At 73.7% G+C, this 94367-nt stretch carries 70 protein-coding genes and 1 pseudogene; 54 read left to right on the top strand and 17 right to left on the bottom strand.

Features of this window, described 5'->3' with window-relative positions:
• A partial coding sequence (locus ACZ6NC_RS10430) for an amino acid adenylation domain-containing protein (RefSeq protein ID WP_465730996.1) occupies nt 1-7743 on the bottom strand: 7743 nt, incomplete at its 3' end.
• 712 nt (nt 7744-8455) lie between these two features.
• Here ACZ6NC_RS10430 and ACZ6NC_RS10425 point away from each other — a divergent pair.
• From ACZ6NC_RS10425 to glmM, 9 genes are all read left to right on the top strand, one after another.
• Entirely contained in the window at nt 8456-9229 is a 774-nt protein-coding gene (locus ACZ6NC_RS10425; protein ID WP_392939871.1) for a thioesterase II family protein, read from the top strand.
• A gap of 129 nt (nt 9230-9358) precedes the next feature.
• Nucleotides 9359-9571, top strand: coding sequence for an MbtH family protein (locus ACZ6NC_RS10420; protein ID WP_465730994.1), 213 nt, complete (start codon nt 9359-9361; stop codon nt 9569-9571).
• An 81-nt stretch (nt 9572-9652) separates the two neighbouring features.
• A complete protein-coding gene (gene hppD, locus ACZ6NC_RS10415) occupies nt 9653-10777 on the top strand; it encodes a 4-hydroxyphenylpyruvate dioxygenase (protein ID WP_465730992.1) in 1125 nt (374 codons plus the stop codon).
• Nucleotides 10778-10845: 68 nt separating this feature from the next.
• Nucleotides 10846-12000, top strand: a complete 1155-nt coding sequence (locus tag ACZ6NC_RS10410; protein WP_465730990.1) for an alpha-hydroxy acid oxidase — start codon at nt 10846-10848, stop codon at nt 11998-12000.
• Nucleotides 11997-13301, top strand: a complete 1305-nt coding sequence (locus ACZ6NC_RS10405; protein WP_465730988.1) for an aminotransferase-like domain-containing protein — start codon at nt 11997-11999, stop codon at nt 13299-13301. Before ACZ6NC_RS10410 ends, ACZ6NC_RS10405 begins: the two co-directional genes overlap by 4 nt.
• 63 nt (nt 13302-13364) lie before the next feature.
• A complete protein-coding gene (locus ACZ6NC_RS10400; RefSeq protein WP_465730986.1) occupies nt 13365-15023 on the top strand; it encodes an ABC-F family ATP-binding cassette domain-containing protein in 1659 nt (552 codons plus the stop codon).
• A 210-nt stretch (nt 15024-15233) separates the two neighbouring features.
• Nucleotides 15234-15677: a 50S ribosomal protein L13 gene (rplM, locus tag ACZ6NC_RS10395; RefSeq protein WP_465730984.1), complete on the top strand. Its 444-nt coding sequence runs from the start codon at nt 15234-15236 to the stop codon at nt 15675-15677.
• Nucleotides 15678-15723: 46 nt separating this feature from the next.
• Complete coding sequence (gene rpsI, locus ACZ6NC_RS10390) at nt 15724-16227, top strand: 30S ribosomal protein S9 (protein WP_148644401.1); 504 nt, start codon at nt 15724-15726, stop codon at nt 16225-16227.
• A 175-nt stretch (nt 16228-16402) separates the two neighbouring features.
• On the top strand, nt 16403-17767 hold the full coding sequence (glmM, locus tag ACZ6NC_RS10385; protein ID WP_465730982.1) for a phosphoglucosamine mutase: 1365 nt from the start codon (nt 16403-16405) through the stop codon (nt 17765-17767).
• 122 nt (nt 17768-17889) lie between these two features.
• Here glmM and coaA read toward each other — a convergent pair whose 3' ends face one another.
• Entirely contained in the window at nt 17890-18885 is a 996-nt protein-coding gene (gene coaA / locus ACZ6NC_RS10380; RefSeq protein ID WP_465730980.1) for a type I pantothenate kinase, read from the bottom strand.
• A gap of 99 nt (nt 18886-18984) precedes the next feature.
• Here coaA and glmS point away from each other — a divergent pair, with 99 nt between their 5' ends.
• Nucleotides 18985-20841, top strand: a complete 1857-nt coding sequence (gene glmS, locus ACZ6NC_RS10375) for a glutamine--fructose-6-phosphate transaminase (isomerizing) (RefSeq protein WP_465730978.1) — start codon at nt 18985-18987, stop codon at nt 20839-20841.
• A gap of 33 nt (nt 20842-20874) precedes the next feature.
• Here the strand turns inward: glmS and ACZ6NC_RS10370 are convergent, their stop codons facing one another.
• Nucleotides 20875-21432 carry a Uma2 family endonuclease gene (locus tag ACZ6NC_RS10370; RefSeq protein ID WP_465548861.1) on the bottom strand — a complete coding sequence of 186 codons (558 nt, stop codon included), beginning with the start codon at nt 21430-21432 and terminating at the stop codon, nt 20875-20877.
• 134 nt (nt 21433-21566) lie between these two features.
• Here ACZ6NC_RS10370 and ACZ6NC_RS10365 point away from each other — a divergent pair, with 134 nt between their 5' ends.
• The 6 genes and pseudogenes from ACZ6NC_RS10365 to ACZ6NC_RS10340 all read left to right on the top strand — a co-directional run bounded on the left by ACZ6NC_RS10365 (nt 21567) and on the right by ACZ6NC_RS10340 (nt 27710).
• On the top strand, nt 21567-21935 hold the full coding sequence (locus tag ACZ6NC_RS10365) for a holo-ACP synthase (RefSeq protein WP_465548859.1): 369 nt from the start codon (nt 21567-21569) through the stop codon (nt 21933-21935).
• 9 nt (nt 21936-21944) lie between these two features.
• Entirely contained in the window at nt 21945-23450 is a 1506-nt protein-coding gene (locus tag ACZ6NC_RS10360) for an NAD(P)H-hydrate dehydratase (RefSeq protein ID WP_465730976.1), read from the top strand.
• 341 nt (nt 23451-23791) lie between these two features.
• Nucleotides 23792-24958, top strand: a pseudogene (alr, locus tag ACZ6NC_RS10355) (alanine racemase); the annotation flags it as partial.
• A 161-nt stretch (nt 24959-25119) separates the two neighbouring features.
• The gene (locus tag ACZ6NC_RS10350; protein WP_465730974.1) at nt 25120-26613 is read left to right on the top strand and encodes an alpha/beta fold hydrolase; all 1494 of its coding nucleotides are present in this window, start codon (nt 25120-25122) and stop codon (nt 26611-26613) included.
• Between the two features lie 247 nt (nt 26614-26860).
• The gene (tsaE, locus tag ACZ6NC_RS10345) at nt 26861-27355 is read left to right on the top strand and encodes a tRNA (adenosine(37)-N6)-threonylcarbamoyltransferase complex ATPase subunit type 1 TsaE (RefSeq protein ID WP_465730972.1); all 495 of its coding nucleotides are present in this window, start codon (nt 26861-26863) and stop codon (nt 27353-27355) included.
• Nucleotides 27356-27491: 136 nt separating this feature from the next.
• Nucleotides 27492-27710, top strand: a complete 219-nt coding sequence (locus ACZ6NC_RS10340) for a hypothetical protein (RefSeq protein ID WP_465730970.1) — start codon at nt 27492-27494, stop codon at nt 27708-27710.
• A 44-nt stretch (nt 27711-27754) separates the two neighbouring features.
• Here the strand turns inward: ACZ6NC_RS10340 and ACZ6NC_RS10335 are convergent, their stop codons facing one another.
• Nucleotides 27755-28327: a hypothetical protein gene (locus ACZ6NC_RS10335; protein WP_465731021.1), complete on the bottom strand. Its 573-nt coding sequence runs from the start codon at nt 28325-28327 to the stop codon at nt 27755-27757.
• A gap of 188 nt (nt 28328-28515) precedes the next feature.
• Between ACZ6NC_RS10335 and tsaB the strand changes: the two genes are divergently transcribed.
• The 5 genes from tsaB (at nt 28516) to ACZ6NC_RS10310 (ending at nt 32122) form a co-directional block, all read left to right on the top strand.
• A complete protein-coding gene (gene tsaB, locus ACZ6NC_RS10330) occupies nt 28516-29172 on the top strand; it encodes a tRNA (adenosine(37)-N6)-threonylcarbamoyltransferase complex dimerization subunit type 1 TsaB (RefSeq protein WP_396321443.1) in 657 nt (218 codons plus the stop codon).
• A gap of 110 nt (nt 29173-29282) precedes the next feature.
• Complete coding sequence (gene rimI / locus ACZ6NC_RS10325) at nt 29283-29762, top strand: ribosomal protein S18-alanine N-acetyltransferase (RefSeq protein ID WP_465731019.1); 480 nt, start codon at nt 29283-29285, stop codon at nt 29760-29762.
• Complete coding sequence (tsaD, locus tag ACZ6NC_RS10320) at nt 29755-30858, top strand: tRNA (adenosine(37)-N6)-threonylcarbamoyltransferase complex transferase subunit TsaD (protein WP_465730968.1); 1104 nt, start codon at nt 29755-29757, stop codon at nt 30856-30858. Before rimI ends, tsaD begins: the two co-directional genes overlap by 8 nt.
• The gene (locus ACZ6NC_RS10315; protein WP_465730966.1) at nt 30855-31118 is read left to right on the top strand and encodes a hypothetical protein; all 264 of its coding nucleotides are present in this window, start codon (nt 30855-30857) and stop codon (nt 31116-31118) included. The genes tsaD and ACZ6NC_RS10315 overlap by 4 nt, the downstream gene beginning before the upstream one ends.
• Before the next feature lie 89 nt (nt 31119-31207).
• Nucleotides 31208-32122: a polysaccharide deacetylase family protein gene (locus ACZ6NC_RS10310; RefSeq protein ID WP_465730964.1), complete on the top strand. Its 915-nt coding sequence runs from the start codon at nt 31208-31210 to the stop codon at nt 32120-32122.
• Between the two features lie 7 nt (nt 32123-32129).
• Here ACZ6NC_RS10310 and ACZ6NC_RS10305 read toward each other — a convergent pair whose 3' ends face one another.
• The gene (locus tag ACZ6NC_RS10305) at nt 32130-33305 is read right to left on the bottom strand and encodes a THUMP-like domain-containing protein (RefSeq protein ID WP_465730962.1); all 1176 of its coding nucleotides are present in this window, start codon (nt 33303-33305) and stop codon (nt 32130-32132) included.
• Between the two features lie 298 nt (nt 33306-33603).
• Between ACZ6NC_RS10305 and groES the strand changes: the two genes are divergently transcribed.
• From groES to ACZ6NC_RS10290, 3 genes are all read left to right on the top strand, one after another.
• A complete protein-coding gene (gene groES / locus ACZ6NC_RS10300; RefSeq protein ID WP_014136232.1) occupies nt 33604-33909 on the top strand; it encodes a co-chaperone GroES in 306 nt (101 codons plus the stop codon).
• 132 nt (nt 33910-34041) lie between these two features.
• Nucleotides 34042-35670 (top strand): chaperonin GroEL, encoded by a 1629-nt coding sequence (groL, locus tag ACZ6NC_RS10295; protein ID WP_465730960.1) that lies wholly within the window; start codon nt 34042-34044, stop codon nt 35668-35670.
• Nucleotides 35671-35802: 132 nt separating this feature from the next.
• On the top strand, nt 35803-36813 hold the full coding sequence (locus tag ACZ6NC_RS10290; protein ID WP_465730958.1) for a LysR family transcriptional regulator: 1011 nt from the start codon (nt 35803-35805) through the stop codon (nt 36811-36813).
• Nucleotides 36814-36927: 114 nt separating this feature from the next.
• Here the strand turns inward: ACZ6NC_RS10290 and ACZ6NC_RS10285 are convergent, their stop codons facing one another.
• Nucleotides 36928-37254 (bottom strand): WhiB family transcriptional regulator, encoded by a 327-nt coding sequence (locus tag ACZ6NC_RS10285; protein ID WP_148644417.1) that lies wholly within the window; start codon nt 37252-37254, stop codon nt 36928-36930.
• Nucleotides 37255-37814: 560 nt separating this feature from the next.
• Here ACZ6NC_RS10285 and ACZ6NC_RS10280 point away from each other — a divergent pair.
• From ACZ6NC_RS10280 to ACZ6NC_RS10265, 4 genes are all read left to right on the top strand, one after another.
• Complete coding sequence (locus ACZ6NC_RS10280; protein WP_014136228.1) at nt 37815-38426, top strand: response regulator transcription factor; 612 nt, start codon at nt 37815-37817, stop codon at nt 38424-38426.
• A gap of 488 nt (nt 38427-38914) precedes the next feature.
• Nucleotides 38915-39514, top strand: a complete 600-nt coding sequence (gene shbA, locus ACZ6NC_RS10275; protein ID WP_148644972.1) for an RNA polymerase sigma factor ShbA — start codon at nt 38915-38917, stop codon at nt 39512-39514.
• A gap of 261 nt (nt 39515-39775) precedes the next feature.
• Nucleotides 39776-41278, top strand: a complete 1503-nt coding sequence (guaB, locus tag ACZ6NC_RS10270) for an IMP dehydrogenase (RefSeq protein ID WP_465730956.1) — start codon at nt 39776-39778, stop codon at nt 41276-41278.
• 200 nt (nt 41279-41478) lie between these two features.
• On the top strand, nt 41479-42606 hold the full coding sequence (locus ACZ6NC_RS10265; protein ID WP_465730954.1) for a GuaB3 family IMP dehydrogenase-related protein: 1128 nt from the start codon (nt 41479-41481) through the stop codon (nt 42604-42606).
• A 79-nt stretch (nt 42607-42685) separates the two neighbouring features.
• Here the strand turns inward: ACZ6NC_RS10265 and ACZ6NC_RS10260 are convergent, their stop codons facing one another.
• Nucleotides 42686-43252, bottom strand: a complete 567-nt coding sequence (locus ACZ6NC_RS10260) for a hypothetical protein (RefSeq protein WP_465730952.1) — start codon at nt 43250-43252, stop codon at nt 42686-42688.
• 253 nt (nt 43253-43505) lie between these two features.
• Between ACZ6NC_RS10260 and ACZ6NC_RS10255 the strand changes: the two genes are divergently transcribed.
• On the top strand, nt 43506-45500 hold the full coding sequence (locus ACZ6NC_RS10255; protein WP_465730950.1) for a serine/threonine-protein kinase: 1995 nt from the start codon (nt 43506-43508) through the stop codon (nt 45498-45500).
• Between the two features lie 28 nt (nt 45501-45528).
• On the opposite strand, the gene ACZ6NC_RS10250 is transcribed toward ACZ6NC_RS10255, so the two are convergent.
• Nucleotides 45529-46065 (bottom strand): SHOCT domain-containing protein, encoded by a 537-nt coding sequence (locus tag ACZ6NC_RS10250; RefSeq protein WP_465730948.1) that lies wholly within the window; start codon nt 46063-46065, stop codon nt 45529-45531.
• A gap of 57 nt (nt 46066-46122) precedes the next feature.
• Here ACZ6NC_RS10250 and ACZ6NC_RS10245 point away from each other — a divergent pair, with 57 nt between their 5' ends.
• The 7 genes from ACZ6NC_RS10245 to ACZ6NC_RS10215 all read left to right on the top strand — a co-directional run bounded on the left by ACZ6NC_RS10245 (nt 46123) and on the right by ACZ6NC_RS10215 (nt 58707).
• Nucleotides 46123-47217 carry a protein kinase family protein gene (locus ACZ6NC_RS10245; RefSeq protein WP_465730946.1) on the top strand — a complete coding sequence of 365 codons (1095 nt, stop codon included), beginning with the start codon at nt 46123-46125 and terminating at the stop codon, nt 47215-47217.
• A gap of 170 nt (nt 47218-47387) precedes the next feature.
• Entirely contained in the window at nt 47388-49109 is a 1722-nt protein-coding gene (locus ACZ6NC_RS10240; RefSeq protein WP_465730944.1) for a serine/threonine-protein kinase, read from the top strand.
• Nucleotides 49110-49242: 133 nt separating this feature from the next.
• On the top strand, nt 49243-50886 hold the full coding sequence (locus ACZ6NC_RS10235; RefSeq protein WP_465730942.1) for a succinic semialdehyde dehydrogenase: 1644 nt from the start codon (nt 49243-49245) through the stop codon (nt 50884-50886).
• A 58-nt stretch (nt 50887-50944) separates the two neighbouring features.
• Nucleotides 50945-52789, top strand: coding sequence for a GMC oxidoreductase (locus ACZ6NC_RS10230; RefSeq protein ID WP_465730940.1), 1845 nt, complete (start codon nt 50945-50947; stop codon nt 52787-52789).
• Between the two features lie 119 nt (nt 52790-52908).
• The gene (locus ACZ6NC_RS10225; protein WP_465730938.1) at nt 52909-54705 is read left to right on the top strand and encodes a hypothetical protein; all 1797 of its coding nucleotides are present in this window, start codon (nt 52909-52911) and stop codon (nt 54703-54705) included.
• A gap of 1151 nt (nt 54706-55856) precedes the next feature.
• Nucleotides 55857-57440 carry a glutamine-hydrolyzing GMP synthase gene (guaA, locus tag ACZ6NC_RS10220; RefSeq protein WP_465731017.1) on the top strand — a complete coding sequence of 528 codons (1584 nt, stop codon included), beginning with the start codon at nt 55857-55859 and terminating at the stop codon, nt 57438-57440.
• Between the two features lie 208 nt (nt 57441-57648).
• On the top strand, nt 57649-58707 hold the full coding sequence (locus tag ACZ6NC_RS10215) for a Rieske 2Fe-2S domain-containing protein (RefSeq protein ID WP_465730936.1): 1059 nt from the start codon (nt 57649-57651) through the stop codon (nt 58705-58707).
• A gap of 4 nt (nt 58708-58711) precedes the next feature.
• Here the strand turns inward: ACZ6NC_RS10215 and ACZ6NC_RS10210 are convergent, their stop codons facing one another.
• A complete protein-coding gene (locus ACZ6NC_RS10210; RefSeq protein ID WP_465730934.1) occupies nt 58712-58948 on the bottom strand; it encodes a hypothetical protein in 237 nt (78 codons plus the stop codon).
• A complete protein-coding gene (locus ACZ6NC_RS10205; RefSeq protein WP_465730932.1) occupies nt 58945-60417 on the bottom strand; it encodes a PspC domain-containing protein in 1473 nt (490 codons plus the stop codon). The genes ACZ6NC_RS10210 and ACZ6NC_RS10205 overlap by 4 nt, the downstream gene beginning before the upstream one ends.
• 262 nt (nt 60418-60679) lie before the next feature.
• Here ACZ6NC_RS10205 and ACZ6NC_RS10200 point away from each other — a divergent pair, with 262 nt between their 5' ends.
• From ACZ6NC_RS10200 to pcrA, 3 genes are all read left to right on the top strand, one after another.
• A complete protein-coding gene (locus tag ACZ6NC_RS10200) occupies nt 60680-62032 on the top strand; it encodes a PspC domain-containing protein (RefSeq protein WP_465731015.1) in 1353 nt (450 codons plus the stop codon).
• Nucleotides 62025-62726: a LuxR C-terminal-related transcriptional regulator gene (locus ACZ6NC_RS10195; RefSeq protein WP_465730931.1), complete on the top strand. Its 702-nt coding sequence runs from the start codon at nt 62025-62027 to the stop codon at nt 62724-62726. The genes ACZ6NC_RS10200 and ACZ6NC_RS10195 overlap by 8 nt, the downstream gene beginning before the upstream one ends.
• A gap of 83 nt (nt 62727-62809) precedes the next feature.
• Entirely contained in the window at nt 62810-65491 is a 2682-nt protein-coding gene (pcrA, locus tag ACZ6NC_RS10190; RefSeq protein WP_465730929.1) for a DNA helicase PcrA, read from the top strand.
• 4 nt (nt 65492-65495) lie between these two features.
• Here pcrA and ACZ6NC_RS10185 read toward each other — a convergent pair whose 3' ends face one another.
• Nucleotides 65496-66290, bottom strand: a complete 795-nt coding sequence (locus ACZ6NC_RS10185) for a M23 family metallopeptidase (protein ID WP_465730927.1) — start codon at nt 66288-66290, stop codon at nt 65496-65498.
• A 326-nt stretch (nt 66291-66616) separates the two neighbouring features.
• Between ACZ6NC_RS10185 and ACZ6NC_RS10180 the strand changes: the two genes are divergently transcribed.
• Entirely contained in the window at nt 66617-67024 is a 408-nt protein-coding gene (locus ACZ6NC_RS10180) for a cobalamin B12-binding domain-containing protein (RefSeq protein WP_148644434.1), read from the top strand.
• 65 nt (nt 67025-67089) lie between these two features.
• Here ACZ6NC_RS10180 and ACZ6NC_RS10175 read toward each other — a convergent pair whose 3' ends face one another.
• Together ACZ6NC_RS10175 and ACZ6NC_RS10170 are read right to left on the bottom strand one after the other, a co-directional pair.
• Nucleotides 67090-68673, bottom strand: coding sequence for a DUF5691 domain-containing protein (locus ACZ6NC_RS10175; protein WP_465730925.1), 1584 nt, complete (start codon nt 68671-68673; stop codon nt 67090-67092).
• Nucleotides 68674-68727: 54 nt separating this feature from the next.
• On the bottom strand, nt 68728-70050 hold the full coding sequence (locus ACZ6NC_RS10170) for an SWIM zinc finger family protein (RefSeq protein ID WP_465730923.1): 1323 nt from the start codon (nt 70048-70050) through the stop codon (nt 68728-68730).
• Between the two features lie 176 nt (nt 70051-70226).
• On the opposite strand from ACZ6NC_RS10170, the gene ACZ6NC_RS10165 reads away from it, so the two are divergent.
• From ACZ6NC_RS10165 to sucD, 5 genes are all read left to right on the top strand, one after another.
• Nucleotides 70227-71309, top strand: coding sequence for an ATP-binding protein (locus ACZ6NC_RS10165; protein ID WP_465730921.1), 1083 nt, complete (start codon nt 70227-70229; stop codon nt 71307-71309).
• 37 nt (nt 71310-71346) lie between these two features.
• Nucleotides 71347-73671 (top strand): DUF5682 family protein, encoded by a 2325-nt coding sequence (locus ACZ6NC_RS10160; protein WP_465730919.1) that lies wholly within the window; start codon nt 71347-71349, stop codon nt 73669-73671.
• Between the two features lie 61 nt (nt 73672-73732).
• Nucleotides 73733-74905 carry a VWA domain-containing protein gene (locus tag ACZ6NC_RS10155; protein WP_465730917.1) on the top strand — a complete coding sequence of 391 codons (1173 nt, stop codon included), beginning with the start codon at nt 73733-73735 and terminating at the stop codon, nt 74903-74905.
• Between the two features lie 338 nt (nt 74906-75243).
• Entirely contained in the window at nt 75244-76419 is a 1176-nt protein-coding gene (gene sucC, locus ACZ6NC_RS10150) for an ADP-forming succinate--CoA ligase subunit beta (protein ID WP_465730915.1), read from the top strand.
• Between the two features lie 16 nt (nt 76420-76435).
• Nucleotides 76436-77317, top strand: a complete 882-nt coding sequence (gene sucD / locus ACZ6NC_RS10145; RefSeq protein WP_396321412.1) for a succinate--CoA ligase subunit alpha — start codon at nt 76436-76438, stop codon at nt 77315-77317.
• Between the two features lie 82 nt (nt 77318-77399).
• Here sucD and ACZ6NC_RS10140 read toward each other — a convergent pair whose 3' ends face one another.
• On the bottom strand, nt 77400-79457 hold the full coding sequence (locus ACZ6NC_RS10140) for a LuxR C-terminal-related transcriptional regulator (RefSeq protein WP_465730914.1): 2058 nt from the start codon (nt 79455-79457) through the stop codon (nt 77400-77402).
• 132 nt (nt 79458-79589) lie between these two features.
• On the opposite strand from ACZ6NC_RS10140, the gene ACZ6NC_RS10135 reads away from it, so the two are divergent.
• Nucleotides 79590-81305 (top strand): cell division protein PerM, encoded by a 1716-nt coding sequence (locus ACZ6NC_RS10135; protein WP_465730913.1) that lies wholly within the window; start codon nt 79590-79592, stop codon nt 81303-81305.
• Between the two features lie 22 nt (nt 81306-81327).
• Here ACZ6NC_RS10135 and ACZ6NC_RS10130 read toward each other — a convergent pair whose 3' ends face one another.
• Entirely contained in the window at nt 81328-81969 is a 642-nt protein-coding gene (locus ACZ6NC_RS10130; protein ID WP_465730912.1) for a hypothetical protein, read from the bottom strand.
• Nucleotides 81970-82346: 377 nt separating this feature from the next.
• Between ACZ6NC_RS10130 and purN the strand changes: the two genes are divergently transcribed.
• Complete coding sequence (gene purN / locus ACZ6NC_RS10125; RefSeq protein ID WP_465730910.1) at nt 82347-83006, top strand: phosphoribosylglycinamide formyltransferase; 660 nt, start codon at nt 82347-82349, stop codon at nt 83004-83006.
• Nucleotides 83003-84580: a bifunctional phosphoribosylaminoimidazolecarboxamide formyltransferase/IMP cyclohydrolase gene (purH, locus tag ACZ6NC_RS10120; protein ID WP_465730908.1), complete on the top strand. Its 1578-nt coding sequence runs from the start codon at nt 83003-83005 to the stop codon at nt 84578-84580. The genes purN and purH overlap by 4 nt, the downstream gene beginning before the upstream one ends.
• Before the next feature lie 72 nt (nt 84581-84652).
• Here the strand turns inward: purH and ACZ6NC_RS10115 are convergent, their stop codons facing one another.
• Nucleotides 84653-85396 (bottom strand): RDD family protein, encoded by a 744-nt coding sequence (locus ACZ6NC_RS10115; protein WP_465730906.1) that lies wholly within the window; start codon nt 85394-85396, stop codon nt 84653-84655.
• 539 nt (nt 85397-85935) lie between these two features.
• Between ACZ6NC_RS10115 and ACZ6NC_RS10110 the strand changes: the two genes are divergently transcribed.
• The 6 genes from ACZ6NC_RS10110 (at nt 85936) to ACZ6NC_RS10085 (ending at nt 91514) form a co-directional block, all read left to right on the top strand.
• Complete coding sequence (locus tag ACZ6NC_RS10110; RefSeq protein ID WP_465730904.1) at nt 85936-86790, top strand: bifunctional methylenetetrahydrofolate dehydrogenase/methenyltetrahydrofolate cyclohydrolase; 855 nt, start codon at nt 85936-85938, stop codon at nt 86788-86790.
• Between the two features lie 20 nt (nt 86791-86810).
• Nucleotides 86811-87233 carry a DUF3017 domain-containing protein gene (locus ACZ6NC_RS10105; protein ID WP_465569407.1) on the top strand — a complete coding sequence of 141 codons (423 nt, stop codon included), beginning with the start codon at nt 86811-86813 and terminating at the stop codon, nt 87231-87233.
• Between the two features lie 212 nt (nt 87234-87445).
• Nucleotides 87446-88438 (top strand): malate dehydrogenase, encoded by a 993-nt coding sequence (locus ACZ6NC_RS10100; RefSeq protein WP_465730902.1) that lies wholly within the window; start codon nt 87446-87448, stop codon nt 88436-88438.
• Nucleotides 88439-88569: 131 nt separating this feature from the next.
• Nucleotides 88570-89892 (top strand): hemolysin family protein, encoded by a 1323-nt coding sequence (locus tag ACZ6NC_RS10095; protein WP_465730900.1) that lies wholly within the window; start codon nt 88570-88572, stop codon nt 89890-89892.
• Between the two features lie 30 nt (nt 89893-89922).
• The gene (gene trpS, locus ACZ6NC_RS10090; protein ID WP_465730898.1) at nt 89923-90963 is read left to right on the top strand and encodes a tryptophan--tRNA ligase; all 1041 of its coding nucleotides are present in this window, start codon (nt 89923-89925) and stop codon (nt 90961-90963) included.
• Nucleotides 90964-91025: 62 nt separating this feature from the next.
• Nucleotides 91026-91514: a 2'-5' RNA ligase family protein gene (locus tag ACZ6NC_RS10085; RefSeq protein WP_465730896.1), complete on the top strand. Its 489-nt coding sequence runs from the start codon at nt 91026-91028 to the stop codon at nt 91512-91514.
• Nucleotides 91515-91521: 7 nt separating this feature from the next.
• Here the strand turns inward: ACZ6NC_RS10085 and ACZ6NC_RS10080 are convergent, their stop codons facing one another.
• Nucleotides 91522-94020: a CDP-glycerol glycerophosphotransferase family protein gene (locus tag ACZ6NC_RS10080; protein WP_465730894.1), complete on the bottom strand. Its 2499-nt coding sequence runs from the start codon at nt 94018-94020 to the stop codon at nt 91522-91524.
• Nucleotides 94021-94367 lie beyond the last annotated feature (347 nt).

The raw sequence follows: 94367 nt of genomic DNA, 5'->3' as shown, positions 1-94367 counted from the left end.
GTCGGCGTCCAGGATCTCGATGCGGCTGACGGGCTGCTCGGGTTCCGCGACGGCGGCACGCAGCACCCGCACGAAACGCTGCGCGATCGCCTCGGCCGTGCTCTGGTCGAACAGGTCGGTGGCGTAGGTCAGCGCGCCGTGCAGGCCGACCGCCTTCCCGTGCGCGTCGTGCAGCTCACGGAGCTGGAAGTCCAGGTCGAACTTGGCAGGGAGCTGACCGGTCGCCACCAACACGGCCTCGATACCCGGGAGTTCGAGGGCGGCCTCGGTGTTGTTCTGAAGGGTGAGCATGACCTGGAAGAGCGGGTGCCGGGCCATCGAGCGAGTCGGGGCGAGGTCCTCGACGAGGCGCTCGAAGGGGACGTCCTGGTTGGCGAAGGCACCGAGTCCGCTGTCCTGGACGCGGGTGAGGAGCTCGCCGAAGCTGGGGTCGCCGCTGAGGTCGGTGCGCATGACGAGGGTGTTGACGAAGAAGCCGACCAGGTCGTCGAGGGCTTCGTCGGTGCGTCCGGCGATGGGGGTGCCGACGGGGATGTCGGTGCCGGCGCCCAGGCGGTTGAGCAGGGTGGAGAGGGCTGCCTGCAGGACCATGAACAAGGTCACACCGCGGGAGCGGGCCAAGTCGCTGAGCTGCTCGTGCAGTTCGGCGGGGATGTCCAGGTCGTGCGTCGCGCCCTGGTGGGTGGCGACGGCCGGGCGGGGCCGGTCGGTGGGCAGCTGGAGCTCCTCCGGCAGACCGGCGAGCGCCTTGCGCCAGTGGGTGAGCTGCTGGGACAGCACGCTCTCGGGGTCGGTGTCCTCGCCGAGGAGCTGCTGCTGCCACAGGGTGTAGTCGGCGTACTGCACCGGCAGCGGCTGCCACGCGGGGGCGGCGCCGTCGAGCCGCGCGGAGTACGCGGTGGATATGCCGCGGGCGAGCGGGCCCATCGACCAGCCGTCGCCCGCGATGTGGTGCACGACCAGGACGAGCACGTGCTCGTCCGCGGAGACGCTGAACAGCTCGGCGCGCAGCGGTACTTCGGTGGACAGGTCGAAGACGTACCCGGCCGCGCGGGCCAGGGCCTGCTCCAGGTCGGCCTCGGTGAGCGAGGTGACGGGCAGGTCGAGGGTGACCGTCGCGGGGTCGAGGACGTGCTGGTGGGGCTGGCCGTCGGCGGTGCGGAACACCGTGCGCAGGACCTCGTGGCGGGCCAGCACGTCGTGCAGCGCGCCCCGCAGGGCGTCCCGGTCCAGGGTGCCGGTCAGCCGCAGCGCGGCGGGGATGTTGTAGGTGGCGCTGGGGCCTTCGAGCTCGCCGAGGAACCAGAGCCGGCGCTGGGCGGCGGACAGCGGCACCACGTTCGGGCGCTCGCCCGCGGTCAGCGCAAGCCGGGTCGTACCGGTCCCGCCCAGGCGCTCGGCCAGGCCGGCGACGGTCGGGGCCTCGAACAGGGCGCGGATGCCGACCTCGACACCCAGTACCGCGCGGATCCGGCTGACCAGGCGGGTGGCCAGCAGGGAGTGGCCGCCGAGCTCGAAGAAGCTGTCGTCCACGCCCACCGAGGCCACGCCGAGCACCTCGGCGAAGACGCCGCAGAGGATCTCCTCCTGCACGGTGCGGGGCGCGCGGCCCGCCGTGGCGGCGGTGTACCGGGGCGCGGGCAGGGCCTTGCGGTCGAGCTTGCCGTTGGCCGTCAGCGGCAGGGCCTCCAGCACCACGATCGCGCTCGGGACCATGTACTCCGGCAGCTGCTGCTGGAGGTCGCCGCGGATGCCGGCGGTGAGCCCCGCGTGGTCGTCGCCGCCCCGGGTCGGGACGACGTAGCCGACCAGACGCTTGTCGCCGGGGGTGTCCTCGCGGACGGTGATGGTGGCCTGGGCGACGGCCGGGTGCGCGGCCAGCGCGGACTCGACCTCGCCGAGCTCGATCCGGAAGCCGCGGATCTTCACCTGGTCGTCGGCGCGGCCGGCGAACTCCAGGGTGCCGTCGGCACGCCAGCGCACCAGGTCACCGGTGCGGTACATCCGCTCGCCGGCCTCGCCGAACGGGTCGGCGACGAAGCGCTCGGCGGACAGACCCGGGCGGTTCAGGTAGCCGCGGGCCAGACCCGCACCCGCCACGTACAGCTCGCCGGCGGTGCCGGCCGGGACGAGCTGTAGCCCGCCGTCGAGGACGTACAGGCGCAGGTCGGGGATGCCGACGCCGATGACGCTGCCGATGCCGGCGTCGGCGCTGATGGCGGAGTCGAGGGCCATGTAGCTGACGTGCACGGTGGTTTCGGTGATGCCGTACATGTTGACGAGCAGCGGGGCGTCGTCCTGGTGGCGGCTGTACCAGTCGCGCAGGCGCTTGAGGTCGAGCGCCTCGCCGCCGAAGACAACGGTGCGCAGGGCGAGTTGACGGCCGAGGTCGGGGTTCTGGGCGTCGGCCTGCATCAACTGGTAGAAGGCGGAGGGGGTCTGGTTGAGGACGGTGACCTCCTCGCGGACGAGGAGGCCGAGGAAGTCCTGCGGGGAGCGGGAGACGTCGAAGGGCACGACGACGAGGCGTCCGCCCCTGAGGAGGGCGCCCCACAGCTCCCAGACGGAGAAGTCGAAGGCGAAGGAGTGGAACCAGGTCCACACGTCGCCGGTGCCGAAGTGGAACCAGTGGTCGGTCCCGGACAGCAGACGGGCCACGTTGCCGTGCGGGACGACGACGCCCTTGGGGCGGCCGGTGGAGCCGGAGGTGTAGATGACGTACGCGGGGTGGTTAGGCAGCAGGCCGGGCCGGGGGTTGGCGGCGTCGAGGCCGGCCACTCGGGTGACGGTGTCGGGGTCGTCGAGGACGATCCGCGCGGTGCCGTCGGGCAGGGAGTCCTGGACGGACCGGCTGGTGATGACCAGGGTGGGCCGGGCGTCGCCGAGCATGTAGGTGATGCGGTCGGCGGGGTAGTCCGGGTCGATCGGCAGGTAGGCGCCGCCGGCCTTGAGCACGGCGAGCAGCGCCACCACCATCTCCGCGGAGCGCGGCAGAGCCAGCGCCACGAGCTGCTCAGGGCCGACGCCCTGCTCGGCCAGCAGGTGGGCGAGGCGGTTGGCGCGGGCGTTCAGCTCGGCGTAGCTGAGCCGGGTGTCCGTGAACACCACGGCGGTGGCGTCGGGCGTCAGGGCCGCCTGGGCCTCGAACAGCTCGGGCAGGGTGCCGGTCGGCAGGTCCCGGGCGGTGTCGTTCCAGCCGGTCAGGATCAGGGCGCGCTCGTCGGCGTCGAGGATCTCGATCCGGCTGACGGGCTGCTCGGGGTTGGCGACGGCGGCCGTCAGGACCCGGACGAAGCGCTGCGCGAGCGCCTCGGCTGTGCGCTGGTCGAACAGGTCGGTCGCGAAGGTGACCAGGCCGTGGAGGCCGGCGGCCCGGCCGGTGGTGTCGAAGGACTCGTTGAGCTGGAAGTCCAGGTCGAACTTGGCCGGGGCCTGCCCGGTCGGCACCAACTCGGTCGCAAGGCCCGGGAGTTCGACGACAGCCGCGGTGGTGTTCTGCAGCGTGAGGACGACCTGGAAGAGCGGGTGCCGGGCCATTGAGCGGGTGGGGGCGAGCTCCTCGACGAGGCGCTCGAAGGGGATGTCCTGGTGGGCGAAGGCGCCGAGGCCGGCGTCCTGCACCTGGCGGAGGAGGTCGCCGAAGGTGGGGTCGCCGCTGAGGTCGGTGCGCATGACGAGGGTGTTGACGAAGAAGCCGACCAGGTCGTCGAGGGCTTCGTCGGTGCGTCCGGCGATGGGGGTGCCGACGGGGATGTCCGTCCCCGCGCCCAGACGGTTGAGCAGGGTCGCGAGTCCGGCCTGGAGGACCATGAACAGGGTCACGCCGCGGGAGCGGGCCAGGTCGCTGAGCTGCTGGTGCAGTTCGGCGGACAGGTTCAGGTCGTAGGTCGCGCCCTGGTGGGTGGCGACGGCCGGGCGGGGGCGGTCGGTGGGCAGCTGGAGCTCTTCCGGCAGGTCGGCCAGGGCCTTGCGCCAGTGGGTGAGCTGCTGGGACAGCACGCTCTCGGGGTCGGTGTCCTCGCCGAGGAGCTGCTGCTGCCACAGGGTGTAGTCGGCGTACTGCACCGGCAGCGGCTGCCACGCGGGGGCGGCGCCGTCGAGCCGGGCGGCGTAGGCCTCGGAGAGGTCCCGGGCCAGCGGGCCCATCGACCAGCCGTCGCCCGCGATGTGGTGCACGACCAGGACGAGCACGTGCTCGTTCGCGGAGACGCTGAACAGCTCGGCGCGCAGCGGTACTTCGGTGGACAGGTCGAAGACGTACCCGGCCGCGCGGGCCAGGGCCTGCTCCAGGCCGGCCTCGGTGACCTCGGTGACGGGCAGGTCGAGGGCGACCGCCGCCGGGTCGAGGACGTGCTGGTGGGGCTGGCCGTCGGCGGTGCGGAAGACGGTGCGCAGCACCTCGTGGCGATCGGTGACATCGCTGAGGGCGGCCCGCAGGGCGTCCCGGTCCAGGGTGCCGGTCAGCCGCAGCGCGGCGGGGATGTTGTAGGTGGCGCTGGGGCCTTCGAGCTCGCCGAGGAACCAGAGCCGGCGCTGGGCGGCGGACAGCGGCACCACGCTCGGGCGCTCACCGGCGGTCAGCGCGGGTCGAGCGGCGTCGGCCCCGCCCAGACGGGCGGCCAGGCCGGCGACGGTCGGGGCCTCGAACAGGGCGCGGATGCCGACCTCGACACCCAGCACCGCACGGATCCGGCTCATCAGCCGCGTCCCGAGCAGCGAGTGGCCGCCGAGCTCGAAGAAGCTGTCGTCCACGCCCACCGAGGCCACGCCGAGCACCTCGGCGAAGACGCCGCAGAGGATCTCCTCCTGCCGCGACGAGGGCGCCCGCCCGGAGGCGCCGGCCGCGTAGTCCGGCGCGGGCAGCGCCAGCCGGTCGACCTTCCCGCTGGGCGTCAGCGGCAGCGAGTCCAGCACCACCACCGCGCTCGGGACCATGTACTCCGGCAGCTCCGACGCGACGTGCCTGCGCAGCAGTTCGCCGTCCACGGGCTCCCCGGACTCCACGGGCACCGCGGCCGGGACGACGTAGCCGACCAGCCGCTGGTCCCCGGGGCGGTCCTCGCGCACCACGACGCTGGCCCGGCCCACCGAGGGGTGGCCGGCCAGTGCGGACTCGACCTCGCCGAGCTCGATCCGGAAGCCGCGAATCTTCACCTGCGCGTCGGCCCGGCCGGCGAACTCCAGGCTGCCCGCCGCGCTCCACCGGACCAGGTCGCCGGTGCGGTACATCCGCCCGCCGGCCGGGCCGAACGGGTCGGCCACGAACCGGTCGGCCGTCAGCTCCGGACGGCCCAGGTAGCCGCGCGCCAACGCGGCGCCCGCGACGTACAGTTCACCCGTCACACCGACCGGAGCCGGCTGCAGCGAGTTGTCCAGGACGTAGACCCGGGTGTTGGCGATCGGACGCCCGATCGGGGTCTCGGTCGCCCCGCAGTCGCCGAACAGCACGTCGCCGCTGGTCTCGGAGGCGCCGTAGAAGTTGAGCAGCCGGGCGTTCGGCAGCGCCTCGGCGAACCGCTCCGCCAGGTACTGCGGGATGTTCTCACCGGTGGTCACCCAGTGGGTGCACGAGGCCAGCAGCGGGGTGCCGACCTCCAGCAGGGCGGCGAGCAGGCTCGGCACGACGGTGATGCGGCCGATCCGGTGCCGGGCGATCAACTGGGCCAGGGCCAGCGGGTCCTTGGCGGAGGCCGCGTCGGCCAGGACGACCGGGTCACCGTGGAGCAGCGAGCCGAGCAGCTCGGTGGAGCCGTCGACGAAGCTCACGGAGCTCTTCGCCAGGGTCGGCGCGCCCGGCCGGTACGGGTAGCTGCGGGCGATCGCGGTCAGCAGGTTGGCGGAGCTGGCGTGCAGGCCGACGACGCCCTTGGGGCGGCCGGTCGACCCGGAGGTGTAGAGCACGTAGGCGGGGTGCTCCGGGCGCAGCGGGGCGGTCCGGTCCTCGTCGGTCGGGTCGGTGGCGGGGAACCGTTCGAGCTCGGCGGCCAGCTCCGGGGCGTCGACGACGAGCATGGGCGCCGGGGTGGCGGCGCGCAGGCCGGCCTCGGTCCGGGTGCCGGCCAGCACCAGGGCCGGCTCGGCGTCGGCCAGCATGTAGGCGATCCGCTCGGCCGGGTACTCCGGGTCGACCGGCAGGTAGGCGGCGCCGGTCTTGACGACGGCGAGCAGCGCCACCACCATCTCGACGGAGCGCGGCACGGCCAGTGCGACCAGCCGCTCCGGGCCCGCCCCGCGCTCGATCAGCAGCCGGGCGAGCCGGTTGACCCGCTCGTTCAGCTCGGTGTAGCGGACCTCGGTGTCCTGGAACACGAGGGCGGTGGCCTCGGGGGTGCGGGCGACCTGGGCCTGGAACAGCTCCGGCAGCACCCCGCCCGGGACGGCGGCCGCGGTGTCGTTCCACTCGGTCAGCGTCCGCCGGCGCTCGTCCCCGGTCAGCAGCTCGACCCGGCCGATCGGCTGATGCTCGTCGGCCGCGGCGAGCGCGTCGAGGAAGCGGATGAAGCGGTCGGCGTGCTCGGCGACCTGCTCCGTGTCGTAGACCGCGGGGTTGGCGTCGAGGGCGAAGAGCATGCCCTGCCCGGCGGCGCGGTCGTAGACGACGAAGGAGAGGTCCTCGACCGGGCCGTTGGTGAGGTTGTGGGCGGTGGACGGGTGTCCGCCGAAGGTCAGGTCGTAGTTGAACGCCTGGATGTTGACGGTGGCGCCGACGAGCGGCCCGGAGGCGCCGGCCAGGCCGAGCTCCCGGCGCATCTCCTCGTAGCGGTAGCGCTGGTGGCGCAGGTCCTGGCGGGCGGCGGCGCTGGTCTGCTTGACCAGCTCGACCAGGGTCAGCTCGGGGCCGACGGTCAGGCGCAGCGGCAGGACGTTGGTGAGCATGCCGGGGATCGCGCGGATGGTCCGGCCCGAGCGGCTCATCACGGGCATGCCCAGGACGACGTCGTGGGCGCCGGTGAGGCGGTGGGTGTAGGCGGCGGTCGCGGCCAGGACGAAGGCGGACCAGCCGACGCCGAGGCGGCGGGCGGCGGCCTTCAGGTGGGCGGAGTGCTCGACGCCGAGGTCGACCGTGTGGCGCAGGTGGCCGCGGGCGGGCGGCGCGAAGCGGCCGGCGAGGCTGACCGGCTCGGGGCGGTCGGCGAGGCGCTCCAGCCAGTACCGGCGGTCCTCGGCGTGCTGCTCGGAGCCGCGGTAGGCGGCCTCGTCGTCCAGCAGGTGCTGGAAGGGCGGGAGCGGGCTGCCCTCGTCGGGGCGCCCCTCGACCAGGGCGGTGTAGAGCTCGGCGGCGCGGGCCGCCATGAGCGAACCGCTGTAGCCGTCGACGACCCCGTGGTGGGCGCGCTGGTACCAGATGAAGCGGTTGTCGCCGGCGCGCAGGAGCGCCATGGTGAAGTGCGGTCCCTGCTGAAGGTCGCAGGGGCGCTTCAGGTCGGTCCACATCCAGGCCTGCGCGGCGGCCCACGGGTCGGGCTCGGCCGAGACGTCCACCAGGTGCAGCGGCCAGTCGGTGTAGGGGTTGATGCGCTGGCGGACGCCGTTGTCGGACTCGACGAAGCACAGCCGGAAGCCCTCGGCCTCGTGGAGCACCTGACGCAGGGCCAGCTCGAAGAGCCGGGCGTCGACGGGGCCGTGGATCTCCACGCACTCGGCGATCTGGTAGGCGGGGCTCGCCGGGTCCAGCTGCTGGGCGAACCACATGCCGGACTGGCCGGCGAGCAGGGGAAGGGTCTCGGCCTGGGTGTCCAACATGCTTCGGCGCTCCGGTTTCGTCAGCGTTCTTCGTCGGGTGGTGACCCGTGGGTGGCCTGACCTCGCGCGTGACGGCGGCGAGCGTCGGCGACTGGCCCCGGCGCCCGGGTGCGGGTGCACCTGGGCGCAGGGCGGCATGGTGTGCCTGTGGTGACGGGACGTCCGGTGGATCCTGTGACGCTCGACTCATCGGTGGCCTGCCACCGTTCGCCTACAGGTGTGTTCTATTCCACATTCCGGACGCGGGCCGGGGCGAGGTCATCACCGCCATGGCCCGTCCGCGTGTCCGCGTGCGTAGAGGGGCGGTCGGCTGCGGGGGGCGTGCCGCAGTCCCTCCCGACGCGGCAGCCGGCCCGCTGGGCCAGCCCTCTTGAGGTGCCTCCGGCCGTGAACGACCGCCTGGCGGCAGCCAGGCTGACGGCGGATCACAGAGGCAGTCGAGAAGCATAGCTGACTGTCGATCGCCCGCGACCGTAGTTGATCGAATATGACCGATCTTGCCTTGACCGCGTCCACCGGGCTGTGATCAGCTGAATCCGTGCGGCCACGATTGTGCGTCCGCGACAGGAGGGGCTGGGGGGCGCCGTTCTCAAACTCCTGCCCCATTCCGCCCGATAGCCGGACCGACGCTCCGTCCGGTTGTCGCCGGAGTGTCCTCCTGGTGATTTGCCATGCACGGGGGCGGCCCGAAGTTCGGGCTGGAAGGGTTGTTATGTACAGCAGGGGCGGAGAACCGACCGGTCGATGGTTTCGGACCGTACGTCCGATTTCGAACCCGAAGATCCGACTCGTCTGTTTCGCCCACGCGGGCGGCGCGGCAAGCTTTTTCCGCTCCTGGGACGGACTCGTGCCCGATGGTGTGGAAATCGTGGCGGTTCGGTATCCGGGGCGGGAGGACCGTCTGCTCGACCCGCCGGTCGAGACGATGGCGGAGCTCGTGGAACCGCTGGTGCGCGAATGTTCCCTATTCTCCGACGCGCCGCTGGTGTTCTTCGGCCACAGCATGGGCGCATCGGTCGCCCATGAGGTCGCCGTGCGCCTCCAGGCCGAGTGCGGTGTCACCCTGTCGGCCCTCGCGGTCTCCGGCCGGGCCGGTCCCGGGCGGGAGGCGCCGCGTGGGCTCGCCGACGCGAGTGACCTTCAACTCATCGAGGACGTAGGCCTGTTGGGTGGGACGGCGGCCGGCACCTTCGAGCACGCGGACCTGCGGGAGCTGATCCTGCCGGCGATCCGTGCCGACTACCGGCTGATCGAGCGTTATCGGGCCCCTGGGGCCGAGAATGCAATGGTGGACGCTCCTGTCTATGCCTACTATGGAAGCCAGGACGCTGAGCTGAGCGAGGATTCAATGGAATCCTGGTCAGCGGTGACGCGGGTCGGCTTCGCCGCGCGCGCCTTCGACGGCGGCCACTTCTACCTCGTGGAGCACGCCGAGGCCGTGCTCCGAGACCTCTTCCTCCGTATCGACTCCGCGATCAGGGTCTGATCGCCAATCCGATGTTCCGTCCGTGAGCCAACGGGTGCGCCTCCCCGCATTCGTCGGCCCCGCTATGCCCGGATATTCCCGCGGGCATCTCCGGATCCTCCATCGAACCACCACGGAAAGGCTCCAACAATGACGAATCCGTTTGAGAACCCGGACGGCAGCTACCTCGTCCTGGTCAACGCGGAGGGACAGCACTCGCTCTGGCCGGCCTTTGCCGAGGTGCCCGACGGCTGGAATAAGGCCTTCGGTGAGGCGGCCCGCCAGGAATGCCTCGACTACATCGAGGCGTCCTGGACGGACATGCGCCCGAAGAGCCTCGTCGCCGCCGCGCAGGAGAGCTGAGGCAAGCCTCTCCTTCCCTCGGTCGAACCAGGTCGCGGCACAACTGCCGTGACTCACGAACAAGTTAGAGGCGTGCAAATCGTGGACGGATCCGTCTTCCCCGCCGATCTCGGTATCGAGTATGTCGAGTTCTATGTCGAGAATCTTGAGGCAAGGACCGCGGAGTGGGTCGACCACTACGCGTTCGAGGTGATCGGCAGAAGCGGATCCGAGGCGCTGGGATTCCGGAGCGCGGCGCTTCGGCAGGGCCGGGTCGTGCTGGTCCTGACCGAGGGGACCGCGGAGGACCACCCGGCCACCGGCTACGTCCGGCGCCACGGCGAGGGCGTCGCGGACATCGCCCTGCGGACCGCGGACGCGTCGGCCGCCTTCGCCGCGGCGATGGAGCGCGGTGCGAGCGCGGTCGGCCGGCCTGGCCCGGCGCCCGCCGCCACGATCGCCGGCTTCGGCGACCTGGTCCACACGTTCGTCCAGGGCGGCGCCGACGGCGAGCCCGGTCTGCCGCCGGGCTTCGTCGCGGAGCCGGCAGCCGGGTCGGTCGGGTCGGTCGGTCCGGTCGGATCGGCCGCGGCCGGGCAGGGCCAGGGCGGCGCCGGTCCGGTCGGCGCGCAGCTGATCGACCACTTCGCGGTCTGCGTGAACGCCGGCGAGCTCGACCCCACCGTCGAGTTCTACCGGAGCGTCCTGGGCTTCCGGGAGATCTTCGAGGAGCGGATCGTCGTCGGCCCGCAGGCGATGATCTCCAAGGTCGTCCAGAGCGCCTCCGGCGAGGTGACGTTCACCATCATCGAGCCGGACACCACCGCCGACCCGGGCCAGATCGACGGCTTCCTCGCCAGCCACGACGGCGCGGGCATCCAGCACATCGCGTTCTCCGTCGAGGACGCCGCACGCTCCGTCCGCGCCCTCCGGGAGCGCGGGGTGGCGTTCCTGACCACCCCGGGCTCGTACTACGACCTGCTCACCGAGCGGATCACCCCGAAGAACCACGAGCTGGACGTGCTGCGGGAGTTGAACCTCCTGGTCGACGAGGACCACGGCGGCCAGCTGTTCCAGATCTTCACCCGCTCCACCCATCCGCGCCGTACCCTCTTCTTCGAGGTGATCGAGCGGATCGGCGCCGAGACCTTCGGCAGCTCGAACATCAAGGCGCTCTACGAGGCCGTCGAGCTGGAGAGGTCCAAGCAGAGCGGCACCGCGCAGTGAGCGTTCCGGACCGGGCACTGAGCCTTCCGGGCTACGCACCGAGCCCTGCGGACCGTCAGGAGCCCGTGGTGACACCGGATCCCACCAGCGCCGGGGCCTTCGCAGGCACCGGGGCCGACGAGCCGGTCTGCCTCGCGGACATCGAGCGCGCCGCCTTCGCCACGGTGCCGAAGGACGTCTGGGACTTCGTCGCCGGGGGCAGCGGCCGCGAGCTCACGCTGGCGGCCAACCGCTCCGCGCTGGACGGCGTCCACCTGGTGCCCCGCATCCTGCGGGACGTCTCCGGCTGCACCGCCGGGACGACCCTGCTCGGCCGCGGCGCCGCGCTGCCGCTGGCGGTGGCACCGGTGGCCTACCACCGGCTGCTCCACCCCGAGGGCGAACTGGCCACCGCCCGCGCGGCCCGCCGCGCCGGGGTCCCGTTCACCATCGGGACGCTGAGCAGCTACCCGCTGGAGGAGGTCGCCGCCGCGGCCGGCCGCAGCTGGTTCCAGCTCTACTGGCTGCGCGACGAGGCCCGGCTGTTCGACCTGGTCGCCCGGGCCGAGGAAGCCGGCTGCGAGGCCCTGATGCTGACCGTCGACGTCCCGTGGATGGGACGGCGGCTGCGCGACATCCGCAACCGGTTCAGCCTGCCCGCGGACGTCACCGCGGCCAACCTCTCGGCCGGTACCGGCTCCGAGGCGCACACGGCCCGCCCCGGCGCCTCCGCGGTGGCCGCCCACACCAGCGTCGCCATGACCGAGGCGCTGACCTGGGAGCACGTCGAGCGCCTGCGGGCCCGCACCCGCCTGCCGCTGATCCTCAAGGGGATCCTCGACCCGGAGGACGCCCGCCTCGCCGCCGACCACGGCGTCGACGCGCTGGTGGTCTCCAACCACGGGGGGCGCCAGCTGGACGGCGCCGTCCCGGCCGGCACGATGCTCCCCGCGGTGCGCGAGGCCGTCGGCGACCGTGTCGAGGTCCTCTTCGACAGCGGCATCCGCACCGGTACGGACGTCCTGAAGGCCCTGGCCCTCGGCGCGTCGGGCGTCCTGCTCGGCCGCCCGCTGCTCTGGGGGCTGGCGGTCGGCGGTGAGGCGGGCGCCGACACCGTCCTGCGGCTCCTCGCCGAGGAGATCCGAGACGCGCTGGGCCTGGCGGGCTGCGACTCGCCGGCCGCCGCCCGGCTGCTGCGCACCGTCCGGGCCGACTACGACAGGGAAAGTGGTTCAGCACGATGAACAGCCAAGCGGTGGAACTCGCCCTCGGGACCCTCCACGAGTCCCTGGGGTCGCCGGTCAGCGAGTCCATGAACTTCCTCAACGAGGTGGCGCAGCGCTATCCGGACGCGATCTCCTTCGCGGCCGGGCGCCCGTACGAGGGCTTCTTCGACCTCGACGACATCCACCGCCACCTGGAGACCTACCGCCGGTACCTGACGGAGCGCCTGGGCGGCGACGAGGCCGCGGTGAGCCGGACGGTCATGCAGTACGGCCGCACCAAGGGCATCATCCACGAGCTGATCGCCCGGCACCTGGAGGTGGACGAGGGCATCACGGCGGACCCGGAGTCGATCGTGGTCACGGTCGGCTGCCAGGAGGCCCTGTACCTGACGCTGCGCGCCCTGCGCCGCCGCGACACCGACGTGCTCCTGTCGGTGGTGCCCGCCTACGTCGGGATGCACGGGGCGGCCCAGCTGGTCGACATGCCGGTGCTGCCGGTGGAGGAGACCCCGGAGGGGATCGACCTCGACCACCTGGTCGCCGTCGTGGAGCGGGCCAAGGCGGCCGGGCTGACCCCGCGCGCCTGCTACGCCGTCCCCGACTTCGCCAACCCGAGCGGGGTCAGGCTGAGCCTGGAGGCCCGCCGCCGGCTGCTGGAGCTCGCCGCGGAGCACGACTTCCTGATCCTGGAGGACAACCCCTACGGCCTGCTCGGCGACCCGGACGGCCCGCCGACGATCAAGTCGCTCGACGACGCCGCGCGGGTGGTCTACCTGGGGTCGTTCGCGAAGACCGGGATCCCCGGGGCCCGGGTCGGCTACGTGCTCGCGGACCAGCGCGTGGCGGGCGGTCACGGCGGCCCGGAGACCCTCGCGGACCAGCTCGCCAAGATCAAGAGCATGGTGACGGTGAACACCTCGCCGATCGCCCAGGCCGTGATCGCCGGGAAGCTGCTGGAGAACGGGTGCAGCCTGCGGGCCGCCAACACCCGCGAGATCGAGACCTACCGGAGCAACCTCCGCCAGGTGCTGGACGGGCTGGAGCGGCGGTTCGGCGGGGAGAAGGCCCCCGGCGTCTCCTGGAACACCCCGTCGGGCGGCTTCTTCGTGCTGCTCACCGTGCCCTTCGCCGCCGACGACGCGCTGCTGGAGTCCAGCGCGCAGCTGCACCGGGTGCTGTGGACACCGCTGCACCACTTCTACGCGGACCCCGAGCCGCGCCGGGTGATCCGGCTCTCCTTCAGCCACCTGCGGCCGCAGGAGATCGAGGAGGGTCTGGACCGGCTCGCCGCCTTCGTGCTCGGGCGGTCCGACGGCTGACCGCGGGCCGGCGGACCGAAATGCATTTGGGTCCGTCGGCCTGTACGTAGCAAAATCCGACGTATGGGACACGTCGAGATTTCGCACCTTGAGTACTACCTGCCGGACGGGCGGGTGCTTTTCGACGACGCGTCCTTCCGGGTCGGCGAGGGCTCCGCGGTCGCCCTGGTGGGCGCCAACGGGGCCGGCAAGACCACGCTGCTGCGCATGATCGCGGGCGACATCCAGCCGCACGGCGGCACGGTGACGATCAGCGGCGGCCTCGGCGTGATGCGCCAGTTCGTCGGCACCACCGGCCGCGAGGACCAGCGCGAGACGCCCGGGGCGCTCGCCGCCGACGCCTCCGTCCGCGACCTGCTGGTCTCCGTCGCCCCCGAGCGGATCGCCGTCGCGGCCCGCGCGGTGGACGCCGCCGAGCTCGCGATGATCGCCCAGGACGACGAGAAGACGCAGATGGCCTACGCCCAGGCGCTCTCCGACTGGGCGGACGTCGGCGGCTACGACTACGAGACCGACTGGGACGTCTGCACCATGGCGGCCCTCGGCATGCCCTTCGACAAGTCCCAGTGGCGCGGTCTGAACACGCTCTCCGGCGGTGAGCAGAAGCGGCTGGTGCTGGAGGCGCTGCTGCGCGGCCCCGAGGAGGTGCTGCTGCTGGACGAGCCGGACAACTACCTGGACGTCCCGGGCAAGCGCTGGCTGGAGGAGGCGATCAAGGCCACCTCCAAGACGGTGCTGTACATCTCCCACGACCGCGAGCTGCTCTCCCGGACGGCCGAGAAGATCATCAGCGTCGAGTCCGGCGCGGCCGGCAGCAGCGTCTGGGTGCACGGCGGCGGCTTCGACTCCTTCCACGAGGCCCGCAAGGACCGCTTCGCGCGCTTCGAGGAGCTCGGCCGGCGCTGGGACGAGGAGCACGCCAAGCTCAAGAAGCTGGTCGTCACGCTGCGCCAGGCGGCCTCCGTCAGCCACGCGCTCGCCACCCGCTACGCCGCCGCCCAGACCAGGCTGAAGAAGTTCGAGGAGGCCGGCCGCCCGGAGGAGCCCCCGCGCGAGCAGAGCATCACCATGCGGCTCAAGGGCGGGCGCACCGGCATGCGCTCCTTCACCATGGAGCAGCTGGAGCTCACCGGGCTGATGAAGCCGTTCGACCTGGAGGTCTTCTACGGCGAGCGGGTCGGCGTGCTGGGCTCCAACGGCTCCGGCAAGTCGCACTTCCTGCGGCTGCTCGCCGGGGACGAGACGGTCGCGCACACGGGTACGTGGAAGGTCGGCGCCCGGGTCGTACCGGGCCACTTCCGGCAGACCCACGCCCACCCGGAGCTGTTCGGCCGGACGGTGCGCTCGATCGTCGAGGAGGAGCACGCGCTCAGCCGCGGCGCCGCGATGGGCGCGCTGCGCCGGTACGAGCTGGACCGGCAGGAGGAGCAGAAGTTCGAGTCGCTGTCCGGCGGGCAGCAGGCCCGGCTGATGATCCTCAAGCTCGAACTCTCCGGCGTGACGGCCCTGTTGCTCGACGAGCCGACCGACAACCTGGACCTGGAGAGCGCCGAGGCGCTGCAGGCCGGGCTGGAGGCCTTCGACGGCACGGTGCTCTGCGTCACGCATGACCGCTGGTTCGCCAAGACCTTCGACCGCTTCCTGGTTTTCGGCGCCGACGGCCGGGTCTACGAGTCGCCCGAGCCGGTCTGGGACGTCACCCGGGTCGAGCGCGATCGCTGACCGTTTTTGACCCACTCGGGGTGGGCCGGTAGGCTGGGTGCTTGTTGTGCGTATTGGCTCGCTCTATCTCACGTGAGAGGTCGGTACGCCGGAGATACCAGGTCGACCACCCAGCGGCTCCCCTTGAATTGCGTCCAAGGCAGCCAGGCTGATGCGCTCGACCAGGTGCTCCTGTCAGGACTCACTCACTGAAAAGCAGAGGCTACGACCGTGCGTACGTACAGCCCCAAGCCCGGCGACGTCCAGCGTCAGTGGCACGTCATCGACGCGACCGACGTCGTGCTCGGCCGCCTGGCCTCCCAGGCCGCCAACCTCCTCCGGGGTAAGCACAAGGCGATCTACGCGCCGCACGTTGACACGGGTGACTTCGTCATCATCATCAACGCGGACAAGGTGCACCTGTCGGGTAACAAGAAGACCCAGAAGCTGGCGTACCGCCACAGCGGTTTCCCGGGCGGTCTCCGCTCGGTCCGCTACGACGACCTCCTGGCGAACAACCCGGAGAAGGCCGTCGAGAAGGCCATCAAGGGCATGGTCCCCAAGAACACCCTGGGCCGCCAGATGCTCTCGAAGCTGAAGGTCTACTCGGGCGACCAGCACCCGCACGCTGCCCAGCAGCCGGTGCCGTTCGAGATCACCCAGGTCGCGCAGTAACTCCGGCCACCTAGCCCCCCAACACTGAAAAGAGCTGAGGAACCCCGTGGCCGAGACCACTGAAACCCTTGAGGTCGACTTCGACGAGACCGTCGTCGAGGGCGAGTACACCTCCGAGGAGAGCTACACCTCCGAGTCGCTGGCCGGTCGCTTCGGCGAGGCCGTCCCCGGCGCCGGCCTTGGCCGTCGCAAGGAGGCGATCGCCCGCGTGCGCATCGTCCCCGGCACCGGCGTCTGGAAGATCAACGGCCGCACCCTGGAGAACTACTTCCCCAACAAGGTGCACCAGCAGACCGTGAACGAGCCCTTCAAGCTGCTGGAGCTCGACGGTCGCTACGACGTCGTCGCCCGCATCTCGGGTGGCGGCACCTCCGGTCAGGCCTACGCGCTGCGCCTCGGCGTTGCCCGTGCCCTGAACGAGGCCGACGTCGACAACAACCGCGCGGCCCTCAAGAAGGCCGGCTTCCTGATGCGTGACGCGCGTGCCGTCGAGCGCAAGAAGGCCGGTCTCAAGAAGGCCCGTAAGGCGCCGCAGTACAGCAAGCGCTAGTCGCGCCCGAGGGGTGTGTGCCGCCCTGGTGGTGCACACCCCTGGTTGCGCTCTCACGCCCCGGAGTACCCCGTGTACTCCGGGGCGTCGTGCTCCCCTGCCACGGTGCGGAGGCCGGGGTTCGATCGGATTTACTGCCGGATCACTGCCGGCAGCGGCGATGGAGGACGGGACTGTGGGACGACTCTTCGGTACGGACGGCGTACGCGGTGTCGCCAACGAAGGGCTGACGGCCGAGCTGGCGCTCGGACTGTCGGTCGCGGCGGCGCACGTACTCGGTGAGGCGGGGGCCTTCGACGGCCACCGGCCGGTCGCGGTGGTCGGCCGCGATCCCCGGGCCTCGGGCGAGTTCCTGGAGGCCGCGGTCATCGCCGGCCTGGCCAGCGCGGGCGTCGACGTACTGCGGGTCGGCGTGCTGCCCACCCCGGCGGTGGCGTACCTCACCGGCGCGCTCGGCGCCGACTTCGGCGTGATGCTCTCCGCGAGCCACAACGCCATGCCGGACAACGGCATCAAGTTCCTCGCCCGCGGCGGCCACAAGCTGGACGACCGCATCGAGGACGCCATCGAGACGCACTACCGGACGTACTCCGTCGGCAGCGACGAGTGGAAGCGCCCGACCGGCGCCGCCGTCGGCCGGGTCCGTGAGTACACCGAGGGCTTCGACAAGTACGTCGCCCACCTGATCGGCGTGCTGCCCAACCGCCTGGACGGCGTCCGGGTCGTCATCGACGGCGCCCACGGCGCGGCCGCCTACGTCGCCCCCGAGGCCTTCGCCCGGGCCGGCGCCGAGGTCGTCCACACCCTGGGGGCCGAGCCCACCGGCCTCAACATCAACGACGGCGTCGGCTCCACCCACCTGGACCGGCTGCGCGCCACCATGAAGGAGTACCGGGCCGACCTCGGCATCGCGCTCGACGGCGACGCCGACCGCTGCCTGGCCGCCGACGCGGACGGCAACGAGGTCGACGGCGACCAGATCATCGCGATCCTGGCCGTCGCCATGAAGGAGGCCGGCACGCTGCGGCGCAACACGGCCGTCGCCACCGTGATGTCCAACCTGGGCTTCAAGCTGGCGATGCAGCGCGAGGGCATCGAGCTGGTGGAGACCGCCGTCGGCGACCGCTACGTGCTGGAAGCGATGAAGGAGCACGGCTTCGCGCTGGGCGGCGAGCAGTCCGGCCACGTCATCCTGCTGGACCACGCCACCACCGGCGACGGCACCCTGACCGGCCTGATGCTGGGCGCCCGGCTGGCCGCCACCAAGCAGCCGCTGGCCGACCTCGCCTCCGTGATGACCCGGCTGCCGCAGCTGCTGATCAACGTCAAGGGCGTCGACAAGAGCCGGGTGAAGAGCAGCGAGGAGCTGGCGGCCGCGGTCGCCGAGGCGGAGGCCGAGCTGGGCTCCACCGGCCGGGTGCTGCTGCGCCCGTCCGGCACCGAGCCGCTGGTCCGGGTGATGGTCGAGGCCGCCGACCAGGTGCAGGCCAAGGCCGTCGCCGAGCGGCTGGCCGAGGCGGTCCGGACGCACCTGGGCTGACAGCCAGTCATGAGGAAGGCCCCCGCCGTTTCGTACGGTGGGGGCCTTCTCGGGTTGCCGGGGCGGGACTTCCGGGCCGTGCGGTTTTCGGGCCGTGAGATCCTCGGCCGTGGGGGCTGCCGTCAGAGCTTGCGCAGCAGGGCGCGGCGGACCTTGTGGTCCTGGCCCTTCTGCAGGATCAGGGTGGCGCGGCCGCGGGTCGGCAGCACGTTCTCCAGCAGGTTGGGCTTGTTGATGGTGCGCCAGACCTGCCGTCCGTACTCCATCGCCTCCTCCTCCGGCACCTCGGTGAAGCGGCGGAAGTAGGAGTTCGGGTCCTGGAAGGCGGTGTCCCGCAGCTTCTTGAAGCGGGAGAGGTACCAGCTCTCGATGTCGTCGGTGCGGGCATCGACGTAGATCGAGAAGTCGAAGTAGTCGGCCACCGCGAGCCTCGTCCGGCCGTCGGTGCCGGGCAGGGCCGGCTGAAGGACGTTCAGGCCCTCGACGATCAGGATGTCCGGGCGCTCCACGGTGAGCCGCTCGCCCTGCACGATGTCGTACACCAGGTGTGAGTAGACCGGGGCGGTCACCCGCTCCTTGCCGGCCTTCACGTCCGCCACGAAGCGCATCAGCGCGCGCCGGTCGTACGACTCGGGGAACCCCTTGCGCGCCATCAGGCCGCGCCGGCGCAGCTCGGCGTTGGGCAGCAGGAAGCCGTCGGTGGTGACCAGCTCGACCCGGGGGTGCTCGGGCCAGCGGGCCAGCAGCGCCTGGAGCAGACGGGCGGTGGTGGACTTGCCGACGGCGACCGACCCGGCCACGCCGATGATGAACGGGGTGCGGGTGCGCTCGGTGTCCGGGGTGTCCAGGAAGGTGCCCACCGCGCCGCGCAGCTCGTGCGTGGCGTGGATGTAGAGGTTCAGCAGCCTGGACAACGGCAGATAGACGTCGCGGACCTCGTCCAGGTCGAGGGCGGTGCCCAGACCGCGCAGCCGTTCCACCTCCTCGGCGGTCAGCGGCAGCGGCGTACGCTCGCGCAGCGCGCTCCACTCGGCCCGGCTGAGGTCCACGTAGGGGGACGGGGACGGGCCGGGCGTGGCGGCGCCCCGCGTACAGAGTTCGGTCAGCACATGCTCCATTGTGGGCCGTAGCGGCGTTCACGGTGGCTGTGGTGTCGGTCACGCGCACGGGGTGAAGCGTGCGAAAAGGGCATCCTGGCCGCCCTTATGCTGGCACGCATGTGCGGAATCGTTGGATACGTGGGCGCTCAGCCCGCTCTTGATGTAGTAATCGCAGGCCTGCAGCGACTGGAGTACCGGGGCTACGACTCGGCCGGTGTCGCGGTGCAGGTGCAGGGCTCCGACGGGCAGTGGAGCCTGGCCACCGACAAGCGGGCCGGCAAGCTCGCCAACCTGGAGAAGTCGCTCGCCGAGACCCCTCTTCCCGGCGGCACCACCGGCATCGGCCACACCCGCTGGGCCACCCACGGCGGCCCGACGGACGCCAATGCCCACCCCCACCTGGACGACGCCGCCCGGGTCGCCGTGGTGCACAACGGCATCATCGAGAACTTCGCCCAGCTGCGGGCGGAGCTGGCCGAGCGCGGCCACACGCTGCGCTCGGAGACCGACACCGAGGTCGTCGCGCACCTGCTGGGCGAGGTGTACGAGGGCGACCTGGCCGAGGCCATGCGGGTGGTCTGCCGCCGTCTGGACGGCGCCTTCACCCTCGTCGCGGTGCACGCCGACGCGCCGGACGTGGTGGTCGGCGCCCGCCGCAACTCGCCGCTGGTGGTCGGACGCGGCGAGGGCGAGAACTTCCTCGCCTCCGACGTCGCCGCGTTCATCGCGCACACCCGCGAGGCGATCGAGCTCGGCCAGGACCAGGTCGTCGAGCTGCGCCGCGAGGGCGTCACCGTGACCAACTTCGACGGCACCCCGGCCGACGTCCGCGAGTACCACGTGGACTGGGACGCCTCGGCCGCCGAGAAGGGCGGCTACGACTACTTCATGCTCAAGGAGATCGCCGAGCAGCCGAAGGCCGTCGCCGACACCCTGCTCGGCCGGATCGGCACCGACGGCCGGCTCACCCTGGACGAGCTGCGGATCTCCGACGCCGACCTGCGCTCGGTCGACAAGGTCGTCATCGTCGCCTGCGGCACCGCGTTCCACGCCGGCATGATCGCCAAGTACGCGATCGAGCACTGGACCCGCATCCCCTGCGAGGTCGAGGTCGCCTCCGAGTTCCGTTACCGCGACCCGATCATGGGCCCGGGCACGCTGGTCATCGCGATCTCGCAGTCCGGCGAGACCATGGACACCCTGATGGCGCTGCGGCACGCGCGCGAGCAGGGCGCCAAGGTGCTGGCGATCTGCAACACCAACGGCTCCACCATCCCGCGCGAGTCGGACGCGGTGCTGTACACGCACGCCGGGCCCGAGGTCGCCGTCGCCTCCACCAAGGCGTTCCTGACCCAGCTGGTCGCCTGCTACCTGGTCGCCCTCTACCTGGGCCAGGTGCGCGGCACCAAGTGGGGCGACGAGATCTTCACCATCATCCGCGAGCTCGGCGACGCGCCGAAGCAGGTCGAGCAGGTGCTGGAGACCATGGAGCCGGTGCGCGAGCTGGCCCGCTCCCTGGCGGACGCCAAGTCGGTGCTGTTCCTGGGCCGGCACGTCGGCTTCCCGGTCGCGCTGGAGGGTGCGCTCAAGCTCAAGGAGCTGGCGTACATGCACGCCGAGGGCTTCGCGGCGGGCGAGCTCAAGCACGGGCCGATCGCGCTGATCGAGGAGGGGCTGCCGGTCGTGGTGGTCGTGCCCTCGCCGCGCGGGCGCTCGATCCTGCACGACAAGATCGTCTCCAACATCCAGGAGATCCGGGCCCGCGGCGCCCGCACGATCGTCATCGCGGAGGAGGGCGACGAGGCGGTCGTCCCGTACGCGGACCACCTGATCCGCATCCCGGCGACGCCCACGCTGCTCCAGCCGCTGGTCTCCACCGTGCCGCTGCAGGTCTTCGCCTGCGAGCTGGCCACGGCCAAGGGCCACGAGGTCGACCAGCCGCGCAACCTGGCGAAGTCGGTCACGGTCGAGTAGTACCCGGCCCGGTGCCCCTGCGGTGGCTGCGGCCTACCGCAGGGGCGCCGTGTCGAGCGTGAAGGAGAACGGGGCGGGGAGGTCGATGAGCTTGCCGAAGTCGACCTGGGTGAGGGCGGTGTAGTCGCCGTCCTTCGGTTCGGTGAACAGTGTCACCTTGCTCTCGCTGCGGTCGACCAGGAGGTAGCAGGGGACACCGGCGGCGGCGTAGCCCAGCCGCTTGACCTCGCGGTCCTTGACGGGACTGGTCGACGTGACTTCCAGGACGAGCACGATGCCGATCGTGGACGACCACGAGTCCTGGGCACGGAAATGGCCCACAGGAGCAACAGTGGCGTCCGGGATGAACCGCCCCTTCGGCGTGATCAGCCCCTTGCCCCCGCTGACGTAGAGTTCCTCGGCCGCCTGCCGCGCAACGGCGCGGCCGAACCTGGCCACCGCATCCTCGTGGTCACCGTCCGGCGGTGGGGTCACGATGATCTCCCCTTCGATCAGTTCAGCCTTGAAGCCCGGCGGCGTGTCCAGCTCCAGGAATGCCTGGAGGATGCCGTCCTGGTCCGGGGGGCCCTCGACTGCTGGCATGGCGACCATGGCCCTTCTCCCTCCTGCTGGTCCTTGCGCGTGCCAACCCTTGCGGGCGAGACGGTGGGCGTACGGACCGACACCGGTGGGGGATCGAAGTGGTTGTCCCTCGAAAGTGTCCCGCAAAGCCGGAGGAGCAGCAGGTGATCATCGGAGTCGGGATCGACGTGGCCGCCATCGACCGGTTCGAGGCCGCACTGGAGCGCACGCCGGGGATGGCGGAGCGGCTGTTCACGCCGGGCGAGCTGCGTTTGCCGTCGGGGGAGCGGCGGGGGGTGGCCTCGCTGGCGGCGCGGTTCGCGGCGAAGGAGGCGCTCGCCAAGGCGCTCGGCGCGCCGGGCGGGCTGCACTGGACGGACGCCGAGGTGGTGAGCGCCGACTCGGGCCGGCCGGAGCTGCGGGTGCGGGGGACGGTGGCCGCGCGGGCGGCCGAACTGGGCGTCGGGTCGTGGCACGTGTCGCTCAGCCATGACGCGGGCGTAGCGTCGGCGGTAGTCATCGCCGAGGGTTAGGGCTTTTGCATGCGCCGCGCTCACCGTGTCGAACAGGTCCGGGCCGCCGAGGCCGAACTGATGGCCCGCCTGCCCGAGGGGACCCTGATGCAGCGGGCCGCCGCCGGCCTCGCCGCCACCTGCGCCCGGCTGCTGACGCGCCGTCGCGGCCGGGTCTACGGCAGCCGGGTGGTGGTGCTCGCGGGCAGCGGCGACAACGGTGGTGACGCGCTGTACGCCGGCGCCGCGCTGGCCCGGCGCGGGGCCCGGGTGACGGCGGTGCTGCTCGCGCCCTCCCGTGCCCACGCCGGTGGTCTCGCCGCGCTGCGGGCCGCGCGCGGCCGGGTGGTGCTGGAGCAGGAAGTCGGCCTGGCCGACTTCTCGTGCGCGGACCTGGTGCTGGACGGCATCGTCGGCATCGGCGGGCGCGGCGGGCTGCGCCCGGAGGCGGAGCCGTACGCGCAGGCGCGGCGGCGCGGCGTGGTGGTGGCCGTGGACGTGCCCAGCGGGGTGGACGCCGACACCGGCGAGGTGGCGGGCGTGGCGCTGCGGGCGGATGTCACGGTCTGCTTCGGGACGTACAAGCCGGGGCTCCTGATCGACCCGGGCGCCGCGTACGCGGGCGCGGTGCAGCTGGTGGGGATCGGGCTGGACCTGCCGCCGGCCGGGGTGGAGGCCTTGCAGCACGCCGAGGTCGGGGCGCTGCTGCCGGTGCCGGGGGCGGAGAGTGACAAGTACCGGCGCGGCGTCGTCGGGGTCGCGGCCGGTTCGGCGACGTATCCGGGGGCGGCGCTGCTCGCGGTCGCCGGAGCGCTGCACGGCGGCGCGGGCGCGGTGCGGTATGTCGGGACGGCGGCCGAGGAGGTGGTCCGGCGGTTCCCGGAGGCGCTGGTCACCGAGGGCGGACCGGCCGGCGCCGGGCGGGTGCAGGCCTGGGTGGTCGGCCCGGGTGGCGGTGAGGGCGCACGGCAGGCGCTCGCGGAGGCGCTGGCGAGCGACGTGCCGGTGCTGGTGGACGCGGACGGCCTGACCGAGCTGGGCCGGCTCGGCCCGGGAGCGCTCGCGGGGCGGACGGCGCCCACGCTGCTCACCCCGCACACCGGCGAGGCGGCGCGGCTGCTGGCCGGGGCGGACGGCACCGCCCCGCCGGCCGCCGACGAGCTGGCGGCCGCCCGGCTGGCGACCGCCCGCCGGCTCGCCACGGCGTACCGGGCGACGGTGCTGCTGAAGGGCTCCACCACGGTGGTCGCAGACCCGGGTGGCCCGGTGCGGGTCAACCCGACCGGTACGCCCTGGCTGGCCACCGCCGGCAGCGGGGACGTCCTGGCCGGCCTGGCCGGCTCCCTGCTCGCGGCCGGCCTGCCGGTCCTGGACGCCGCCTCGGTGGCCGCCTACCTGCACGGTCTCGCGGGCCGGCACGCGGCGGGCGCCCCGGGGGCTCCGGTCACGGCGCTGCAGGTGGCCGCGGCGCTCCCGGTGGTCTGGCGCGACGTGCGGGCCTCGGCAGGGAGCGTGGGCGAGTGGGAGACCGAATAGGCCGACCGGTCTACATAGTCGCGGGGCGGGTCGGGGTGGAGTGGGCGCCCGGAGCGTCGGGAGACTGAATGGACTGACCGGTCTACATAGTTTCGAGGCGGGTCGGACGCCGGGACGCTGGGAGGTCGAATAGACCGACCGGTCTACATAGTTTCGGGCCGGGGCGGGCGCCGGGATGGCAGCCATGGAGTGGGACGCCGGCGGGGCCGACTTCCCACTCCGGTAGCCGGTGCAACCAGCGGCGCTTCGTGGGCGTCGGGAACAGCGGGGAGGGGTGTGGGGGCCGCCGCGCCGACGGGCCGTTCGGCGAGGACTCCGGGACGTCTGGGAGACTGACCCTGATGACAACTGCGAAGACGACCGGCACGGCCACCCTCACCGACGGCGTACGGGCCGAGGCGACCATTGATCTGGCCGCCCTGCGCGGCAACCTGGCCGCGCTGCGCGAGCGCGTGGGCGGGTCCACGGTGATGGCCACGGTCAAGGCGGACGCCTATGGCCACGGCGCGGTCCGGTGTGCCCGCGAGGCGGTCGCCGCAGGGATCGGCTGGCTCGGCACGGCGCTCCCGCAGGAGGCGCTGGCGCTGCGCGCCGCCGGCATCCGCCCCGACCAGGCCCGCGTCCTCTGCTGGCTCTGGACGCCCGGAGGCCCCTGGCGCGAGGCGCTGCTCGCCGACGTCGACATCTCGGTGTCGGGGCAGTGGGCGCTGGACGAGCTGCTGGCCGCCGTCCGCGCGACCGGCATCCCGGCCCGGGTGCACCTGAAGGCCGACACCGGCCTCGGCCGCAACGGCTGCCAGCCGCACGACTGGACCGAGCTGGTCGCCGCTGCCCGGCGCGCCGAGACGGAGGGCCTGCTCACCGTGGTCGGCATCTGGTCGCACTTCGCGGCCGCCGACGAGCCCGGCCACCCCTCCATCCAGGCCCAGCTGGACTCCTACCGCGACGCCCTGGCCCATGCCGAGGCGGCCGGGCTGCGCCCCGAGGTCCGGCATCTCGCCAACTCGCCGGCCACTCTGCTGCTCCCGCAGTCGCACTACGACATGGTGCGCACCGGCCTGGCGATGTACGGGCTGTCGCCCGTCCCGGAGGTCGGCTCGCCCGCGGACTTCGGGCTGCGCCCGGTGATGGCGCTGACCGCCCGGCTGGCACTGGTCAAGCAGGTCCCCGGCGGACACGGGGTCAGCTACGGCCACCACTACACCACCCCGGGGCCGACCACTCTCGGCCTCGTCCCGGTCGGTTACGCCGACGGCATCCCCCGGCACGCCAGTGGCACCGGGCCGGTGCAGATCGCGGGCAAGTGGCGGACGGTGGCGGGCCGGGTCGCGATGGACCAGTTCGTCGTCGACCTCGGCGGGGACACCCCCGCGATCGGCGACGAGGTGCTGCTGTTCGGCAACGGCGACCAAGGCGAGCCGACCGCCGAGGACTGGGGCCGCGCCTGCGGGACGATCTCGTACGAGATCGTGACCCGGATCGGCGCCCGGGTGCCGCGCCGCTACCTCGGTGGCATCGCCCCGGACCCGCTCGCCGCAGACCCGCTCGGCGCAGACCGGCTCGCCGCGGAGCCGCTCACCCAGGACCGGCTCGCCGTGGACCCGCTCGCCCGGAGCCCGTTCGGCCACGGCCCGCTCGGCCGGGAACAGCTCGCCGAGGGTCCGCGCGCATGAGCGAGGAGGCCGGGTCCGGGCCGGTGGCGGCGGTGGCCAAGGCCGCGGGCGCGGCGTCCGGGGTGAGCCGGGCCGGCCTGATCGGCATCTCGGTCGGTGTGGTCGCGGCCGGCGCGGCCGCCGGTGTGGCGATCGAGCGGCTGACGGTCGGCCGGGCGACCCGCCGCCGGGCCCGTGCCGAACTGGACGCCAACGCCCCGTACGGCTCGCTGCGCGGACGCCCCCGCACGGTGACCGCCGCCGACGGCACCGAGCTGTACGTCGAGGTGGACGGCACCGGCTGGCCCGAGCCCGTCCGGCTGCGCCCCGCGCTCATGGGGCCGGAGACGGACGCGGACACGGCGGGGTCGGAGTCGAGGCAGGCCGACGACGACGCAGGCAGCACGCCGGTCCGGCGAGGTCGGCTCACCCGCCGGCGCGCGGACGCCCCGGACACCACCGCGAGCAGCAACGGCAACGGCAACGGCAACCCCGATGGTCCGGTGGACCGCACCGGACTGCCGGGGCTGCTCGGCGGCTCCGGCGCGCTTGTCCGGGCCGGCCGCCGATCCGGCCTGGTGGCTGCCGCTGCCGCTGTCGCCGCCCCTGACTCCGCCGGCTCCCCCGAGGCCGAGCCGCTGACCGTGGTCTTCTGCCACGGCTACTGCCTCAACCAGGACAGCTGGCACTTCCAGCGTGCCGCCCTCCGCGAGGGCATGCGCCTGGTCTTCTGGGACCAGCGCAGCCACGGCCGCTCCGAGCGGTCCCGCTCGTACCTGGCCGGCGAACCCGCGAGCATCGACCAGCTGGGCGGGGACCTCAAGGCCGTGATCGACGCCGTCGCACCGGCCGGGCCGCTGGTCCTGGTCGGCCACTCGATGGGTGGCATGACGGTGATGGCACTGGCCGACCAGCACCCGGAGCTGTTCCGGGAGCGGGTCGCCGGGGTCGCGCTCATCGGCACCCTGGCGGGGGACTGGGACGCCGTCACCCTCGGCCTGCCGGCGGTCGGGGCCAAGCTCTTCAAGAAGGTCGCGCCGGGCGTGATGAAGCTGCTCGGCCGCCAGGTCGAGCTGGTGGAGGCGACCCGCCGACTGGGCGCGGACGTCAGTGCCGTCTTCTACCGGAAGTTCTCGTTCGGCGGGAAGGACGTCGACCCGGGCGTGGTCCGGTTCGCCGAGCAGCTGCTGGACGCCACCCCGATCGACGTGGTGGCCGAGTTCTACCCGGTCTTCGGCGCGCACGAGAAGTCCGCCGCGCTGGCGGCCCTGCGCGGCATCCCCACCCTGGTGCTGGCCGGCACCAAGGACCTGCTGACCCCGCCCGGCCACAGCGAGGCGATGGCCGAGCAGCTGCCCGGCGCCGAACTGGTCCTGGTCGAGGACGCCGGCCACCTGGTGATGCTGGAGCGCCCCGACCTGGTCGACCAGCGCCTGGCCGCCCTGCTCAAGCAGGCGGTCGACTTCCGGCGGGCGGCCCCGCTGCCGCCCTCGGTCTGCGAACTGGCCTGAGCGCCGCCGTGCGGGTGGCCCCGCGACCGTCCGGCGGGGAGCGGAAGCAGGGCGGCGGCTATCCCCGCGCTTCCCGAGAAGGGTCTGTCCGGGATCCGGCGGCCCGGGGCATGCAGGCGGCCACCCGAGGGCGGACCGGGGCGGACCGGGCCCGGAGCGCGGGCGGGCGGGGATGTGGCACCGTAGCGGGGGCGCCCGGCGGTCGGTGCGCCGCCGTACGGAACGCACCGAAGGGCTTGATTCGCGCATGGGCTCGCACACCCTCACCGTCGCCACCCCCGAGCGGATGGGCCGGCTCGGCCGGGAGCTGGCCGCGCTGCTGCGGCCGGGAGACCTCGTGCTGCTCTCCGGCGAGCTGGGGGCGGGGAAGACCACGCTGACCCGGGGCCTGGGGGAGGGGCTGCAGGTGCGCGGGGCGGTCACCTCGCCGACGTTCGTGATCGCGCGGGTGCACCCGTCGCTGGTGGGCGGGCCGTCGCTGGTGCATGTGGACGCGTACCGGCTGGGCGGGGACCTGGACGAGATGGAGGACCTCGACCTGGACGTCTCGCTGCCGGAGTCGGTGGTGGTCGTCGAGTGGGGCGAGGGCAAGGTCGAGCGGCTGTCCGAGGACCGGCTGGAGGTCCGGATCGAGCGCGCCATCGGCGACACGGCGGACCAGGACGACCTGGACCCGCGCCGGGTGGTGCTGACCGGGATCGGCCCGCGTTGGGCGGGCGTGGAGCTGGCGAAGCTCGCCTGAGCCGCCCCGGCCGGACGTGCCCGGGCTCCCCTGCCGCCGACTGTTACCGACAGGCTGTCGGCAAAGTGTTGCGGGCGGGGGACCGGGCGTGATGGGATAGGTGCTGCGGTTAGGTCTGCCTAACTAGGGAGGCGCCATGTCGAGCCCCACCCCCGCCCCGGAGCGCGCGCCGCGCGGTACCGGGGCCGGAGAGCCCGCCCGCAGCGTTCAGGGCGCGCCGATGCGAGCCCTGCTGGCCGCGTGTGCGGCCGCGGAGGCGGTCTCCACCCCGCCGGAGCGCCACGAGAGTGCCGAGGCGGCCGAGGCGGCATCGGAGACGGCCGGGCCGGCGGTCGGCGCCCCGCGCGCCGCCTGAACCCCTCCCGCGAGCCCGGCGAGCCCCACGGCGGGCCGCGCCGGTCAGGCGATCACGATCACCTTGGTGCCGTTCGACGCGAAGTCCCAGAGCAGCTGACCCTCCGGCCGCCCGCTGCGGATACCGCCGGTCTTGGCCTTCGGGTCGGTGGTGGGGGTGGCGCCGTCCACGGCCGCGCTGAAGCCGAACACCACGCCGTTCTGCTGGGCGAAGCGCACCACGTGCTCGATCTGCCGTCCGTCCGTCCCGGTGGCGGTGGGCGTCCGGCTGTACACCGGGTAGCTGCCGGGGGTCGGCTCCACCGAGCCCGGGGTGACTGCGAAGGCGGCCAGCACCTGCGGGTTCTTCTTGGGGTCGACCAGCCAGACGTAGTGGCTGCCGACCGAGTAGACGACCCGCAGCCCGGTGCCCGAGGTGGCGGGCAGTGTCGGGACGGTCGGGGTGGCCGAAGCGGTCGGGGTGGCCGAGGCGGCCGGTCCGCTCGACGACGTGGACGCGGCGGCGCTCGGGCGGGTGGCGCCCGCGCGGTCCTGCGCGCCGTTGGCCTGGAAGGCCAGCAGGCTCACCACCGCCAGGGCCCCCAGGGTCAGCCCCGTGACCACCACTCCAGGACCCATCTTCGCCACGTGTGCTCCCACCGCCGTCCCAAAACCCGTCGGCCCCATCGTGCCAGGTCCGTCCGCCCGGACCCGCACCCCGTAGGACGTGTGTTCCGAACCCGGACGTCTTGTCGATCGGGCGGAGCAGGAACGGGCGGAGCAAGACCGGCGGCCGTCCTCCGCCCCGACCGGTCTAACCTTGACCCGTGCTGCTGCTCGCGTTCGACACCGCTACCCCCGCCGTCACCGCCGCCGTCCATGACGGCACGGCCGTCCTCGCCGAGACCGACCAGGTCGACGCCAGGCGCCACGGCGAACTGCTCCTCCCCGCCATCGACCGGGTGCTGCGGACGGCCGGCGTCGACAAGCACCGGCTGACCGGCATCGCCGTGGGCGTCGGCCCGGGCCCGTACACGGGCCTGCGGGTCGGCCTGGTCACCGCCGCCGCGCTCGGCCACGCGCTCGGCGTGCCGGTGCACGGCGTCTGCACCCTGGACGCGATCGCCCACCGGGCGCGCGCCGAGGGCCTGGCCGGCGAACCGTTCACGGTGGCCACCGACGCGCGCCGCAAGGAGGTCTACTGGGCCTCGTACGACGCCGACGGCCGCCGTACCGAGGGCCCCGCGGTGGACCGCCCGGCCGAGCTGACGCCGCAGCCGCGCGCGGTCGGCGCCGGCGCGCTGCTCTACCCGGACGCCTTCCCCGGCGCGCACGGGCCGGAGCACGTCTCGGCCGGCGCGCTGGCCGACTTCGCCGCCGCCGAGCTGGCCGCGGGCCGCGAGCTGCTGCCCAACGTGCCGCTCTACCTGCGCCGCCCGGACGCCCAGGTGCCGGCCGGCTACAAGGCGGTGCTCCCGGCGTGACCGGCCTGACCGGCCCGAGCAGCCTGACCGGCCTGAGCAGTGCCACCGGCCCGAGCAGTGCCACCAGCCCCGGCGACAGGGCCGCCGCCGCCCCCGCCACCCTGCGCCCGATGCGCTGGTGGGACATCGCCCCGGTGATGGAGCTGGAGCTGGAGCTCTTCCCGGAGGACGCCTGGTCCACCGGGATGTACTGGTCCGAGCTGGCCGAGGCCCACCCCGGCGGCACCCGCCACTACACCGTCGCCACCACCCCCGACGGCGCGATCGCCGGTTACGCCGGGCTGATGGTGGTGGCCGGCGAGGGCGACGTGCAGACCATCGCCGTCGACCACCGTCACCAGGGCTCCGGCCTCGGCGCGGCGCTGCTCACCGACCTGATCCGGGAGGCCGCCCGGCGCGGCTGCGCGGAGCTGCTGCTGGAGGTGCGGGTGGACAACCCGCGCGCCCAGCGGCTGTACGAGCGGTTCGGCTTCGAACCGGTCGGCATCCGGCGCGGCTACTACCAGCCGGCCAACGTCGACGCGCTGGTGATGCGCCTCGACCACCCAAGCATCGAACCGAAGGACCTGAAGGAAACCCGCCATGGCTGACGAACCGCTCGTCCTCGGCATCGAGACCTCCTGCGACGAGACCGGCGTCGGCATCGTGCGAGGCACCACCCTGCTCGCCGACGCGGTCGCCTCCAGCGTCAACGACCACGCCCGCTTCGGCGGCGTGGTGCCGGAGATCGCCAGCCGCGCGCACCTGGAGGCGATGGTCCCGACCATCCAGCGCGCCCTCGACACCGCCGGAATCAAGGCGAGCGACCTGGACGGCATCGCCGTCACCGCCGGCCCCGGCCTCGCGGGCGCGCTGCTGGTCGGCGTCAGCGCGGCCAAGGCGTACGCCTGGGCGCTGGACAAGCCGCTGTACGGGGTCAACCACCTCGCCTCGCACATCTGCGTGGACCAGCTGGAGCACGGCCGGCTGCCCTCGCCGACGATGGCCCTGCTGGTCTCCGGCGGGCACTCCTCGCTGCTGCTCAGCGAGGACATCACCAGTGACGTCCGCCCGCTCGGTGCGACCATCGACGACGCGGCCGGCGAGGCCTTCGACAAGGTGGCCCGGGTGCTGGGGCTGGGCTTCCCCGGCGGCCCGGTGGTCGACCGCACCGCCCGCGAGGGCGACCGGAAGGCGATCGCCTTCCCGCGCGGTCTGACCGGCCCGAAGGACCCGGAGTTCGACTTCTCCTTCTCCGGCCTGAAGACCGCCGTCGCCCGCTGGGTGGAGGCCAAGCGCCGGGCCGGCGAGGAGGTGCCGATCGCCGACGTGGCGGCGTCCTTCCAGGAGGCGGTCACCGACGTGCTGACCCGCAAGGCGGTCAAGGCCTGCCGAGACAACGGCGTCGACCACCTGATGATCGGCGGCGGGGTCGCGGCCAACTCGCGGCTGCGCGAGATGGCCCAGCAGCGCTGCGACAAGGCCGGCATCCGGCTGCGGGTGCCGCGTCCGGGCCTGTGCACCGACAACGGCGCGATGGTCGCCGCGCTGGGTTCCGAGATGGTCTGGCGCGACCGCGCGCCGTCCTCCTTCGACCTCTCGGCCGACTCCTCACTGCCGGTCACCGAGGTCCACGTGCCGGCCGTGCCGACCGGTCACGGGGACGTCCACGGGCAGGCGTACGAGGCGTTGGGCGGGGAGAGGTGACCACCACCGCCGCCATGTGGGAGGCCCGCGCCGCCGACGGGCGCGGCGCCGAGCTGGCCGCCTGGGTGCGGGAGGCCGCGCTGCCCGCGCTGCGCGGCTCGGCCGGCCTGGTCCGTACCGAGCTGTTCGGCGCGCCGGGCGACCGCGTGCTGCTCATCACCTGGTGGACGGGGGAGCCGGTGCCGGTGGCCGAGCCGCCCGCCGCACTGGTCGGCCGCCCGGTGCACTGCTGGTCCTTCGTCAGCGAGCATGTGGAGTAGCCGCTCGTAAGCCTGTCCGGGAACCGAACACCCGACCGCTACCGTGCATAGCTGAGAGACAGCTGGACGGGACCGGGGAGCGCGGCGCGGTGAAGAGGTACGGGCGGGGCAGGACGAGGACGTACGCGGTGGGGGCGCTGGCCCTGCTGGCCGCCGCCACCGGGTGCGGCAGCAGCGGCGGGTCCGGCAAGGCGGCCATGGTCGCCACCCCGCCCCCGACGGCCGCCCAGTCCGCCGGAACGCCCTCGCCCGCCGGCCAGGCCCCCGCCGCCGCGCCCGCCGCGGCACCCGCCGCCGGGGACGCGGCAGCCTGGGCGAAGTGGAACCTCAAGCCGCTGCCGCCGGCGCCGGCGGCGCCCGCCGACAAGCCGGTCAAGCTCCAACGGACCGGTCCCGTACCGGTGTTCAGCGAGGTGAAGACCACCGACAAGGTCGTCTTCATCACCATCGACGACGGCGCCGAGAAGGACCCGAAGTTCGTCGAGATGCTGACCGACCTCAAGGTGCCGGTCTCGATGTTCCTGACCCGGGACATCGTCAAGGACAACTACGGCTACTTCAAACCGCTCCAGGCGCTCGGCAACCACATCCACAACCACACCGTGGACCACGCCCAGATGAGCAAGGTCCCGCCGGAGAAGCAGAAGTCCGAGATCTGCGACGCGCAGTCCGCGCTCACCCAGCAGTACGGCACCGCGCCGCTGCTGTTCCGCCCGCCGTACGGGGACGGTGCCGACACCCCGGCGCTGAACACCTCGGTGCAGCAGTGCGGGCCGCGGGCGATCGTGCTCTGGCGCGAGTCGATGCAGATCCACGACATGCAGTACCAGGCCGCCGACAAGAAGCTGAAGCCCGGCGACATCGTCCTCGCCCACTTCCGCGGCCCGAAGGACCTCAAGGGCGAGACGATGACGCAGATGTTCGGGGAGATGCTGGCCCGCATCCAGGAACAGGGCTTCGCGGTGGCCCGGCTGGAGGACTACATCCAGGCGCCCGCCACCTGAGCGGGCACTACGGGAACGTGACCGGCTGACCGAGCATCATCAGCGGGCCGTGGTCGGTACGGCTGAGGATCACCGTGACGGAGTTCGGGCCGCTCGGCTTCAGCTGGCGGCGCAAGTCCTCCGGGGTGATCGCCATCCCACGCTTCTTGATCACCACCGTGCCGACGGCCCGCTCGCGCAGCAGTGCCTTCAGCTTCTTGATGTGGAACGGCAGTACGTCGGTGAGCTCGAAGGCGTGCGCGTACGGGGTGGCGACCAGCTCGTCCGAGGTGAGGTAGGCGATCTTCGGGTCGATCAGCCGGCCGTTCACCTGCCCGGCCACCTCGGCGACCAGGTGGGCGCGGATCACCGCGCCGTCCGGCTCGTACAGGTAGCGGCCGACCGGGCCGGCCGGCGGATCGGGCAGGTCGCCGCCGGCGAGGCTGGCCTGCCGGGGGAGCAGGGTGGCCCGGTGCGGGCGCTCGGCCCTGGTGCCGAACCAGAGCACCGCCTCCTTGACGTCGCCGTGGTCGGAGACCCACTCGGCCTCGGCGTCGGCGGGGACGGCCTCGTGGGGGATGCCGGGGGCCACCTTCAGCGCGCCGATCGGGGTGCGCCGACCGGCCTCGATCGCCCAGGAGAGCGGCGGGGCGTACGCCTCGGGGTCGAACACCCGGCCGCGTGAGGTGCGGCGGGCCGGGTCGGTGAAGACCGCGTCGAAGCCCGTGACGTCGACCTCCGTGACGTCCGCGCAGCGCACCTCGACCAGGCCGTCCAGGCCCAGCGCGGCGGCGTTGGCGGCGGTGGCGGCGCAGGCCGCCGGGTCCTTGTCGACCGCGAGCACCTCGATCCCCGCCCGGGCCAGCGCCAGCACGTCCCCGCCGATCCCGCAGCAGAGGTCGGCCAGCCGGCGCACCCCCAGCTCGGCGAAGCGCCGCGCCCGCCACTCGGCGACGCTGCGCCGGGTGGACTGCTCGACCCCGTTGGGCGTGAAGTACATCAGGTCGGCGTCCTCGCCGAACTTGGCCCGGGCCCGCTGCCGCAGCCGCGCCTGCCCGAACGCGGCCGACACCAGTCCGGCCGGGTGCTCCCGCCGCAGCCGGGTGGCCAGCGCCAGTTCCTCCTCGGGCGCGAACTCGCGCAGCTCGGCGAGCAGGGCTTGGCCCTCGGGGGTCAGCAGGGGCTGCAGGTTCTCGGTCTCCACACGGTCATTCTCGCCGGTCACCCGCCGGGGAAGCCCGCGAAGGCCCGGACCAGTGGCGGGAACGGCGCCGGCCCGGCATCGCACATGAGTACGGCTGCTCATCGCGTCGGCGAAGCGGACGGGCGCGCCGTTGGCACTCTGGTTGACTGAGTGCTAACCGCGGCCTATGGTCGTCCTTGGCACTCTCCACCAGGAGAGTGCTAACGCGAAGAAGCGTGTCTGACCCCCGCGACGGCAGGCCCGCAGGTTCGCCACTACCCGTTAGACAACCCCGTAATCTCCGAAGGGGAGCTCGGACGTGACCACCAGCAGCAAGGTTGCCATCAAGCCGCTCGAGGACCGCATCGTGGTCCAGCCGCTCGACGCCGAGACCACCACGGCCTCCGGCCTGGTTATCCCGGACACCGCCAAGGAGAAGCCCCAGGAGGGCGTCGTCCTGGCTGTCGGCCCGGGCCGCTTCGAGGACGGCCAGCGTCTGCCGCTCGACGTCGCCGTCGGTGACATCGTCCTGTACTCGAAGTACGGCGGCACCGAGGTGAAGTACCAGGGCGAGGAGTACCTCGTCCTCTCGGCGCGCGACGTTCTCGCCATCATCGAGAAGTAAGCAGCACCGAGAAGTCAGTCGTTCCAGCCCGCCCCGGATCCGTGTCCCAGTGACAGGGGCCCGGGGCGTGGTTGTTGGTTCACGTAGTCCGGCGGCCGGTGTGCCGGCCGCAGCCCCGAGGGAATAGGGAACATGGCGAAGATCCTGCAGTTCGACGAGGACGCCCGCCGCTCGCTGGAGCGCGGTGTCAACAAGCTGGCCGACACCGTCAAGGTGACCATCGGTCCCAAGGGCCGCAACGTCGTCATCGACAAGAAGTTCGGCGCCCCGACCATCACCAACGACGGTGTCACCATCGCGCGTGAGGTCGAGCTGGACGACCCGTACGAGAACCTTGGCGCGCAGCTCGTCAAGGAGGTCGCCACCAAGACCAACGACGTCGCGGGCGACGGCACCACCACCGCCACCGTGCTGGCCCAGGCCCTGGTCAACGAGGGTCTGCGCAACGTCGCCGCCGGTGCCGGCCCGGCCGCTCTGAAGAAGGGCATCGACAAGGCCGTCGCCGCCGTCTCCGAGCACCTGCTGTCCATCGCCCGCGAGATCGAGGGCAAGGACGACGTCGCCGCCGTCGCGTCCCTCTCCGCGCAGGACACCCAGGTCGGCGAGCTGATCGCCGAGGCGATCGACAAGGTCGGCAAGGACGGTGTCATCACCGTCGAGGAGTCCAACACCTTCGGCGTGGAGCTGGACTTCACCGAGGGCATGCAGTTCGACAAGGGCTACCTGTCGCCGTACTTCGTCACCGACGCGGAGCGTCAGGAGGCGGTCCTTGAGGACCCGTACATCCTGATCAACCAGGGCAAGATCTCCTCCATCCAGGAGCTGCTGCCGCTGCTGGAGAAGATCCTGCAGGGCGGTGCCTCGAAGCCGCTGCTGATCATCGCCGAGGACGTCGACGGCGAGGCGCTGTCCACCCTCGTGGTGAACAAGATCCGCGGCACCTTCAACGCGGTCGCCGTCAAGGCCCCGGGCTTCGGTGACCGCCGCAAGGCGATCCTGGGCGACCTGGCCACCCTGACCGGTGCCACCGTCATCTCCGAGGAGGTCGGCCTCAAGCTCGACCAGGCCGGTCTGGACGTGCTGGGCACCGCCCGCCGCGTGACCATCACCAAGGACGAGACCACCGTCGTCGACGGTGCCGGTGACACCGAGGCCGTCGCCGGTCGCGTCGCCCAGATCAAGGGCGAGATCGCCAACACGGACTCCGACTGGGACCGCGAGAAGCTGCAGGAGCGCCTGGCCAAGCTGGCCGGCGGCGTCTGCGTCATCAAGGTCGGCGCCGCCACCGAGGTGGAGCTGAAGGAGCGCAAGCACCGCCTGGAGGACGCCATCTCGGCGACCCGCGCCGCGGTCGAGGAGGGCATCGTCGCCGGTGGTGGCGCCTCCCTCGTCCACGCCGCCAAGGTGCTGGAGGGCGGCCTGGGCCTGTCGGGTGACGAGGCGACCGGTGTCGCGGTCGTCCGCAAGGCGCTCGCCGAGCCGCTGCGCTGGATCGCCCAGAACGCCGGTCTTGAGGGCTACGTCATCACCCACAAGGTCGCCGAGCTGGAGGCCGGTCACGGCTTCAACGCGGCCACCGGCGAGTACGGCGACCTGCTGAAGGCCGGCGTCATCGACCCGGTCAAGGTCACCCGCTCCGCGCTGGAGAACGCGGCGTCGATCGCCTCCCTGCTGCTCACCACCGAGACCCTCGTGGTGGAGAAGAAGGAAGAGGAGGCCGACAGCGGCCACTCGCACGGCGGCCACGGCCACTCCCACTGACGCCTGATCAGTGACCGAGGCCCGGTCCGCGCTCCTTCGGGAGCCGGGCCGGGCCTCCGGCGTCGGGCGTGCTTCAGTGTTCAACTATCAGTAGAATTTTGCATACAGCAAAGCTTGGCTTATAACTGAGGCATGATCGAGGCCCGCCATCTGCGCGTCCTGCGTGCCGTCGCCCGCACCGGCTCCTTCTCCGCCGCCGCTCGCGAGCTGGGCTGCACACAGCCCGCCATCAGCCAGCAGATGAAGGCCCTGGAGAAATCCGTCGACACCCCGCTGGTGGTCCGCTCCGGCCGCGGCATGCAGCTGAGCGAGGCCGGGCGGGTGCTGCTCAAGCATGCCACCGGGATCCTGGCCGGGCTCTCCGCCGCCGAGGAGGAGGTGGCGGCGATCGCCGGGCTGCGGGCCGGGCGGGTGCGGCTCGTCTCCTTCCCCACCGCGAGTTCCACCCTGGTGCCACCGGCCGTCGCCCGGCTGCGGGACAGCCATCCGGGGGTCCGCGTGTCGCTGGTCGAGGCGGAGCCGCCGGAGTCGCTGGCGATGCTGCGCGGCGGCGAGTGCGAGGTCGCGCTGGCCTTCCGCTACCCGCAGGCCCCCGGCGGCGCCCCGGTGCCGGCTCCTGCGCCCGCACACGGCACGCCGCGCGAGGCGCGGGCCGAGGCCAATCTGGAGGCCCAGCAGCTCAGTGCCGGCACCGACTGGTCCGATCTGGTGGTCACCCCGCTGCTGGACGACCCGCTGGTCGGCCTGCTGCCCGCCGCGCACCCGCTGGCCGGGCGCGGCAGCGGCCCGGTGGAGCTGGCCGACCTGGCCGGGGAGCAGTGGATCGCGGGCTGCCCGCAGTGTCGGGGGCACCTGGTGGAGCTCTGTGCGGGAGCGGGCTTCGAGCCCCGGATCGACTTCGCGACCGACGACTACCCGGCGGTGGTCGGCCTGGTGGCGGCCGGGCTCGGGGTGGCGGTACTGCCGGGGCTGGCGCTGGAGTCGGTGCGCCCTGACGGCGTGTCGGCGGTGCCGGTGCGGACCGCCTCGGGGACGCCGGCGGTGCGGCAGGTGGTCGCTCTCACCCTGCCGGACCTCGCCGAGGTGCCGGCCGTGGCGCTGATGCTGGAGCGGCTGGCGGGCGCGGCGGCCGCCGGGCGCTGACCGTGGCTCACGGGGCCGAAGGCGTCCGTCCCGGGTCGGGTGGCGGGACGAAATGCCGGGCGGCGTGAGGCGCCGCGAAGAAACGTTTCTTCACGGCGCGGCGCGGGCGAGCGTCTAGCGCTGCAGCCCCGTCGGCGCGGCCAGTGGTACCTCCACCAGGCGGTTGCGCGAGCGGCCCATCATCTCCTCGCGCTCGTCCTCGGTCAGGCCTCCCCAGACGCCGTACGGCTCCCGGACCGCCAGCGCGTGCGCGGCGCACTCGGTCCGTACCGGACAGCGCATGCAGACCTCCTTGGCGCTGGCCTCGCGCGAACTGCGCGCGGCCCCGCGCTCGCCCTCGGGGTGGAAGAAGAGCGAGCTGTCCACGCCGCGGCAGGCCGCGGAGAGCTGCCAGTCCCAGAGATCGGCGTTGGGGCCGGGGAGGCGGGAGAAATCTGCCATGGCTCATTCCCTTCAGAGGCTCGCCGGCCACGGGCCGGCCACCAGCGGGCTGGGCGGTGCGGCACGGCGAGGCTTCGATGCGCTGGTGTGGACACCTGGAAATATGACTTACGGCAACTCCATGGACAAGTCACCCACAGAGTGGCACAACAGTCAATGACCGTACAAAAGCTATAAAAACGGGCAAAGTGGGCATGGACTCCGGCGGGCGTGGACGTGGCAATCGGGTGGCCGACGGGCGCACGACGCGCCGCACCGGTGTGCGGGTCGTACGCCGACCGCGCGCGAGCTGCACAAAAGTGCGGCGTGTGCACCGCGATGCGGCTGATCGGTAACGGGTTGGCCACGTACAGTGGTGGAGATGGCCCTGAAGGCCGTAACTCATTCGAGTGACGGTCGTTGGAAGTGCGGAGGCGGTTAGCGGGCGCCGGACGTCGGGAACGATCGCGGGGAAGTTCAGGCGATCGGCACGGAGTCCGTCGCCAATCGGCCGTGTCGGAGAGATTCGTACCAGCCAGGAGGCTCAACGTGACGCGGATCAGCTGCGGAGGACGACGGTCATGACTTCCGTTCTCGTTTGCGACGATTCCCCGCTCGCCCGCGAGGCGCTTCGCCGCGCGGTCGCGACCGTACCCGGTGTCGACCGGGTCACCACCGCGACGAACGGGGAGGAGGTCCTCCGCCGCTGGGTGGCCGACCGCTCCGATCTCGTTCTGATGGACGTCCGGATGCCCGGCCTCGGCGGGGTCGAGACGGTCCGGCGGCTGCTGTCCGCCGACCCGGGCGCGCGGATCATCATGCTCACCGTCGCCGAGGACCTCGACGGCGTGGCCCTCGCGGTGGCCGCCGGCGCCCGCGGGTACCTGCACAAGGACGCCTCGCGCGCCGAGCTGCGGGCCACCGTCACCCAGGCCCTCGCCGACCCGACCTGGCGGCTCGCCCCGCGCCGGCTGCGCAGCCCGGACATGGGCGCCGCGCCGACGCTGACGGCACGTGAGATCCAGGTGCTGGAGGGCATGAGCCACGGCCGCAGCAACGCCGAGATCGGCCGCGAGCTGTTCCTCTCCGAGGACACCGTCAAGACCCACGCCCGGCGGCTGTTCAAGAAGCTCGGCGCCTCGGACCGCGCGCACGCGGTGGCCCTGGGCTTCCGCTGGGGCCTGGTCCGCTGACCACCGGCGGCGCCGCGGGCCGCGGCGCGCTGCTCGCGGTTCCTCCCGCAGGGGCGTGTGACGTTACGGTCCCGAGGTTGCACCATGGAGTAGTGGAGCACCTCGGGGACCAGCGGACAGGCACTGCGGCGGACCACGAAGCCGCAGGACACTCGGCGGACGGCGCGACCGACGGGATCACCGGCGGCGGGGCGGGAGGCGGCACGGTGCAGGAGGGGCCGGTGGTGCGTGGTGGCGCGGTGCCCGGCGCCGCACCGCATAACGTTCCGGTGCACAACTCCGGACGCGGTGCCGCGTTTTCCCGTTCGACCAGGCACCATGGACCGATGCGTGACGACGTTGCCGGTGCTACCGGCGAGGCGGACCCGGTGGAGGCCGAGCCCTCCGGCCCGGGCGGCGCTCCGTCGTACGCGGATTCCCGCGTCGGCGGGCCCGACCACGGAGTCGGTGAGGACGCGGCCGCCGAGGAGGCGGGCGTCCGGGTCGGGATCGGGCGGGCGCCGGTGCTCGGTACCGGCGGCTCCCCCCTGGTCGGCGAGCTGGTCGCGGCCGCCGTCCGCGGCGAAGGCCCGGCGATCGACGCGCTGCTCGCCTACGTCCACCCGCTGGCGCTGCGCTACTGCCGCGGCCGGCTGGTCCGGCTGCCCGGCGGGGCCCGGCACCATGTGGACGACGTCGCCCAGGAGGTCTGCGTGGCGGTGCTCTGTGCGCTGCCGCGCTACCGGGACCAGGGCCGGCCGTTCGAGGCTTTCGTGTACGGCATCGCCGCCCACAAGATCGCCGATCTGCAGCGCGCCGCGATGCGCGGGCCCGGCTCGACCGTCGTCCCGCAGGACGACCTGCCGGAGGTGCCGGACGAGGCGCTCGGCCCGGAGGAGCGGGCGCTGCTGAGCAGCGATGCCGCCTGGGCCAAGGAGCTGCTCTCCAACCTGCCGGCCCGTCAGCGTGAGCTGGTGCTGCTGCGGGTGGCCGCCGGGCTGTCGGCGGAGGAGACCGGCGAGGTGCTCGGGATGTCGCCCGGCGCCGTCCGGGTCGCCCAGCACCGGGCGCTCAGCCGGCTGAGGGCGCTCGCGGAGGAGTCCTCCTGATCCCGGCCCCGGTCCGCCCGCGCCGGAATGGCTCATGCGTGCCGGGTGTTGTCAAGGGCACACGAGTGCACATTCGTGGTGCCAGTACCATGGGGTATCGGCGCCTGGGCGGGTTGCCAAAGTTTCGTGGGTGCGAGCGGGGTTCCCCTGGAGGTTCCTCCAACGGCACCGAGCTTTCGGCGGCCTGAGCGAGTGAGCGATGACAGCGCCCCCACCCTCAGGGCGCGAGCGGAATAGGCCGGCCACGGAAGGTACCCCCAAATGTCCTACAACGCCGCAGGCGTACCCGACAAGTTCGCGATGCTCGGGCTCACGTACGACGACGTGCTGCTGCTGCCCGGGGCCTCCGAGGTGCTGCCGAACCAGGTCGACACCTCCTCGCGGGTCTCCCGGAACGTGCGCGTCAACATCCCGCTGCTCTCCGCGGCGATGGACAAGGTCACCGAGGCGCGGATGGCGATCGCGATGGCCCGCCAGGGCGGCGTCGGCGTGCTGCACCGCAACCTGTCCGTCGAGGACCAGGCCAACCAGGTCGACCTGGTGAAGCGCTCCGAGTCCGGCATGGTCACGGACCCGATCACGGTCGGCCCGGAGACCACCCTGGCCGAGGCCGACGCGCTCTGTGCCAAGTTCCGGATCAGCGGCGTGCCGATCGCGGACGAGGCGGGCAAGCTGCTCGGCATCGTCACCAACCGCGACATGGCCTTCGAGTCGGACCGCAGCCGCCAGGTCCGCGAGATCATGACCCCGATGCCGCTGATCACCGGCAAGGTCGGCATCTCCGGCGAGGACGCGATCGGCCTGCTCCGCCGCCACAAGATCGAGAAGCTCCCGCTGGTCGACGACGAGGGCCGGATCAAGGGCCTGATCACCGTCAAGGACTTCGTCAAGGCCGAGAAGTACCCGAACGCCGCCAAGGACGCCGAGGGCCGGCTGCTGGTCGGCGCCGCCGTGGGCGCCAGCGCCGAGGCGTTCGACCGGGCCCAGGCCCTGGTCGAGGCGGGCGTCGACTTCCTGGTCGTGGACACCTCGCACGGCCACAGCCACAACGCGCTGGCCTGGATCGCCAAGATCAAGGCGGCCGTCGGCGTCGACGTGGTCGGCGGCAACGTCGCCACCCGTGACGGCGCCCAGGCGCTGATCGACGCCGGCGTGGACGGCGTCAAGGTCGGCGTCGGCCCCGGCTCCATCTGCACCACCCGCGTGGTCGCCGGCATCGGCGTCCCGCAGGTCACCGCGATCTACGAGGCCGCGCTCGCCTGCCAGGCGGCCGGCGTGCCGGTGATCGGCGACGGCGGCCTGCAGTACTCGGGCGACATCGGCAAGGCGCTCGCCGCCGGTGCCGACACCGTGATGCTGGGCTCGCTGCTGGCCGGCTGCGAGGAGTCGCCCGGTGAGCTGCTGTTCATCAACGGCAAGCAGTTCAAGTCCTACCGCGGCATGGGCTCGCTGGGCGCGATGCAGACGCGCGGGCAGGCGAAGTCCTTCTCCAAGGACCGGTACTTCCAGGGCGAGGTCACGTCGGACGAGAAGCTGATCGCCGAGGGCATCGAGGGCCAGGTGCCCTACCGCGGCCCGCTCTCCGCCGTGCTGTACCAGCTGGTCGGCGGCCTGCGGCAGACCATGGGCTACGTCGGCGCGGCCACCGTGGCCGAGATGGAGAGCAAGGGCCGGTTCGTCCGGATCACCTCGGCGGGCCTCAAGGAGAGCCACCCGCACGACATCCAGATGACCGTCGAGGCGCCGAACTACACCAGCCGCTGACGACGCTGTCCACCGAGGGGCCGGCCGCTTTCGAGCGGCCGGCCCCTCGTGCGTGTCCGGCGGCGGGCCGTCGCGGCGCGTCCCGCGCCGGGGGACCAGCGTTCGGAGGCGAGCGCGCGAGTCACAGCGGGTGCGGGATACTGGGGGCGGCCGGGGTGACCCGGCGGGCATGAGCAACAAACCAGAAGGGCTCGAACGAAGTGACTGAGATCGAGATCGGGCGAGGCAAGCGCGGCCGCCGGGCGTACGCATTCGACGACATCGCCGTCGTCCCCAGCCGGCGTACGCGTGACCCGAAGGAGGTCTCGATCGCCTGGCAGATCGACGCCTACCGTTTCGAGCTGCCGTTCCTGGCCGCCCCCATGGACAGCGTGGTCTCCCCGCAGCAGGCCATCGCCATCGGCCGCCTCGGCGGCCTGGGCGTGCTCAACCTGGAAGGCCTCTGGACCCGCTACGAGGACCCGCAGCCGCTGCTGGACGAGATCGCCACGCTCGAGGACGAGGCCGCCTCGACCCGCCGCCTGCAGGAGATCTACGCCGCCCCGATCCGGGCCGAGCTGATCAAGCAGCGGATCCAGGAGGTCCGTGACTCCGGCGTGGTCACCGCCGCCGCGCTCTCGCCGCAGCGCACCGCCGAGTTCTCCAAGGCCGTCGTGGACGCCGGCGTCGACGTCTTCGTCATCCGGGGCACCACCGTCTCCGCCGAGCACGTCTCCGGCGCCGCCGAGCCGCTCAACCTCAAGCAGTTCATCTACGAGCTGGACGTCCCGGTCATCGTCGGCGGCTGCGCCACCTACACCGCCGCGCTGCACCTGATGCGCACCGGCGCGGCCGGTGTGCTGGTCGGCTTCGGCGGCGGCGCCGCCCACACCACCCGGGGCGTCCTCGGCATCCAGGTGCCGATGGCCACCGCGGTCGCCGACGTGGCCGCCGCCCGCCGCGACTACATGGACGAGTCCGGCGGCCGCTACGTGCACGTGATCGCGGACGGCGGCGTCGGCTACAGCGGCGACATCCCGAAGGCGGTCGCCTGCGGCGCCGACGCGGTGATGATCGGTGCCGCGCTGGCCCGTGCCACCGACGCGCCCGGCAAGGGCTTCCACTGGGGCATGGAGGCCGTGCACGAGGAGCTGCCGCGCGGCAAGCGGGTGAACCTCGGCACCGTCGGTACCACCGAGGAGATCCTCACCGGCCCGTCGCACACCCCCGACGGCACCATGAACCTGTTCGGCGCGCTGCGCCGGGCGATGGCCACCACCGGGTACACGGAGCTCAAGGAGTTCCAGCGGGTCGAGGTGACGGTCAACCCGGCGCTCAACCACCGCTGAGCCGCCGCGCTGTGACGGACCAGGGCCCCCGCCGGATCACGATCCGGCGGGGGCCCTGTCGCGTCCGGCCCGCGCGGCCTCAGCTGGGGGTGGCCGTACGGCGGGTGAGCAGGAAGCCGCCGATCACGGCGATGCCGTAGAAGACGAGGTCCAGCGGGTGCCGGTCGGCGCGCCAGAGTCGGAGGGCGTCGCCGAGCAGCTCGCCGTACGGGGTGCCGGCCAGGTCGTGCAGGCGCAGTGTCCGGCCGAGCAACTGGCCGAGGAAGAGCGCGCCGGCCGCCAGCAGCGCGCCCAGCGGGGGCAGCGCGCGGTTGCGGCCGCCGAGCCGGCCGAGCGGCCAGGCGACGGCGGCGGCCAGGGCGATGGCCAGCCAGCCGATGCTGCCCTCGACCCGGGCCAGGGCGGCGCCGTACGCGAGCGCGCCGGCCAGCATCGCGACGACGGCCGCCGTGACGGCGAGGCCGGTCCGGCGGCGCGCCGGCCCGTCGGCGGGCTCGGGCTCCGGCCGGTAGCCGGTCACCGGGGCGCCGGGCATGCCGGGGGCGACATAGCCCTCCGGTACCTCCGGCTCGGGCGCCACGGAGAAGTGCCGGGCCGTTCGCGGCCGTTCCGAGTGGCCGTCAGCGCCGGGTGCGGGTGCGGTCATGGGCGTCGAATCCCCCCGGAAAAGACTGTGAGCGGCCGAACGCTAGCAGCGCTCCGGGCCGGCCGGACAGAGTTTTCGATCACAGATCGGGCACGGACGGCCGAGTTCGGCCGGGCCGGCACCAGGGTGGCCGGGGGGCGGGTGGTCGTGGGCCCCCGGGACAGGGGATGATGGAGGCTTGGCGTTCGGGCCCGGCGTCGGGCCGACGCGCCGTCACCTCGACCGGCCAGCACCACATGGGGGAACGTTCCGAATGACCCAGGCGCAGGGTTCCACCGGCCGCCTCCTGGCCGGACGCTACCGGTTGGACGCGGTGCTCGGGCGCGGCGGTATGGGCACCGTCTGGCGCGCCGAGGACGAGATGCTGGGCCGGATTGTCGCGGTCAAGGAACTGCGGATGAACGGCAGCGTCGACGAGGACGAGAAGCACCGGCTGATCGTCCGCACGCTTCGCGAGGCCAAGGCCACCGCGCGCATCCGGCACGGCTCGGCGGTCACCGTCTTCGACGTGGTCGAGGAGGACGACCGGCCGTGGATCGTCATGGAGCTGGTCGAGTCCCGCTCGCTGGCGGACGTGATCAAGGAGGACGGGCCGCTGACGCCCGCCCGGGCCGCCGAGATCGCGCTCGACGTGCTGGGCGTGCTGGTCGCCGCGCACGCGCACGGCATCCTGCACCGCGACGTGAAGCCGTCCAACGTGCTGATCGGCGAGGACGGCCGGGTGGTCCTCACCGACTTCGGCATCGCCAGCGTGGAGGGGGACGCCTCGGTGACCTCCACCGGGATGCTGGTCGGCGCGCCCTCGTACATATCCCCCGAGCGGGCCCGAGGCCAGAAGCCCGGCCCGCCGGCCGACCTCTGGTCGCTGGGCGGCACGCTGTACGCGATGGTCGAGGGCCGGCCGCCGTACGACCGGGGCTCGGCGTTGGCCACCCTGACGGCGGTGATGACCGAGGAGCTCAGCACGCCGCTGAACGCCGGGCCGCTGCGGCCGGTGATCGAGGGGCTGCTGGACAAGGACCCGGGCGAGCGGCTGGACGCCTCGCAGACCAGGTCGATGCTGAAGCGGGTGGTGGCCGACGCGACCGCGCGGGCGGAGTCGACCACCGAGCACGCGATGCCGGTGAAGCCGTCGGCGGGGGAGAGCAAGGGCGCGGGGAAGGCCGCGGCGAAGGCCGAGGCTGCCGTGGCCCCGGCCGCGGAGAAGCAGGCCACGCAGACGCCGGCCACCGGGAAGCGTCCGATCGGCGGGCTGCTCGGCACCGTCCGGGTCGGGAGCCGGGCCAAGGACGCCGCCGTCCCCGGGGAGACCGGGGCCGCCAAGGACGCCGAGGCGGCGGAGAAGCCCGGAACCGCCACGGCCGGCGCGCCGGCCCCCGAGCCGATCCGGCCGGTCACCAGCGAGTGGACCCTGGGCGCGACCCAGGCGGCCGGTGCCGACCCGCGCACGGGACGGCGGCGGCTGGCCGTGGCCACCGTGGTGGTGGTCCTGGTACTGATCGCCGGGGTGGTCGCGGTGATCCGGGCCGTCGGCGGCTCCGACGACCCGACGACCAAGGGCGCGGGCAGCACCGCCCCGGCGGTGGCCACCACCTCCCCGGAGGGGCAGGCCACAGCGGCCCCGGCCCCGGCGCCGGCCACGGCCCCGGTGGGCGGTCCGGCGAGCCCGACGGCGGCCGGCACCCCCACGGCCGCGTCCACCGGCGCGCCGGCCCCGGCGCAGACCGCCGCCGCGCCGAGCACCCCGGCAGCCGCCCCGTCGGCCCCCGGCACGCAGGCTCCCGGCGCGCCGGCCGGCCCGGCCGTGCCCGCCGGCTTCCACGAGTACAAGGACCCGTCCGGCTTCTCGGTCGTGCTGCCGGACTGGCTCCAGCCGGCCGGCTCGGAGTCGACCCGCCGCACCTTCAAGGGCAACGGCAGCACCCTGAAGATCGAGTGGGTCACCACCCCCGGCGCGAGTGCCGTCGCCGACTGGCAGGAGTCCGAGCCGGGGCTGCGCGCCCAGGTCTCCAACTACCAGCGCGTGCAGCTGCAGGCCGTCGCCTACCGCGAGTGGACCAACGCCGCCGACTGGGAGTGGATCAGCGGCAACCCCCGGATGCACTCGCTCAACCGGGGCTTCGTCACCGGCACGCCCGCCAAGTACGGCTACGCGATCTACTGGATCACCCCCGACGCGGACTGGAACGCGCCGGCGAACGCCCAGGCCCGCCAGACCGCCTTCGACTCCTTCCAGCCCGCACCGTAGGGCGTGTCCGCGGGGCCTCCCGGCCGGCTCAGCCGATCAGGCGCTGCTTGGCGCGGCTGAACTCCTCGGCGGTGAGCGCCCCGGCGGCGTGCAGGGCGGCGAGGCGTTCCAGCTGGTCCAGCAGCTCGGTGCCGGAGGCGGCGGGCGCGCCGTCCGGCCCGGCCGGCGACTTCGGTGCGGCGTTCCTGGCCAGCCGGGCGGCGGCCCGGATCTGCTCGGCGAACACCTCGGCCTTCACCACGTCCTCGAACCGGTGCGAGCCGGTGAGGGCGACCACCAGCAGCACCTCGCCGTTGAGCCGGGACTTGGCCACGGTCGCGTCGGTCACCGCGGAAAGCGGAACCGGGATGGGCGGTTTTCCGTCCTTCAGGAAGAGCAGCCGGTGCGTGGTGAGCACCAGTACGCCCTTGCGGAAATGATCGGGGTGGCGCCCCGCCGTGGAGGCGACCGGCTTCTCCTCGGGAGCCACGTTCGCCTCGACGGTGCGCAGGGCCTCCGCCCGGGTGTCACTGTTGCTGTTGCCGGCCACGTCGAAGGCCGCGTCGATCAGATCGGTCCAGTCCATGGGACCGAGCGTAATGCGGCGGCCAACTAGGCTGGGGCGCGAGCGAGAGGAACACGCATGCGAGCGGGTCCTGGTCAGGTGCTGGCAGGGCGTTACCGGCTGACGGACCGTCCGGAGGCGCTGTGTGCCTTCGCCGTGGACGAGGCGACCGGGGGTGCGGTCCTGCTGCGCGGCCTGGAGCTGCCGGCGTTGCTGACGAGCGGTCACGATCCTGACGAGCCGGTGCCCGAGCAGGGCGAGCGGCTCGTCCGCCGGGTGGCGGCGGCCGGGTCGACGGCGCCCACGCACCCCAGGCTGTTGCAGGGGGCAGGGGCGTTCGTCGAGGGCGAGCTGCTGTGGACGGTCGAGGAGCGGCCGGCCGGGGTGCCGCTGGCCGAGCTGGCCGCGGCCGGGCCGGTCCCGCCCTACCGGGCGGCCGAGTTGGCGGCCGACCTGGCCGGTGCGCTGCGGGCGCTGCACGAGGCGGGGCTCGCGCACGGCAACCTGACCGCCGAGTCGGTGCTGGTCTGCGAGGACGGTGCGGCGCTGCTGGGCGGGCTGCTGCCGGGGGCGGCCGAGGAGGCCCTGGCCGAGGAGCTGGGCGGGCCCGGCGGGCGCCGCCGGTACGACGTGCGGGCCACGCTGGTCGGCCCGGTGGCGGAGCGCTGGCCGCTGGACGGCGGCCCGGCGGGGGACTGCTGGGCGCTGGGCGTGCTGGTGCAGCGGCTGGTGACCGGCCGCTCGCCGTTCCCGGACCGCGATGTGCCGGAGCTGGTCACGGCGGTGCGGGACGGCCGGCGGGAGCCGTCGGTGGCGTGCGGGCCGCTGGCGCCGCTGGTGGAGCGGCTGCTGCAGCCCGACCCGGCGCTGCGGCCGACCGCGGAGGCCGTCTGGCGGGAGCTGGCGGACCTGCTGGTGGGCGCGCCGGAGCCGGCCGACGAGGAGCGGTCGGCGCGGGCGCTGGAGTTGCGGCCGCAGGGGCCGCTGGTGCCGCTGACGCCGCGTCGGCGCGGCCGGGGCGGGCCGGCCCCGGAGCCGGTGACGGCGGACGCCGGCCCGGAGCCTGTCCGGCGTCCGTTGATACCGCCGGCGCTGCTCGGACCGGTGCTGGTGGGCGGGGTCTTCCTGCTGCTGGTGCTCGGGGTGATCGCCGTCGTGGTGTTCGCGGGCTGATGTTCGCAGGCTGACGGTGCCCGCCGGGCCCGTTCCGCCGGCCGGGCGGGCGGGGGAGATTACCGGGGTGCGGGTGGGGCGCCTAATGTGTGCGTGGGATCTGTTCGAAAATGGTCTGCACCGGCCCTCCGTCGAGGTGACGGCAGGTGAATGAGGGGGAGCGGTCGCCGATGGGCGTGCAGGACCGGCCGGAGGCGGCCGAGGCGGAGCGGCTGCTGGCCGGACGCTACGAGCTGGGCGAACGGCTGGGCCGCGGCGGCATGGGCACGGTCTGGCGGGCCTGGGACCGGATGCTGGACCGCGAGGTCGCCGTCAAGGAGCTGACCGTCAGCCACCTCCCGGAGGAGGAGCTGCAGATCCTGCACGCCCGGATGAAGCGGGAGGCCAGCGCGGCCGCCCGGATCAAGCACCCCGGCGTGATCACCGTGCACGACGTGCTGGAGCAGGACGGCCGGCCGTGGATCGTGATGGAGCTGGTCGACGGCCGTTCGCTGGCCGACGTGATCAGCCAGGACGGCACGTTGCAGCCGCGGGCCGCCGCCGAGGTCGGCAGCCAGGTGCTGGCCGCGCTGCACCGGGGCCACCAACTGGGTGTGCTGCACCGGGACGTGAAGCCGGCCAACGTGCTGCTGGAGCGCGGCACCGGGCGGGTGGTGCTGCTCGACTTCGGCATCGCGACGTACGAGGGCTCGGCCGAGCTCACCCGGCCCGGCGACCTGGTCGGCTCGCCGGACTACCTGGCGCCGGAGCGCGCCCAGGGCGAGCGCCCGGGCCCGGCCTCCGACCTCTGGGGCCTCGGGGCGACGCTGTACGCGGCGGTGGAGGGCGAGTCGCCGTTCCGCCGGACCTCGCCGCTGACCACGCTGGCCGCGGTCGTCGGCGATCCGCTGCCGGAGCCGCGCCGGGCGGGGGCGCTGGGGCCGGTGCTGGCCGCACTGATGGCCAAGGACCCGGCCGAGCGGCCGGCCGCGGACGAGGCGGCCCGGATGCTGGCCGAGGTGCGGGCCGGGCACACCATGGGATTCAAGCCGGTCGGGCCGGTGAAGACACCGACCCAGTCGGTGCCGGTGGTGGACCGGACCGAGTCGCCGTCCGGGCCGGGGCCGGACTCCGAGCCGGAGACGACGCCCGGGCCGGCCGCGCCGCAGCCGGCACCGCGGGCCACGGTGGCGGACGCCCTCGCCGTGGGCGCCGGTGCGGCCGCGATGGGACCGCCCACCGGGCCGACCGCGCCGGTGGTGCACCCCGTCGCGCCCGCGCGCGGGCCGGCCGGACGCCGCAACGTGCTGCGGATCGCCGCTATCGGGCTGGTCGTCGCCGTGCTGGCCGCGGGGGCGACCTTCCTGGTCACCCGGCACCACGCCACCCCGGTTGCCGACCCCACCCCGACCGCCACCGCCGGGCCGCAGCCCACCGGGTCCGGCGACGCCGGTCCCGCGCCCACCGGCTACCACTGGGTGGACGACCCGGCGGGCTTCCGCTTCCCGCTGCCGGTGGCCACCCCGGCCTGGCAGCGCAGCACCGACACCGCCAACCAGATCTTCTACAGCCCGGACAACAAGACGCACTACCTCCAGTTCGCCGTCACCGTCGGCCAGTCGGTCAAGCCGCTGGAGCACCTGCGGCAGATGGAGACCACCGTCTCCAAGCTGAAGGAGTACCGCCAGCACAAGCTGACCAGCGTCCTGGTGAACGGCCACGACGCGGCGGTCTGGGAGTTCAGCTACGCGGCCAAGGAGGGGGGCCGGCGGCGGGCGATCGAGGCGGAGTTCATCGACGGCGACGGGACCGGCTACGCCATCTACCTGTCCTGCCCGGAGACGGACAAGGACTGGCCGGAGGGGGAGCAGCGGTTCAACGCGGTGCTCGGCCACTTCACCCCGACCCGCTGAGCCGCCGCGCAGAGCTGAGTCGCCGGGAAGAGCTGGGCTACTGAGCCGCTGACCCGCCGGCGGGGCGGGCCGCGCCGAGTTTCTTGTTACCCACGGGTACCGAACCGGCCGCCGAGCGCCTAGGCTGCGCCGTATGACGGACCTCACAGCAGATGCCTCGGCCCTCCAGCAGCCCGGTGCAGGCGCCGCGGACCGCAACCCCGCCGCTCCCGGAGGCGGCCGTACGGTCGCCGCGGCCGTCCCGTCGTCGCTGGTCACCCGTCTGGCCGGCGGGATCACCGCGACCGGCGAGCCCAGCCTGGTGGAGACCGTCGCCCCGCTGACCGGCGAGCGGCTGGCCGGCCTGCCGCAGTCCACCCCAGCCGACGTCGAGGTGGCCTTCGAGCTGGCCCGCCGCGCCCAGCCGGCCTGGGCCGCGCTGCCGGTGCGCCGTCGTGCCGCCGTCCTGCTGCGCTTCCACGACCTGCTGCTCAAGCGCCAGGACGAGGTGCTCGACCTGATCCAGGCGGAGACCGGCAAGGCCCGGCTGCACGCCTTCGAGGAGGTGCTGGCCGTCGCCATGGCCGCCCGGCACTACGGGCGCGCCGCGCACGGCTACCTGCGCGACAAGCGGCGCGGCGGCGCCCTGCCGCTGCTCACCCAGGCGATCGAGGCCCGCCGGCCCAAGGGCGTGGTCGGGCACATCTCGCCGTGGAACTACCCGCTGGAGCTGTGCATCGGCGATGCGCTGCCCGCGTTCGTGGCGGGCAACGCGGTGGTCAACAAGCCGGACACGCAGACCGCGCTGACCGCGCTCTGGGCCCGCGAGCTGCTGATCGAGGCCGGGCTGCCGGCCGACCTCTGGCAGATCGTGATCGGCGACGGCCCGGTGATCGGCCCGGCCGTGGTCGAGCACGCCGACTACGTCTCGTTCACCGGCTCCACCCGCACCGGCCGCGAGGTCGCGCAGCGCGCCGCGGCCCGGCTGGTCGGCGTCTCGCTCGAACTCGGCGGCAAGAACGCCATGCTGGTGCTGGCCGACGCCGATCTCGACCGGGCCGCCGAGGGCGCCGTCCGGGCCTGCTTCTCCTCGGCCGGCCAGCTCTGCATCTCGATCGAACGGCTGCTGGTGCACCGCTCGGTGGCGGACGAGTTCCTGGCGAAGTTCGCCGAGCGGACCCGTGCACTGCGCCTCGGCGGCGGCCTCGCGTACGGCGCGGACATGGGTTCGCTGGTCTCCGTCCGGCAGCTGGACACCACCACCCGGCACGTGGACGAGGCGGTCAAGGCCGGCGCCACCGTGGTGACCGGCGGCCGGGCCCGGCCGGACCTCGGCCCGTTCTTCTACGAGCCGACGATCCTGGACGACGTCACCCCGGAGATGGCGGTCTGCGCCGAGGAGACCTTCGGCCCGGTGGTCTCGGTCTACCGCTTCGACACCGAGGACGCGGCGGTGGCCGCCGCCAACTCCACCCCGTACGGGCTCAACTCCAGCGTCTGGACGAAGGACATGCGGCGCGGCCGGGCGGTCGCGGCCCGGCTGCGGACCGGCACGGTCAACATCAACGAGGCCTACGCGGCCGCGTACGGCTCGGTCGGCGCGCCGATGGGCGGCATGGGCGAGTCCGGGCTCGGCCGGCGGCACGGCGCCGAGGGCATCCTGCGGTTCACCGAGGCGCAGACCGTCGCCGGCCAGCGGCTGATGCCGCTCGCACCCTCGTTCGGGCTGGACGACAAGCAGTTCGCCGCGGTGTTCACCGGTGGCCTGCGGGTGCTGAAGGCGCTGCGCTTCAAGTAGCCGACGGTTCACGGCAGTCCGTCCCCGACGTCAGTCTTTTCCGAAGGAGCAGTGGCACATGGTGGGGTCCCGCGATGAGGCGGAGTTCGACTACGACGTGGTCGTGATCGGCTCGGGCTTCGGTGGTTCGGTCTCCGCGCTGCGGCTGACCGAGAAAGGCTACCGGGTCGCCGTCCTGGAGGCCGGGCGGCGCTTCGAGCGCGACGAACTGCCCAAGAACTCCTGGGACCTGGCCAAGTACCTGTGGGCGCCCAAGCTCGGCCTGTACGGCATCCAGCGGATCCACCTGCTGGCCAATGTGCTGATCCTGGCGGGCGCCGGGGTCGGCGGCGGCTCGCTGAACTACGCCAACACCCTCTACGTGCCGCCGAAGCCGTTCTTCGAGGACCGCCAGTGGGCTCACATCACCGACTGGCAGGAGGAGTTGGCGCCGTTCTACGACCAGGCGCAGCGGATGCTGGGCGTCCGGCTCAACCCGACCGTCACCCCGTCCGACGTCCATCTGCGGGCGGCCGCCGAGAAGATGGGCGTCGCGGACACCTTCCACATGGCGCCGGTCGGGGTCTTCTTCGGTGACGGCAAGGACGCTGGGGGCACCTCCCGGACGGAGTCTGGGGGAGGCGGGGCCAAGGCGGCGCCCGGCGACGAGATCGCGGACCCGTACTTCGGCGGCGCCGGCCCCGCGCGGCGGGCCTGTGTGGAGTGCGGCGAGTGCATGACCGGCTGCCGGCACGGCGCCAAGAACATGCTCACCGAGAACTACCTCCACCTGGCCGAGCGCGGCGGCGCCGAGATCCACCCGCTCACCACGGTGGCCCGGATCCGCGAGCACACCGGGGCCGACGGGACGCAGGGCTTCAAGGTGGACGTCCGCCGGACGGACGCCCGCTCCACCACCGACCCGGTGAAGGCGGGGGCGCGGACCATCACCGCCGCCCGGGTGGTGGTCGCGGCCGGCACCTACGGCACCCAGTCGCTGCTGCACCGGATGCGCGACGGCGGCCACCTGTCCCGGATCTCCGGCCGGCTCGGCGAGCTGACCCGGACCAACTCCGAGGCGCTGGTCGGCGCGCAGACCACCGACCGGCGCTACGGCGCCCGGACGGACTTCACCAAGGGCGTCGCGATCACCTCCTCGATCCACCCGGACGCGAACACCCACATCGAGCCGGTGCGCTACGGCAAGGGCTCCAACGCGATGGGCGCGCTGTCGATCGCGCAGGTCAAGGGCGGCGGCAAGGGCCCGCGCTGGCTGCGCTACCTGGGCACGTCGGTGCGGCACCCGGTGACCTTCGCCCGCTCGATGAACCAGCACCGCTGGTCGGAGAAGACGATCATCGGCCTGGTGATGCAGTCGCTGGACAACTCGATCACCGTCTCGCTGAAGAAGAAGGGCCTCGGCAAGGGCCAGCTGACCTCCACCCAGGGCCACGGCGCACCCAACCCGACCTGGATCCCGGCCGCCGAGCAGGGCGCCCGGGCGCTGGCCGACGAGATCAACGGCTTCGCGGGCAGCACCGTCGGTGAGATCTTCGACATCCCGATGACCGCCCACTTCCTCGGCGGCTGCCCGATCGGCGACTCCGCCGAGACCGGCGTGGTCGACCCGTACCACCGGCTCTACGGCCACCCCGGCATCAGCGTGGTGGACGGCTCGGCGGTCTCCGCCAACCTCGGGGTGAACCCGTCGCTGACGATCACCGCGCAGGCCGAGCGGGCCATGTCGATGTGGCCGAACAAGGGCGAGGACGACCGGCGCCCGGCCCCCGGCGAGGCGTACCGGCGGGTCGAGTCGGTGACGCCGGTGCGCCCGGCGGTGCCGAAGGACGCCTTCGGCGCGCTACGGCTGCCGCTGCTGGCCGTCCCCGAGGTGCCGAAGAAGCCTGGCACGCAGGCCCCCTGACTCTTCGCCGGGGCCGGCCGGCGACGCGCCGGAGCCGGTTGACAGCCGTCCGCGCACGGTGGGATAAACGGGCTCCCTGGGGGGACCAGGGGCTTGTTCTCACGGGGGGATCACGATCCATGGCCATCTGCGCATCGTGCGGTGCGGCTTCTGCGGAAGGGGCGCTCGGCTGCGCCTCCTGCGGGCGGCCGCTGGCGCCGCCCCCGCCTGCCGCGGCACCGCTCACCCCGCCCGTGCTGCCACCGCCGCCACCGTCCGCGCCGGGGTACCAGCCGGCCGCGGCGCCCGGCCGGCCCGGCCACGCGCCGCCCACCGCCCCGCCGGCGGTGGGCAGTTGGGGCACCGGCCGGCCGTACGACCCGGCCGCCACGCAGCCCGCCGCGCTGCGCTGGCTCACCGGCGAGGACTGGCGTCCGGCGCTGAAGGCGGTGATCGCGCCGACCGCGGTGCTGCTGCTGGCGGCGCTGATCGCCGCGATCCCGGGCGACTACAACCTCGGCTACCTCTACGACTCGCCCGGGTTCGGAGACCGGTTCGGCACCGCCCTGGCGATGGCCCTGGCCGCCCTCGGCGCGCCCTTCAAGCTGGGCCTCAGCGGCCGGCTGTTCCGGGGGGAGAGCGGCCCGTCGCTCCTGGTGCGGACGGTGCCGATGACGGTCACCGCGCTCTGGCTGTTCGCACTCTGGCTCGGCCTGCGGGGCGGCGTGCGCCTGCGCCAGGCCCGCACCGGTGAGCAGCAGACCCGGGCGCAGGCGGCCGGCGAGGCGGTCCGCACCGCCCTGGTGGTGGCCGCGGCGACCCTGCTGGTCGGCCTGGTCGGCGGCGCCGCCTGGTCCCCGTCGAACGGCCGGGGGGCGAGCTTCGGCGACTACTACGGGGGCGTGGAGTACCGGTCCGACTCCGGCTGGCTGGAGGCGGTCGGCTGGAGCGCGCTGCTGGCCGGGCTGCTCGCCTTCACCGTGTACGGGACGGACGCGCTGCGCTGGGCGGCCTGGCGCAACCGCACGGTGCGCGGCTGGGCGGTGGCCGGGCTGGCCGCGGGCCGGGCGGCGGCGGTGTCGGTCGGGCTCGCCGCACTGGCCGGGTTCGTGCTGGTCGCCGTGCAGGACGAGGGCTGGGCGACCGGCGTCTCGGTGGCCTTCCTGCCGAACCTCGGCCTGAGCCTGCTCGGCCTGGGCTCGGGTGCGACCCTGCGGGCGGACGACGGCAGCAGCCGCTACGGCGGCTACGACGGGGACGGCCCGGACTACGGTTCGAGCGGCCCGCACGACGAGTTCTCGCTCTTCGACCTCCACGGGGAGACCGCCGACTGGCGGTGGACCCTGCTGCTCGCCCTGGCCGCGACGGCCTACCTCGGCTGGACGGCCCACCGGCGCCGGCTCGACGCGGCCGACCGGATCCGGCTGGCCGTGGTGTACGCGGCCGGGCTCACCCTGCTCATGGCGGTGGCCGGCTTCGTGGCGACGTCGGGCAGCGGATACTCCGGCGCGCGGGCTGCCTCCGACCGCGAGTTCTCGGTCGGCCTGCTCTTCGGCACCCAGCTGGCGGCCAACGTGATCTGGGCGGCGGTCGGCGCGCTGGCCGTGCCGCCGCTGCTGGCGGCCATGCGCGGCGCTTCGGCCGGCGGCCCCCTCGGCGCGGTGCCGCCGCAGGGCGGCCCGTCCGAGGGTGCGATGTACGAGGGTGCGGCGTACGCGGGTGCGGCGCCGCCGGACGTCACGCATGCGGACACGGTGCACGCGGACGCCGCGCACGCCGGCGTGGTGCACGAGGGCGGGCCGCTGGTGCCGGGCCAGGTGGCGGGGGTGAGCGAGGTGATCGGCTCGCACGACCAGCAGCCGCCGGCCCCCGGCGCCGCCGCCCCCGGGGCCGGCGGGGACGCCACCGACGCGAGCGTCTGGCGCAAGGAGCCGTAGCGAGCCGGGGGCGCGCGCCCTGGCGGCCCGCGCCCCTCGCGTCGTCCCGGCACCCGCCCGCCGCAGCGGTCACACGGCCGCACCGGCCCTGGAAGAGGGCCGAACCAGGCCCGAACCAGGCGCGGACAAGGCCCGGACAAGGGCAAAGGGCCCCGCGGGGGAACGGGGCCCTTTGTCGCTCAGCACGCGGCGTCAGGGCTGCGCCGGTGCTGGGGTGACGGCGCCGGGGGAGGAGCGCCGTCCTGTCGGTTGGCTTCTGGGGCCGCGCCGTCGCAGCACCGGCGTGGGTGTGCCGGTCGTGCGGGGCGCGCACGCTCGCGGTGCGGCTGGGCCGGCGCGCATGGCTGCGCCGGGCCTTCGCTCACGGAGCGTGAGGTGACAATCGTTGCCACCAAGGGTCTCGGCGGCACCGGGTCGGGCCTCCGCAGTGGGTCTTCGGCCACCGGGAGAACCTCTTCCACGCAGCATCGTGCTGGACGAAGGGCTTGCTCTGCAACCGATTCGGCATGATTCGGCACAGTCCATTTTCGGCCCGACCGGTCCGGGGAGGTCTACCAGGAGCCGCCCGGCGGCCCTCCGGGAGGTCCGGGCAGGCCGCGTCGATGATCACGGTGTGTAGTGGCGTCCGCCGGAGCGCACGGGGACGCGCGTAGCGGCGCGGGACGGTGAATGGTGTGCGCCTGGGTTGCGCCGGGGTGCGGCGGCCGGCTTCCGGGCGTCCCCGGGGGCCGGCCACCCCACCTCGTTGGTCCAGTCGCGGCCGGGGTCGCTGTCCCCTGCTGGCCGGCCGCTGCACCCGCGCACGGTCCCACGGCGCACCGCTCCCGGCGGGGCCGGGACAGCGGCGGCGCCACGCGCGCCGGTGGACTGGGATGAGCTCCACGCGTGGTCCTGCAAGCCCGTACGGCGGCGCCCCTGGCCGGGGCGGAGGCGGCGCACCTGGCGGGCGCGGCGCGGTCGTACGGTCGTCAGAAGCAACGAACCGGCGACCCGCGCGGTCACGGTCTCTTGGACGGGCAGACGAGTGAAACCGGCCCGCCCGGTAGACTCGACCTCAGACCCCCGCTCGTCGCCCGCCGCCGCCCTTCGACGGAAGCGCTGCGCGCGACACCTTTCGTACCGCTGCCGGAAGGCCGTCCGTGTCCTCTGCTATTCCCGTCCAGTCCGTACCTGAGACCGACACCGTCCTGGTGGTCGACTTCGGTGCCCAGTACGCCCAGCTCATCGCCCGCCGGGTGCGTGAGGCCCGGGTCTACAGCGAGATCGTGCCGAGCAGCATGCCGGTCGCCGAGATGCTCGCCAAGAACCCGAAGGCGATCATCCTCTCCGGCGGTCCCTCGTCGGTCTACGAGGAGAACGCGCCGCAGCTCGACCGCGCGATCTTCGAGGCCGGGGTGCCGGTCTTCGGCATGTGCTACGGCTTCCAGCTGATGGCCAAGACGCTCGGCGGCACCGTCGACAACAGTGGCGCGCGCGAGTACGGCCGCACCCCGCTGACCGTCTCCCGCACCGGCTCCACCCTGTTCGAGGGCGTCCCGGCGCAGCACTCGGTGTGGATGTCGCACGGCGACGCCTGCTCGGCCGCCCCCGCGGGCTTCACCGTCACCGCCTCCACCGACGTGGTGCCGGTCGCGGCCTTCGAGAACGACGAGGCCCGGCTCTACGGCGTCCAGTACCACCCCGAGGTGCTGCACTCCGACCACGGCCAGCAGATCCTGGAGCACTTCCTCTACCGCGGCGCCGGCATCGCGCCGACCTGGACCACCGGCAACGTGGTGGACGAGCAGGTCGCGCTGATCCGTGCCCAGGTCGGGAACAAGCGGGCCATCTGCGGCCTCTCCGGCGGTGTGGACTCCGCGGTCGCGGCCGCCCTGGTCAACAAGGCCATCGGCGAGCAGCTGACCTGCGTCTACGTCGACCACGGCCTGATGCGCAAGGGCGAGACCGAGCAGGTCGAGAAGGACTTCGTCGCGGCCACCGGCGTGCAGCTGAAGGTCGTCGACGCGCAGGAGCGCTTCCTGAACGCGCTCGCCGGGGTCTCCGACCCCGAGGAGAAGCGCAAGATCATCGGCCGTGAGTTCATCCGGGTCTTCGAGCAGGCCCAGGCCGAGATCGTGGCCGAGGCCGGCGAGCACGGCGAGTCGGTGGAGTTCCTGGTCCAGGGCACCCTGTACCCGGACGTGGTGGAGTCCGGCGGCGGTACCGGCACCGCCAACATCAAGTCCCACCACAACGTCGGCGGCCTGCCCGAGGACCTCCAGTTCGAGCTGGTCGAGCCGCTGCGCAAGCTGTTCAAGGACGAGGTCCGGATGGTCGGCCAGGAGCTCGGCCTGCCGGAGGAGATCGTCCAGCGCCAGCCGTTCCCGGGCCCGGGCCTGGGCATCCGGATCGTCGGCGAGGTCACCAAGGAGCGCCTGGACCTGCTGCGCGAGGCCGACGCGATCGCCCGTGAGGAGCTGAGCGCGGCCGGCCTGGACCGCGAGATCTGGCAGTGCCCGGTCGTGCTGCTCGCGGACGTCCGCAGCGTCGGCGTCCAGGGCGACGGCCGCACCTACGGCCACCCGATCGTGCTGCGCCCGGTCTCCTCCGAGGACGCCATGACGGCCGACTGGTCGCGCCTGCCGTACGACGTGCTGGCGAAGATCTCGACCCGGATCACCAACGAGGTCAAGGACGTCAACCGCGTGGTGCTGGACTGCACCAGCAAGCCGCCGGGCACCATCGAGTGGGAGTGATCACTCCCGCCGGCCGGCCCTGAGAAGGCCCCGAACCGGCATTGAACGGCCGCGCCGTCGTTCCCGTATACAAGGGAGCGGCGGCGCGGCCGTTCGCGGTGCACCGGGTGCCCACCGGGTGGGACCTCCCACCGAAAGCGCTCACAAACGGGCAGAATGCGACCGGACCTGTCAGGTGGTTGGCAGGCCGTGAAGGAAGGTGTGAGGGATGACGGAGGCCAGCAGCCCCACGGTGGCCAGCAGCCCCACGGTGGCCGGCGGCTCCGTGGCGACCGGCGCGGGGGCGGACGGCTGGGCCGGACGGGCGGCCGCGCGCAAGGCGGTGGCCTCGCGGTACGCGCTGCTGCCGCTGCGGATGTTCCTCGGCGTCACCTTCGTCTACGCGGCGCTCGACAAGCTCTCCGACACGCACTACCTGGCGGGCGCGGGCGACCCGGCCTCCTTCGTCTCGCAGACCCAGGCGGCCAGGGGCTCCAGCCCGATCTCCTTCCTGCTCGGCGTGGCCCTCGACGCCCCGACCCTGTTCGCGCTCGCCATCGCCTTCGGCGAGCTGGCCGTCGGCCTCGGCACCCTGCTCGGCCTCTGGGGCCGGGTCGCGGCCCTCGGCGGTGCGCTGATCAACCTGAGCCTCTGGCTGACCGTCAGCTGGAACGTCTCGCCGTACTACCTCGGCAACGACCTCGCCTACCTGATGGCCTGGACCCCGCTGCTGCTGGCCGGCACCCCGTACCTCTCGCTGGACGGCTACCTGGCCAAGCGGGCCACCCGGGACCGCGAGCGCGGGCTGGGCGAGGCCCACGCCCGCCGGCGGGCGCTGGTGGACGGCGGGATCGCGGCCGTCGCGATCGGCGGTGCCGGCCTGCTCACCGGCTCGCTGACCGCCACCTTCGGACGGGACAAGAAGGCGGCCGGCCCGTCCGCCGCCCCGGCCGCCGTCGGGAGGACGCCCGCCGGGCCGCCCGTCTCGGTGGCCGCCGCGAGCGTCCCGGTCGGCGGCTCGGCCCAGGTCAAGGACCCGGCCACCGGCGACGCGGTCTACATCGTGCAGCCCAAGGCCGGCCAGTACTGCGCCTTCTCCGCGGTCTGCACGCACTCCGGCTGCGCGGTCGACGCGCCGAAGAACGGGCAGCTGTACTGCCCGTGCCACGGCTCCCGCTTCGACGCGGCCACCGGCGCGGTGGTCAACGGCCCGGCCACCAAGCCGCTGCCCAAGTACGGCGTCACCAAGGACGGCGACAAGCTGAACCTCGGGCCGCTGCAGAGCTGAGCCGTCAGGCCACGTCCTGGTCGAGGGTGCCCCGGTCCGGCGTGTCCGTCCGGCCGCGCCTGGCTGCCGCCGCGACCGCCCCGGCCAGGCCGCCCAGGCCCAGCACGATGAAGGTCACCGGGATGACGATCCGGCCGTTCACCGAGATGTCGTTGACCGCCGCGACCAGGTAGAGCACCGCGATGACGGTGAACAGCCCCCCGGCGATCAGCGAGAAGAGATCGAGCTGGTGCTTCCTCACGACTGGACCACCTTGATGTTGCCGAGCCCGACCATCAGCCTGAGGTCGAGCGTGCCCTTGGATGCCTGACCGTTCACCGGGTTCAGCCGGAAGGTGCGAGAGCTGTTGCCGCTGACCTCGTCCTCCCCCGGCACGTCGGCGTTGCCGAGGCCGATCTTCGTCTCCAGGTCGACCGTCACGTTCGACGGCACCAGGACGGTCAGCTCGCCGGCGCCGAGCTCGACGGTGGTGTGCAGGGTGGTGCCGGCGGGGTCGATCCGGCTGAGGTCCAGCCGGGCGTTGCCGAGCCCGAGCGTGTACCGCGGCGCCAGCTCGCCGGCCGAGGCGGCGCTCCAGTCGCGGTCGCCGAACGCGTCCTGCACCGAGAACGACGAGCCGTTGGAGAAGGCGAGCGCCAGGGTGAGCAGCAGGCCCGGCACGACGAGCTTGCGGGCCCGGCCGAACTTGGCGGCCACCAGCAGCGTCAGCCCGATGACCAGCAGGGCGGTCGCCAGCACGGTGCCGGTCAGCACGTCGGTGTCGCCGTGCGCGGAGGCCCCCCAGACCGCGCTGGCCGCGCCGGCCGCCAGCAGCAGCCCGATCAGGCCGAGCGGCGACCGCTCGCGGTGGTGACGCACCGCCACCGGCGGCCGGGGCGGGCGGGCCGGGCCGTCCTTGCGCAGCGGGTCGCCCTCCGGCAGGTCGGCGCGCTGCCACCAGGGCTGGGCCGGGCCGCCGGGCGGCGGGGCGGCGGCCCCGTGCGGGGCGGCGCCGGTGTCGCCGTACGGGTTGCGCTCGGGGTGGCGCGGGTCCCAGAGGTAGCCGCTCGGGCCCGCGTGCGGGGTGTCGGCCGGCACGGTGCCGGCCGCCCGCTCCCGGGCGTGCCGCTCGCGGGCCGACTCGTCCTCGGCGGTCCGCGGCTGTTCGTCCGTCAGCGGCCAGGAGAAGGCGCTGGCCGGCCCGGACTCGGGGAAGTACCGGTCGTACGGGCCGTGGTGGCGGTTCCGGCCGCGCCGGCGCCCGCGCAGCCGGTTGTGGCGGCGCTCCGGGTCGTAGCGGACGGCCAGGAACACCAGGCCGCCGAGCAGCAGCAGCGGGAACAGCTGGTCGCCGTCGCCCATCGAGGAGAAGAAGACGCCGGTGCCGATCACGGTCAGCAGCACCGCGCCGACCGACTGGCCGTCCACCCGGCCGGTGAGCACCCGCTGGAGCTCGGTCCGGCCCGGCCGGCTGCCGCCCTTGCCGTCCGCGACCGGCTCGGTCGGGATGATCAGCCAGGCCAGCCCGTACAGGAAGAGGCCGAGCCCGCCGGAGAGGCAGAGCACCACCGTCACCACGCGGAAGACCACCGGGTCGATGTCCAGGTGCCGGCCCAGGCCGCCGCAGACGCCGGCGACCACGCGGTGGTGCTCGGTCCGGTTCAGCGGGGGGCGGTCCGGTGCGGGCGGGGCGCTCGGCCCGGCCTCCTGGGTACGGTGGTCGTCGGTCATGCCCACCATCCTGGTGGCTCCCGGGCGCCCGCCCAACCGGTGCCGTCCCTGTCCGTACCCTGACTTGTCCCTGAGTACGGGTAGGGCTTCACCCTGATGCGTCCGGGCCCGCCCGCGTGGAACCATCGGTGGCGTGGCAGCCCCTGGTACCGATCCCCGTCCGCTCGTCCCCGACGCCCCGCCGTCGGCGGGCGCCGACCCGGCCGTCCCCGGTGACGGGCGGCCGCCGTACCGCCGGCTCTACCGGAGCCCGCAGGGCCGGATGCTCGGCGGTGTCGCGCACGGGCTCGCGGTGCACCTGGGCCTGCCGGTCGCCTGGGTCCGGCTCGCCTTCGTCCTGCTCTTCTTCGCGCAGGGGATCGGCGCGCTGCTCTACGCGGCGTTCTGGTTCGTGGTGCCGATCGGTATCGGCGAGCCCGCCCAGCGCGGCGGCGCGCACTGGGTGTACGTCAACGGGGCCTTCGTACCGGCCGGGTCCTGGCAGGCCTCCGGGGCGTCCGGCGCGGAGCTGAGCAAGGGCCGGCGCGGCCGGATCGGCCGGCTGCGGGAGCTGCTCCAGCACGCGCTGCAGGGCGAGCCCGCGGCGGAGCCGGGCCCGGTGCCGGGCGCGGAGGCGGCGCCGGTCCGGCCGGCCGCGAAGCGCCAGGGCGGCCTGGGGCAGCTCGCGGCGCTGGTCATGGTGGTGATCGGCCTGATCGCCCTGCTGAACGCGCTCGGCGTGCAGACCGCCCGGCCGTACACCTGGCCGCTGCTGGCGATCGGCGTCGGCGTCGCGCTGGTCTGGCGGCAGGCCGACGACTCGCGCTGGCAGCGCTGGTTCGGCCTGGAGGAGGGCGAGAAGCGGCGCGGCGCCTACACCCGGGTGGGCGGCGGCGTGCTGCTGGTGGTGGCCGGCACCATCGCCTTCCTCGCGATGCAGGGCAGCGGCTCCACGCTCGGCTCGGTGATCGAGGCTTCGCTCGCGGTGCTGGCCGGCGTGCTGGTGCTGGTCGGCCCGTACGCGCTGCGGATGTGGCAGGACCTCGGCGCCGAGCGGACCGCCCGCATCCGCGCCCAGGAGCGTGCCGAGATCGCCGCCCACGTCCACGACTCGGTGCTGCACACGCTGACCCTGATCCAGCGCCGGGCCGAGGACCCGAAGGAGGTGCTGCGGCTCGCCCGGGCCCAGGAGCGCGAGCTGCGGCTCTGGCTGTACCGCCCGGAGGCCGCCGCCGAGGCCGCGCCGGACACCATGGCGGAGAGCCTGCGCGCGGTGGTCGCCGAGGTCGAGGACCGCCACGGGGTGCCGGTCGAGCTGGTGATCGTCGGCGACTGCCCGATGGACGAGCGGATCGCGGCCCAGATGCAGGCCGCGAGGGAGGCGACGGTCAACGCGGCCAAGTACGGTGGCGGGGGACCGGTCCAGGTCTACGCCGAGGTGGAGGGGAAGACGGTGATGGTGTTCGTCCGCGACCACGGCCCCGGCTTCGACCCCGACACGGTGCCGGAGGACCGGATGGGTGTCCGCGAGTCGATCCTCGGCCGGATGAAGCGCAACGGCGGCACCGCACGGGTGCGGCCCGCGCCGGACGGCGGGACCGAGGTCGAGCTGGAGATGGAGAGAACGAATGACTGAGGCAGCGCCGATGGGGGTCCCGGCCGACGGCGAGGGGAGGGTCGCGCGAGTCGTCCTGGTCGACGACCACCGGATGTTCCGCACCGGGGTCCGGGCCGAGATCGGGCGCACCGAGGCGACCGGGATCGACGTGGTCGGCGAGGCCGACGACGTCGAGTCGGCGGTCCGGGTGGTCGCCGAGACCAGGCCGGACGTGGTGCTGCTCGACGTCCACCTGCCGGGCGGCGGCGGGGTCGAGGTGCTGCGCCGCTCCGCCGGGCTGATGGGCGAGCAGGGAGGAGTGAAGTTCCTCGCGCTCTCCGTCTCCGACGCGGCCGAGGACGTGATCGGCGTGATCCGCGGCGGTGCCCGCGGCTACGTCACCAAGACCATCACCGGAACCGACCTGGTCAACGCGATCTTCCGGATCTCCGACGGCGACGCGGTGTTCTCGCCCCGGCTGGCCGGCTTCGTGCTGGACGCCTTCGCCGCCACCGACACCCCGCCGGTGGACGAGGACCTCGACCGGCTGACCCAGCGCGAGCGCGAGGTGCTGCGGCTGATCGCGCGCGGCTACGCGTACAAGGAGATCGCCAAGCAGCTCTTCATCTCGGTGAAGACAGTGGAGAGCCACGTCTCGGCGGTGCTGCGCAAGCTCCAGCTGAGCAACCGGCACGAGCTGACCCGCTGGGCCACCGCCCGCCGCCTGGTCTGACGCCCCGCGCACGCTGCCCGCCCGGTCCGGATTCCTCCGGGCCGGGCGGGCTTGTCAGCGGGGGGCCATAGACTCGGAGTGCCATGAGTAGCCTCTTTGACGACCTCCCGCTCCCCGGTTTCGAGGCCCCCGCCGCCGGGCCCGCCGCCGGGTCGAAGCAGCCGCCCGCCGCCGCGCCCATCGACGAGGAGGCGCCGCCGTACGAGGACGACGTCCCGTACGACGCGTACGAGGAGGCGATCCCGGAGGGGCTGTTCCAGACCACCGCTTTCAGTGACCCAGCGGCCGCCGAGGCCGAGCGGGACGCCTGGTACCGCAACGGCGCCGCCCGGACGGTGGTGGACCCGGCGCAGCTGCTGGAGGGGATGAACGACCCGCAGCGCGAGGCGGTGCTGCACGCGGGCTCGCCGCTGCTCATCGTGGCCGGCGCCGGCTCCGGCAAGACGCGGGTGCTGACCCACCGGATCGCCTACCTGCTGGGCGCCCGCGGGGTGCAGCCGGGCGAGATCCTGGCGATCACCTTCACCAACAAGGCGGCCGGCGAGATGCGCGAGCGCGTCGAGCAGCTGGTCGGGCCGCGCGCCCGGGCGATGTGGGTCTCCACCTTCCACAGCGCCTGCGTGCGGATCCTGCGCCGCGAGTCCAAGCTGCTCGGCTTCACCTCGTCGTTCTCGATCTACGACTCGGCGGACTCGCAGCGGCTGATGGCCCTGGTCTGCCGGGACTTGGACCTCGACCCCAAGCAGTTCCCGCCGAAGTCCTTCACCGCGAAGATCAGCAACCTGAAGAACGAGCTGATCGACGAGGAGACCTACGCCGACCAGGCCGCCAACCCGACGGAGAAGAAGCTCGCCGAGGCGTACTTCCTCTACCAGCGGCGGCTGCGCGAGGCCAACGCGCTCGACTTCGACGACATCATCATGACGACGGTGAACCTGCTCCAGGCCTTCCCCGACGTCGCGGAGCACTACCGGCGGCGGTTCCGGCACATCCTGGTCGACGAGTACCAGGACACCAACCGCGCCCAGTACATGCTGGTACGCGAGCTCAGCGGGGGCGCCGTCGCCGCCGCGCCGAAGCGCACGGTGGACGGCGACTTCGTGAACCCGGCGGCCGGGCGGCTGGCCGAGGTGCCGCCGGCCGAGCTGTGCGTCGTCGGTGACGCGGACCAGTCGATCTACGCCTTCCGCGGCGCGACGATCCGCAACATCCTCCAGTTCGAGGAGGACTACCCGAACGCCACCACCATCCTGCTGGAGCAGAACTACCGTTCCACGCAGACCATCCTCAGCGCCGCCAACGCCGTCATCGAGCGGAACACCAGCCGCCGCGAGAAGAAGCTCTGGACGGCCGGCGACCACGGCGAGAAGGTCGTCGGCTACGTCGCGGACGACGAGCACGGCGAGGCCCAGTTCATCGCCGACGAGATCGACCGGCTGACCGACGCGGGCGACGCCAAGCCCGGCGACGTCGCGATCTTCTACCGGACCAACGCGCAGTCCCGTGTGTTCGAGGAGGTGTTCATCCGGGTCGGCCTGCCGTACAAGGTGGTCGGCGGGGTGCGCTTCTACGAGCGCAAGGAGGTCCGGGACGTCCTGGCGTACCTGCGGGTGCTCTCCAACCCGGAGGACACCGTGCCGCTGCGCCGGATCCTCAACGTGCCCAAGCGCGGCATCGGCGACCGCGCCGAGGCGATGCTCGACGCGCTGGCCGCGCGCGAGCGGATCTCCTTCGCCCAGGCGCTCCGGCGGGTGGACGAGGCGTACGGGATGGCCGCGCGCTCGGCGAACGCGGTGAAGAAGTTCAACGAACTGATGGCCGGGCTGCGGCAGGTCGTCGAGTCGGGCGCCGGGCCGGCCGCGGTGCTGGAGGCGGTGCTGGAGGAGACGGGATACCTCGCCGAGCTCCAGTCCTCGACCGACCCGCAGGACGAGACCCGGGTGGAGAACCTCCAGGAGCTCGCCTCGGTGGCCCTCGAGTACGAGCAGGACCCGGGCGAGCGGCCCGACGCCGGCGAGGACGGCGCGCCGCCGGTCGGCTCGCTCGCCGACTTCCTGGAGCGGGTCGCGCTGGTCGCCGACTCGGACCAGATCCCCGACGAGGACGAGGAGGGGCAGGGCGTCATCACGATGATGACCCTGCACACCGCCAAGGGCCTGGAGTTCCCGGTGGTCTTCCTGACCGGCATGGAGGACGGGATCTTCCCGCACATGCGGGCGCTCAACCAGGTCAAGGAGCTGGAGGAGGAGCGGCGGCTCGCGTACGTCGGTCTCACCCGGGCGCGGGAGCGGCTCTACCTGACCCGCTCGGTGCTGCGCAGCGCCTGGGGGCAGCCCTCGTACAACCCGGCCTCGCGGTTCCTGGAGGAGATCCCGGAGACGCTGGTGGAGTGGAAGCGGACGGGGGCGGCCTCGGTGCCGGCCTCGCGCGGGTACTCCTCGGGGTCGTCCTGGGGCGGGAAGTCCGCCGGCTCGGGCGGTTCGGGCTACGGCGGCTCGGGCGGCTCCTCGCGCGGGGCGTCGCGCGGCGGCGCGGCGGCCTCGCCGAAGGCGGGCTGGGGGCAGTCGGCGCGGCGGTCCGGTGCGGCGGTCGAGCGGGAGGTCGTGGCGCTGGCGGTCGGGGACCGCGTCACCCACGACACCTTCGGGCTGGGCACGGTGGTGGCCACCACGGGCGTCGGGGACAAGGCGCAGGCCACCGTCGACTTCGGGACGGAGGGGCGCAAGCAGCTGCTGCTGCGGTACGCGCCGGTCGAGAAGCTCTGACCGCTCAGCGCGGGTCGAGTCCGTTCGAGAGGAACCACGGCAGCGGGTCGACCGGCCCGCTGCCGGGCGGCCGGATCTCGAAGTGCAGGTGCGGCCCGGTGCTGTTGCCGCTGCTGCCGACGAAGGCGATGACGTCGCCCTGCTTCACCGTCCCCTTGCGGATCTTGTACGAGCGCAGGTGGCAGTACCAGGCCTCGGTGCCGTCGGCCATCTTCAGGATCGTCATGTAGCCGTACGACGGGTTCCACTGCGTACGGATCGTGCCGTCGGTGACGGCCATGACCTGCGAGCCGCCGTCCACCGGGAAGTCGATGCCGGTGTGGCGGTTGGCCCAGTGGGTGCCGGCCTCGCCGAACAGCTCGCCGAGGCCGTGCTCGGCGACCGGCATGACCACCTTGGGCTTGGCCGGTTCGGCGGTCGGCTCGGCGGTCGGTTCGGCGGTGGGCTGGCCGCCGGAGAGCGGCTGGCGGGCGTCGCCTCGGGAAGCCTGGTCGGCACCGTCCACGGCGAGGGCCTGCTGGGCGGAGGTCCGGGCGGCCGCGTTGTCCGGCGCGTCGGCGGCCGTGGCCTGCTGCGGCACCAGGCCGGCCGCCTGGGTGCGCTGCTGGTCGGCCTCGCCCTGGACGGTGACGGCGGCCGCCGCGGCCACCCCGAGCGCGGCCACCGACGGCAGCGCGACACGCAGCAGTGCCGTTCTGGTGGCGGCCCTGGCGGCACCGCGCCGCTGGGCACGCGACTGCTCGCGGGCGGCCAGGCGCAGCTCCGCTCGGGTCGGGCGGGCGGCTGCGTCGGGAGCCATCGGGGGCTGCCTCCTCGGTGGGCCTTCGGCACGTCGTCGGGCGAGGGGAAAGACGAGGGGAAAACTGCCGAGACTGTAGCCGTAACGCCGACATCCGGACAAAAGTCCGTAAGTCAAGAGGCGAGTTGGTGGGCTGTGGGTGGGATTTGCGGGGGATACCGACTGGTAGCAAGGGGTGGGGCTGTGATTTTGCCCTCCTCTTGAGGGGCGGCACGGCCAGGGGGGCCGGGTGGCGCTAACCTCCCCTCAGGTTGGTTATTGCTGGTTAACCGCGCCCGTGCCCGACGAGGTCTGGGGTGGTGGACGACGAAGTCCAGGAGGCAGTGATGGGTGTGTCAGGGCCGATCCGTGTGGTGGTCGCGAAGCCCGGGCTCGACGGTCACGACCGCGGCGCCAAGGTCATCGCGCGTGCCCTGCGCGACGCCGGTATGGAGGTCATCTACACCGGCCTGCACCAGACGCCCGAGCAGATCGTCGACACCGCGATCCAGGAGGACGCGGACGGCATCGGGCTGTCGGTCCTCTCCGGCGCGCACATGACGCTCTGCGCGCGGGTGCTGGAGCTGCTGAAGGAGCGCGAGGCGGAGGACATCAAGGTCTTCTGCGGCGGGATCATCCCGGACGAGGACATCGTCGAGCTCAAGGCCATGGGCGTCGCGGACATCTTCACCCCGGGCACGCCGACCCGGGACGTGGTGGCCTGGGTCGAGGCGAACCTGCGGGCCGCCGGCTAGCGCACCTGCTTCCTTTCCGGGCCGGTACGGGGTCTCCTCCCGTACCGGCCCGGGTGCGTTCCGGGTCAGGCGACGAGTTCGGCGAGCATGGCCTCGCGGAAGCGCAGGGTGCCGGCCAGGCGGGTGAAGGTCTCGGCCCAGGCGGTGGCGGGGGCGGTGTCGGCGACCAGCGCCTCGACGGCGGCGGCCGTCCCGGGGGCGAGCGCGCGCTCGGTCATCCCGAGCACCCCGCTGTGGCTCCACGGGTACGCGCCGGAGGCGGCCGCCCGGGCGAGGGCGGCGACCACGGCGGTGGAGAGCGGCGGCGTCCACGGGGTCGCGCAGGCGCCGAGCAGCTGGAAGGCCTCGCCGAGTCCGTGCACCTCGATGAACGCGGCCGTCCAGGCGGCGCGTTCGGCGGGCGGTAGGACGGAGAGCAGCTTGGCGGGGGAGCCGGTGGTCCGCGGCGGGCGGGGGCGCCGGCTCTCCGGGGCGGGGGCCGGGGCCGGCCCGAGGAGCGCGCGCGCCCAGTCGGCGTCCTGCTGGCGGACGGCGGCCCGGGCCCAGGCCTCGCGCAGATCGTCGGCCCAGCTGCTGTTGGTCTCGTCGATGCTGTCACCGACCCGCAGGGCGAGGAGTCGGCCCGGCGTCAGGCCGGTGGACTCGTGCCAGAGGGCCAGTGGCGCCGCGGCGATCACCTCGCCGAACCACCAGGCCCGCTCGCCGCGGCCGGTGGGCGACTTGAGGGGTATGCCGTCGCGCTGCATCGCCGGGTCGCACTCGGCGGGCGGGGTGACCAGCAGGTGCGTGCCGCGGTCGGAGAGACGGACGGCGGCGCGGGCCCGCTCGGCCATGCGGCCGGCCAGGGTCGAGCCGGGGAGCGTCGAGAGCAGCTCGGCGGCGGTGGCGCGGACGTTCTTGCTGCGGTCGCCGAGAGCGGCCTCCAGGAAGGGTTCGTCGGCGGGGGAGAGGCCGTCCTGGAGCGCGTCCAGGAAGAGCAGGCGGTCCTCGGCGCGCTCGGTGGACCAGGTGCTCCGGAGCAGGGCGAGGCCGGCGGCCGGGTCGGTGCGGCGCAGCAGTGTCAGGTGGGTGACGCGCTCGGCGAAGAGGCCTTCGTGCCAGAGCCGGTCGTCGACGGGGCCGGCCGTTTCGGCGGGTGTCCCGGCGGTGGTGCGCAGGACGAAGCGCCAGTCGGGGTTGCGGGGGGCGAGCCAGCGGCCGAGCGGGCCGGCCAGGGCGACCGCGTCGGGGCGCAGCTCGCTGCGGGCGCGGGCGGCGTCGAGCAGCGCCGGGACGAGGACGGCGGGTGGGCGGTAGCCGCGGGCGCGGGCGGTGGCGAGCCACTGGGGGAGCAGCTCGGTGAGGTTGGCGAGGGTGGCGCCGCCGCCGCGGGTGCCGAGGAGCAGGGAGAGGCGGCGGGCGGCGGGGGCGGGGAGCTCGGGGCGGTCGTCCTCCGGGGCGGGGGCGGCGAGGGGCTCGGTGACGGGGGTGGGGAGGGCGCCGGCGCGGCGGCGGACGGTCTCCAGGGCGGCGAGTTCGAGGAGCGCGGTGGCGGGGTCGGTGCGGTCGACGGCCTGGTGGGCGGGGGACTCGCCGGTGAGCTGCGGGAGGGGGCGGCGGTCGGTGCCGAGGAGGGCGGTGGTGTGGAGGGACTCCCAGGGGTCGGGCACGTGGGCTCCTGAGGTTGTGGTGTGGGCGGTGCGGGCGCGCGGTGGGGCGCCGGGCTACGGGGTGGTGAGGTTGATCGGTCGGTGCTCCGGGCCCCAGGCGGTGACGGGGGTGAAGCCCTGGTGGCCGTGTTCGCCGAAGACGGTGAGGGCGCGGCCGGTGGAGACGGCGGCGAGGCGCCAGAGGGCGGATTCGGGTGTGGCGGCGCGGTGGACCGGGAGGGTGTGCCGGCCGTCGGTGAGGTGCCAGCCGTCGGGCGTGAGGACGGGGACGGCGTCGGTGAGGACGGTGGGCCAGGCGTCGAGCCACGGGTCGTCGGCGACGGCGGTGCCGTAGGCGGCGACGGCTTCGGCGGCGGTGAGGCCGGCCGGCGGGGTGGCGGGGCCGGGCTCGGGTGCGCCGTAGCGGGTGCCCAGGACGGCGCGCAGCGGGCGGGCGCCGGGGTGGAAGGCGAGGTCGGCTTCGAGGACGTGCCCGGTGGGGAGGGCGAGGTCGGGGGCCTGGCCGGGGCGGCCGAAGGCGAGGAGGAGGGCGGGGCGGCCGGTCTTGGCGCCGCGCAGCCAGAGGCGGCGGGTGGTGAGGCGGTCGTCGGCGCCGCCTTCCAGCGGTGAGGTGCGGCTGCCGAGGACGTGCCAGCGGTCGCGGACGGTGGGGCCGGCGAGGAGGTCGGCGGTGTCGGTGGTGTAGCCGATCCTGGTGCGGACGGTGGCGGCGAGCGGCGCGGGCAGTTCGCCGACCCGGGTGGCGGCGGTGGCGAGCAGGTGGAGCATGGCGTACTCCTCCAGGAGGTGCTGCTGGGGGGTGGTGTCGAGCCCGCGGACGCGGGCGGCGAGGCCGGTCGCCTGGGCGTCGACCATGCGGGCGGCGACCTCCTCCCAGGGGCCGGCGGTGGACTGGTCGGCCAGGCCGTGGCGGATCCGGTCGGCCAGCCGGAGCCGCAGCTCGGCGGCGCCGGCGGCGACCCGGGCGGAGCGCTTCTCGGCGCGGCGGCGGGCGGCGGCCGGGTCGGCGGGGGGCCCGGGCGTGGCGGTGCGCTGCTCGGCCCGGTTCCGGCGCGCCGTCAGCCACTCGCGGGCCCAGTCGGCCGGTTCGGCGGCCGGGACGGCCTCGGGGGTGCCGCTCCAGAGCAGGAGCAGCCCGAGCGCGTGCTTGCACGGGAACTTCCGGCTCGGGCAGGTGCAGGTGTAGGCGGGGGTGGCCAGCTCGACGGCCGTGCGGTACGGCGTCCGGCCGCTGCCCCGGCACTCGCCCCAGAGCGCGCTGCCGTCGGTGCCCGTGGCCGACCAGGGCGCGGGCGAGGAGAGCTTGCCCGCGGCCTTCCGCGAGGCGGCGTCGGGTGCCAGGGACAGGACGTGTTCGGTGCTCCAGCGTTCCTCCATGCCGACGACGGTAGGCGCAGGGACTGACAGTCCTGGTGGTCGAACTGAGGTCCGGTCAGGATTGTCAGTGGCTCGGTGCAGGCTTGTTCTCGCAGGCCGGGACGCCGACCTGGCTCCCCCCGATCACTTCGCCGCCTGCCACAGGTGTGTCCGGCGGCCGGCCCGAAGGAGCCCCTATGACCGACGTTCTGCGGCAGCACGCGGAGCACGCCTTCGCGGCGGAGCTGGCCGCGCTGGCCGCGCAGGACGACCGTCCGCGCCCCGAACGATGGAGGTTGTCCCCGTGGGCCGTGGCCACCTATCTGCTGGGTGGCGAACTGCCCGACGGCACGGTGATCACGCCCAAGTACATCGGGCCGCGCCGGGTCGTCGAGGTCGCCGTGACGACGCTGGCGACGGACCGCGCGCTGCTGCTGCTCGGCGTGCCGGGGACGGCGAAGACGTGGGTGTCGGAGCATCTCGCGGCCGCGATCAGCGGTGATTCGACGCTGCTCGTACAGGGCACGGCCGGGACCCCGGAGGAGGCCGTCCGCTACGGGTGGAACTACGCCCGGCTGCTCACCGACGGGCCGAGCCGGGAGGCGCTGGTGCCGTCGCCGCTGATGCGGGCGATGGCGGACGGGAAGATCGCCCGGGTCGAGGAGCTGACCCGCATCCCGGCCGACGTGCAGGACAGCCTGATCACCATCCTGTCGGAAAAGACACTGCCGGTGCCGGAGTTGGGCGGCGAGACGCAGGCGGTGCGGGGGTTCAACCTGATCGCCACCGCCAACGACCGGGACCGGGGCGTGAACGAGCTGTCGAGCGCCCTGCGCCGGCGGTTCAACACCGTGGTGCTGCCCCTGCCCGGCTCCCTGGAGGAGGAGGTGGACATCGTCACCCGGCGGGTCGACCAGCTCGGCCGCTCGCTGGAGCTGCCCGAACTGCCCGGCGGCGCCGAGGAGATCCGGCGGGTGGTCACCGTCTTCCGCGAGCTGCGGGCCGGGATCACGCTCGACGGCCGGACGAAGGTGAAGTCGCCGAGCGGCACCCTGTCGACGGCGGAGGCGATCTCGGTGGTGACCAACGGGATGGCGCTGGCCGCGCACTTCGGGGACGGCGTGCTGCGGGCCGGTGACGTCGCCGCCGGGGTGGTGGGCGCCGTCGTCCGGGATCCGGCGGCCGACCAGGTGGTGTGGCGCGAGTACGTCGAGGGCGTGCTGCGGGAGCGCGACGGCTGGAAGGACTTCTACCGCGCGGCCCGCGAGAACGCCCGCTGATTGCACCGCAGTTCGAGGTTGGAGGAGGGAGGGCGCGATGAGTGAGCGGAACAGTGCAGAGGTGACGCTGCTGGGCGTACGGCACCACGGCCCCGGTTCGGCCCGTGCGGTGGCCGCCGCACTGGAGCTCCTGGAGCCGGACGTGGTGCTGATCGAGGGTCCGCCGGAGGCCGATCCGATCATCGGGCTGGCGGCGGAGAAGCAGATGGTGCCGCCGGTCGCCCTGCTCGCCCACGCGGTGGACGACCCGGCCCGGGCCGCGTTCTGGCCGTACGCGGAGTTCTCCCCGGAGTGGGTGGCGATCCGGTACGGCGTCGACACTGGCCTGCCGGTGCGCTTCATCGACCTCCCGGCGGCGTACGGCTTCGCCGAGGAGGCCGCGGAGACCGCGGAGACCGCGGAGGAGCGGCCGGGTGACCCGATCGCGCTGCTCGCCGAGGCCGCCGGCTACGACGACCCGGAGCGCTGGTGGGAGGACGTGATCGAACACCGCTCGCCCGGCGCCGACGCGCTGGCCCCGTTCGCCGCGGTCGCCGAGGCGATGACGGCGCTGCGCGAGGCCGGGGTGACCGCCGGCGCCGCCCGGCGGGACGACCTGCGGGAGGCGTACATGCGCCGGCAGATCCGGGCCGCCAAGCGGTCCGGCTACCGGCGGATCGCGGTGGTCTGCGGCGCCTTCCACGTCCCCGCGCTGGCCGCCATGCCGACCGTCGCCCACGACCGGGCCCTGCTGGCCGGCCTGCCGAAGAAGGTGAGGACCGACATCACCTGGGTGCCCTGGACGCACCGGCGGCTCGCGCAGTCGAGTGGCTACGGCGCCGGGATCGTCTCGCCGGGCTGGTACCGCCACCTGTTCGCGGAACCGGGCGACCCGCTGCCGAAGTGGCTGACCAGGGCCGCCGAGCTGCTCCGGGCCGAGGACCACCCGGTCTCCTCCGCCCACGTCATCGAGGCCGTCCGGCTGGCCCGGACGCTCGCCGTGATGCGCGGCCGCCCGCTGGCCGGCCTGACCGAGACGCTGGACGCCGTCCGCTCGGTGATGTGCGACGGCTCGGACGTCGCCCTCGCCCTGGTGCGGGACGGGCTGGTGATCGGCGACGCGCTCGGCGTAGTCCCGGACGGCGCCCCGGCGGTGCCGCTCCAGCGGGACCTCGCCCGGCTCCAGCGCTCGCTGCGGCTCAAGCCCGGGGCGGAGCCGCGCGAGCTCGACCTGGACCTCCGTGAGGAGACCGGCGCCGCCCGCTCCCGGCTGCTGCACCGGCTGCGGCTGCTCGGCATCGACTGGGGCGTGCCCAGCCGGTCCGCGGTGAACTCGACCGGCACCTTCCGGGAGAGCTGGCGGCTCTGCTGGCAGCCCGAGTTCGCGGTCCGGATCGCCGAGGCCGCCCAGTGGGGCACCACGGTCGAGGACGCGGCCACCGGCAAGGCCGTCGGCACGGCCCGGGCGGCGACGGAGCTCGCCGAGCTGACCGGGCTGGTGGAGACCTGCCTGCTGGCCGGGCTCGGCAGCGCCCTGCCGGCGGTGATGCGGGTGCTCGCCGACTGCGCCGCGCTGGACACCGACGTCGCCCACCTCGCCGGCGCCCTGCCCGCCCTGGTCCGCGCCCTGCGCTACGGCGACGTCCGGGGCACCGACGGCGGCGCGCTCGGCGAGGTCGCGGCCGGCCTCGCCGAGCGGATCTGCGTCGGCCTGCCGCCCGCCTGCACCGGGCTGGACGCGGCCGGCGCGGAGGTGATGCGCGGCCATCTCGACGAGGTGCACGGCGCGATCGGCCTGCTGGCACGGGACGGCGGCCTCGCCGACCGGTGGGCCGCCACTCTGCGGGCGCTCGCCCGCCGTGAACCGGCCGGCGGCCCCGCCACCGGCGTCCCCGGCCTGCTGCGCGGTCGCGCCGTCCGGCTGCTGCTGGACGACGGACGGCTCGACTCCGAGGAGGCCGGCCGCCGGATGGGCCTGGTCATCTCGGCCGCCGGCGCCCCGGCGGACGCAGCCGGCTGGGTCGAGGGCTTCCTCACCGGCGGCGGCGCCCTGCTGCTGCACGACCCGCGCCTGCTGGGCCTGCTCGACGCCTGGCTGACGGAGGTGCCGGCCGAGGCCTTCACCGACGTGCTGCCGCTGCTGCGCCGCACCTTCTCCGCCCTGGAGGCGGGTGTCCGGACGACCATCGGCAGCCGGGTCGCGGCCGGCCCGCTCGGCACCGAGCCGGCGGCGGCCGAGGGCGCCGGGCCCGAACTCGACCGGGCCCGCGCCGACGCAGCCCTGCCGGTGGTCGCCACCCTGCTCGGCCTGCCCGGCTGCCCGGCCCACCCCGGCGGCGGCCGGGCGCGGATCCCGAAACAGGCCACCGGCCGCGACACCTGACCCTGGCCTCGTGAATGACCCCGACCTCGTGAAGGACCTCGACCTCGTGAAGGAGCATCCGATGGCAGTGACCACCACCCCCGCCGCCGACGAGCGGCTGCGCCGCTGGCGGCTGGTGCTCGGCGGCGAGGGGGACGGCACGGGCTACGCCCTGCGCGGGAGGGACGCCGCGATGGACGGCGCGCTCGGCGCGCTCTACCGGGGCGCGCCGGAGGAGGGCCGGGCCGGGCGGTCCGGCCGTCGCGGCGCCGGCCTGGGCGGCTCGGCGCCGCAGGTGGCGCGCTGGCTGGGCGACATCCGCGAGTACTTCCCGTCCACCGTCGTCCAGCTGATGCAGCAGGACGCCATCACCCGGCTCGGGCTGGACCGGCTGCTGCTGGAGCCGGAGATGCTGGAGGCCGTCGAGCCCGACGTCCACCTCGTCGGTACCCTGCTCTCGCTCAAGCACGCGCTGCCCGAGACCACCCGGGAGACGGCCCGCGCGGTGGTCGGCAAGGTGGTCGCCGAGCTGGAGCGCCGGCTCGTCGACCGTACCCGGGCCACTCTCGGCGGCGCGCTGGACCGCAGCGCCAGGGTGAACCGCCCCCGCCACCGGGACATCGACTGGGACCGCACCATCCTGGCCAACCTGAAGAACTACCTGCCCGAGCACGGCACCGTCGTCCCCGAGCGGCTGGTCGGCTACGCCCGGGCCCAGCGCGCGGTGAAGAAGGACGTCATCCTCTGCATCGACCAGTCGGGCTCGATGGCCCCGTCCGTCGTGCACTCGGCGGTCTTCGGCGCGGTGCTCGCCTCGATGAAGTCGCTGGACACCCGGCTCGTCGTCTTCGACACCGCGGTGGTCGACCTCACCGAGCAGCTCACCGACCCGGTGGACGTCCTGTTCGCCACCCAGCTCGGCGGCGGCACCGACATCAACCGGGCGCTCGCCTACTGCCAGTCGAGGATCACCCGCCCGTCCGAGACGATCGTGGTGCTGATCAGCGACCTCTACGAAGGCGGCATCCGGGACGAGATGCTCAAGCGGGTGGCGGCGATGAAGGCGGCCGGCGTCCAGTTCGTCGCGCTGCTCGCGCTCTCCGACGAGGGCGCGCCCGCGTACGACCACGCGCACGCCGCGGCGCTGGCCGCGCTCGGAGCCCCGGCGTTCGCCTGCACCCCCGACGCCTTTCCGGACGTCATGGCGGCGGCGATCGAGAAGCGGCCGATCCCGGTGCCGGAGCAGGGCGTGTGAGCGACCGGGGCGCGGGTTCACCCGAACGAGCGAACCCGAGCCCGCCCGCGGCCCCGGATCCGCCCGCCCGCTGAGCAGGGCGCGCGACACACGGTGGTGGGCTCTCTGTGACGGTTCTCACCCAAGACGGGCCGGTCCCGGGCGAAACACTCCCGTCCTCCGGGGATAACCTGCCAGACGGACGTGACGCGCGTGTTGATTGACGTGTGCGCCCGTGGCTGTGTGGGCCGCAAGGCCGTACTTCTGCGTACCCGCACCGCCCCGACGACCCGCAGCGAAGATCCTGCCGTGGCACGCTCGTAGAGACACAATCCGCGACCACGAACAAGGACAAACACGTGGACCTGTTCGAGTACCAGGCGAGGGACCTCTTCGCCAAGCACGGGGTGCCCGTGCTTGACGGTGATGTCATCGAGACCGCCGCAGACGCTGCCGCCATCGCGGAGCGCTTCGGCGGCCGCGCCGTCGTCAAGGCTCAGGTGAAGGTGGGTGGCCGAGGCAAGGCCGGTGGCGTGAAGCTCGCCGCCGACCCGGCGGACGCCGTCGCCAAGGCCGAGGCGATCCTCGGCATGGACATCAAGGGCCACACCGTTCACAAGGTGATGCTTGCCCAGACCGCGGACATCAAGGACGAGTACTACGTCTCGTTCCTGCTGGACCGCACCAACCGCACCTTCCTGGCCATGGCCAGCGTCGAGGGCGGCGTGGAGATCGAGGTCGTCGCCGAGGAGAACCCCGACGCGCTCGCCAAGATCCCGGTCGACGCCAACGAGGGCTGCACCCCGGAGAAGGCCGCCGAGATCGTCGCCGCCGCGAAGTTCCCGGCGGAGATCGCGGACCAGGTCGCCGACGTCCTGCAGAAGCTCTGGGTCGTCTTCATCAAGGAGGACGCCCTCCTGGTCGAGGTCAACCCGCTGATCAAGTCCGGCGACGGCAAGATCATCGCGCTCGACGGCAAGGTCTCCCTGGACGAGAACGCCGAGTTCCGCCAGCCCGAGCACGAGGCGCTCGAGGACAAGGCCGCCGCCAACCCGCTTGAGGCGGCGGCGAAGGCCAAGGGCCTGAACTACGTCAAGCTCGACGGCGAGGTCGGCATCATCGGCAACGGCGCGGGTCTCGTCATGAGCACCCTCGACGTGGTCGCCTACGCGGGCGAGAAGCACGGCGGCGTCAAGCCCGCCAACTTCCTCGACATCGGTGGCGGCGCCTCCGCCGAGGTGATGGCCAACGGCCTGGAGATCATCCTGGGCGACCCCGACGTCAAGTCGGTCTTCGTCAACGTCTTCGGTGGCATCACCGCGTGCGACGCCGTCGCCAACGGCATCGTGCAGGCCCTGGAGCTGCTCTCGTCGAAGGGCGAGGCCGTCACCAAGCCGCTCGTCGTCCGCCTCGACGGCAACAACGCGGAGCTGGGTCGCAAGATCCTCGACGACGCGAACCACCCGCTGGTCCAGCGCGTGGACACCATGGACGGTGCGGCCGACCGCGCCGCCGAGCTGGCCAACGCCAAGTAAGGAAGGGGACTTAACCATGGCTATCTTCCTTACCAAGGACAGCAAGGTCATCGTCCAGGGCATGACCGGCTCCGAGGGCATGAAGCACACCCGCCGCATGCTCGCCTCCGGCACCCAGATCGTCGGCGGTGTGAACCCGCGCAAGGCCGGCACCACGGTCGACGTCGACGGCACCGAGGTGCCCGTCTTCGGCTCCGTCGCCGAGGCCATCGAGAAGACCGGTGCCGACGTCACCGTCATCTTCGTGCCGCCGAAGTTCACCAAGGACGCCGTCGTCGAGGCCATCGACGCCGAGATCGGCCTGGCCGTCGTCATCACCGAGGGCGTCCCGGTGCACGACACCGCCGCCTTCTGGGCGTACGCCGGTTCGAAGGGCAACAAGACCCGGATCATCGGCCCGAACTGCCCCGGCCTGATCAGCCCCGGACAGTCGAACGCCGGCATCATCCCGGCCGACATCACCACCTCCGGCAAGATCGGTCTGGTCTCGAAGTCCGGCACCCTGACCTACCAGCTCATGTACGAGCTGCGCGACATCGGCTTCTCCTCGGCCGTGGGCATCGGCGGTGACCCGGTCATCGGCACCACCCACATCGACGCCCTCAAGGCGTTCCAGGAGGACCCGGAGACCGAGCTCATCGTCATGATCGGTGAGATCGGCGGCGACGCCGAGGAGCGTGCCGCGGCCTACATCGCCGAGCACGTCACCAAGCCGGTCGTCGGCTACGTCGCGGGCTTCACCGCCCCCGAGGGCAAGACCATGGGCCACGCCGGCGCCATCGTCTCCGGCTCCTCGGGCACCGCCCAGGCGAAGAAGGAGGCCCTCGAGGCCGCCGGCGTCAAGGTCGGCAAGACGCCGTCCGAGACCGCCCGCCTGGCGCGCGAGCTCATCGGCTGACGCCACCCGCTCGTCGAGCGCCCCCGTCCGGATCTCCGGGCGGGGGCGCTCGCCTTTTCGGGGGTGTCGGCGCCCGGCCTGTTCAGCGGTCGGTCGCGCAGGGGTGCAGGGACCAGCGGGTGCAGGAGACCGGACCGGTCGTGGCCGGACCGGGCGGGGGCAGTGCCTCCGCGGCGCGGCCGGCCGCCGGCAGCTCCCACGGGCGGGCCCCGGGTGGCGGCGGGTCGACCACGACCGCCTCGACGCCCGGGGCGGTGCTGCACCAGAGGCTCGCGATGCCCGTCGGCGGGGCGTCCGGCGGCGCGGGGACGGCGTCGTTCGGTGCCGAAGCGCAGACGTCCGGGGCGGGCGGCACCCCGCCGGGCCGGAACAGCTCGCTCGGTCCGCCGCCGGCCAGCGTCGCCACCACCGCCCCCGCGACCGCCACCGTGATCAGCGCCGCCGCCCCCGTGCGGGTCGCGTTGGCCAGCCCGTACCGTGCCCGCAGCACCGGCACCGGCGGCCGGTGCGGCTCCGGGCAGCCGCGGACCGCCGCCCGGTGCAGCAGCCCGCTGACCCGGTCCGCGAAACCGTCCGCCGCAGGGTTCGGCCCGGCCAGCTCCGGCACCCACTGCGCCAGCGCCGTCCGGGCCGCCCAGACCCGGCCCTCGGCGGCCGCCACCGTCGACTCCACCTCGACGGCCACCGCGGCGGCGGGCAGCCCGAGACCGTCGTGCAGGATCAGGGCCCGGCGCTGCGGGCGGGAGAGGCGCTTGAGCGCCTTGAGCAGCGCGCGGTCCCGGTCGGTCAGCCGGTCGTGGTCCGGGAGCACCGCCTGCGACTCGTCGGCCGGGCGGACCTTGATCCGGCGGTGCGGCAGCCGCCAGGCGTGCGCCCGGCGCGGGCCGCCCCGATGCCACGGTGACAGCGCCGCCTCACAGGCCCGCGCCCGCACCCAGCCCTCCGGGTCGGGCCCGGCGGCCACCTCGCCCCACTGCCGCCGCGCCTCGCCGAACGCCCGCTGGACGCAGTGCACGGCGCGGTGCTTGCACGCGGTGAGGAGGAAGACCTGCTGCACGAGGCGGGTGTGGGCGGTCTCGTACAGCTCTTCGAAGGTGGGGGCGGTGGCTGCGGGGGCGGTCTCCGGGCGGGCCTCCTGCCGGGGGGTGGGCCCGGTCCGGGGCCGGCTGCGGTCCGTGCGCTGCGGCCCGCCGGCAGGGGTCCCGCGCCCACGGGCCGGCGCGGGCGTGGGATCGGACGTCGGACCGGGCGTTGGCGCGAGCGTTGGACCGGGGGCCTTCCGGTGGCCGTTGAGCGGGGCCGGCTTCCCGCCCTGTGGCGGACGGCGGTCGGCGGGCGCCTCGGAGGGGGCCTGGCCCGTCCGGCGCGGTCCGACAGCGGGGGGCGCGGCGCTGGGCGCTGCGTCGGCGGCTCTCGGGTGGCCGTTGAGCGGGGCCGGCTTCTCGCGCTGCGGGGTGTGGCGGCGGCCGGGGGTCTCCTCGGTACCCCTCGGCCGCCCGGCCGGCAGGGCCGGCGTCCCGGGTCGGGGGGAGCGGCGGCCGTCGGGGACAGCCGCGGGTGCCGGGGCCGGGGTATTCGGCTGACCGTGCGACGGAGCCGGCTTCTTCCGCTCCTGCTCGGCCCGGCGGCGGTCGGCGGGGGCGGGGGCGGGGGCCGGAGCGGGGGCCGGGGTCGGAGTCGGGGCCTTCGGCGCAGGGCCCCGCTCGCGAGCCGGCGTACCGGGAATCGCACGGCCCGCCTCGGGGGCGGTCTGAGCGGGGCTCAGCAGGGTGGCGAAGGCGGCGATCTCGGTGCGGGTTCGTGTGCCGAGCTTGCGCATGGCGCGGTGCTGGTAGGTGCGCGCGGCGGCCGGGGTGACACCGAGCGCGGCCGCGGACTCGGCGAGGTCCCGGCCGGCCGCGAGGTGGGCCAGGGCTTGGGCTTCACGCGATGTCAGCTGCCGGAGCAACCGGGCCACCTCCTCCTGGCTGACGGAGGGGCCGTCGGCCGCCTCGGTCCGCGTCGCCTTCGTGTGCTTGGCGGCCCGGCCGCGTCCGGCCCGGCCCTTTCCGGAACGGCCCTGCGGCGTGGGTTCGTCGGTCGTGGGTTCGTCGGTCGTGGGGGCACCGGTGGGGCGCTCGGCGGTCGGCGGCGTGGCCATCAGACGCTCCGAGCCGGAGTGGGGGCGGCGAGAGGGCAGGGTCTGAAAATGCGCATAAGCCAATAATCTGGGACACGACGGCGGTTTGCCGCTTCACGGAGCATGGCGAGTCGCCTTGGCACCATGAGGCGCATGACGCAGCTGATGGGCCGTCCGATCGTGGAAGTGCCGCGGGAGCTGGGCGGCAGGCCCGTCCTGGCCGACGTGCTCACCGGGGTGCGGACGGCGCTGCTCGGCCTGGCGGTGGTCGCGGTGCCGGTGCTCGGGCTCTGGGTGATGACCCCGTACGCGGACGACGGTGCGGCCGGCGCCGTCCGGCTGGCAGGTGTGCTCTGGCTGCTCGGGCACGGCGCGCCGGTGCTGCGCGGCGCCGCGGACGCCCCGCTGACCGTCACCCCGCTGCTGCTCGGCCTGCTGGCGGTGGGGCAGCTGTACCGGGCGGGCGCCCGGGTGGCGGCCCGGCGTGGTCCGCGGCCGCGCTGGAGCGGCCCGTCGGCGGTGTGGTGCGGCTACTGCGGGGTGGCGGTGGCGGTGGTGGCGCACTGTTCGGGCGCCGGGCTGTTCCGCGCGCGGGTGCTGCCGGACGTGCTGGTGGTGACGGTGCTGGCCGCGGCCGCGACGGCGGCCGGTGCCCGGACGGCGCGCCGCGCGGGGGGCGGCCCCGGACAGCCGGGGGTGCACCGGCCGGTGTCCTGGTGGCGGGCGCTGGACCGGGTGCCGGCCTGGGCCCGGCCCGACGGCGGAGCGGCGGTTGTCCGGACGGCGGCGCTGGCGGCCGGGGCGGGGCTGGTCGCGGCGGGCGCGGCGGTGCTGGCCGTGGCGGCGGGGCTGGACGCGGTGGACGGCACCGGTCAGGCGATGGCGGCGCTCGGCCGTGGCCCGGCCGCGGTGGCCGGGCTGCTGCTGCTGAGTGTGGCGCTGCTGCCGAACGCGGTGCTCTGGGGCGCGGCGTACGCGCTGGGACCGGGGTTCGCGGTGGGGGCGGGGACGGTGGTGGCGCCGGCCGGGACGGTGCTGGGGCCGGTGCCGGAGTTCCCGCTGTTCGCGCTGGTGGCGGAGCCGGGTGCGGGTGGCTGGCGGCTAACGGCCTGTCTGCTGCCTGCGCTGGCCGGGGTGGTCCCGGCCCTGCTGCTGGGCCGGGCGGCGGCGGACGGCGCGAGCCGTACGGACGCTCAGGCCCCGGCCGGCCGGCCCTTCGGGGCGGGCGCCCCGTGGCACCCGGTGGCGACGGGTGTCGCCGTGCTGGCGGCGGCGCTGCTGACCGGGGTGGCGGCCGGGGTGCTCGGCTGGCTGTCCGGCGGCGCGCTGGCGGGCGGGCGGATGGCGCAGTTGGGGCCGGTGCCGTGGTGGACGGGCCTGGCGGCGGCGGGGTGGGTCGCGGCGGTGGCGGTGCCGGGCGCGCTGCTGGTGCGGGCCCGAGCACTCGGCTGGGCGTGGGGCGGGGTCTTGGGCGGGGCGTCGGCCCGGCCCACCGGCCGGGGCGGCACCGCGGACGGCCGCGTCACCGCGTACGAGGGTGGCACCGCGGACGGCGGCGTCACCGCGCACCAAGGCGTCACCGTGGACGGCGGTGTCACCCCGGACGGCCGCGTCACCGAAGGCCGGGGTGGCACCGAGGACCGGGGGAAGGCCGCCGGGGCCGGCACCGCGCTCGCCGGCCACACGCGCCGGGCCGCGCTGCTGCTGCGGGCCCGCGCCTACGCGGTGGTGCTACGGCTGGGTGCGCCCGCGGACGGGGCAGGCGGAACGGACGACACCGACGACACCGACGGCACCGGCTCCGCCCCCGGCACCGACGACACCGACGACACCGACGGCACCGGCTCCGCCCCCGGTTCCGGGGAGTGACCGCCCCACCGGCCGGGGGCGGCTACTCGTTCTTGGTCGTGATGTCCACGTACCACTTCGGCGCCAGCCGGTCGCAGTTGTCCGCACCGGTGGTGGTGAGCGAGTCCCGGACGCATGTGACGTAGTCGTTGTAGTACAGGCTGAGCCCGATCACCGAGGAGACGAAGACCAAGGTCATCGCACCGGTGAGGACCCCGGCGAGCGCCGCCGGGGTGAGCGGGTTGGGTGCGCCGGCCTCGGTGGCGGCGGCGGGTGCCGTGGCGGAGGTCCCGGCCGGCTTGGGGGTGCGCATCGCGCCGACGCCCCAGACGATGGCGAGCGCGCCGACGAACAGGGCGACGTAGTGCAGCGCGGCGAACGCGCAGACCAGCGAGGCCATGCCGGCCAGGGCCGCGTTGCGGGCCTTGCGCTGCGCCGGGTCGCTCGGGTCGAGCTTGGGCGGTTGCGGGGCCGGCGGCCGGGGGTGCCAGCCGCCGCCCTGGTAGCCGGGGCTCCACGGGTGCGGCGGGGGGACCTGCGGACGCTCGTCCGGGCCGCCGTCACCGTCCGGCGTGTCCGAGCCATCGGCGGGCCCGGGGTTTCGCGGCCGCCACGGCTGGTCCGGGGCATCCGCCGGCGGCGGCGCGAAGGGGTTGCGCTCGCCGGTGTCGTCACCGCTGCTCATGGTTCAGCCATTCCTTCTCGGTCGGTGGGGCGGACGCCCGCGCCACCCTATGATCCCGCAGCCGCCCGCGGGCACCCTTCGGGCGGACGGCGGGCGTTTGAGGACAGGCCCTGCGACCGGGGTACCCGCCCGGGTGCCGGTGCCGGCGGGCCGAGGAGATCCCCGTCTCAACTACGCGCGTAGCGCCACCGGGCCGTTTCGGAGGCCGTCCGACCTGCCGTTATCGTGGTGACGGTCAGCAGCTCACAGAGGTTCCCGGGGCCCGCGTCGCGGCGGGTTCTCCTGATGTTCCCCCTTGCTCGACCTGCCGTTCGTAGTGGCCCCACCACCGGTGGACGTACCAGCGGGCGGCGCCCCGACCTACGGAGAATCGCGCAGTGGCCGCCGCCCCCGCTCAGCTCTTCCCACCCCGCACGCCCGGACCGGCCCGCCTGGTGGTGCTGGTCTCCGGCTCCGGCACCAACCTGCAGGCGCTGATCGACGCCGCCGCCGACCCGGCCTTCGGCGCCGAGATCGTCGCCGTCGGTGCCGACCGCGACGGGATCGCCGGCCTGGAGCGCGCCGAGCGCGCCGGCCTGCCGGTCTTCGTGCACCGGGTGAAGGACTTCCCCGACCGGGCCGGCTGGGACGGCGCGCTGACCGCCTCCGTCGCCGCGTACGAGCCGGACCTCGTGGTCACGGCCGGCTTCATGAAGATCCTCGGCCCCGGCTTCATCGAGGCCTTCGCCGGGCGGATCGTCAACACCCACCCCGCACTGCTGCCCGCCTTCCCCGGCGCCCACGGCGTCACCGACGCGCTCGCGTACGGGGTGAAGGTCACCGGCTGCACCGTCCACCTGGTCGACGCCGGTGTGGACACCGGGCCGATCATCGCGCAGGGCGTCGTCGAGGTCGCCGACGCCGATCACGCCGATGGCGGCGAAGCGCTGCACGAGCGCATCAAGACTGTCGAGCGCAAGCTGCTCGTCGACATCGTGGGCCGGCTGGCCCGCGAAGGTCACCGCATCGAGGACCGAAAGGTATGGATCCCGGCATGAGTGCCAGCTCCACCACCCCCCCTGTCTCCGAGAACGTCCGTCCGATCCGTCGCGCGCTGATCAGCGTGTACGACAAGACCGGTCTGGAGGAGCTGGCCCAGGGCCTGCACGCCGCCGGGGTCTCCATCGTCTCCACCGGCTCCACCGCCGGCCGGATCGCCGCCGCCGGCGTGCCGGTGACCGAGGTCTCCGAGCTGACCGGCTTCCCGGAGTGCCTGGACGGCCGCGTGAAGACGCTGCACCCCCGCGTGCACGCCGGCGTTCTCGCCGACCTGCGCCTGGAGTCGCACCGCGCACAGCTGGCCGAGCTGGGCGTCGAGCCCTTCGACCTGGTCGTCGTGAACCTCTACCCGTTCAAGGCCACCGTCGCCTCCGGCGCCACCCCGGACGAGTGCGTCGAGCAGATCGACATCGGCGGCCCGAGCATGGTCCGCGCCGCCGCCAAGAACCACCCGTCGGTCGCCGTCGTGGTCGACCCGGCCCGCTACGGCGACGTGCTGAAGGCCGTTCAGGAGGGTGGCTTCGACCTGGCCACCCGCAAGCGCCTGGCCGGCGCCGCGTTCGCGCACACCGCCGCGTACGACGTCGCGGTCGCCTCCTGGTTCGAGGCCGGCTACGCGCCCAGCGACGAGCGATTCCCCGAGTTCCTCGGCGCCACCTGGGAGCGGCAGAACGTGCTGCGCTACGGCGAGAACCCGCACCAGGGCGCCGCGCTGTACACGGACGGCAGCGGTGGCCTGGCCGGCGCCGAGCAGCTGCACGGCAAGGAGATGTCGTACAACAACTACGTCGACACCGATGCCGCCCGCCGCGCCGCGTACGACCACGCCGAGCCGGCCGTCGCGATCATCAAGCACGCCAACCCGTGCGGCATCGCGACCGGCGCGGACGTCGCCGAGGCGCACCGCAAGGCGCACGAGTGCGACCCGGTCTCCGCGTACGGCGGCGTGATCGCGGTCAACCGCCCGGTCACCGTCGAGCTGGCCGAGCAGATCGCCCCGATCTTCACCGAGGTCGTGGTGGCCCCGGGTTACGAGGAGGGCGCCGTCGAGGTGCTCGCCCGCAAGAAGAACCTGCGCGTGCTGGTCGCTCCCGAGGCGCCGGCCAACCGCCAGGAGGTGCGCCCGATCTCCGGCGGCGTGCTGCTCCAGGAGACCGACCGGGTGCACGCCGAGGGCGACGACCCGTCGACCTGGACGCTGGCCACCGGTGAGGCGCTCACCGAGGCCGAGCTGGCCGAGCTGGCCTTCGCCTGGCGGGCCTGCCGGGCCGTCAAGTCCAACGCGATCCTGCTGGCCAAGGACGGTGCCTCGGTCGGCGTCGGCATGGGTCAGGTCAACCGGGTCGACTCCTGCAAGCTCGCGGTCGAGCGGGCCGGCGAGCGGGCCAAGGGCTCGTACGCGGCCTCCGACGCGTTCTTCCCGTTCGCGGACGGGCCGGCGATCCTGATCGCCGCCGGCGTCAAGGCCATCGTCCAGCCCGGCGGTTCGATCCGCGACGAAGAGGTGATCGCGGCCGCGGCCGAGGCCGGCGTGACCATGTACCTCACCGGCACCCGTCACTTCTTCCACTGATGACGGTGTGACAGACGGAGCGGCCCGGCTCCCCCTCGTGGGGAGCCGGGCCGCTCTGCTGCGTCCGGTGCGTTACTTCTTGACCACCACGGTGCCGGCGGCACGGTCGTGCCAGCCCTGCAGCTTCCCGGTGTTGTCGAAGAACGGGGACAGGTAGACCAGCAGCTGGCCGATGCCGCACAGCAGCGAGCCGACGCTCGGGATGATGAAGCGGATGAAGCCGCCGCCCACGCCGGGGTTCTGGCCGGTGTTCTCCTTGACGACCCGCAGGCCCATGGCGAACTTGCCGAGCGTCGCGCCCGTGAAGGCCACCAGCAGCCACTCGTAGAGCAGGCCGACCGCCATGAACAGGCCGAACATCACCATCAACGTGACGAACCAGCCGGTCGCGGCCTGCGAGTTCTGGTGCACGCAGTCGTAGTAGGCCGAGTTGGAGCCGGTGTAGGACGAGCCGTATTCGAACTTCGAGCTGCAGTCCTGCTGGTCCTTGGCGACGCCCATCGCGCCGACGACGCCGAACAGCGTGAAGACGGCGTAGAGCGCGCCGAAGAACAGGCCGTCGATCAGCCGGGCGGCGAACCGCTGCCCCATGGTGGCGATCTTCACCGTGCCCAGCTGGGCGATGTTGATGTAGCCGTTGTTCGCCTGGATGGTGCCCGGCATCGGCGCGTAGCCGTACGCCTGCTGCTGCGGCACGCCGTAGCCCGGGGCCGGGGGCTGCTGGGGGTAGCCGTAGCCCGGGGCCTGCTGCGGGTAGCCGTAACCGGGCTGCTGCGGCTGGCCGTACGGGTTGTTCGGGTCGGGCGGGTAACTCATCGATGCCTCCGGGCAGGATGTGGGGACAGGGGACGGGACAGCCGAGGACCCGGACCGGACCGGCGGGGGAGGGCCCGCCGGACGGACGGGACGATAGCGGAGCGCGGTGACATCGGGGGCGCGCGGATTCGGGCGCCCGCCGTCGCGGCTCAGGACCGTGAGGACGGTGGGAGTCGGGGCGACGGCGTGAACGGGAACATCGACGGCTGCGGTCCTGGCAACATGCGGCCGTGGCGGTCTGGCGGCACGGCGTGGTGTGGTCGGCTCACTCTGTTCTTCCCCCGGGTACGCCCCCGCCGGTGTGTCCGTCGGCCCGTCACCGGGCCGGAGGCGGCAGGGAATGCCCGCTCATCGTCAACCGGACGGCCCGGTGCTGTCCAGCCGCGGCCGCGCACCGGGCGGGACTGTGGCGCAACCGCAACGTGACCCGCACGTTCCGTATCGGACGGCGGCCGTTGCGGCAGCCGTTGCGGTGGGGAGCGCGGCGGCGGGCACCGGGGCTGGCGCGGCAGGTTGCCGCGATCCGGGAGAATGGGGTCATGACTGCCCAGATTCTCGATGGCAAGGCCACCGCGGCCGCGATCAAGTCCGAACTCGCCGCCCGCGTGGCGGCCCTCAAGGCGAAGGGCGTCACGCCCGGCCTCGGCACCGTCCTGGTCGGCGACGACCCGGGCAGCCGCTGGTACGTCAACGGCAAGCACAAGGACTGCGCCGAGGTCGGCATCGCCTCGATCCAGCGCGAACTGCCCGCCACCGCCACCCAGGAGGACGTCGAGAACGTCGTCCGCGAGCTCAACGCCGACCCGGCCTGCACCGGCTACATCGTCCAGCTCCCGCTGCCCAAGGGCCTCGACCAGAACCCGGTCCTGGAGCTGATGGACCCGGACAAGGACGCCGACGGCCTGCACCCCACCTCGCTCGGCCGCCTCGCGCTGGGCATCCAGGGCCCGCTGCCGTGCACCCCGCTCGGCATCGTCGAGCTGCTGCGCCGCCACGACGTCGAGATCGACGGCGCCGAGGTGGTCGTGATCGGCCGCGGTGTCACCGTCGGCCGTTCGATCGGCCTGCTGCTCACCCGGCGCAGCGAGAACGCCACCGTCACCCTCTGCCACACCGGCACCCGTGACCTCGGCTACCACCTGCGCAAGGCCGACATCGTCGTGGCCGCCGCGGGCGTGCCGCACCTGGTCAAGCCGGAGGACATCAAGGCCGGCGCGGCCGTCCTGGACGTCGGCGTCAGCCGCAGCGAGGGCAAGATCGTCGGCGACGTGCACCCCGGCGTGGCCGAGGTGGCCGGCTGGATCTCCCCGAACCCCGGCGGCGTCGGTCCGATGACCCGCGCCATGCTGCTGAACAACATCGTCGAGGCGGCCGAGCGCCGCGCCGGCATCTGACACCAGAGGGACGGCGAGCCATGAGCAATCGACCGGTGAGGTCTCGGCGCAGGCCGGTCAAGACCACCGGCACCCTGCCCCCCGAGGGGTCGGCCGCGGCGCTGGGGCGTGAGCACGCCCTGCCGGTGCGCCAGTGGCCGATAACGCTGGTCCTGCTGGTGGTCGGGGCCGGGCTCGCCGTGACCTGGTTCGCCGACTTCAAGGACGGCTTCAAGTACGGGCTGCTGATCCTCGGCGGCGGCGTGCTGCTCGGCGCCCTGCTCCGGCTGGTCCTGCCCGAGGTCGGCATGCTGGCGGTGCGCAGCCGGTTCACCGACGTGATCGTGCTGTCCTTCCTGGGCCTCTCGATCGTGCTGCTGACCCTGGTGGCCCAGCCCAACCCGTGGCTGGAGATGCCGCTGCTCGACAACATCGGCCAGCTGATCGGCCGTCCGCGCCGCTGACAGCCGCGCCGCGCCCGACCGGCCCCGACGGCCCCCGCCTGGAGACTCCGGGCGGGGGCCGTCGGCTGTGACCTATCAGCCATGACCGCACACGCGGCGTACGCTTCGCTTTGCGATAACCTGACGCGGGTCTCTCGATGTCGAGAGACCGTCCTCGGCTCCAGTGCGCCGGTGTGCCTGGGGCACCTGGCGATTTGCTGGAGAAGGTAGAAATGACCCGCACCCCCGTCAACGTCACCATCACCGGAGCGGCCGGCCAGATCGGCTACGCGCTGCTCTTCCGCATCGCCTCGGGCCACCTGCTCGGCGCCGACGTGCCGGTGAACCTGCGCCTCCTGGAGATCCCGCAGGGCGTCAAGGCCGCCGAGGGCACCGCGATGGAGCTCGTCGACTGCGCGTTCCCGCTGCTGCGCGACATCACGATCACCGACAACGCCAACGAGGCCTTCGACGGCGCCAACGTCGCACTGCTGGTCGGCGCCCGTCCGCGCACCGCGGGCATGGAGCGCGGCGACCTGCTGCAGGCCAACGGCGGCATCTTCGGCCCGCAGGGCAAGGCCATCAACGACCACGCCGCGGACGACATCAAGGTCCTGGTCGTCGGCAACCCGGCCAACACCAACGCCCTGATCGCCCAGCGCAACGCGCCGGACGTCCCGGCCGAGCGCTTCACCGCGATGACCCGCCTGGACCACAACCGCGCCCTCGGCCAGCTGGCCCTGAAGACCGGCGCCGCCGTGTCCGACATCAAGCGCGTCACCATCTGGGGCAACCACTCGGCCACCCAGTACCCGGACATCTTCCAGGCCGAGATCGCCGGCAAGCCGGCCTTCGAGGCCGTCGGCGCCGACCAGGCCTGGCTGGAGGGCGACTTCATCCCGACCGTCGCCAAGCGCGGCGCGGCGATCATCGAGGCCCGTGGCGCCTCCTCGGCCGCCTCGGCCGCCAACGCCGCCATCGACCACGTCCACACCTGGGTCAACGGCACCGCCGAGGGCGACTGGACCTCCATGGGCGTCGTCTCCGACGGCTCCTACGGCGTCCCGGCCGGCCTGATCTCCTCCTTCCCGGTCACCACCAAGGACGGCAAGTTCGAGATCGTCCAGGGCCTGGAGATCTCCGACTTCTCCCGCGGCCGCATCGACGCCTCGGTCAACGAGCTGGTCGAGGAGCGCGACGCCGTCCAGGCCCTCGGCCTGATCTGAGCGAAGCCACGCCGACGCACACGGCCCGCCGTCTCCCCAGGAGGCGGCGGGCCGCGCTTCGACCGTCCGGCACCTGGTGGGCCGCGCTTCGAGCGCCCACCAGGTGCCGGACGGTCCTAGGATGACCCCCCGTGAGCGAAACCATCGAGGACGCGGCGCTCGTTCTCGTCTTCATCATGCTGGGCGGCCTGTTCAACGTCGCCGAGATCTCGCTGATCTCGCTGCGCGAGGGCCAGATCCGGTCGCTGGAGGCACGCGGTACCCGGCGGGCCGCCCGGGCGGCGCACCTGGCGGCCGACCCGAACCGGTTCCTGGCCGCCGTCCAGGTCGGGGTGACCTGCATGGGTTTCCTGTCCGCGGCCTTCGGAGCGGACACCCTGGCGGGCAAGCTGGCCCCGGTGTTCGTCCGGGCAGGGCTCTCCGAGGGCGTCGCCGACGCGGTCTCGCTGGTCGGGCTGACCCTGATGATCAGCTACGTCTCGCTGGTGCTCGGCGAGCTCACCCCCAAGCGGATCGGCCTGCAGCGGGCCGACTCCATCGCGCTGCTGGCCGCCCCGGTGGTGGACGTGATGTCGGTGGTGCTGCGCCCGGTGATCTGGCTGCTCGGGCACTCCACCAACCTGATGGTCCGCCTGTTCGGCGGGGACCCGGCCGCCGGGCGCGGTTCGATGAGCTCCGAGGAGCTGCGCGGGCTGGTCGCCGCCAACACCGAACTCGGCAGCGATGAACGGGCGTTGATCGCCGACGTGTTCTCCGCCGGGGAGCGCCAGCTGCGCGAGGTGATGGTCCCGCGCACCGAGGTGACCTTCCTGGACGCCGAGCGCCCGCTCGCCGAGGTCCGCGAGCAGGCGAGCTCCTCGCCGCACTCGCGCTACCCGGTGGTCGAGGGCAGCTACGACGCGGTGACCGGCTTCGTCCACGTCCGCGACCTGTACGGGGCCCGCGGCGAGCAGGCCGCGAAGGTCCGCGACCTGGCCCGGCCGGTCAAGCTGCTGCCCGGCACCAAGCGGGTGCTGGAGGCGATGGGCGAGATGCGCCGGGAGGGCCACCACCTGGCGATCGTGGTCGACGAGTACGGCGGCACCGCCGGCATCGTCACCCTCGAGGACCTGGTCGAGGAGGTGATCGGCGAGATCCGCGACGAGTACGACTCCCAGGAGCCCAGCACCACCCGGCAGCTGGCCGGCGGCGGCATGGAGCTGGACGGCCTGCTGAACCTCGGCGACTTCACCGAGGAGACCGGCGTCACCCTGCCCGAGGGTCCGTACGAGACGGTGGCCGGCTGCCTGGTCGCCGCGCTGGGCCGGCTGCCGGCCGACGGTGACCAGGTCAGGATCCCGGTGGGTGCGGAGGAGGTCCGGCTGACGGTGGCCAAGCTGGAGGGCCGGCGGATCGCCCGGGTCAGGGTGAGTGCGGTCACACTGGCGGAACCTCCAGGCGCAGACGTTTCCTGACCGGTCGCTGGAACTGGAACAATGGCCCGCATGGTCAACGCAGCGGTCACTGGTCCGGTCAAGGACCGTCCCCGGGTTCTCTCCGGCATCCAGCCCACCTCCGGCTCGTTCCACCTCGGCAACTACCTCGGCGCGGTCCGCCAGTGGGTCGACCTGCAGAAGGAGAACGACGCCTTCTACATGGTCGTCGACCTGCACGCGATCACCGTCGAGCAGGACCCGGCGACGCTGCGCCAGAACACCCGGATCTCCGCCGCCCAGCTGCTCGGCGCCGGCCTGGACCCGGAGCACTGCACGCTGTTCATCCAGTCCCACGTGCCCGAGCACGCGCAGCTCGGCTGGGTGATGAACTGCCTCACCGGCTTCGGCGAGGCCTCCCGGATGACCCAGTTCAAGGACAAGTCGGCCAAGCAGGGCAGCGCCGGCACCTCGGTCGGCCTGTTCACCTATCCGATCCTCCAGATCGCCGACATCCTGCTCTACCAGGCGGATGCCGTCCCGGTCGGCGAGGACCAGCGCCAGCACGTGGAGCTCACCCGCGACCTCGCGGAGCGCTTCAACACCCGCTACAGCCCGACCTTCACGGTCCCGAAGCCGTACATCCTCAAGGGGACGGCGAAGATCCAGGACCTCCAGGACCCGGGCGCCAAGATGAGCAAGTCGGCCTCCTCGGCCAAGGGTCTGGTGAACCTGCTCGACGAGCCGAAGGTGAGCGCCAAGAAGTTCAAGAGCGCCGTCACCGACACCGGCACCGTCGTCTCCTACGACGAGGAGGAGAAGGCCGGCGTCTCCAACCTGCTGCGGATCCACTCCGCGCTCAGCGGCCAGTCGATCGAGCAGCTGGTCGCGCACTTCGAGGGCAAGATGTACGGCGCCCTGAAGACCGAGCTGGCCGAGCTGTTCACCGAGTGGGTGACGCCGTTCCAGCAGCGCACCAACACCTTCCTGGACGACCCGGCCGAGCTGGACCGCCTCCTGGCGATCGGCGCCGAGAAGGCCCGGGAGGTGGCGTCGCAGACGCTGGAGACGGTGTACGACCGGATCGGCTTCCTTCCGGCCGCCAAGCGGTGACGCAGCTGACGAGCCGGCCCGATGGTGGCGACCTCCCGGAGGTCGTCACCATCGGCGTGTCCGTGAGCGTCCCGGATCCGTACGGCTCGGCGATCCAGGACGCGCGGGCCGGGCACGGCGATCCGCTGGCCCGGTCGATACCCACGCACGTCACCCTGCTGCCGCCGACCGAGGTGGCGGCCGCGGAGCTGCCGAAGATCGAGGAGCACCTGGCGTCGGTGGCCGGCGAGCACCGGCCGTTCCGGATGCTGCTGCGGGGCAGCGGCACCTTCCGCCCGGTCTCCCCGGTGGTCTTCGTCCGGGTCGAGGAGGGCGCGCAGGAGTGCCGGCTGCTGGAGGCGGACGTCCGCTCCGGCCCGCTGGCCCGGGAGCTGGCCTTCCCGTACCACCCGCACGTCACGGTGGCGCACGGCCTGCCGGAGGACGTGCTGGACCAGGCGTACGAGCAGGCCCGGGGCTTCCGGGCGGCCTTCACGGTGCCGGGCTTCAGCCTCTCCCGGTTCGACGCCGACGAGGTCTGGCGGCCCTGGCGGGCCTACGCCTTCTCCTGACGCGGGTTCAGCCCCCGCCGCCGAGTCCGAGCATCCGGTCGACCACCCGGCGGGCGGCGCCCCCGTCGTCCAGCCCGCAGTGCGTGGCCCGGAACCGGCGGTAGCGCTCCTCGTACCCGGCGGGCAGCGCGGCACCGCTGTCGGCGAGGCCGCGCAGCGTGGCGAGCAGTGCGGGTGAGGTGGGGACGAGCGGCCCGGGGGCCTGCGACTCGAAGTCGAAGTAGAAGCCGCGCAGGGTGTCGCGGTAGTGCTCCAGGTCGTAGGTGAAGAAGAGCACCGGGCGGCCGGTGATCGCGAAGTCGAACATGATCGACGAGTAGTCGGTGACCAGCACGTCCGCGATCAGCAGCAGCTCCTGCACGTCGGGGTAGTCGCCGCAGTCGTACAGGAAGCCGTCGCCGGCGCCGGCCAGCGGCTCGCGGACGTGCACGTGCGGGCGGACCAGCAGCACGTGGTCGTGGCCGAGGACGCGCCGGGCGTGGCCGAGGTCGATCCGCAGGTCCAGTCGGAAGCCGTCGCCGTTGGCGCGCTGCTGGTCCTCGCGCCAGGTCGGGGCGTACAGCACGACCCGCCTGCCGTCGGGGATGCCGAGCCGGCGGCGGACGGCCGCGGCGTGCCCGGCGTCCGGCCGGGCCAGTACGTCGCCGCGCGGGTAGCCGGCCTCCAGGATCTCGCCGTCGTAGCGGAAGGCCCGGCGCAGGATCGGGGTGGCGAAGGCGCTGGGGGAGAGCAGCAGGCTCCACTGCGGGGTCTCCCGGTCGAGCGCCTCCAGGTAGCCGTGGTCGGCCAGCCACGGGTTGTCGACGTCGTGGGCGATCCGCTTGAGCAGCGAGCCGTGCCAGGTCTGCACGACCACCTGGCCGGGGCGGCGCTCCAGGAAGTCCGGGAGGTGCGTGTTGCCGACCAGGTAGCGGCTGGTGGCCAGTGCCCGGTACCACTCGGGGCTCCAGATCCGTACCGCGCGGATCCCGGCGGGCAGTTCGGCCTGGGCGTCGTCGACCACCCAGAGGTGTTCCAACGGGGTGCCGCGGCGGGCGAGTTCGGCATGCACGGCGCGCGGCGAGTCGGAGTAGCCGCGGCCGCCGAAGACGTCGTACAGCACGGCCTCGCGCAGCGGCTCGCGGCGGGCGGCGGGGTAGCCGGCGGTGAGCTGGCGGGCCTGTGCCCAGGCGCTGCGCTCGGTGGCGGTGAGCACCGGCGTGGAGTCCACCAGCAGGGTGTCGTGCCAGCGGCGCTGGAGCAGGATCCGCTTGCCGCCGGCCCGGGTGGCGGCTGGCAGGGCCGGCAGGACGGCGGGGGCGGCGATCAGCGGGCGCTGCGGGCCGCTGCGGCCGGCCGGCCGCAGCGTGGCCTCCCAGATGCCCTTGCGCAGCGGCAGGGCGGCGCCGTCGGAGCCGGTGCGGGTGGCGGGAAGCCGGATCCGGAAGCGGCCGTCGTCGCCGTGCTCGACCGGGTGGCGGACCTCGCCGGCGGTGCCGCCGTGGCGCAGCACGAGTTCGAGCGGCCCGGCGCCGGGGCAGCGGCCGGTGAGTTCGAAGCCCTCCGCCCGGACCGCGATCCGCTCGACGTAGCCGGCGGCGGGCTGGACGCAGAGCTGGAGCCGGCCGTCGGCCAGGTGCTTGAGGTAGAGCGCCCGGTCGTGCGGCCCGGGCAGCAGGTGCTGGCCGGCGACCGGGCCGCCGCGCTCGTCCAGGGTGAGCTGCTCGGCGGAGCCGTCCGGGCGCAGCAGGTCGGCGTCCCAGTGCTCCAGGTCGCCGGTGCCGCAGCCGTCGGCGGTGAACGGCCGGTACGGCAGGTGGACGGCGAAGGTGTTGCCGGTGCGGGCGACCGGGCGCAGCTGGACGGCGTCGCTCTCCCGGTGGCGCAACCGCAGGACGGTGCCGGCCGGGCACTGGTCGGCGGTGCCGCGCAGGTCGAGGCCGTCCGGGTCGGGGGCGGCGTGGGTGAGCCGGACGCCGGGGCGTTCGAGCCGCAGCCGCAGCCGGCCGTCGGCGAAGTGCGGCTGGAGGCGGACGTCGTGGTCGACCCAGCGGGCGGGCGGGTACTCGCCGGAGCCGCACCAGTGCGGGGCGAGCGCGCCGTACTGGCGGCGCAGCCGGGCCGGGCGGGGGCGGGTGAGGAGGGTGGCCCCGATCCGCCAGTCGCCGAGCAGCCACTCCTGGCCGCGGCGCAGCCGGCGCGGCTCGATCAGGGCGGTGAAGCCCGACCAGTCGTGGTTGTGGTCGGGCTGGGCGCTGTCGTCGGTGACCTCGGGCAGCCGGCGGGGTCTGGACCGCAGGTGGACGGGCGGCTCGTCCTCGTCGCGGTGCAGGGTGAGCCAGGTCCAGGCGGAGCCGGGGCGGGCGGTGTCCAGGTCGTGGGGGCGGGCGAAGCCGGTGAGTTCGAGACCGCGGGCGGTCCAGCGGGCGCGCAGCAGGCCGAAGGTGGCGTCCTCGTCGCCGGGCGGCAGGCCGTCGCCCGCCCGGGGGTCGGCATGCGGCAGGACGAGCCGGGTGAGGACAGGCATGCGGTGGCCCTTCGGGAGGGGATCCCGGCCCATGGCGGTGGCCCGGGGGCCTTCGTGCCGAGCGGCTGGTCGGACGGGGCCGATTCGATATCCCATACCGAAATGACATGTGGGGTCAACTTTACGGTCCGGCCAAATTGCTGGGAGATTCGTTTGCGAAACATGAGTTCGAATGCAATGCGGCCGTAAAGGACAGATTCCTTTCAGGCAGCTCCCAGAAAAGCCCGGAGGGGGGGGGGGGGGGGGGGGGAGGGGGGGGGGGTGGGGGGGGGGGGGGGGTGGGGGGGGGGGGGGGGGGGGGGGGGGGTGGCGATAGCCTCACGCGGGCTGATGACGAAGAACTCGGC

The sequence above is a fragment of the Kitasatospora sp. NPDC041988 genome (genome assembly GCF_055588525.1).
This window is presented reverse-complemented; position numbering and strand designations above follow the sequence as displayed.

Bases quoted from the DNA above. Each gene is read 5' to 3' on its own strand.
- ACZ6NC_RS10425 (WP_392939871.1), top strand. From the start codon at position 8,456: ATGTACAGCAGGGGCGGAGAACCGACCGGTCGATGGTTTCGGACCGTA.
- ACZ6NC_RS10420 (WP_465730994.1), top strand. From the start codon at position 9,359: ATGACGAATCCGTTTGAGAACCCGGACGGCAGCTACCTCGTCCTGGTC.
- ACZ6NC_RS10405 (WP_465730988.1), top strand. From the start codon at position 11,997: ATGAACAGCCAAGCGGTGGAACTCGCCCTCGGGACCCTCCACGAGTCC.
- ACZ6NC_RS10400 (WP_465730986.1), top strand. From the start codon at position 13,365: ATGGGACACGTCGAGATTTCGCACCTTGAGTACTACCTGCCGGACGGG.
- coaA (WP_465730980.1), bottom strand. From the start codon at position 18,885: ATGGAGCATGTGCTGACCGAACTCTGTACGCGGGGCGCCGCCACGCCC.
- glmS (WP_465730978.1), top strand. From the start codon at position 18,985: ATGTGCGGAATCGTTGGATACGTGGGCGCTCAGCCCGCTCTTGATGTA.
- ACZ6NC_RS10370 (WP_465548861.1), bottom strand. From the start codon at position 21,432: ATGGTCGCCATGCCAGCAGTCGAGGGCCCCCCGGACCAGGACGGCATC.
- ACZ6NC_RS10360 (WP_465730976.1), top strand. From the start codon at position 21,945: ATGCGCCGCGCTCACCGTGTCGAACAGGTCCGGGCCGCCGAGGCCGAA.
- ACZ6NC_RS10350 (WP_465730974.1), top strand. From the start codon at position 25,120: ATGAGCGAGGAGGCCGGGTCCGGGCCGGTGGCGGCGGTGGCCAAGGCC.
- tsaE (WP_465730972.1), top strand. From the start codon at position 26,861: ATGGGCTCGCACACCCTCACCGTCGCCACCCCCGAGCGGATGGGCCGG.
- ACZ6NC_RS10340 (WP_465730970.1), top strand. From the start codon at position 27,492: ATGTCGAGCCCCACCCCCGCCCCGGAGCGCGCGCCGCGCGGTACCGGG.
- ACZ6NC_RS10335 (WP_465731021.1), bottom strand. From the start codon at position 28,327: ATGGGTCCTGGAGTGGTGGTCACGGGGCTGACCCTGGGGGCCCTGGCG.
- rimI (WP_465731019.1), top strand. From the start codon at position 29,283: ATGCGCTGGTGGGACATCGCCCCGGTGATGGAGCTGGAGCTGGAGCTC.
- tsaD (WP_465730968.1), top strand. From the start codon at position 29,755: ATGGCTGACGAACCGCTCGTCCTCGGCATCGAGACCTCCTGCGACGAG.
- groL (WP_465730960.1), top strand. From the start codon at position 34,042: ATGGCGAAGATCCTGCAGTTCGACGAGGACGCCCGCCGCTCGCTGGAG.
- ACZ6NC_RS10290 (WP_465730958.1), top strand. From the start codon at position 35,803: ATGATCGAGGCCCGCCATCTGCGCGTCCTGCGTGCCGTCGCCCGCACC.
- ACZ6NC_RS10285 (WP_148644417.1), bottom strand. From the start codon at position 37,254: ATGGCAGATTTCTCCCGCCTCCCCGGCCCCAACGCCGATCTCTGGGAC.
- ACZ6NC_RS10280 (WP_014136228.1), top strand. From the start codon at position 37,815: ATGACTTCCGTTCTCGTTTGCGACGATTCCCCGCTCGCCCGCGAGGCG.
- guaB (WP_465730956.1), top strand. From the start codon at position 39,776: ATGTCCTACAACGCCGCAGGCGTACCCGACAAGTTCGCGATGCTCGGG.
- ACZ6NC_RS10260 (WP_465730952.1), bottom strand. From the start codon at position 43,252: ATGACCGCACCCGCACCCGGCGCTGACGGCCACTCGGAACGGCCGCGA.
- ACZ6NC_RS10255 (WP_465730950.1), top strand. From the start codon at position 43,506: ATGACCCAGGCGCAGGGTTCCACCGGCCGCCTCCTGGCCGGACGCTAC.
- ACZ6NC_RS10250 (WP_465730948.1), bottom strand. From the start codon at position 46,065: ATGGACTGGACCGATCTGATCGACGCGGCCTTCGACGTGGCCGGCAAC.
- ACZ6NC_RS10245 (WP_465730946.1), top strand. From the start codon at position 46,123: ATGCGAGCGGGTCCTGGTCAGGTGCTGGCAGGGCGTTACCGGCTGACG.
- ACZ6NC_RS10240 (WP_465730944.1), top strand. From the start codon at position 47,388: ATGGGCGTGCAGGACCGGCCGGAGGCGGCCGAGGCGGAGCGGCTGCTG.
- ACZ6NC_RS10235 (WP_465730942.1), top strand. From the start codon at position 49,243: ATGACGGACCTCACAGCAGATGCCTCGGCCCTCCAGCAGCCCGGTGCA.
- ACZ6NC_RS10230 (WP_465730940.1), top strand. From the start codon at position 50,945: ATGGTGGGGTCCCGCGATGAGGCGGAGTTCGACTACGACGTGGTCGTG.
- ACZ6NC_RS10225 (WP_465730938.1), top strand. From the start codon at position 52,909: ATGGCCATCTGCGCATCGTGCGGTGCGGCTTCTGCGGAAGGGGCGCTC.
- ACZ6NC_RS10215 (WP_465730936.1), top strand. From the start codon at position 57,649: ATGACGGAGGCCAGCAGCCCCACGGTGGCCAGCAGCCCCACGGTGGCC.
- ACZ6NC_RS10205 (WP_465730932.1), bottom strand. From the start codon at position 60,417: ATGACCGACGACCACCGTACCCAGGAGGCCGGGCCGAGCGCCCCGCCC.
- ACZ6NC_RS10200 (WP_465731015.1), top strand. From the start codon at position 60,680: ATGCTCGGCGGTGTCGCGCACGGGCTCGCGGTGCACCTGGGCCTGCCG.
- ACZ6NC_RS10195 (WP_465730931.1), top strand. From the start codon at position 62,025: ATGACTGAGGCAGCGCCGATGGGGGTCCCGGCCGACGGCGAGGGGAGG.
- pcrA (WP_465730929.1), top strand. From the start codon at position 62,810: ATGAGTAGCCTCTTTGACGACCTCCCGCTCCCCGGTTTCGAGGCCCCC.
- ACZ6NC_RS10185 (WP_465730927.1), bottom strand. From the start codon at position 66,290: ATGGCTCCCGACGCAGCCGCCCGCCCGACCCGAGCGGAGCTGCGCCTG.
- ACZ6NC_RS10180 (WP_148644434.1), top strand. From the start codon at position 66,617: ATGGGTGTGTCAGGGCCGATCCGTGTGGTGGTCGCGAAGCCCGGGCTC.
- ACZ6NC_RS10170 (WP_465730923.1), bottom strand. From the start codon at position 70,050: ATGGAGGAACGCTGGAGCACCGAACACGTCCTGTCCCTGGCACCCGAC.
- ACZ6NC_RS10165 (WP_465730921.1), top strand. From the start codon at position 70,227: ATGACCGACGTTCTGCGGCAGCACGCGGAGCACGCCTTCGCGGCGGAG.
- ACZ6NC_RS10160 (WP_465730919.1), top strand. From the start codon at position 71,347: ATGAGTGAGCGGAACAGTGCAGAGGTGACGCTGCTGGGCGTACGGCAC.
- ACZ6NC_RS10155 (WP_465730917.1), top strand. From the start codon at position 73,733: ATGGCAGTGACCACCACCCCCGCCGCCGACGAGCGGCTGCGCCGCTGG.
- sucD (WP_396321412.1), top strand. From the start codon at position 76,436: ATGGCTATCTTCCTTACCAAGGACAGCAAGGTCATCGTCCAGGGCATG.
- ACZ6NC_RS10140 (WP_465730914.1), bottom strand. From the start codon at position 79,457: ATGGCCACGCCGCCGACCGCCGAGCGCCCCACCGGTGCCCCCACGACC.
- ACZ6NC_RS10135 (WP_465730913.1), top strand. From the start codon at position 79,590: ATGACGCAGCTGATGGGCCGTCCGATCGTGGAAGTGCCGCGGGAGCTG.
- ACZ6NC_RS10130 (WP_465730912.1), bottom strand. From the start codon at position 81,969: ATGAGCAGCGGTGACGACACCGGCGAGCGCAACCCCTTCGCGCCGCCG.
- purH (WP_465730908.1), top strand. From the start codon at position 83,003: ATGAGTGCCAGCTCCACCACCCCCCCTGTCTCCGAGAACGTCCGTCCG.
- ACZ6NC_RS10115 (WP_465730906.1), bottom strand. From the start codon at position 85,396: ATGAGTTACCCGCCCGACCCGAACAACCCGTACGGCCAGCCGCAGCAG.
- ACZ6NC_RS10110 (WP_465730904.1), top strand. From the start codon at position 85,936: ATGACTGCCCAGATTCTCGATGGCAAGGCCACCGCGGCCGCGATCAAG.
- ACZ6NC_RS10105 (WP_465569407.1), top strand. From the start codon at position 86,811: ATGAGCAATCGACCGGTGAGGTCTCGGCGCAGGCCGGTCAAGACCACC.
- ACZ6NC_RS10100 (WP_465730902.1), top strand. From the start codon at position 87,446: ATGACCCGCACCCCCGTCAACGTCACCATCACCGGAGCGGCCGGCCAG.
- trpS (WP_465730898.1), top strand. From the start codon at position 89,923: ATGGTCAACGCAGCGGTCACTGGTCCGGTCAAGGACCGTCCCCGGGTT.
- ACZ6NC_RS10080 (WP_465730894.1), bottom strand. From the start codon at position 94,020: ATGCCTGTCCTCACCCGGCTCGTCCTGCCGCATGCCGACCCCCGGGCG.